Source organism: Pseudomonas fluorescens HK44, from assembly GCF_000217955.3.
GTDB classification, from domain to species: Bacteria; Pseudomonadota; Gammaproteobacteria; order Pseudomonadales; family Pseudomonadaceae; genus Aquipseudomonas; species Aquipseudomonas fluorescens_AQ.
Genome location: NZ_AFOY02000015.1, coordinates 1 through 115343, shown reverse-complemented (window position 1 = coordinate 115343; position 115343 = coordinate 1). Strand labels below are relative to the sequence as shown.

The following is a 115343-nucleotide window of genomic DNA, read 5'->3' as shown; positions in this document are numbered from 1 at the left end:
CTTTGTCGATGGCCACCTGCAAGGTCTTCAGCGGTTCGGGATTGGCTTCCTTGTTGAAACCGATGTGCGAGTCGCTGATTTGTACGAAGTGGAAGGTGCTGGCCAGCGCTTTCGGGTCCTTCACCTGGCCATCTTCGCCCAGGGCGAACGCTCGCGGAATGCCGCCGCTCAATGCCCAGATGACACCGGCACCCGCCCATGCCGAGCACTTGAGCAGGTGTCTGCGGTCGGGGTCCAGGGGGCCGTCTGTACGTTTTTCATGGGTTGCCGAACGAATGTTCATGGGAACGCCCTCGTAGCGGTCTACATTGATGAACTGACAGATGTACAACCGAGCCGGTCGGGTTTTTATTCCCGGAAAAAAATATTTTTCATTCCGGGGAATAAAACGCAGCGAATCCGGGTTATAGGGGGCAAAGGCTGGGGCACTATGAAGCGATTTGAGGAGCTGCTTGCACCGCATATGGATGCCGCTTACAACCTCGCGCGCTGGCTCACCGGCAGTGACAGCGCGGCACATGATGTGGTGCAGGAAAGTGCGTTCAAGGCGTTTAAATTTTTGCATCGCTTTGCCGATGGCAATGCCAAGGCCTGGTTCCTGACGATCGTACGCAACGAGAGTTACAACTGGCTAAAGGGCTCGGCCAGCCATCGTTGGGTCGCTATCGGCGATGAAATCTCGCAAGACAACGTTGCCCTGAGCCACAGCCAGACACCGGAACTGCTCGCCATGCAGGCCGAAGACGCCGCACGGGTTCAACAGGCACTGCGCGCCCTGCCCCCGGCCTATCGCGAAATGATCGTCCTCAAGGAATTGGAGGACATGCCTTACAAGGACATCGCGAAGGTGGTCGACATACCTCTGGGAACCGTCATGTCGAGACTGGCCCGGGCTCGCACCATGCTCAAGCTGGAACTACTGAAGTTGCAAGGCCATGAATGAGATCAACTGCACGGTCTGCCACGAATTGATTCATGGCTACCTGGACCATGAACTGGATGCCACGACCACTGCGAACGTTGCCGGGCACCTGTCGCACTGCGCCGACTGCCAACGCGCGCATGACGAAATGCAACGGCTGATCACCAGCGTCAAGGCCCATGCGCCCTATTACGCGGCGCCCAATGCGCTGATTCAACAAGTCTTCATCAATCTCCCGTCGCCGACCTCTCCCTGGCAAGCCTTGAGAGACGTCTCGCGAAAGTGGTTGGCGCCGGCGTTTTCCGCGGTCGCGCTGGCCATGGCCCTGGTGTTGTATGTGGCCACGCCTTCGCCTGAGCAACCCTGGCTGGAGGAAGCAGTGTCCAGCCATGTGCGCTCGCTGATGGCTGAGCACCTGAACGATGTCGTATCCTCCGACCGGCACACGGTCAAACCCTGGTTTACCGGCAAGCTGGATTTCTCGCCACCGGTGTCCGACTTCTCGGCACAGGGTTTCCCGTTACTCGGCGGGCGCCTGGATTATCTGCAACATCATACGACCGCTGCGCTGTCTTACGGGCGAGCGAAGCACATCATCAACGTGTTCATCGTGCCGACGACAGAAACCGATCAGCCCCGTAAAAGCCAGTCCATCCGCGGCTACAACGCGGTCGCGTGGCAACACAATCACATGCGTTTTATCGTGATATCCGATCTGGAAAAAACCGAACTGGAAGTCTTCAGCCAGTTGCTTGAACAGGGTGCTTTTTAACGAGAGTGTTACTTGAAGGCTATCGGAGCGATGAGGCGCGTCATGACATGTTGTTTATCGCACCTGAAGAAAGGTGTTCGCCCAGTGTTATGGCCTGGCAATCCATGCACCGGTAAAGAGCCCCGACACTGGGCGAACGGGGGAATTTTAATGCAACGCAAACGTTCTGTCCGTTGAAAAATTCTGAACTAATCTGGACACCCTGTTTCCGCCAAATTGTTTGTAACGAAAAAAAACGAACCAGTCCGATCAGAATTGCGTCCCTGAGCAAAAGCGCAAAGATACCGGGCGACGCCCTGGATCAGTACCCGGTCATTTCCAGATACCCGTTGCCGGCATGGCTGCCGCTCAACTGCACCGGCCCCTCCCAGTAGGGAATGCGCAAATCCATCCAGGCCCGGGGGTTCAACGCGCTGCTGGTGATGTCCAGGCCTTTGCCCGGAACCTTGATTGACCAGCGTGTCGGCAAACTCCGGCCGGCCACCTTGGAAGACTCCAACGGCGTGAGGCTGATGTCGTCTCGCGACAGTCGCAGCGTGCTGCCGTCCGGGTTGATCCAGGTGCCGGTCAGGTACGCCGCCCCTTCCTTCTGCCGCACCCGAAACACCATCAACTGCGCGCCACTGTCCAGGTGCAGGGAAAACCAGTCCCAACCGGTCTGGTTCGCCGTCAGCGGCTGGCTGCTCCACTCACGATCGAGCCACGCCGGTCCACTGACCTGATACGTTGTGCCGTCGATTTCCAGGTTGCCGCTGGCCTGGAAGAACGGCTGGCTGTAGTAGTACGACGCCTGGCCCTGTTCGGATTTTTGACTGAAACCCTGCTCGCCTTGCAGCACCAACGGCCGACTGGCAGTGAGTCGCAGCCGATAGTTGAAGCCCTTGCCGCTGGCCTGCATCTGCATTTCGGCCAAAGGGTTCGCGGTGTCGGTTTGAGTGCTCAGGCGCCAGTCATCGATCCACGCCGCAAACGGTACGCTCTGAACCCCGGCCTGGCCGACGCCACCGCGAGCATAACGCTCGGCGGCGTGGTGAACGGTCGCCGACGTCACCGCCGCATGACCGAGCCAGATGATCTGGCTGGCCCAGCCCGGCTGCTCGGGCCCGGCCTTCAGCGCATTGCGAAACAGCGTCCACTGCACGCCGAATTCCCGGCCCTGTCCATCCTTGAGGTTGGCGGTGATATACCACCACTCGACGCGATAACCGTCATGGGCACCGTGATCGGCCGGGAAGCTGAATACCCGGCCCGGCGTCACTTGCTTGAACGCCGCCGCTTCACTGCCCAGCCCGGCGAAACTTTCGTTGTGCGTCGATGAGTCATCACAGCCGGCCAATAACAGTAACAGCACGCCGACGGCCTGGTTAATCCTCATGGGCAAAGCTCCTCAGCAGGTCCGCCGGTTGCGTGCGATAGAGCTTGAACAATGGCCAGGCCGAGGCCAGTAACGTCGCCAACATCGCCAGCCCCATCAATTCCATGAGTTGCAGCGGGAACACTCGCAACGGCAGACGCCAGCCAAACGCCTGAACGTTGATCACCGTGTCCAAGCACCAGGCCAGCGCCAACCCCAAGGGCAACGCTACCACCAATGTCAGCAGAGCGAGCAACCAGGTCTGCCCAAGGTTGAGCACCATCAACTGTCGCCGCGTCACGCCCAGCGCCCACAACGGCGCCAGTTGTCCGAGCCGGCTCTGACTCTGGGTCAGCAAGCTGATGAACAGCGCCACACCGGCCACGCCAAGGGTCAGGCTGTTGAGCGCCGCCGTCGCAGCGAAGGTCCGTTCGAACACCTGCGTCGACCAGCCCTTGAGCCGCGCTTGATCAACGATGCGGCTGTCGTCCAGGGCAAAGCGCGATTGCAGCGCCGTCAGCAGCGCCGGGATTTGTGCTGGCTCGACACGCAGGTTGAAGCGACTCGGCGTCAGTTGCGGCCAGTAACGCAACAGGTGTTCGGCGTTGACCAGCAAGTGCCCCTTGGGGTTGCCGTAGTCGGCATAGATCCCGATCAGTTGTGGTGACCACGTGCCTTGTGGCGTGGGAATGCTCAGGTGGTCGCCGAGTCGTAGTTTGAGTCGACGGGCCAGTTGTTCGCTGAGCATCACGGTGTCGTGCGCCACCAACTGATCCCAGGGACGCTCGCCCAGTGCTTCAAGTAACGGCCAATGCTCGCGATAGGTCGGATGGTCGATCACTCCGTAAAGGTCCGCCGGCCAGCCCTGCAACGACACTGCAACCTGCCAGCTCGGCAACATCGCGTTGAGCTTTTGTTCCGGTAGCCACTGCTGCAGTTCTGTGGCTTGCGCCGGGTTCTGCGGGTTGACGTATAGCTCGGCGGTCAACCGTTGCTCCAGCCAATCACCGAACGTCTGGCGAAAACCGGCTGTCATGCTGCCGGCACCGATGTTGGCCGCCAGCGCCAACAGCAGCGCCATCAAGGCCAGGCTCAGGGCCGGCAGCTGCTGACGGCAATCGGCGAGAAACCATTGCCCCAGCACCGACCGGCTGCGCCGCACGAGCCGATTCAATACAGCGTCGAGCAGCACCGGCAAACTCAATGCGGCACCGATCAACAACGCAGCCATCAGCACAAAACCGCTGGCCAGGCTGTCACCCCACAGCAACGCAGTCAGGCCGATCGCCGCAGCGACTGCCGCCACCCAACCCTGACGCCGCAACCAGCGCGCGTGAGCCTGATGCCAGGCTTGCGGGTTGGCCAACGCCAGCAACGGCAGTTGCGCCGCCCGCAGCAAACTGTTGGCGCCGGCCAGCAGTGCGCCGAGCAGGCTTACGCCAAGCCCGCTGAACCACCACAATGGGCTGAGGCTCAACTGCCCCGCCACTTCGGCGCCATACAAACCACGCAAGCTGGCAGCAACGTCCGGCAACAGCAGGCTGGCCAACAGGTAACCGCTGACCACCCCGGCCATCCCGCCGAGCAGTGCCAATCCACCCAACTCAAGACTCAGGCAGAAGATCAGCCTCCGCACACTGACGCCACAGGCGCGCAGAGTTCTGAACAACCCGCGACGTTGCTCCAGCGCCAGGCCGATGGCGGCGTGAACGATGAACAAGCCGACCACGAACGACAAAAAACCCAGCGCGTCGAGGTTCAAGTGAAAGCTTTCGGTGAGCCGTGCCAGATTGTTTTCCTCGCCGCTGCGCTTGAGCTGCAACTGCCCCGTCAATTCGGTGGACAACTGAGGCTCGGTGGCAGCGAAATCCCTGGGCAACAACAGTCGCGACACCTGTGCCGGCAAACCCAGCACCTGCTGGGCAACTCCGATGTCCACCAGCAGCACGCCGGGAGCCATGTCGACCTGGCTGTGCAACGGCGGCAAGGTCTGCCCGTTGAGGCCTTGCGGTTGGTCGCCCTCACGCAAACCGAGCGCCTGCAAGGTTGACGGGGCAATCCAGGTACGGCCCGGCGGGCCGACAAAATCGACCATCTGTGCCATGTCGAGGTGTTGTCCGGCCAGCGCCGAAGCGCTGGGTAACGACAACGGTTCGATGCCCATCAGTTGTAAACGCAGGTCTTCATGCCCCTTGAGTTGAAGTCGCGCCTGCAACACCGGTGACACCGGCCAACCCGCCCGGCGCAGGTTGACGAACAACGCCTGAGAGAAGGTCGCGCCATTCGGCGCACTGAGGCTGGCCTGGGGTTCACCGCCAATCAACTGACTGGCGCGAGCGTAACTTTCTCGCGCCTGACTGTTCAGCGCCTGCACCCCGGTCAGCAGGCCGGTGGCCAGCCAGAGCCCGGTCAGCACACTGAAAAACTGCACCGGATGCTGTCGCCAATGACTGAGCAGCGCTCGCAAGGTTTCGCGCAAAACGTCCATATCAGCGCTGGCCTGCGTCGACCAGACGTCCACCGTGCAACAGCACTTTTTCGGCCAGCCGTGCGGCGACCCGTGGACTGTGAGTGACCATCAACAAACTGCTGGGGCTGTCATCGAGCAGTTCCAGCAGCAAGTCGAGTACCTCGTCGCTGGTGTGTTCATCGAGACTGCCGGTCGGCTCATCGGCCAACAGCAGACGCGGACGCGACGCCAGTGCCCGCCCCAGAGCAACCCGTTGCTGCTGGCCACCGGACAACTGCTCCGGATAACGTTGGAGTAAATCCCCCAGCCCCAGCCGCGCCACCAAGTGCGCCTGCCAACGCAGGTCATGACGCCCGGCCAAGCGTGCCTGAAATGCCAGATTGTCCTCGACCCGCAGGCTGCCAATCAGGTTGTACTGCTGGAACACCAGGCCGATTTCAGTGCGCCGCCAATTTGCCAGTTGCCCTTCGTTCATCTGCTCGAGGCGCTGATCGCCCATGCGGATGCTGCCGCGATCGATCTTGTCGAGCCCGGCAATCAAGTGCAACAAGGTGCTCTTGCCACTGCCCGACTCACCCATCAGCGCCAGGCTGCTGCCTTGCGCCAGGTGCAAGTCGACACCTTGCAACACCGCCAACGGACCTTGCGCAGTGGCATAGCTTTTGAACACGCCGTGCACTTCAAGCATGGGAACGCTCGTTAAACAAAAGATGAGATCAAGGATAGCGGACAGGATTGAACGCCCAAGTCTCCCCTTCGCGCAGGAGTTGGTGCAGCCTGCGATCTTTTGACGTTCCGATGGCCCCCGGAAAGATCGCAGCCTTCGGCAGCTCGTATGCGCTGGTGTTCCCCCCAGCTCCTACGGAATGCCGGCGGCAACGGCCGATGGCGCCTGGTCGGGTGTCACGATGGTCTTGAGGTCAATATGACGCCATGCAGGCTTCGCCCCCAAACCGCGCATTAAAGCGCCCCGCCATAGCAGAAAGCTTCTTTCAGCTGCTGAAACGGGAGCGGATTAAGCGGAAGATCTACGACACCCGGCAGGGTGCTCGCGGTGATGTGTTCGATTCCATCGAGATGTTTTACAACCCAAAACGCCGGCACGGGTTCAGCAACCAGCTATCCCCGGTAGAGTTTGAAAAGCGACGTTTATTGAGCTTGGAAAGTGTCTGGAAAATCCGGGGCGATTCAGTGGCTGATTGCATAGTGCTGCTACAGTGATAACACACGTCGAGTAAAAGGCAGAGCCGGATTGGCGCTACCAGTCTTGGGGGCGCCTAGTGTGCGCTGTGAAGTGTGACTAGAAATGACTGATCGATCAGGGAGGATCTCCTGGATGAGTGGCGTGCTAGTGAGAGTCGATTGGACGTCCAGGCCGAAGTGAGTCCAGGGCTGGCTGATTATGTGATCGCGGATTACCGTCGTGGCAAGACGAATGTGGAGAGCCTGCGAAGCGCCTACTGCTGCAGATAAGCGCTTACAAGATTTTATGAGATTGGCTGTGCCACGGCCGGCGGCTCATATTGCGCATTGACCTCCAAGGGGGTGAATTCGATGAAGATGTATTTGAGCAAAGTTGGCAAAGACGCCTGGGTCGCGCTCCTTGCAGTCTGTTCTATTGGCTTGGCGGCCTGCTCTCGCCGGCTGAGAAGGCCAGCAAGTATTACGAGAAGGGTCTGGCGCTGATGGTTCAGGGCGACTTGCTCAAGGCTCTGGCACTAGGAGAGCTGTCAATGTGGTGCGAATCATCGAAGCTGCGGTGCACCGCTGATGGATCATTCAACGCTGATAAGTTAATTAATAATTATATTTTCATTGCCTTTTTATTGTTTGATAGATAAGCGTTTTGGATTCTCAATTTAATGAGGTCTAATGATGATATTCGAACCCAGCAGTAGCCGCTCCATACTCCAGCGACGAAGCAGTACCAGTAACGCCATTCAGGCCGGTCTCGATTTTGTTGCTGTGATCGGTGTCGCATGGTATTTGATCGATTATCATATCGGCTTTATAACGCAGGCTTATGTCATCATGCTCCTGTTGCTGCTTGGGGCGTTGGCCGTCGTGTACGACCATTATGCTATTTACCGAAGCAATGTTGGATTTACCGTCAAAGCATTTAAGCTTTTAAAGGCGTGGCTTGCCGCTTTTGGCTTTCTCGTTGTCATGGCCTTTCTTACCAAACAAAGTGAACAGTACTCGCGTTTATTGGTTGCGCAGTTATTTATTGTTGGATATTTCGCTCAGTTGCTTTTGCACCTGGCGATACTCGAAGTGCAGAAGAAACTCTTGACCCACCCGGATCATTTGGAAGCCGCTCTTATTATTGGCTCGGGGGAGCTGGCGAGCTTCCTTCACCAGAAAATAAGCAATAATCCCTGGCTGGGTGAACGGGTGGTCGGTTGTGTGTTGATTGGGGCGGGCGATGATCGGGGGAAGGAGGGCTCAGAAAGCACGCAACGTTTGTCGATACTGGGTAATATCTCCGACCTTGATGAGTTAATCGTGCGACATTCCATTCGTACCGTATATTTCGTTACACCTCTGGATGGCTCGGAGGTCATTAAGGATGTTTACTTAAAGCTGCTTGATAAGCACATTGCTATTAATTGGGTGCCTGACATTTTTTCACTGCGCTTGATCAATCACAGCGTTCGTGAAATTGCCGGTATTCCCGTGCTGACTTTGTCTGAAACTCCGCTGATGGGGATGCGTCTATTTCTGAAGAATATTGAGGACAAAGTCTTGGCTTTTCTCATCTTGCTTCTTGCGGCTCCATTGCTGGTGGCTATAGCGATTGCCATCAAGATCGATAGCCCTGGACCGGTGTTCTTTCGACAGGAGCGCATGGGGTGGAGTGGAGTTTTTCGTATCTGGAAGTTCAGAAGCATGGTCGTCCATCAGCTGGAAGACGGCATCGTCAAGCAGGCAGAAAAGAATGACCCGCGCATGACCAGGGTTGGAGCCTTTATTCGGCGAACTAGCCTGGATGAGCTACCACAGTTGTTCAACGTTTTGATGGGGGAAATGTCCCTGGTGGGGCCTCGCCCGCATGCTATTCAGCATGATGCGCAGTACTCGCATGGCATCGCAGACTACTTTGCGCGTCACAATATCAAGCCAGGCATCACAGGCCTGGCTCAGGTGCGTGGCTTTCGCGGTGAAACGAGAGATATAGAGCAGATGATTCAGCGTGTTGAGTCTGACATTGAGTACATCAACAACTGGTCGCTCTGGCTCGATTTCGTCATTCTTCTGCGAACTCTGTTTGCCTTCACCGGCAAGCGAGCCTATTAGCCAGTCTTGTAAGCGACCCATAAACCACACATGGCAAAAAACCGATGTGGGCATTTAGCACGAGATCGTTGGGGAACAGTTCCACGGCAGCAAGGCTTCGAAGTCTTCTACCGAAGTAGCTTGTGGCAGGCGTTCAAGTATGTGGCGCAGCCACGTATAGGGCTCCTGGCCGTTGGCTTTGGCAGTTTCGACCAGGCTGTAAATTTGCGCGCTGGCAGTGGCACCCTTGGGCGTGTCGCTGAACATCCGGTTTTTACGACCGATCACAAAGGGCTTTACCGCTCGCTCGGCCCTATTGTTATCAATGGGCAGAATGCCAGCCTCGATAGTACCGGGCCGAATACCGCCACCTTGATATCCAGTTCGACCAAGGCTGCGAGGCCTTCAAGGGATTTTCGGAAGGCTACGGGCTTGGGGTAGAGACAGACTTTTTCGACTTTAGCGTCGAGACGCATCATGACGGGCTGGCTCCAGAGAGAGATGGGAGCACAGCATCGGGGATCAATTGCCGGTTTTGAATGTGGGGCTCATGGCGCGGTTACGACCGAGAGGAGCTTCAGTGGGCCAAGAACTGAAGCAGTTGGCTATTTTTGCAGCGGCTCCCTTGCAAAACGTCTACCTCGCATCTTTAATACTTCTAGAGTCGAGGATATTACTGAATATTTCCCCGCTGAATGAGCCTTCCACATAAAAACTGGAAGTATTGCTTGAATTTACCAATTGATATTTTTTCTGGCTTAACCAAAAGGCAAGTTAAAAAGAGTGCCGGAAATGAAAGCGTATTTAGCGGTGCCGATCCGAAAACTCATATCTCCCTCAATACGATTTGAGCTAAGAAAAACTGCAGCCTGGCTGCGAGACATACTTGGGCGAGCCTGTTTCTGGCGCTGGGAAATTGTCAGATTCAAGCTGCGCAAAGACAGTCCTTACGACATCCTCTATGTTGGAAGGAGAGCACAGCGGGAGATGGCCAAGGTTCTCATGGGGGTGGAGTCTCCTGTGGCCGACAGCAAATCGGAATCGGATAAATCGAACCGTACGGTTCTGGTCAGTGAAATGCCAACCTTGGGCGCGTTGTATGTGCCTCACTTTCTGAGTGCTATCGTGCCGCTGGGTCGCTCCATTGACGATATTACGGCGGGATACGATAGTAAGTTACGTCGAAACATACGCAAGAACCAGTCGCGCTACCGAATGAAGCAGGCGCTGACGGATGACGAAATTGAAAGAGCCGACAGGGAAATGCTTCAACCCTATGCCATCGCAAGGCATGGCACTGCCGCCTCGCAAATTGCCCCACATGAAGTGTTAAGGATAGCAAAGACTGTCGGCCGGCTCGATCTAATACTATTGGAAGACGACATTGTTGCATGCCAACTTGCGTGCGTAATTACTCGGGCCGGAAAGCGCTACTGGAGCATGATACGTGCTGGCTATCCTGAGGCGGTTTTTTCAGATGCCAAAAGGCTGAATGAAGTCAACTCGATCACTACATTTATGGAGCTTGAGTGGGCAATAAACAATGGCTTTGACTATTATGACATCGGTACTTGCCTGGCCCGTCCAGACGATGGACTTCTCGAATGGAAAAGAAGACGTGGCGGTGATGTTGATACGCTGGGTAACCACGCTTATATGTTTGTCCGACTACCCAAGGTGGGTGCAGCCCAACTCCTTTGGAATACACCGTTATTTGCTGTCGAGGAAAAAAAACTGACACTTCATCTTGGCTTGCCGGACGGGAAAAACGATGAGGAAGTGGCGACTCGCTATATTAACATGGGGTTTGGCGGGCTATACAAAATTTATCTCTACTGTGCCAAGAGCCCAAGCGAACTTCTTCTCGACAGGTTACGTAGTCGTTATGCTCATTTGAAGTCCCCGCCCATTGTGGAGAGGATTATATCTACCTGAGCAGCTTTCTGATGTTAAAAAAATGCAGTTTAGGCGCTTGCGCCATTTACTGTTTTTTGTAGAGGCGGATGAGAGTGAACATGATATGTCGGAATTACGCGTATTAACGAGCAGCAACCGAACAACATGGAGCCTTGCTGCATACCGGCATATTGTAAGAGCGCGGGTTATGCGAAAGCCGGCGGAAACCCCGCAAAGTGCAGCGGTGAAAACCTGGGATATCGCGCCTGGCGAAACATCAATTTCTCCGCCGGCTTTTTTCCTGCCCAATCAACTCGAACGTGTGACAGGATGGGAGGAAGAACGCTTTTTTCCTTACGAACACCCCCGTCGTACAATGGAAGGAATAGGCAGCGTTAATCATGGTCCAACACGGGGCCACCTGCTTAAAGATGTATGGCTGATAGATGGAACACTCTACAAGGGCAACGCAAAATCCTGCTTATCTCCCAGATCTGGTTGGCTTCCAAAAATCTCCGTGGAAACCGAGATGGAGCGCGGGGCGATTTACTGTACAGCAGGTGGAAACAAATGGTTTGGCTCCTGGCTGATGGAAGACTGTGCAACTTACCCATTAGCATGCGACGAAGGAGTTCCGGTGACGATCGCGCCATCCACCAGGTTTCCTCTATTTCCCCAGGCTCCCGAATATGAGGACTGGCTTGGCATAACACCGGTTCGTTTGCGCAATGCGTTTTTTCGTGAACTCGTGATATTCGATGATCTAAGTCAAAATCGAAATAGGCATTTACGCTTTCGCGCGATGGGTGAAAAATTAATGTCACACGTAAGGTACAGCTCTCACCCCGGAGTTTTCATTCTGCGAGGCGGCAACGGTGAATTGCGACTGTTACACAATGAAATGGAACTCGCTGAACGTCTGCATAACCGCAGAGGTTTTCGCATTCTCGACCCTTCGAAAACCGATGTTCCGACCATCGTAGCGACTTGCGCTGGAGCAAAAACCGTGGTGGGGGTCGAGGGGAGTCATCTCGTGCATGGTGTCAATGTACTTCAGCCTGGTGGCTCACTGCTGGCTCTGCAGCCCCCGAATCGTTTCATCTGTTATTACAAGTATCTAACGGATCGCGATCACCAGAATTTTGGCTTTGTGGTGGGAACGCCAGAGGGCGATGGCTTTACAATCGACCCTGATGAGGTTGAGCGCACTCTAGACCTATTCCCTTCATGAAGACTTGATCTGAACCACGCTCCTCGTGCCAAGGTCGAGCCCCCATTCCGAGTGATCAAACGCCAATTTGGGTATCAGCAACGTGCCTTGGGTCAAATTTCAATCGGCAGGGAGGGTCAGTTTTCCGTAAGCGCTCCATGCATCCGGAAAAGCCTGAAGCTATTTCATGCGGATAGAGTCCGCTTGATTGATGACTGACGTGTTTGCCGTGACGTTATTTTGACGAAATTACACTGATTTTCTATTTATATTTATCGTGGCGACGTACTATTGACGTAGCAGCTATGTGCCTACTATGCTCAATTTTACTTGATAAAGATTCCTTCGTCCGACAAAAGAATACTCCTCTGCTCAGGGAGGGGATGTTATGCACCTGACACTTTTTATTAAATCCGTTTTGTTATTAATGCTCCTGAATGGTGCGACTGTTTCTAGTGCTCAGGCGGCCAGTTTGGTCTATAAATCTAGTTGCATGAGCAACTCTGGCGAGGATTTAGGGCCTCAACTAGGCATGCTGGTCGAAGAGCGCGCGGGTGGCGCGCTGTTTATTTTTAGAAACAGCATTGACGTGCCTTCGTCTCTTCCAGGTGGCAACGCCATTGGCTTTCACACCGACTTCTCCGGTGATTCTGACACGCAGAGCATTGCTACCAAGGGCGTGCTTAACAATAGGGTCAACGCTCTCGGTGAGTGGGTCAGCTTCCTTGGGCCGTGCGCCAATGCTTCTTCATTTAACAGTTTAATTGCGGCGCTTGCCAATGGCCAATTCAGGGTTGGTCGGCATGTCCAGGGTATAGGTCTGGCTGGGACAGCCAATTCTTATATCAATCAACGGAGTGCGGTACCGCTTCCTGCGGCAGCATGGTTATTTTCTTCCGCGCTGTTTGGATTTATCGTGTTTGCCAATCGACGGAAGGTGTAGGTAGTACTTTCGTACAATGCCTCCCCATGATCGGATCGCTGTAACCGAACCAGTTCTGCAACAGATGCACGCGCAGCATCGCCATCAACGGAGAGGCCGGACGAGCCGCCTTCACCCTTCGGGTAATGTATTTCAGGGTTTCCTTAATGTAGGCGCATCTCTGCAGATCAGCGTGCGCAACAAGAACATTGGATTACCAACCACATAGCGACTGAATAACCGCTTTGGCTCAATCATCAGCCTGAATACCCACTCACAACCGAGACGACGCACCCATTGCGGAGCCCGAACAACCTTGCCACCGAGAAAATCCAGGATCGCCCCGCCGCACACTATCAGGCATGGCACGCCGCTGGCAGCTAGTCTGGCAGCAACGGCTTCTTGCCTGGGCATGCCCATGCCCAGCACAACCAATTCTGGCTGCAGTTGCTGGGCAAGGTTGATGTAGGCATCCACCTCAGCAAAACCATGGTGAGCAGAAACTACATTGACCGCAAATGCCGCTTCGCTACGCTGCACCGCATTCGCTAGAAAGGGCTCTGCAGTGCCCCAAAAAGCCACGCGCCGGCCCTTGAACGCGGCCAGTAATTTGGGGATAAAATCCGTGCCATTCATATTTAGCCCCGGCACTAAGCCGAGTCGGCGAAACAGGATAGCCATGCCGGAGCCGTCCCGTAGTAACACGTCAGCAGCGGACAGCGCGTTATAGTAATCGGTGTTGCCCGCCACCAAGTTCATGGCAAAGGCATTGACGAATCCAAGTACTGTCGCCGCCTCAGGCTTGGATAAAGCATCAATCAATCCTTGCTCATCAACGAGATCACTGATCACCCTGAGTTTCTGGATAATCGTTTGCCAGTTGTGCTGCCAGGCAAAAGCGCGCATTAATTGTCATCTCGCTTCGAACGCACCCACTCAACTTGGCGCTTAAGCAAAAAGCCTAGATACAGGGGTATTTTTTTCACCGCGTAGAACGGCGCATACAACAAGGCTGAAAAAGATATAATCTCGCGACCAAATTGGCTCCATGCCAGCAAGACAGTCACATTCAATATTGCCACCCCGGCAGAAGCGATTAATGCTGGAGCCAAAGTTCCACACAGCATAAACACCAACCATGACAGACTAAAAACAGCACCCAACGCTAAAGTCAATAAGGCCAACGGAGGGACCAATAAATCCAGCGTCATCGCCAGGAGGTTCCAGTTACGCCGTCTGATCGACTCTACAAACAACTTTGGCGCATCACCAAGGATTACCCCCAGATGACCATGCTCCCAGCGCGTACGCTGGATACTTAAGCCTTCATCACTGCGCGGAAAATAACTGGTCACCAGGGCATCGGGGCAAAACAAAGGCGGCTTACCGCTGCGGCAGAAATCGAAGCCCATCTTCAAATCTTCGACGATGTGGCCACTGGCTAAATCGATCAAAGCCAGATCCCGCCAGACGAAAGCCATTCCCGTACCCATTAACTGACAGGGCAAACCAAGCCAAGCCCAACCTTGCGGCCGCACCAGATTCTTCACACGCCAGGCAAACTCGGCAAACCGCACTTTTAGCCCGGAACCTGCTGGAGCACGCATTAAATTAAGTGCCTGCGTTGGCCGCCCTGAGTCGATGCAACACATTGCCAAACGCTCAATGAAGCCCTCGCCCACCTGGCAATCGGCATCGACAACGATCATGACGTCCGGCGCATCACTCGCTAAATGACGCACCCCAAAGTCCAGCGCATAACCCTTGCCACACTGCTGATCATTGCTGCGCTCCACCACCTCGGCGCCCGCCGTGCGGGCCAGCGCGGCCGTGTCGTCAGAACAGTTGTCCGCCACCACCAATAAGCGATCGCCCTCTAGCAACTGCGGCCGAATGGTATTTAACGTCGCGACGATCATCGAGGATTCGTTGTATGCCGGTACCAACACCGCCACCCGCAGCCGCGATCTTTGCGCCGACGAGCGCAACCGCACAGGCAGGCAGGCCAGCAGCACCTGCAAAAACAGCACTAACACCGGCAGGACTATGAGCACCAGCAGTGTGCTGAACAGCCAATCAAGTAAGGTGATCATGCTTGCGCCCTAAACAAATTAGCCAACTTGGCCGCTTCGGTATCGATATCGTGTCGCTCCAGCACTCTCTGATAAGCCGCCTCGCCCATCCGCTGCAACACCTCGACGGGTTGCGCGAGGCAGTCCGCCAGCACCGCCGCCAACTCATCCACAGCTCCAGCGGGAAACAACCAACCGTTCTCACCCTGACGCACTAACTCGGGAATGCCCGCCACATAGGTCGTCAGTACTGGCCGGCGCAAGGCCATGGCCTCCATAATTACCACCGGCAAGCCCTCGGCGAAGCTCGGCAACACCAAGGCCCGCGCCGCAAGAATTTCCGCCCGCACCTGCTCACTGCTAATCCAGCCAGTGATTCGCACCTGCGCTTGCAAGCCGTGCAGTGCAATCAGGGCTTCGATTTGCGCACGTATTTCCCCATCGCCGGCCAGTACTATCTCGAACACCACGGCTTGCGCTGCCAGGATACGGGCGGCCTCAAGCAACAACAGTTGGCCCTTCTGCTCACACAAGCGACCCACGCAGACCAACCGCGGTACGGACGGAACGGCAACTGCAGGTACATCGTGAAACGCCCGCTCCAGACCACAATGCACCACCTTTACCCTTGCCCAGTGCGCATGAGCTACCCAGCGAAACAGCTGGCTGCGCCCATAAGAGCTGATAGCCGCGACAAAAGCCGCGCGCCGAACTTTCTCGCCCAAATGAATAAACTGCGGTTTGTCGAACTCTTCCGGGCCGTGCACCGTAAAACTGTACGCTGGCCCGCCGAGTGCATTGGCCAGCATCACCACCTCGGTTGAGTTAGTGCCGAAATGCGCATGCACATGCTCGGCGCCGAACGCCTGCAACCAAAACAGCAGGCGGCATGCCTCGGACAAATAGACCAAATGGTACGGCCAGGGCCGATCGGCATGCCGGCTCATACGTAGCGCCAGCCACAACGCCGAAAAAAAGCGTCGCGGCTGGGCGCGCAGTACCTGCAGCACAGGCACTAACAGCTCTTTGACTCCGCCCTGCAGCACATAGAAAGTTTTACTGCGCTCGGACACGTCCTCGGCATCCACCAACTCGGCATCCCAACCACGCAGAGCAATGCGCTGCACCACAAAGCCCTGGCGCTCTAACGCCAAAATCTCGCGACGAATGAAGCTATGGCTGACTTTGGGGTATTGATTGATCAAATAAGCGATACGCATAGGAACCAGCTTAGATGTCGTCGCAGTGAATTATTACTACAGGTAATTTTACAGTAGTACAATTATCAAGAACGTCAACAAGCACCACGGCGTTTGTTCCGATCCTTGCATTTTCTCCGAGCAATACCCCACCTGGAATTTTCGCTCCGGCACCTTATATACACTTCGAAACCAATAGCTGAAACCCTGCCGCCCGCCAACTAACCAAGAGTGACTATTGCCGTTTCATGCCGCCAGGCCCGACAGTCAAATATCGACCTAATGAGCGCTTGTGCTAGTTGCACAGCTGCCTATTAACACACTATCTATCCTTGTAAAAACATCATCTAGAAGCTCATAACGCCTGCGGTACATGGCGCGTTTTTTTGAAGGAATACAATCAAGCGCTTTTTTGGACAACACCATGGGAATTTCAAAAAAGTCTTCGCGCCCGGATGGAATCGCTCCATGCTCCAACCATATGACATCATAATTAGCCGCTAGGTCTTGAGCTTTTTCAGCCCCAAAATACGGATGACGATGATGACGATATCCATCCCCTATCGCATAAATCTTTTCAACACCAACACTTCTTGCAATATACTTAATGGCTTCGATCAGAAGACTTCTTGGGCGAAGGCCTTCAAAATCTTTTGTCAGTGTTCTATAAATCTCCAAAGACCTATCACTCTCTACGCCTTTGTGTATCCCTTGAACGGCACCGATAAAAATACATAACTCAACTTCCGTGCGACACAAGGTGAACGCTATTGATGCAATACGCAAATCACCCTGAAACAAATTCAGCACCAGCTCCCCTTCACGCATAAACCATACCGGACGATCTAGAACCAAGGAACAACCAACAGAGCACTCCGACAAGTCGCTCAACATCAAGCGGTCATTTCGTCCCAGAAGTAATAGCTGCGGACAGCTTTTTGTGACGACTTCGTAATGTGAGGCCAACACACTAAGTCTATCCTGAGATCTCCAGCATCTACTGATGTACGGCCAATGAACAACACCCACACAATCACCTCCCAACTTCTCAAAACCGGTCTTGCCCAGGGCATTCGACATACGCCACAAAAACACCTTTAGCGCGGACCAGTTTTTTCCAACTAAAATCAGTAATTTAAGCTTATTTTTCAATGCCCTGAAGGAATACCCTGCATGTAAAGAAAACACGCTTTTTAGTATCAGCCAATCATTCATAGCCGTCTCACTTGTATTCGATCAACGCCGTCTTGCCGGCGCCAAATCTGTGCAACAGAAACTTGACTTGCCCGAGCATCTCGGGAAATTTGCTCAGCACCAGAAAGAAGGCCTGCAGCCAGTTTTCGCGCGCTGATCTATCGCCCCGGCGAGCCAAGCGCACCACCTGCAGTGGATAGACCAGCAGCAGAAGCAGCCCAAACCATCCCAGCATCAAACTCGCGATCATAGTCGCCAGCGGGACACCCAAGCCCCAGAACCAGGCCCGGCGCGACTCACGCTGCCAATGTTGCTCCGGCGCGGCCCCATGCAAAAATGCGCCCTCGGCAAAAGCATAGCCACCACGCAGGGTACGTCGCCACCATTGGCCGAAGCGGGTCATGGCCGCATCGTGCAAGGTCATTTCGTCAGCCAGGCGCCAGACCTTCCATCCATTCGCACGCAGGCGCACACACAACTCAGGCTCTTCCCCGGCAATAAGATCCGCTCGAAAACCAGACACTGCGGCGAAGGCGTCAGCCCGTATCAGCGCATCGCCACCACAAGCCTTGGCCTCACCTATCGGGGTATCCCATTCAAGATCACACAATAAGTTGTAAATCGAACGCTGTGGAAAACGTTCACGGCGCCGTCCACAGACCACCGCAACCGCAGGCTGTGCATCAAGAAAGGCCTGCGCCCGGGGCAGCCAGCCACCGACAACCTCGCAATCACCATCGACAAACTGCACATAACGCATCGCCGGCAATAAACGTTGCACGCAGGCAAATCCTTCATTGCGCGCGCGCGCAGCCGTAAAGGGAATCGACATATCCAACTCAACCACCTCGACCCCAAGCCGTCGTGCCATCTGGACTGAACCATCCGTTGATCCAGAGTCGACATAAATAATCTTCTGCGCCGCACCGCCCAGCGAAGCCAGGCAACGCTCAAGCCGTAGGCCTTCATTGCGACCGATAACAACGACACCAATACCAGTAGCCATTGAGTTCACTCAGCGATGTAAAACTGCTCGATATCGTCCACCGGATGGTTCATAAGCATTCCCTTGCTTCTGCGCGCTGCCTTTTCTTGATAGTCGCAGGCACGCCCACTGCCACCGAGTCGTCCGGTACATCTGTCAGCACCACGGCATTGGCACCAATCACGACGTTATTACCAATGCGGATATTGCCCAGCACCTTGGCCCCGGCACCGATATCAACATTGTTACCCATCACCGGGGCAATCGGCTCATCCACATTCTTGAGCCCCACGACCACGCCATTGCGGATGCGGCAATCATCGCCAAACTGAGCATAACCACTGATCACGATTCCGCCGAAATGATCGATGACGAAGTTGCGCCCGATCACCACCTCACACGGCAGCTCGACACCCGTCACGATCTGCACCAATTTGAAGAGCACTTTGTATATAAAGGAGAGCAACTTACGCAACAATGCTGGGCGCACTCCGTAGCGCCAGCGCCCAAAGCGATAAACCAGCATCACCCAGAACCCCTGAGCAGCCCAATCACCAGCATATGCACGCAAGTCAGCACGTATATTTTCGAACATAAGTTGACCTACCGTGTTGGTTGGCTAGCAAATTGGGTATCGCGCAGCAACGCCCAAGTATCACGAGCATGCTGCCAACACGCCCCTATGGCAGCCCGGCCGCGGCCTTTCAATAGAGCCTTGAGCGCCAGAATCAGATCACCCAGGCTCACCAGCAACATATGTGAGGCCAAACCCAGTAGACCGTGGTGCTTGCGAAAGTACAAAAGCTCGCTTTCGATTTGTAACCTGGGTATCTGTCGACTGACCACATTGAGTTTGACAACCGATTTGGCACTTTCACCACCGATATGCACCACCGTGGTATGCGGGTAATAAACCACCTTCCAACCGGCCTGTTTAACGCGTTTGCAGTGATCGACCTCCTCGTAGTAAAGAAAGTAGCGCGGGTCGAACAAGCCAATCTGATCGATGACTTCACGGCGGATCAAGTAATAGCAGCCGGGCACCCAGTCGCACTCACGGACCGAGGCATGATCCCAGTCCATGTCGTCGACCCTCTTCACCACAGGGAAAAAGCGTTCAAGCCCTGTACGCGAGAGGAAGACATTCAATGGTGTCGGAAAATAGCGACAGGAGGGCTGCAAATCACCCTCGCGCCCAACCAACCGAACGCCGAGGACTCCGCAATCAGGGTGAGCCTCCATGTAATCAAGGGTCTTGCTCAGGGTATCAGCAGCAACGAAGGCATCGGTATTGAGGAGCAACGCGTACTTGCCCTGCAGGTGCTCAACCAATTGATTGTTGGCACGACCAAAGCCAACATTATTTTCATTGGCCAGCAGAATTGCCTCTGGACAAATAGTTGCCAGGCACTCCAGTGAATTATCGGCAGAGGCATTGTCCACCACTAAATAGCGCGTTCGATCCGCACTATTTGACTCGCGCAACGCATTAAACATGGGTTGCAGCAGAGTCGCTGTATTGTAGTTAACCACTAACACATCAAGAGGAGCACTAATCATTAGATCGCCCCCCCAAAAGTGCTGAACTCTCAGCGTCGGATTACAAAACCATTTACAAATCGACATCATTCAAGCTCCGCTTAAAACAACCGCCACTCAGGAAAGCTCCTCACACACGCATTATTAAGTGCCGCTTCAAATAACTTTGCAGAGTTTTCCCAAGAACTTGAGGCCACCGTTTGACATGCCATTTCTGAAACCGCACGCCACTCCAACTCGTCTAACGTCAATAGCCGTTCAACACCACGAGCCAAGGCATCAATATCATCGATATCGGCCAGTACGCCGTTTTTGAAACAGGATATCGCCTCTAACGGCCAGCCCGTACGCGTTGAAACTACCGGTGCCCTGCATGCCATTGCTTCCATCGCTGTCAGATTAAAGCCTTCACTCCGGCTTGCTGCGAGCCAGACATCACATTGCGCATATAAATCACGAACACGATCCTGATCGGGAGAAAGATAAAATTCCAGACTCGCGGGAAGCTTGAAAAAACCACTAGGAGGAGCACTTCCAAAGGTTATAACTCGAAGTGTTGAAAATTTCTTCTCGAGCAAAGAAACTACCTGAAGCGCAACATCAACCCCCTTAAGTGGCGCTTCATGATACAAAAAACCGATTGTTGGGCAACGTTGTTTTCCCCTCGGCGCGGAGAAGAACTGCTGATGATCGACACTATTCCCAACCAAGCTAACATTAGAGTCGCCATACTCCATGCTCATTACATCAGCCAACCACTTCGAAATAGTTATCTTATGCAAAGGCATTTTATACGTCGCCATAACCCTATCCACTGGGCAATTAGGAAACACTTCATGCCCCTGCACAAAATACACTTTTACACCCTTAGCCTGACCTAGAGAATTCACCCACTCAGCCGTTTCCCACCACGTTGCAATTACAACATCTGCATCTGGAACATCCGAATCCAAAATAGGCCTGTATTTTTCTATCACCCGGTGATCAAGACCGAGACCGTCTAAATGCGATGGACTTCTCTCGCTTATCGGCCACCCCTCACCCTTGATGAAACTCTTCATTTTCCTTTTCAGCGGAATAGGAGGTGCAGGCGGGGAAACGAGTGTTACATCATGCCCCATTTCAAACAATGCCTTAGCGTAAATTGCAACGACGCGAATTCCACCCGACATATTCACCACCGGCAACACAAAAGTCACTTTCATTAGATCGCCTCCAAAACCGCTGAAAACGAGAGGTGCCTATTCAAATTAAAAGCACTTCCAGCCAAGCAATTTTCCATCAATCTACATCTTGAATCCCGAATCCGACGGAAGATCTAAAATAGCCATGGCCTCCGGCAGATGACGCTCGATCTCGGAAAACGCTATATCAGCCCCCCTAGACTCAACAGGGCAAACGCCTGGAGGAAGCCTCTACGACCGATTACAGATGTATTCAAATTAAGTTCACTCATGATTCAAATCTCCACGCCATCGAGGTTGCGTTTGAAGACAGTCTGTCACCGCATTGGAAACAGCAAGAGACGTAGATCAAATCAAAGCCATTTAGCAACGCCCAACACTAACTCTCCACACAACGCCCCCACCGCCAGCATTGGCAGCACCACAAGTTCACGCTTGAGATCGAACAGCCCCACACGACAATTGACATAAACAACCAGGACAAGCGTAGGGAACGTATGCAGGGCAACGCCCCAAATCGCATATTTTACCCCGCCAATCGCCAGCAGCAGCGGCAGTAGCACCCATAACGAGACAATGCGAATAATGTTATCCATGGCTTGGTACTTTGTGAGTCCCAAGGCAAGCCAAACTTGATGCGCCACCGTGTAGCGCAATGTGAAAAAAGAAAGTGAAAGAATGGCCATCATGGTGCCGGCAGCGGCATAACGCTCATCATATAACCCACCAACGATGAGCGGACTGACGGTCAAGAACACTCCACAGACAAACAGCAAAGCAAGATCGAAAATCAATCTGAAGCGGTAATACAAAACGCGGAGCCGCGCGGTGTCATTACTTCTTGAGGCTTCACTGAAGGCTGGCAGGGCCACGGCCCCGACCAACCTAAGCACTGCGGTTTGAAGAGTGCCCAAAATCAGCACCGCAATGGAGTAGACGCCCAGTTCAGTGGCCGACATGCTGCCGCCGAACCAGATGCGATCACCATACATGGCCAATACTCCCACTGCCGAAGACAACAGTATCCAACGGCCGAAGACGACTAACTCTTGGAGCGCAGAGCGGTCCCACTGTAGACGGTTAGGCGGGCCCTGAAACCATAGATGACCAATAACAGTACCGACCATGGCCGAGACCAGACCTGCAATCACCAGCGACCAGACAGACCTGGTGAAATAACCGATGCCCAGCATCACCAGCAGGCCCGCAAGCTGGGACGCAAAGTCGAGGAGCACCACTTTCTTTTGCTGGAAAGCGCGAACTGCCAAGTCGAGTTTCGTCGACTGGAACCCAAAGATGATCGCGGTAAAACCGGTAAAGGCCAACACCAGCGGCAACTCCGGTGCGGCATAGGTGGAATTGGCCGACCACAGATTGATGACTTGTGCACACCAGGTGAAGCCTGCGATTAGAAGTGTCGAAGCAAAAAGGACAACGCCACGCAGGATCTGCACTGTCCAGGCGGTATTGAGAAACACTGGATCGTCGCCACGCGGGCTCTGGATAATGTTCTGGCGCAAACCGACATCGGAAAGCAAGTGCAGAACCACCGAAACGGTGGTGGCGATGATCATTACGCCGAAAATTTCCGGCATCAGCAGACGGGCCATTACAAGGTTGCCGCCCAAGCGAATTGCTTGAGAGGCAACAAGCGCACCCAGATTCCATGCCCCAGCAGATATCGCTCGCCTGCGAAGGCTCACCGATGGCGATAAATCAATTGGAGGCATGACATCAATCCCGAACTCAAATGGTACGCACGTTACTATAGCTACAATTGGTCATCTCACTAGCCGTTGCTCACCAATCCATGAGTTCAATAATCCATGCCTGAGCACTTTCGCGCGTTAATCGTCATTCTAGTTTTAGCTGGCATCGTTTTTGCCCTAGCGCGTCGACCAGCAGTAGACCTGATCCCACACCACGACTTCACTCGTCGCCGCAATCTGTGGTTCGCATTGACGCTACTGGCCTTTGTCTCGCACAGTTTCTGGGTGTACGCGGGCATTGCCGCTATCATTTTGACCGTCGCACGACAACGCGAACGCAATCCTCTGGCACTGTTTTTCCTTCTGCTGTTTCTCATCCCGCCGGCCCCGGCACAGATTCCCGGCTTCGGCCTGATCAACTATTTTTTTGCACTTAACCATATTCGTCTGCTCACATTGTGTCTGTTGTTGCCGGCTTTTTTCATGCTACGCAGGCAAGCAAGCACACTGAGCTTCGGACGCATCTGGCCTGACAAACTGCTAGCGGCCTACCTCTTGCTGACGAGCCTGCTTTACCTGCGTGATACCACGCTGACCGACACCTTGCGCCAGACGCTCTACCTGTTCATAGACGTTTTTTTGCCTTACTACGTTGCCAGCAGGGCACTGAAGGAACTCAGCGACTTCAAGGATGCTCTGTTGGGATTTGTACTCGCCGCCATGGTGCTGGCGCTTATTGGTCTCGTCGAATTTGCCCGCCATTGGCTGCTGTACAACGCGCTGATTGTCGCTCTGGACATGCACTGGGAAATGTCCGGCTACTTGAATCGTGGTGATTCATTACGCGCCAGTGCCACCACCGGCCAGGCAATCGCACTGGGTTACGTCATTAGCGTGGCCATCGGCTTTTACCTGTTCTTGCGCGAGAGCGTACGCAGCCGATTGCAGCAATGCCTCGGCGCGCTCTTGCTGGCTGGCGGTCTGTTTGCACCGCTGTCGCGTGGCCCCTGGATCGGTGCAGCCGTCATGATCACCGTGTTCATCGGCACCGGCCGTAAAGCTGTCAAACGCCTGATGCTTCTGGCAATCGCCGGACTGCTCGCCCTTCCCCTGCTGGCCATCGTGCCTGGCGGGCAAAAACTCCTGGACCTGCTACCGTTCATCGGTACGGTAGAGGTAGAGAACATCACGTACCGGCAGCGCTTGATTGATAACTCAGTGATCGTCATCCAGCGCAACCCTTGGCTGGGCTCTTTCGATTACCGCAGCACTCCTGAGATGCAGTCCATGATTCAGGGCGAGGGCATCATCGATATTGTGAATACCTATATCGGCCTGGCGCTGGACATCGGCCTGATCGGATTGACGCTATTCGTGGTTTTTTTCGCCACTGTGCTGCTCGGCATCCGCACAGCAATGCGTTCGGTCCCCAACAAAGACGATGAGGCGCGCCGACTCGGACGTGCGCTGTTGGCGGTACTGGCCGGGATACTGGTGACCATCTTTACCGTTAGCAGTATCACGGTGATCCCCGTGGTGTATTGGTCGGTGGCCGGACTGGGTGTGGCCTATGCTCAGAGGGTGCGCAGGCTCAAGCGCACTGAGACTGCAAGCACTGCGAGCGCCAACCTTCAACCCTGGTAACGCTCATGACCTCTTTTTTTCACCGCGCCCATATGCTGCTAGTGGTTCTCCTTGCTATTTGGCCGTTTAGCACCTGGGCGTCGGACTGGGTCTCCAGCGTGGATGAGCGCAGCGGTCTGCCAATGCTGGCGCGCGGTGGCAACCCTGTAGTTTCTTCTTCATTCGCCTTCTGGGGGAGCAACTGGGAATGGACGGATTTGCCGACCGCATTCAAAGTGAACACCCCTTATAGCTACTCCCTTGCAGGCAAGAACAAAAACCTGGATTTCGACGTGACTGCGCAGATTCAGAAGGAAGACGAGCAGAAGTTGACCTGGAACATTGCCCTGGATGCACACAGCATGATGCCGGATGTGATGGGCGGGGGCATCGTCTTCAAGTTCGATCCTGCCCTTTACGATGGAGAAATGGGTGAGCCGGCTTTGCTACCCGACAACCGCGGCTGGTCCTGGGGGAATACACAAACCCGACGCATCGAGATGCGTTTTGAGCCTGCCCTGGCAAGTGTGTACTTTGAACCGGGTGATAAATCTCAGGTGCGTGCTTTTTTTTACAAGAACACGATCAAACCCGGCCGCCAAAATTTCAAAGCCACCCTGAGCATATCTGGCGATGTGGTACTCGGTCCGACCACAACCGAGCGCTTCGGGCTGGCGGACACAAGGAGCTGGCCGAGTGACACGCTCGACTGGAAAACCTCGCCGGTCGATCTGTCCTTTCTTAACGCTCACGAAAAACCTGCAGGCAAGCGCGGCTTCGTCAAAGTATCCGGCGAGCAACTGTTATTCGCAGACAACACCCCAGCGCGCTTCTGGGGCACTAACCTGACGGCCTATACGCTGTTTCGTACGCCAGACGATGCAATCAAGCTGCAGGCCAAACGTCTGTCGGCACTCGGTTTCAATCTCGTACGACTGCACCACCATGACTCCCCATGGGTCATCCCAAACATCTTTCGCGACAGCAACCTCACGCATGACACTCAGCAACTAAGCCCGGACTCACTGAAAAAAATCGACTGGTGGATCAAGTGCCTCAAAGACGAGGGCATTTATGTATGGCTCGATATGCACGTCGAGCGAGCCTTAACTGCAAACGACAACATCTATGGCTTCGATGAAATGCCAAAGAATGGCAAGAACAACGCCGATCTCAAGGGCTATGCCTATGTAAACATCACCATTCAGCAGGCAATGAAGCGCTTTGCCCAAGCCTATTTGACCCATGTAAACACCTACACCGGACTCGCCTACAAAGACGATCCGGCGATCGCCGCCGTACTGATTACCAACGAAAACGATGTCACCCAGCACTTTGGCAACGCCCTATTACCAGACAAACAAGTGCCAAAGCACAACCAGATCTACATGGCCGAGGCCAAGGCCTTTGCGAACCAGCACAATCTATCTGCGAGCCAGACCTGGCGCTCCTGGGAGCCAGGCCCCGCCAAGCTGTTCCTTAACGATTTGGAGCGACGTTTCAACGTAGACATGATTCAGCACCTACGTGAATTAGGAGTGAAGGTACCCATCGCCACGACCAGTAGCTGGGGCGGCGACAGCCTAAGCTCCCTACCGGCCCTTACCGCCGGCGACCTGATCGACGTCCATAGCTACGGTGGCCCTGGACAGCTAGAGAAAAACCCGCTCACCAGCGACGGTTTACTGAACTGGATTGCCGCCGGCCAAGTCATAGGCAAACCCCTGACCGTCACCGAGTGGAACACTGAACCTTTCCCGGCACCTGACCGCCACTCGCTGCCACTCTATATGGCCGGCACCGCCAGCCACCAAGGCTGGGATGCACTGATGCAATATGCCTACAGCCAGGAGCCGCTAACCGGCGAATGGATAACTGCCGACAACTGGCACGCCTATAACGACCCTGCAATGCTGGCCACCCTGCCCGCCGCCGCCTTGCTTTATCGCCGTGCAGACGTTCGCGAAGCAACAACGACCTATGTCTTCGCGCCGACGCCAAGCACCCTATTCAACCAACGCATCACACCAGCCAACGCGGCTCTACTGCGCACAGCCATGGAGAAAGGCAAGCTGGAAATCGCCATGCCACAGACGCCGCAATTGCCCTGGTTGCAACAGAGTGCTATCCCGAGCAATGCACAGGTGTTTCATGACCCCAACCAGTCGCTGCTGGACGCCAATGCCAGCGAGTCCACGACAGACACTGGCGAGTTAAAGCGCAACTGGAAACTAGGCATCTACACCATCAATACGCCACGCACCCAAGCAGCAACCGGCTGGATCGGCGGCGAGTCGATCAGCCTTGGCAACATCCAGGTTCAAGTGAAGACCGCTAATGCCAGTGTGGTGGTGCAAAGCCTGGACGACGCGCCTGTCTGCCGATCGCAGGATTTACTGATTTCGCTGGGTACCCGTGCCATCCCCAAAGACGACAGCAAAACACCTTTTTATGTCGAGCCCCTCGAAGGCACCCTGACAATCCAGGCGCCGCAAGGCTTGACGCTGTTCACCCACGGCATCCCTGGACAAATGAAGAAGCTACCCGCCACCTACCTTGATGGACGCTATACGATCAAGTTCGACGGCTTGCAGGCGTCGAACTGGTTGTTTTTGAAAAAAGGCGTCACGCAAGCTACAACTTCAGGCAATGCACAGCCAGGCCCTGTCAATACAGCATCATCCAGCGCGCTGACGAATCAATAGCTAACCTGTCTTTTAACGTAATGATCAGGCGGATCGAACTGGCGTTCCAATCTGTGCTTTCACAGCAACAGTTTCCAGGAGATCAGGATGAAATTTTTGGTGGTTGGTGGCGCAGGCTATATCGGCTCGCATATGGTTAAGCAACTACTGCGTGCCGGTCACGAACTGGTGGTGGCAGACAACTTTTCAACAGGCCATCGCGGCGCGTTGATGGGCGGGAGATTAGTCGAACTGGACATCGCCGACGCACAAGCCCTGGACGTCTTGTTTGCGGGACAGCACTTTGATGCCGTGTTCCACTTCGCCTCATTTATACAGGTGGGCGAATCCGTCACTGAACCTGCCAAGTATTACCAAAACAACCTGGCTGGAACCCTTACGCTGCTACAAGCCATGGTTCGTGCCGGGGTTAAAAACTTCATTTTTTCCTCGACCGCAGCCGTCTATGGCGACCCGGTGTATGTACCTATCGACGAAGAGCATCCCAAGGCCGCGATCAACCCTTATGGTCGCAGCAAGTGGATGGTGGAGCAGATGCTTGGAGATTTCGACCGTGCATACGGGCTCAAATCGGTCTGCCTGCGCTACTTCAACGCCGCTGGAGCAGACCCTGAAGGACAGTTAGGTGAACGCCGCGAACCGGAAACCCACCTGCTGCCACTGATACTGCAAGCTGCCTCCGGTCGGCGCACAACCATCACCGTCTATGGCCGTGACTACGACACACCTGACGGCACTTGCATTCGCGACTACATCCACGTTGTCGACCTCGTTGCAGCTCATGCACTTGCCGTGGATTATTTACTGGCAGGTGGTGCAAGCACGGCTTTCAACCTCGGAAACGGTCAGGGTTTCTCAGTACAACAAGTAATAGACACGGCACGCGCCGTGACCGGCCAGGATATCTCCGTGAGCGAAGCGCCACGCCGCGCCGGCGATCCGCCACGCCTTGTGGCCGATCCCCGCATGGCCATCACATTACTTGGCTGGCAACCGCAATTTGCCTCACTTGAACTGATAGTGGCGCACGCCTGGAGCTGGGAGCAGAAGTACCCTTGGCACTGAAAGTCGGCGCTGGCGCATAACGCCGAACGCCTAAGGGTGACGCTCTAGTAGTAAGAGCGGTTTGGGGGCTCGGCTTTGTTTAGTACCGTGCCAATCAGATTGGCTGTCCCCAGATGATAAAGGCTTTCCTCGATCTCTTTCTTGCTGTTCATGCCGTTGGCGACCACCAGCAGGACGCAGTCGAATTTAGGCAAGACGGTAATAACATCGTCCGAACTCAACAACGGCGGCAAGTCGAAAATCACGATACGCGAGTCGTAGCGCTCGCGCAGATCAGTAATCAAATGGCTCACTGTGGGCGATGACAGCACCTCGGTGGAGAGAGGGATCGGCTCTCGCGTCGGCAGGACTACAAAGCGCGGCAAGGTCGGGTTGACCAGAACTTCTTGCAGTTCCGCCTCATTGGCCAGCAATTCATTCAGCGATTTCTCCATCGGCAGACCCAGGCAGGCACCCACCATCGGACGACGCAAGTCGAAATCCACCAGTAGCGCCGTCTTGGTGGTGTGATGAGCGATGCTCATTGCCAAGTTGATAGCCAATACAGTCTTGCCTGCATCCGGAGTTGGCGAGGTGATAGCAAGCGTGCGCCAGTCATTTTCTCCCATGACTTTCAGAACTTGCGTGCGCAGCAGATCGAAAGCCCCCCCCATATTCGAATTCTTGTTGTACGCCACAATGCGATTGCTCTCGAGATGCTCTGGCCGCAGCGGTACAACTTTGGTTTGCACATAACTCAGCGCATTCAGACCTGCAGACTGCCCGGTCACTGTCATGGCTTTTGGCATTGTCACGAGACTTGACGAAGGCTGTTGCTCGGAATTCTCGGTATCGGGCTTGATTATTTCCATGGCTATATTCCTTATGCAAACCGGCCCAGAGCTTTAAACATCAGAAGGTCCAGAGGCATGTAGAAGAAGTGCAGGAGCACCAAAAAGAGCACGATCATCACTACTCCACTGAGGATCAATCGCGTTCGCCACTGCTTACGGCGTGCCAATTCCGCTCTAGTGTATATGTAGGGAATCGCAACCAATATGCGTCTACCCAGCACACTGGCCAAGGCTTCAGCTCCGCGCACGCGCTGGTTCAGCATCTCAAGGAGCATCACCAATGCGCCAGCGCCCACCGGAGCGAGAACAAAGCCCATGGCAACCACTTTTTTACGGTTCGGCCGTATCGGCTTTTCAGGCATCAATGGCGATTCCAGAAGAACAAAACGCTCGGCTTTGTTTTCCTGCTCCAGGCTTTCGGAAATTTTTGCACTCATTTCCTTGGTGCGAATTTCCTCGTATTTTTTACGAGCGTTTTCATAGTCACGCATCAGTGTGACCAAGCCGCGCTCGACTTGCGGCGTCTCAAGAATTTGTGCCTCGTAGTCGGCTATTTTTTTGAGTATTTCCTGCTTTTGATCGGCCAGCGACTTGATACGTGCTTCTGCGGCAGCGATCCGGGCCTGAGCCTTGGCAATGTCCAGACTGGCTGGAGCCGCTGCACCACCAGCACCAACACCTTTGGTAGCCTCAAGTGCAGCAATTTTGCGTTTGACGGCACGCACATCGGGGTGGGCTTCGGTATACAGCGACAGTAACCGGGTGTACTCCGCCTTGAGGCTACCCAGATCTTGCTGTTTATCAACCGCCGCGCCGGGCAATCCAGGCTTGGTCGCTAGCCCGGCATTGGCTGCGGAAAGCTCCAACTCATTGAAGCGCAACTCCTCACGGGCAGTTTTGTAGTCACGGTCGACCTCTTTAAGCTCGGTTTCGGCGCGTGACAACATATTCATGCGCAACTCCTGATGCTCGGGAAGCGCGTTGCTGTGCGCTTGCTTGAAGTCTGCCAAGCGGTTTTCCAGGGCTTCCAGTTCGACCCTGAGCTTGTCCGCCTCCTGCGTCAGAAACACTGTTGTTTCACTGGCGCGCTCGGTGCGCTGCTTGATGTTTTCATCCAGAAACAGCGTCACCAGCTCGTTGGCCACTTTGTTGGCAATCTCTGGCTGCCGGTGCTCAAAGGAAAGACGGAAAGCAATCGTCACTTCTCCGCGCCCCTTAACGGCAGCACTGACCAAGGAGACTGTAATCGCATTGCGCATTTCATCGATTTTCTCGGAAACGCTCAACTGCCTGCTTTGCGAAGCAAAAAGATTGTACTTGTCGATGATCCCTTCCAGATGCTCACGGGTCATCACGCGCTGGCGAATGACTTCGATGCGCTCATCGGCAAAGGTATTGTTGTTCGCCGCCACCAGGTCTGGCGAAATCTGCTGAGACTCGACCAGAATAGTGCCAGATGACTCGTAGATGGGCGGGATAGAGATCGCGACCACTACGCTCAGGCCGAGTATTAACGCGAAACTCAGGATCAACAGCAAGGCATGGTGCTTGATGACAGCAATGTAGTCGTTGACCGACATTTCGTATTCAGAGGTCATATTTATCACCCAGCTGAATTTCAGAAGTTGGGGTGACTATAGGTCAAGGTCAACCCGACGACGTTTGCGGTGGCATCCGGCAAGCCATTTTGCTGGCGTTCTTTGTACGTGAAGGATAGGCGCGCCACCCAAAAAGGCGAGAGTTCCCGGCTAAACCAGGCACCGACATTGCGCAGGGTATTAGGCGTTAGCCCTTTGGTTTTTTGCAATGAGGCATCAAAACCGGTACGGCTGGTGTCGTCGAGGGCATAACTCCATGTACCGTTCAGGTTATCAGACTCGACAAAACCGCCGTCGCCGCTGGCGACAGTACTACGACTGGCGCCGATACTTGTATCAACACGCTCACCGGTATAGTGCAACGAAAAACCGCCTTGGCCACGGGGGCGGCTGTTCGAGCCAGAGACTTGATTGACACCTGCGTAAAGCGACCCCTTGAGCCGCTCGGAGATCTCAAAGTTCAAGCCGGCAGTGGGGGTGTAACTGTTTGAGGAAGACACCGCAGATCCCTGCTGCGGCTCATAACGCTTCACGCCAAAACGCGTGAATAGCTCCACACGTTCGCTCCATGCGTAGTTCAAGCCTAGGCGGTTCGAAAGCTCGTTATAGTTGGTCAGTGTATTAATGTCGTAAGTGACATGTGTGTAGTCGGTTTCGTTAACCAGGGTAGTTCGCTCACTGAGAGCGGTACTCCAGTTGCCGCCGAACGAGGTTAGCTTTTGCGTACCATCGGTGGTAATCACACCGGTTTCTTGAACCGCAGTGGAGAGCGTTGAGCTCTCGACATACTTCGCCGTGAGTCCAAAACCACCCGTTTCGGTCTCGCGCTGCCACCCTAACTGCACGTTGGGGTCTTCGCGGTCCGAAACGATGGACGTATCAGACGAACGCACCAGATTCATACCAAGACCGAACCGCCACTGATCCCGGCCTGAAGTACCGACAAGCGTGTAATCGGGGGCGATGATCGTACGAGTCACACCCTTCTTGTTTTCCGTAACAAGCACCGGGTTGCTGTCGTACTCGACAGTCGAAGGCAGAACGATTGCTGATTGCCAAGTGGCAGCATAGGCCACACCGGAGCACGGCAAGATCAAGATGGCCGTCGCAACGCCGGCCGTTCGCAGCACGGGCAAGATAATCCTTAGTGCATCGCGCAAGGCTAAGGCACGACCAGCGTATCGCCGGCCTGGAGTTGAATATTGGTGGACATGTCACGCCCGGACATCAAATCGCTGTAATGGACGGGCAGGATCTCTTGTTTAGCCCCATTGCGGCGCACGACCTTGATGTCCTCCTTGTCGGCGAATTTGTCGAGCCCGCCCGACATGCTCAATACTTGCAGCACTGCAGTTGGACCTGACATCTGTACGGTGCCGGGCTTGAGCACCTTACCCTGCACATAGACGAGATTGCCTGCGGTGCTCGTGATGACAACGCTCACGTTCGGATCGGGTATGAACTCCTTAAGCTTATCAGCGACTTTCTTTGCGACTGCAGTGGCATCAAGCCCCGCAACATCGATTTTTCCTGCCAGCGGGAAGGTAATGCTGCCATCAGGAAGTACGTGCACCTCCTGTTTCAGCTTCTCTTCGCCCCAAACGGAAACGGAAATGACGTCACCCGGACTTAGCAGATAAGCCGCGGCTCTTTCGTCGGCACTGGTAATGCTGGGCCAGACCACCAGCGCGCAGAGCACAGGTAATAACAAACGCAACATAAGGATCCCTCCGACCAAATAGCATGCACAGAGCTTCACATAAAAACGGGGCGAAAACACTCCCTCTCCTTTGACGCCAAAGAAACGATCAAACAGCAATCGCCTCGAGCTTCTTGGCGGCCAATTTCCGCCGAAACCAAACATCAGACCGAAGAACACCCCGGCAATCATCCGGACGTTGCCCGGTACTCGTTCTTGAGCGTAGACCACGATGGCCGAGAACGCCGAAGCCAGGATGAAACCATCAGCACACTGGTCCAGAACAGGTCCACATGAGGCAGCAACAGCGTGAACGGCGCCACGCCGAGGATCGAGAACCAGGTCACGGCCTTTCGGCCGACCTCGCCGCCCAAGGGCGGGTACGCGTGGTCGTGCTGGAACTTGACGGGCGTTGCATCAGCTATCGTCTAGGCTTGCTGGAACAGGGTCGGCTCTACGACTACAACCTGGCGTTCCTGCTGCAATATGCCGGTCTGGGCAGCGGCCGAGTGCTGCTTGATGAGTGGATTAGCTGGGGTCTGGACGAGGGCTGGCAGTGGATCGACCCGTCGCGGGTGAGCCTGGACAACTCCAGCCATCAACTGCATGAACGCATGACCGGGCAGCTCGAACACTGGCGCTGGAGCTTCTATTCCTGGCGCCCCAGCGGGCTCTTGCTGGGCCTTGGCCTGCGGCTCTGGCACCACGTCAAACCGCGACTGCAACAGTGGCGGACCAAACGTGCGGCCGCTGTCGCACGTTTGGTCCGCACGCCCGTCGTGACCGGCGTCGATAAAAAAATCGCGCCCACTGCACACCCCATGGAGGATGAACATGCCTCGCCAAGTCATAGTCAACGCTGACGATTTCGGTCTCAGCCTGAACGAGAACGCAGTCATCCTGCGGGCCTTCCAGTCCGGGGTGATCAGCTCCGCCACCGCCATGGCCAACATGCCGGCTTTCGAAGCGGCCTGTGCGTTGGCGCAGCAGCCGCTGCTCAAGGGTCGCGTCGGCCTACACTTCAACCTCACATACGGCCGGCCCCTGAGCCGGGCGATACTCGAGCTGCCAACCTTTTGCGACACAGCCGGCGAGTTCGACCTGAACCTGCCCCGTCACCGCCTGTGGCTCGGCCGCCAGCAACGCGATGCGGTGCTGAAGGAACTCGAAGCGCAATGGCAGCACTGCCTGGACAATGGCCTGCAGCCCAGCCATCTCGATTCCCACCAGCATGTGCACACTATCTGGCCGATCGGTGAGATCGTCGCGCGTTTTGCTGCCCGCCAGGGAGTCCCCGTTCGCCTGGCGCGCAATTTGGGGCACAACCTCAGCCTGGCCAAGCGCGTGTTCAAGAGCCTGCTCAACCGGCGTTTACACCGTCTCGCCGGTGCCACGGCGGACTACGTCTGTACCCCGGTGGACTTGCGCAACGCCAGGCCACCGGCAGACGGGCTGCTGGAAATCGTTGCCCATCCGACGATGCTCGGCAGCGACTTTGGCGACGCCTATCTGTATCAGGGTGAGTCCTTGAGCAAGTTGCTCGACAACCGCCTGCCGGGCATTCCACGGGTTTGCTATAACGTGCTGGCACGCACACGGCCCGCAGCGGCCACGACGGCATTGGAGTAGCACAACGATGACAGCACAATGCCCGGGACTGGCCACGGGCATTGTGCAAAAGGCAGATGGCTCAGGGTTTAAGCGGCCATTCCTGGTCAAGATCCGAAAGGCTTTTGCCGTCGTCCGGATGCTTCCACGTCGGATCGGGTGGATTCTCATCCGGGGTCGCTTCGTCTGGCTTTTCCTCTTCAGAATCTTCGAACTGTTCACGTTTCTTTTCGGTTGCCATAAGGCCCTCCTCCTGAGGTTTGCGTTCAATTTCAGGATAGAACAAAGCCACTGCTTCGTTATCGACCGACCGTCTGTATTGCACTGTGTACAGCAACCTTGGCGATTTTCGCCTCTTCCAGCAGCCCCTGAATCACCCGCTCTTGTTCGGCGTAATCACCTTCCCCGAAATGGCTGTAGCGCAAGCCAGCCTCTGGCAGGAATCAGCAAGCTCTGAATGTCTTCCTGCGAAGGCAGAACCTGACTCAGCGCTTGTTACCCTCCAGGCTGTTTGATAGTCGTGAGATAGACTAAGCAGCGGGTATCGGAGGGTGGGAGTGACCGCTGTGGTGCGATTCTGATGGATTCGCTGATAACGGCTGCGGCGCGTGCGCTCGCTGCGGGTGATCCCCTCGGCGCACTGAACCGGGTGGCCTTGCGCGACGATGCGCCGGCACTCGCGTTGCGCGGCATCGCCATGGCGCAGCTTGGCGAGCTGGTTCGCGCGAAGGCTCTGTTGCGCAGTGCGGCACGTGCCTTCGGTCCGAAAGAGGCCTTGGCCCGTGCGCGATGCGTGGTCGCCGAGGCCGAGATTGCGCTCGCTTCGCGCGACCTTGGCTGGCCTGCAAAGGCACTCGATGCCGCACGGGCGACACTCGAAGAACACGGTGACCGGGTGAACGCCGCGCATGCCCGGTATCTCGAGATCCGGCGCTTGCTGCTGATCGGTCACCTCGACGAAGCCGAGCACAGGCTCGCCGAACTCGACCCCACGCCTTTACCGCCTGCATTGATGGCTGCCCATGAGTTGGTCGTGGCGGGAATTGCGATGCGCCGCCTCCAGGCACAGACGGCACGGGCGGCGCTCACTCGGGCCGAGCAGGCCGCACGCCACGCCGGTATCCCTGCGCTGACAGCCGAGGTCGACAGCGCACGCCTCGTCCTCGACACACCCGCGGCGCGCCTGATTACCGGTGGCCAGGAGCGGCTTCTGCTGCTTGAGGACGTTGAAGCGCTACTGGCTTCAAAGGCGCTCGTCGTGGACGCCTGCCGTCATGTCGTGCGTGATGCACGTGCGCAAGTATCGTTCGCAAGGCGCCCAGTGCTGTTCGCGCTCGCACGGGTGCTGGGCGAAGCGTGGCCCGCCGACGTACCGAGGGAAACGCTAATCGCCCGAGCCTTCCGATTGAAGCTTGACGATGAGTCGCATCGTGCGCGATTGCGCGTCGAGGTCGGGCGACTTCGCGCGGCGCTGCGGACAGTGGCGGGCGTGACCGCAACAAAGCACGGGTTTGCACTGGTGCCGCGCAGTGCACCGGAAGTCGTCGTGCTGGCGCGGCCCGTCGAAGAGAAGCAGGCGGCGGTGCTCGCCCTCCTCGCGGACGGTGAGTCGTGGTCGAGTTCAGCCCTGGCGCTGGCGCTTGGCGCCAGCCAGCGCACCGTGCAGCGGGCACTCGACTCGCTCGCGGCGGCCGGCAAGGTCCAGTGGTTTGGTCGCGGGCGAGCGCGTCGCTGGATGACCCCGTCGGTGCCGGGTTGCGCGACGTCATTGTTACTCCCCTCGCCACTGCCGAGTGACTAGGATCACTTCACTACCCAGCCACCGGAGTGGAAATCATGAAACGATCAACAGCCGAAATCATCCGTGAATATGGCCCCTTTCCGGGAATCGACAACGTGCATGGGGTTACCTATGACGGCCAGTACGTCTGGTTTGCTTCCGGAGACAAGCTGAACGCTCTCGATCCGGCGAGCGGGAATACGCTGCGCTCAATCGATGTCGCCGCGCATGCGGGCACAGCCTTCGACGGTCAGCACCTGTTTCAGATCGCCGAGGATCGCATCCAGAAGATCGACCCGAAAACCGGTCGCGTGCTCGCCACCATCCCGGCGCCCGGCGGCAGTGACTCAGGGCTCACATGGGCCGAAGGGACGCTCTGGGTGGGCGAGTATCGGGACCGGAAAATTCATCAGATCGATCCCCAGACCGGGGCGATTCTGCGCACCATCGAGTCCAACCGTTTCGTCACTGGCGTCACCTGGGTCGACGGAGAACTCTGGCACGGCACCTGGGAGGGTGACGAAAGCGAATTGAGGCACATCGATCCTCGAACCGGAGAAGTCCTGCAGAGCCTCAATATGCCTTCTGGCGTCGGCGTATCGGGGCTCGAGTCGGATGGTGCCGATCAGTTCTTCTGCGGAGGCGGAAACAGCGGCAAGGTAAGAGTGGTTCGCCGACCTGAATGAGACGCCGCGATCGACAGCGGAAGGCGCCGCTGCAAATCAGTCACTATGCTTGGTCTGTAGTCAGGCTCTGATAACACATCGTGGAAGGAGGCGCTTGAGATGCAACTCATCACGTTGAAAATCGATAAGCCAGAAGCGACGAACTTCATTTTTGGGCAGACGCACTTCATCAAGTCCGTCGAGGACATTCATGAAGCATTAGTCAGTTGCGTGCCAGGTATCAAGTTTGGCGTGGCCTTTTGTGAAGCGTCAGGCAAATGCCTGGTGCGCTGGTCCGGCACCGACAGCGCCATGATCGAACTGGCCCAGAAAAACGCAAAAGCCATCGCCGCAGGCCATAGCTTCATCGTGTTCCTCGGCGACGGTTTCTATCCGCTCAACGTGTTGAACATCCTCAAAATGATTCCTGAGGTGTGCCATATCTTTTGTGCGACAGCCAATCCAACGGAAGTCATTCTCGCTGAAACGGAACAAGGGCGAGCGATCCTGGGCGTAGTGGATGGTTTTTGCGCCAAGGACATTGAAGGTGACGAAGACATCCTGTGGCGCAAAAACCTGTTGCGACAGATCGGCTACAAGCTCTGAGCTGAAGAGCCGACAATGAGTGCGCCGTGACCGTGCAGCAAGCGAAACATTTCCATGCAGGGTGCAGTCACGGTCACTCAGCGCCTCAACGAATCAGCATCGCAGCGGCAGCCGCCACCATGATCGCTGCCGCGCCGCGAAACAGCCGCTGTTGCGCTCGCAGACTCGACAACAGGTGCCGGATACGCACCGCGCCAACAATGAACAGCGCCCCAACGCCCAGCAGAACCAGAATGGTCAGTGGCACCAGCATCAGCCCCCAGGTCTGCAACGAGACTGTCTCAAGGTTGATCACCAGCGGCAACAACGCCAGATAGAAGGCGATGGTCTTCGGGTTGCCCAGAGTAATGGTCAGACCGGATATCGCCGCCGACAGCAGCTCTTTCTTCTTCACCGGCTTGCCGACTTCGATCGCCTGATGGTTGGCGAACCAGAACTGCCAGGCCAGATAGCACAAGTACAGCGCTGCCGCCCAACGTACCAGCTGGAACAACGCATTGAAGTGCTCGGCAATCATCGCCAGGCCGAAGACGGCAAATGACAGGTAAGTCAGATCGCCGAGGATCAGCCCAAACAGCAGACAAAAACCCGACAACGCGCCACCGCTGACGCTCCGCGCCACCAGCGCCGCCATGCCGGGGCCGGGAATGGCGGCCGCGATGCCCAGCGCTGCCGAATAGGTAAGTACTTGCGTCATATCGAGCATGTCGTGCTCCTCAGGTAATTTATTATTGTCTTGCTCAACGGTATCCGCTTCCGGCAAGCAAAGTTATCAACGGGATGCCGCGCCCCACTGCCTGACGACTTCCCGTGACACAACCAGATCCTGCACGGCCAATCCGATGCATTCCAGTCAAGTTCATCTATGGCACTGTCAGATAAAACAGACTATCTACCCAGGTAAAAAATGCGAGTACGCCTTGACATAACGGAGTATGTTTTTAATACGCCCCAAGCTGAATATCATTCAACTCCCGCTGGAGATACCCTCCTTCTCAAACACCGCTTGTTATTGATGAACGGTACGTGCCAACTCCAGAAACTCAGGCTTGAGTAAAGCGTACGCTACAACCTCCTTGTCATTTGAACAGTGAAAGATTGCCGGTCAACTTACTGATTTTTTTCTGTGGTCCAATCAAGCCAATGGCAACCAATTCTATGGCTGAACTATCGGCCTCGGAGATACGCGCCTCATACTCCTGATACGTCTTGCAGGATTGCGCCAGGGCGCTGAATGGCATGCTGTGAATTTCATCATCCGCCAGCGCTTTCTCTTGAAGTGCCTGCAAATACTCATTGGTGGACAGCAGAATCGGCAACGGCGCGTAGATGACTCCGGGGTAATTGACATTGTCACGGCTTTGCATGTCCGGTCCGACCAGACCTTCTACCGAACGCCCCAGGCTGACGCCGATAACGCTGATAGCATTGGCCGCATGTCCCAGCCCCAGTGCTTTGTCGACCACAATCACGCATTTGTGAACGGCAGCATCAAAATTCATTGAATCCTCCACGACTATCAATAAACCTTCAGTTCTTCGAGTTTTGTTACACCGAAGTCAGCCCAACCATCGAGCAACCCGACACACTTCGTAGTGTCACTACCAATGTCAATATCCACTACCTGCCAAGATGAAGAATCATTTATCACCCTGCAATCGCGTCCTTCGGAAAAGGAAGCGACCAACTGTGGTTTATGTATTCAACGACGCGTCCGGCATCGGTTTGCGCATAGAGGCTAAAGCGTGGCAACTTCAACGTTAGAAGTTGAAAAAATCTTATCCCCTTTAGCCGGGGAAAAAATTTCTATTTTAATTGCCGGGTCGATGCGTTCTGGTAGGATCTACCTCTTTATCACAGGGACGCGGAATTTATGACCGATCAGACGCTAAATCTGACAGATGTCAAAATCCTTACAGCCTTGCAACAGGACGGCAGGATTACCAACCAGACCTTGGCCGACCACATCGGCATGTCTGCCTCGCCCTGCTGGCGCAGGGTCCGACAGCTGGAAGAACACCGCTATATTCAAGGTTACAGGGCGGTACTGGACCGACGCAGGATCGGGTTGGGAGTGATGGTGTTCATCCGGGTCAGCATTGACCATCACAGCGCAGCCGAAGCCAGAAAGTTCGAGCAGGAAGTGATGCAGCTGGAAGATGTGGTGGCGTGCTATAGCATCGGTGGCGATGCTGACTTCCTGTTGCAGGTGGTGGCACGCGATCTCGACTCGTTTGCCGACTTCGCGATGTCGGTCATCCGTCAGTTACCCGGCATCAAGGAGATGCAAAGCATGTTCGTGCTCAAGGAGATCAAGCCTTTCGTGTCGTTCCCGGTCAAGCGCTCCCAAGAAGCCTGAACAAACCTTTCAAGACCTCAGTTAGCCAGAAACTCGCGCACCGGCACTCACCCTGTCGCCAGGGTAAAGGCCTGCCCTGTGTTACGCGCATGAATCCAAAATCCAACAAAGCCCAGCACCAGACTGGGCTTTGTCACGTCAGGAATTGGTCTGGGTTGACGTAGCATCCGCCACACCTTTTTTCACCCCAACTCGCTTTCCCAAATCAGTTTCTTATTAATCTTCCCAACACTGGTTTTAGGAATTTCGGCGACGAACTTGAACTGCTTGGGGATCGCCCATTTATTGATACGGCCACGCTCGACAAACCCTTGCAGATGCACCTCCAGGATCTTGCGGTCGAGATATTGCCCAGGCGCGCATACCACCAGCGCCATCGGCCGTTCGCCCCATTGCTCATCGGCAATGCCCACGACCGCGACCGACATGACGGCCGAGTGCTCGCTGATCAGGCTCTCCAGCTCCAGAGAGCTGATCCACTCCCCTCCCGTCTTGATGACATCCTTGATTCGATCCTTGATTTCCACCCCGCCCAAGGCGTCGATAGAAGCGATGTCGCCGGTGTGCATCCAACCGTTGCGCCACAACTCGGCGCCCTTTTCGGGCGCCTTCCAATAACCTTGAGTCAGCCAGGGTGCACGTACCACGATCTCGCCCAGAGACTCTCCGTCGTGAGGCACGATCATTGCCGCTGGCATCGACGATTTTAAGATCGACCATCGGCACAGGTGTCCCGGTCTTGATACGAATGGCCAACTGGGTTTGTGTGGGCAGCTCCAGCTCCTTATCGCGCAGGTACGTCGTGCAGAGCAATGGACAGGTTTCCGACATGCCGTAGCCGCTGTGTACGCGAATACCTTTGGCGCTCGCCTCGCTGGCAATGCCCAGCGTCAGGGCGCTGCCCCCCAGGAGCATTTTCCAGCCATCGAAACGGGTTTGCGCCGCTTCCTCGCAGCCCAGGATCATTTGCAATAGGGTCGGTACACAATGAGAAAACGTAACGCGCTCTTCTCGGTACAGCCTGACCAGGCGGTTGGGCTCATAACGACCGGGGTACACCTGCTTGAGTCCCATCAGGGTGGCAACATAAGGCACCCCCCAGGCATGCACGTGAAACATCGGAGTGATGGGCATGTAGACATCATCGGAACGCAGCAGCGGCAGACCTTGATAGACACCCAGCGTGCCCACGGCATTCAAGGTGTGCAGCACCAACTGGCGGTGAGTGAAATACACGCCTTTAGGGTCACCAGTGGTGCCCGTGGTGTAGAACAGGGTCGCCACCGAGTTTTCATCAAAGTCAGGGAACTCGTACCGGTCTGCCACTTGAGACAACAGCTGCTCATACTCCCCCAGCACGGGTAGAGACGTGTCGGTTGCCGTGTCGTCAGTCAGCTGGAAGTAGCCTTTGACGGTACTGAGCTGCCCCTGAATCTGCTCGACCAGGGGCAGGAAATCATCATGCACCAGCACCAGATCGTCTTCGGCGTGGTTCATGGTGTAGAGCACCTGATCCGCAGAGAGACGAATATTCACGGTGTGCAGCACCGCGCCGATCATCGGTACGGCAAAGAAACATTCCAGATAGCGATGGCTGTCCCAGTCAAGCAGCGCCACTGTATCTCCGGCCTTGACCCCGGCAGCGGTCAAGGCGTTGGCCAACCTGCGGATCCGCTGGTTGAGGGTCTGGTAGCTGTAGCGCAGTTTGTCGGCGTATACGATTTCCCGACCCGGTTCGTAGCGCACGCCGGACAGCAACAATTGCTTGATCAGCAAGGGATAGGCATAGGCGCCGTCGGCGGGCGGAATTATTTTTGTCGCCATCATGGTTGGGGTTCCTTGTCCTTTCGATCAGAACTGCACTGCGTCCAGCTCGTAGAGGCATTCGCTGCCGGCCTTGACCGAAGCGCTCAACGAGTGGATGCGCGGCAGCAGCCGGGCAAAATAGAAGCGTGCGGTGCCGAGCTTGCTGGCGTAGAAATCATCGTCGGCCTGTTTGCCCAAGGCCGCCTTGGCCATCAGCGCCCACATGTAGGCATAGGCGGTGTAGCCAAACACCTGCAGGTACTCGACCGAGGCGGCGCCGATTTCATTCGGGTTATTCTGTGCCCGATCCAGCAGCCACGCAGTCAACTCGTCGAGGGTGTCCACGGCGGCGAACAAACGGTAGAGCGCCCCGCCGCTGCCAACGATCTTGCGTCCGGCGAGGTCCAGTGACTGGATGCCGTTGGTGCCTTCGTAGATCTGAGTGATCCGCACATCGCGAACCAATTGCTCCTGCCCCCACTCGCGGATATAGCCGTGACCACCGAAGACCTGCTGGCCATGCACCGTGGTTTCCAGCCCCATGTCGGTGAGAAATGCCTTGGCCACCGGGGTCAGCAACGACACCAGCTCTTGGGCACGGGTGCGGGTTGGCGCATCGTCGCTGTATTTGGCCGTATCCAGTTGCAGGGCCACGTAGCTGGAGAACGCCCGCCCGCCTTCGTTCAAGGCCTTCATGGTCAACAGCATGCGCCGTACATCCGGGTGCACGATGATCGGATCGGCAGCCTTGTCCTTGTTCTGTGCGCCCGTCGGCGAACGACTTTGCAGACGGTCACGGGCATACTCGACCGCGTTCTGGTACGAACGCTCACCCAACGCCAACCCCTGGATCCCCACGCCCAGACGCTCGTAATTCATCATGGTGAACATGGCGGCCAGGCCCTTGTTCGGCGCATCGACGATCCAGCCGGTCGCGCCGTCAAAGTTCATCACGCAGGTGGCGGATGCCTTGATGCCCATCTTGTGCTCGATTGAACCGCAGGACAGCGCGTTGTGTTCGCCCAGCGAGCCATCGGCATTGACCAGTACCTTGGGCACCAGGAACAGCGAAATACCTTTAGGGCCGGCGGGCGCATCCGGCAGTCTGGCCAGCACCAGGTGAATGATGTTTTCGCTCAGGTCGTGCTCGCCACCGGTAATGAAAATCTTGCTGCCGCTGACCTTGAAACTGCCGTCGGCCTGAGGTTCGGCTCGGGTGCGAATCAGCCCCAGGTCGGTGCCCGCATGGGCCTCGGTCAGGCACATCGAACCGGTCCAGGTGCCGGCGTACATGTTCGGCAGGTAACGCTCCTTGAGTTCCTGGCTGGCATGGGCATTGATCGACAGGCACGCCCCGGCGGTCAGCATCGGGTACAGGCCAAACGACAGACTGGCGCAATTGACCATCTCCTCGACCTGGGCCGAAATGGCCTTGGGCATGCCCATGCCACCGAATCGCGGGTCGCCGCCCACCCCCACCCAACCGCCTTCGGCGAACGCCTGGTAAGCCGCGACAAAACCGTCCGGGGCAGTCACCGTCCCATTGCTCCATGTGCAGCCTTGTTCGTCGCTGCTGCGGTTCAGCGGCGCGATCACTTCGGCGCTGATCTTGCCAGCCTCTTCAAGGATCGCGGCGGCTGTCTCTTCATCGATCACCTCGGCCAGGCCGGGCAGTCGGGCCCATAGCCTGGACACCTCGAAGACCTCGTTGAGGACAAAGTGCATGTCGCGCAAAGGGGCTTTGTAATCAGACATCGTTGGCTTACTCCGCAATAGTCCGGGCGTGACGCATGCCCGAAGGTTGGGTTGGGGCGGTTGCACCGGCCGGCCCCTGAGGGGCCTCCGGAACAGGGCGACGATCAAGCGACACCCCCCGCAGCAGGAAATACGACAGGGCAGGAATCAGAATCAGCGCGCCGAGCATGTTCCACAGGAACATGAAGGTCAGCAGGATGCCCATGTCCGCCTGGAACTTGATTGGCGACCAGACCCAGCACACCACGCCGGCCGCCAGGGTGACGCCCACCAGGCCCACCACCCGGCCGGTAAACGACACGGCGTTGCGGTAGGCCTGGGCCAACGGCAGGCCCTGACGCTGGTAATGCAACTGCACACTGAGCAGGTACAACGCGTAGTCCACACCGATCCCGACGCCCAGTGCGATCACCGGCAGGGTCGCCACCTTCACGCCAATGCCCATGACCACCATCAACGCCTCGCAAAGGATCGAGGTCAGCACCAGCGGCAACAGTGCAACCAGCGTCGCGCGCCAGCTGCGGAAGGTCATCAGGCAGAACAGCGTCACCGCCGCATAGACGTAAAGCAGCATGGTGCGATTGGCCTCGCGCACCACGATGTTGGTCGCGGCTTCAATGCCGGCGGTGCCGGCAGCCAGCAGGAACCGGCGATCATCGCTGCTGTTTTCGCGGGCAAAGGTGTCGGCGATCCCGACCACTGCATCCAGGGTCTCGGCCTTGTGGTCCTTGAGAAAGGCAATCACCGGCATCAGCGAGCAGTCGGTATTGAACAGCTCCGGGGAGTTGACCGAGGCTTGCTGCGCGGCATAGTTCAAGACGTCCTGGTTGCGCTGGATACTGTTGAGCTTGGGGTTGCCCTCATAGGTCCCGGCCGTGATCTGGCGCACGGCATTGACCAGAGAGGACGTCGCCTGCACCCCCGGATACTGCTGCAGTTCCCAGGCCAGACGGTCGGCGAGGACCAGTGTCTTGTAGCTCAGGCAGCCCTCCGCAGGCGTCTTGATCATCACCGCGAACAGGTCGCTGGATAACGCGTAGTGACGGGTGATGTAGGCGTTGTCCCGGTTATAACGCGAATCGGCACGCAACTCCGGTGCGCCACTTTCCAGGTCGCCGATCTTCAGGTGCTGGCTGATGACGAAGCCGCTGATGCCCATCAGCAGTGCGATCAGTACGGCCCCCGTGGCCCACTTGGCCGTGGTGAAACGGTCGAGCCAGTCCCACAGTTTGCCAAAGCCCTTGTGTCCGTCCGCCCGGGTGTCGATGTTCAAGGCGCGCTCTGCAGCCTTGCTGCCGACGCCGACATAGGAAAGCGCCACGGGCATCAGCAACAGCGAGGTAAAGATCAGCACTGCGACACCGATGCTGGCGGTGATGGCCAGATCCTTGATCACCGGTATGTCGATCAGCATCAGCACCGCGAAACCCACGGCGTCAGCCAGTAGCGCGGTGACGCCGGCGATGAACAGACGGCGAAAGGTGTAGCGTGCAGCGATCAGTTTGTGAGTGCCCCGGGCGATGTCCTGCATGATCCCGTTCATCTTTTGCGCCGCGTGGGAGACACCGATGGCGAAGACTAAAAAAGGCACCAGCACCGAGTACGGGTCGATGGCATAGCCCAGCCAGGCAACGATGCCCAGTTGCCAGATCACCGCGACCAGCGAGCAGCCGACCACCAGCAAGGTGCTGCGCACACAGCGGGTGTAGAGAAAAATAATGACCAGCGAGGTGATCACGGCCAGGCCGAAGAACATCATCACCTGAATCAGGCCGTCAATCAGGTCGCCCATCAGTTTGGCGAAACCGATCACCCGGACCTTGTACTGGCCCTTGCCCTCTTCTCCGGCTTTGCGGGCAGCGCTGTCGCCGGCGAACTCGATCCTGTCGCGCAACTGCTCTTCAAGCATCTGCGAGAACCCGTGGTAGTTGATGCTCTGACCACCGGCCGCGGCCTTGTCCAGCAACGGTACGATCAGCATGCTCGACTTGAAGTCACTGGCCACCAGGTTGCCGACAAGTCCGGCGCGGGAAATGTTCTGGCGCAACTGTTCTATTTGCTCAGGCTTGCCCTCATAGGTATCGGGCATCACCGGGCCACCCTGGAAGCCTTGTTCGGTGACTTCGGTCCAGCGCACCGCCGGGCTCCATAACGACTTCATCCAGGCGCGGTCGACACCTTCGGTGAGGAACAGCTGATCGTTGACCTGTTTGAGCACGTCCAGGTAAGCGGGGTCGAAGATATCGCCCCGGGTATTCTCGACCACCACGCGCACCGAGTTACCCAAACCGCGCAGTGACTGACGGTTCTCCAGGAAGTTCTGGATATACGGTTGGCTCTGCGGAATCATTTTCTCGAAGCTGGGGCGCAGTTCCAGGCGTGTTGCGGCCATGTAGCCCAGCAGCACAGTGGCCAGCGCCATCAGCAGCATGAACAGAGGGCGATAGTTGAACACCATCCGCTCCAGCCGGTTACCGGAGCGGCGGTCGAAGTCACGCACGTCGCGGATCACCGGCATGGTGTCTTGCTTGATATTGCCCATGTCTGGGTTCTCGCTCTAAGGGTTCGAGGTCTTATTCATTGGGCAGTGCCTGTGCACCACGACTGCCAACCACCACCAGCGCGCCATCGGCGGCCTGAGTGGCGCCAGCCACCGGGGACGGCTCGGGTTGCCGCACCAGGTGCATGTCCGCGCCAGCCCCCTGACTGACGAGCATCTGCCCGCCCTGGGTGAACAAGCGGTAATGACCGCTGGCGTCGACGATGCCGGCGGTGATGCTGACGTGCAGGCGACTGTCGAGCGCAGTCCAGCTGAGGCCGCCGTCCGCGCTGCGCAGCACATTGCCGCGCAAGCCATAGGCAATCACCTCGCCGGGCTTGCCAACCACGCCAAAAAAGCTGCCCTGATAGGGTGTTTGCACGGCGGCGAAGCGCTGATAAGCCTCATCCCATTTGAGCAACAGGCCCTGCTCGCCGGCGATGTACACCGCATCGCCGACAGAGGCGATGGCGTTGAGGTGCAAGCCCTGCGGGTTATCGGTACGGTCCTGAAAAGGTGTCCAGTTCTGGCCACCATCCTCGGTGCGCAGGATCAGGTTGAACACACCGACCACATACCCGAGGTGGTCGTTGGCGAACCAGACGTCGAGCAAGGGCTTATCAGCGCCCTGCTCGACCAGTCGCTGGCCTTCGGCAGCCAGCAGTGGCCATTGTTCGTTGCCGGGTTCTGCACTGGCCAACGCCCCATAATGCTGGACCAGCAAGGCACCGATCTGGCGACCGTCCAGTTGCTTGCGCCAGGTCGCCCCGGCGTCGCTGCTGTGCAACACCACGCCGTCGTTGCCGACCGCCCAGCCCTGCAGGGCAGAAGGGAAATTCACCGCCGTGAGATCGGCACTCACCGGCACCGCGGCTTGCTGCCAGTGTTTGCCGGAATCATCGGAATAGAGAATGTGGCCTCGTTGCCCGACCGCAATCAATCGCTCACCCGCGCGCGCCATGCCTGACAACGGGCTGCTGACAGCCAAGGCACTGGCCCTGGCCGGCAGATCCAGTACATCGACATAACCGGCCGCCTGGGTCAGGCCCTGCAACATTGCCAGCAGGGTGCCCAGCGCCCACTGCAGGTACTTTTTGTACGAACACATACCGCGTCCTCTTCGGATAGCCGCGCCGGGCACACAACCGTGCAGCCCGACGTTCAAATCTGGTGTTCGCTTAGCGAATGCCGGACCCCGCCAGGGACTCCGGCGACCACTGCGCCTTGGAGAGCGGATCGATGTACTTGATGCCGCCGTACGGCCCCACCACACCGTTGATGTTGTAGGAGCCACCGACCAGGTCGTAGATCATGAAGGGCGTGGAATCCGGGATCTGCTTGTCATAGCTCTGGCTGAGGAATGCGAAGGAGCCACGGTACAACTGACCACGGGCGTCGTACTGATCGGAGGCCAGAGCGGTCCAGCTGTCTTCATCGAGGTAGAAACGACGCTTCTGATAGATGTGCCGCGCGCCGGCCTTGAGGTTGCCCTCCACCACCCAGACCCGGTGTTTTTCCCAGCGCACGTAGTCGGGTGCCAGGTGATTGGCGGTGGTCAGTAACTTGGGGTCCTGGGCGTAGGTCAGCTTGTAGGTGTTGTAGGGCACGATCATTTCCTGCTTGCCCACCAGCTTCCAGTCGTAGCGGTCCAGCGCACCGTTGAACACAAAGACATCGTCGTAGGTGCCCGCACCGGCAGTGCCTGGATTAGGCGTGTCGTAGGCCAGGTTCGGTGCCAGTTTTACCCGACGCTGGCCAGGCAAGTACTGCCAGCCACGGCGCGGCTGCTGCAACGGGTTGGCGGCGTCCTTGAGCATCACCGCTTCGCCGGCCCGGCGCGCAGGGCCGGTGTAGGACAGCTTCATCTGGTAGTACACGTCGGCGCTGCTGATCGGCTGCGCCAGGTTTTCGTAGATCGGATAGGAAATGAACGCCTGCCCGGTGGTTGCCAGGCTCGGCACTCCCGCGGAGTCGACGTTCCACGAGTCGTACTTGGAGTTGATGCTGACGCCCTGATAGCGCAGCAGGAAGTTCCACATCGCCTCGTTGCCCGACTGCGGGATCGGAAACGGCACACCCGGCAGCACGTTGTCGATCGCCAATCCGCCTTCGAGGGACTTGGCGCCGGTGGCATTTTTTACGCCATTGTCCAGCACAGCCTTGGGCAGTGCGACGGTGCGGTGGGTTGGATAGACATTGACGTGGAAACTGGGGAAACGCTTGGCCAGTTCCACGGTGGTCGCCGTGAGTTCACCCTTGTACTGATCGACGTTTTTGCCGTCGATCACCCGCAGTGGTTTTTCGTCGGCAAAGGGGTCCGGCCGCATGCTGTCACCGGTGTTGAAACTGGCCGGCGGCGTGGTCAAGCCCCCCGAATAGGCAGGAATAGAGCCCTCGGCATTCCCGGCTTTTTCAGCCCCGACCAGGGTCAGGCTGCTGCCCAGCCTGGCGGCTTCCTGAGTCGATACAGCGGCCTGTGCCTGAGCGGCAACCGCCATGGCCAGAGAAACGCCCAGCAAAGTACGCACGAATTTCATGTTGTTATTCTCCTGCTCAGGTGACTAAGCCATTCGTGAATCAAAAGGTGGTTTTCATCGTCAGGTAAACCGCGCCACGGTCTGCGGTGGTTGCACCACCACCGGAAAAGGCCGAATAGCCACCGCCAAAACACGCGTAGTTTTCGTTGCCGCTGAAGGCGTTCGGTGTGGAGCCGTCACCGCTGCCGGCATTGGCCGCGCCGGTACTGACGCCGCTGACGTCACACTTGTCGGTCTTGCCGAAGGAGTCCACGTACTTCAGGTCGACAAAGTATTTGTTGTACACAACGGCACCGACGCCGACCGCATAGTTGCCGGTGTCTTTGGCACCGCCACCGGACACCGGTGAAACGCCGGCAAGCCCCACGTTGATGGACATCGGCATGTTCAAGTCGACACCCGGGAAGACCTGGTACCAGGTCGGTGTGAAGTTGGCTGCAATACCCCAGTTGTCCCGGGTCGGCGCATCGACGCCGCGGTAGCTGCTGTTGCCCTTGTAGAGCGCCTGGTTCTTGCTATCGAGTTTGAGCAGGTTGCTGTAATACAGCTCGGTGAGCAGGGTTGCCGAATCGAACACCGGCGTCTTGGGCAGGGTCATCAGGCCGTTGAGCGTCCAGTGCAGCGTGTCACCGGTGGCACTCATGCTGTCGCCCTTGTCCGGGACGTCATAGACGATACCGGTCTGCGCCGTACGAGCCGGCAACAGGCCCAGACCGGCACCCAGCCCCAGCGGTCCGGTGGAACTGAGAATGGCCGGGATGCTGGCCAGCGGCATGTTGTGACGGATGTTCAGGTCGGAGCCGACACTGACGCCGCCTATCTCTTTCGACAGGCTCAGACCGAAGATGTGGATGTTGTCGGCATAGGCCAATTGATAGGTGCTGGTGCTCAGCGAGTTCAGCGTATTGACGACCGCCGGCACCATGCCCGCTGGCGGAGTCCCGTTGGGATTGGCCGAGCTGATCCCTGTGGCGTTCAACCAGGCTTGAGGCAAAATGTCCGAGGTCTTGCGGTAATAGAAACCGAGCGTGCCATCCAGCCAGGCGGGCGACCACTTGGCCATCACGCCCCAGTCTCCGCTTTTATCCGGCGTCAGGTCGTGGCCACGACGCACGTTGGTCAGCCCGTTGCAAGGCGCCAGCCCGCAACCCAGAGGGCTGCCGGGCACCACGGCGTTGGTGTTGCCCAGCAGGAACGACTGCGCGCCGAACCCCACCAGATCGGAACCGCCATAATAGGTACCGGCCTCCGGCAGGCGGGCAGCATTCCAATCCAGGAAGTACTGGGCACCCACCGTCAACTCGGGATTGACGGTGAACGACATCGACAGCTGATTACGCGGAACGAACAGTTCCTTGGCTTCGGTACCCGGCGAGGCTGCCAGCTTGGCCAGGTCCAGGCCGGACTGGCCATAGCTGATCGAATGCACCGGGTTGAGGATGGTTTCACCCCAGAACACGTTGTGCTGACCGGCCTTGACGCTCAACAGCGACTCCTCGCCCACTTCGGTGCTGTAGAACACGAAGGCATCGAGGATTTCGCCGGAGGGACCGGTGTAGTAACGCTGGGCATAGTTGCTCAGGTGGGGACTGCCATTGCCGACATTGTCACCGGTGACCGCGGCAAGGCGTGGGTCGTTGGCGACCAGGCCCGATCTTGCGTCATTGCCGTTGACGAACGGATTGGCGTTCGAACCGGTGTTCTCGTACGCCTTGTCGTACCAACTGGCAGCACTGACGCGAAAGCCCATGCTGTTCTTGTAGACCACATCCATCTCGGTCAACAGGTCAATGCGGTGGGTGATGTTGGTGCCGGCCTTGCGGAAGTTGTAGTCGCCATCGTTGTTGTTCGGCGTCCCTAACATGCGCTTGTCGGCGTTTTCGGTGCGCACGCCGTAGTTGTATTTGACGGTGTTATCAAAACGCGCGGTCCAGTCCGGGTTACCCGTATCGAGTTCGACCGCATGCGCCGCCGGCATGGCGGCGGCCAGAATGGCCGAGGCCAACACGCTGTAACGCGAGGGCGTGAACCCGTGACGCTTCTTATTGTTGTGCATTGCGTTGTCTCCGCTTTTTTGTAGTTGTTTTAAGCGCAGCCGCCCTCACGCAACCGCTTGTTCCAGTGGTTTGCGTTTTTCAGGAATGAGGGCAATTGCCGAAGGCCTGCGGCCAACCGGCGCCTGAACTAGCGGTCCAACTCCAGGATGAGTGCTTCGGCTTGCGGCCAGCGGCCATAGCCCGCAGCCGGATTGAGATGCCCCACTGCGCCCAGAGTGAGCAGTTCGGCACCCCAGCCTTTCGCCATGCGAGTGACGGCATCCAGGCTGGCAAGGTGATCGTTGGTGCTGCCGGCCACCAGGCTGCGAAACGGCAGCGGGCCTTGGGGTAAAGGGGCCCAACCATGGGTACGCAGCGTTTCAGCGGATGGGTAGCCTGGCGGCCAAGTGGCATCGAGGTCCGGTGGAGCGGCCAGCAGAGCGCCCTTGATCGGGCGACTGTGTCGAGCAGCCCAGTGCGCGACCATCAACACACCGGCACTGTGGGCTACCAGAATCACCGGCCCTTCGATCTGCGTAAGTTCGTGCTGGATCGCCTGGACCCGCTTGCTGCAGTCGAGCTTGTCGGTTTCAAGCGGCGGCACACTGCGCACGTGGCTCAGGCGGGTCTCAAGCAGCGTTTGCCAATGTTCGGCAACGTGCTCGCGCAGGCCCGGTACGATCAGAACGGTTGCGGCAGTTTGCAGTTTGTCCACATCAACACCTTCGCTTTCTCGATGACTCGACCGGCTCTATCGCCAGAAGCTTTTTGTAGTACCGACATTAAAGAGCGCCCACCCGAGGCGCTTTTCATTTGGCGTCAGTGACTTTTCTTTTGATGACAGATTTCCAGGTGTTGGCGTGGCGCGACCACTGATCAAAAAACACGACAGCTCCGGCCCAGGCCACTGTAATCAATGGATGTGAGCCGATTGATCCATAAGGCGACCGTCATTGCGGACAGCATTGGGGGAGTGCCATCGATGACGTCACAACTGTTCAATTGATGATGTGCTGGATATAGTCGCCACGCTCATTTCCATCGGAATCTGCCCAGGAAAGACCTTCGCATGACCAAGCTTGTTCGCGCCGCCGTCTTGACCAACTACCTGGAGGTCAGTCAGTACCTGGGGTTCAACCCGCGCGACTTACTGGCTGCCGTCGGCCTGAGCAAGGCCCAATTGCAAGCCCCTGAACACCGTATTCCCATCGATGCCGCCGTGCGTCTGCTGGAAGAGTCGGCCGCCGCCAGCGGTTGTCAGAGCTTCGGCCTGAGCATGGCCGAATCGCGCCAGCTCTCGGACTTCGGTGTGGTCAGCCTGCTGCTCAGCCACCAGCGTACGCTGCGTGATGCTTTTCAAGTCGTGGTGCACTACCGTCATCTGATGAACGATTCGCTGGCCATCTTCATTGAAGAGGCCGGCAAGATGGTGATCATTCGCGAAGAGGTGGTCACCGAATCACCGATGCCCAGCCGACAGGCCACCGAGCTTGCAATCGGCGTGATGTTCCGCCTGTGCGCCGCTCTGCTCGGCACGCACTGGCATCCCTACAGCGTCAACTTCACCCACCAGCCCCCCGACAACCTGCAACTGCATCGTCGCCTGTTCGGCTGCAACCTGGAGTTCGGCAGCGAGTTCAATGGCATCGTCTGTTCCGATGCCAGCCTCGACATGACCAACCCCCATGCCGATCCGGCCATGGCTCGCTACGCCCAGAGCTACCTCGACTCACTGCTGAGCCACGAAGGACCGTCGATGCTGTTCGAGGTGCGCAAAGCCATCTACCTGCTGTTGCCGATGGGGCGCGCCACCATCGAGCAGATCGCCCAGACCCAGGGCATGAACGTTCGGACCCTGCAGCGCCGCCTCAAAGACGACGGCTGCGCCTTCAACGACCTGATCAACGACGTGCGCCGCGACCTGGTGCTGCGCTACCTGGAAAACCCGAACTACTCCCTGGGCCGGATCGCCGACATGCTCGGCTACTCCATGGCGAGTTCCTTCACACGTTGGTTCATCACCCAGTTCGGCATGCCACCCGCCGCGTGGCGCAGTGCACAAAAACAGGCCGTCAGAGCACCAATGGCCCCGACCACCCTGCCCGGCTCCACAGAACGCTGAACCCATTGAAATGGACGCAGGGATTGCAAAAAAAACGGCGACTGCTGGTACAGTCGCCGCGAAAGAACCGGTATGCCCTGTGGCGAGGGAGCTTGCTCCCGCTGGGGTGCGAAGCGCCCCCAACAAGGCGACTGCGGTTTTTCAGAAAGTACGCGGCGACCGTTTTGGGGCTGCTTCGCACCCCAGCGGGAGCAAGCTCCCTCGCCACAGGGTATCAACTGAACAGCATTGAGGCTTAGCCGGGCTTATAGCCCCCAGTGCAGCAACAGCAGCACCAGGACCGCGAGAAACACCGTCTCCCCCACCATCAGCAGGATCGGCTTGATGCCGACGGCGGCCAGCTCCTTGAGCTGAGTCTTCATCCCCAAGGCGCTGATGGAAACCACCAGGCTCCAGCGCGACAGTTCGTTGACCGAACCCTGCACCACCGGTGCCACCCATCCCGTGCTGTTGATACAGGCCAGCAGCAGAAAACCGACGGCGAACCACGGTAGCAGCGGCGGCCGCGTGCCCGTCGTGTCGGCGCCCTGCATACGCGTGATCAGGGTGGCGCAGAGGATCACCGGCAGCAGCATGGCGACCCGCATCAGCTTGACCACAGTGGCTATGTCACCGGTCTCGGTCGACAGGCTGTAACCGGCACCGACTACCTGGGCGACATCGTGGATGGTCCCGCCCAGGAACATCCCTGCGACTTGCGGCGACAACGACAGCCAGTTGGCAATCATCGGGTAAAGGATCATCGCCGTGGTGGACAGCGCCGACACCCCAATGACAGTGAACAGCGTGGCACGCTCTTTCTGCGGATGATTGGGCAGCGCCGCCGCCAGCGCCATCGCAGCCGAGGCGCCACAGATCGCGGTAGCCCCACCGGTGAGCATGCCGAACAAACGCTGAAAGCCCAGCGCTTTGGCCGCCACCACCGAGACACTGATCGTCACTACCACCAGGATCACCACCAGAGCAAAAGGTTTCCAGCCCAGCGCGGCGATCTGTTCGAGAGTAATACGCATGCCTAACAGGGCCACGCCAATGCGCAACACGGTACGCGCCGTGAATTCGATGCCAGCCTTGCACGGGCCCTCGCCGGAGAGAAAATTCAGCCCCATGCCCAGCAGCAAGGCGAACAGCATCACCGGCGCACCGTAATGCTCGGACAGAAAGGAGGCTGCCGCCGCAACAATCAGACTGACGATAAAACCCGGCGCCAATTCGCGCGTTCGGCTATGGATATGGGTGAGAGCAATGACGCTCATGGCGCGGATTCCTCAGAAATGATGACAATAAATGCCTGGCCGTCGACGACCTCGACCGGGTAGTTGGCGACTTTGAGTTGGGTTGAATTGAGCAAGTAGCCGCTGCGCAGATCGAAGCGCAGGCCATGGGCGCCGCATTGAATCACCCTCCCCTCAAGGCGCCCGCCGCACAGCGAGGCCCCCTGATGCGGGCAACCGTCGTCGATGGCAAACAGATCGCCCTCGACGTTGAACAGCGCCAGGCTTTTGCCCTCGAACTCAACCAACGCACGGCCACCCGCCTGCGAGAGCTTTCCCGCAGGCACGGGTACACGCCGGCTCATGCCGGTAGCCGTGAGCGATGGCTGTCGAGCAAGGCTTCGCCCATGGCGCCAAGCAGCACCTCGGTTGGCTGCGCGCCCACCACCGTCAGACGACGGTCGAATTGAAAACACGGCACACCGCTGCCAGCGCCTGCCTCGTTGCCGACGTAAGGATCGCCGTCACCTTGCAGAACGGAGGCCATGGCATCAGCGTCGAAGCCACACGCCTGGGCGATGGCGATCAAGGTCTCAGGGCAACCCAGGTCCTCACCGTGCTGGAAGTAGGCAGCGAACAGACGCTCAAGCAAGACATCACGTTGCGCCGTACTGCCCAGCACAGTGGCACGCTCCAGCAAGCGATGGGCATCAGCGGTATTGGGCATGGTGGCGATGCGGCTCAGGTCGATGGGCACCCCCACCGCCATCGCGGCCTGCTGCACCTGAGCCTGGCGCAGGCTCACAGCTTCGGCACTGCCCAGGCGCTTACGATAAAACTCGGCGAAGGGCTCACCCTGTACCGGCAATTGTGGCAACAACTGCACCCCATGCCACACCGTGGTGATTTCCACACCCGGTTGCTGGATACGCAACAGGTCCTGCGCGCGCTCCAGTTGGCGCTTGCCGATCAGGCACCAGGGGCAGATGAAATCGAAGAACACATCAATCCGTAAACGACCACTCACACCTTCACCTCTAACACAGCTTCACTCATCGAATCGTTGACCCGCTCGCCCGCAAGCCGGGCGATATCCTTGTGGTAATGACACTTGGCATAAAAGAACACCGCCGCAGCCGCGATGCTGACCAGTGGCACCCATTGAAAAGCAGCCTGCAAGCCGATGAGGTCGGACACCCTGCCGGTGATGAACGGCCCCGGGGCCAGACCCAGCATGTTGTTGGCCAGGGTCAGCGTGGCGAAGGCCGTGCCGTGGACCGAATGGTGGGTCAGGTTGGCAACCATCGCCCCGGCAGGCCCGGTCGTGCCGGCGGCAATCAGCATGCCCAGGCATATCAGCGCCAATTGCACTGGCCCCGCCGGCAAGGCGAACGCCGCCGACAGCAACAGGCAACTGCCCAGACAATAAGCGATGGCCAGGGCGACCTTGCGCTCCGGCGAGTGCCGACACAGCCGGTCGCTGAGCATCCCGCACAGAATCATCCCCGCACCGCTGCACAGCACGATGATCGCTGCGACACCACCGGCCTTGTCCGTTCCCATGGCGTAATAACGATTGAGGTAACTGGGCATCCACACAATCACGGTGCCGCCGACGAACAGTTGCAAGCCGCTGCCGATATAGGCCGCGATCACTGAAGGGCTGGAGCACAGCGTACTCAGCGGGCGCTTGACTGCTGCAGCCGCCTTGTTCGCCGCTTGAGCCGCGCGTTGCGGGGCGATGCGCGCTTCCTTGACGATGATCGGGTAAAGCACGGCCAGGAGCAGGCCGAACAGCGCCATGCCGGCGAACGACCAGCGCCAGCCCAATTTGGCCGCGATGACACCGCCCAGCGCCATGCCCAGCACCGAGCCGAACATGCCACCCGCCATGAAAGCACTGGCCAGCGTTGCGCGCATGTGTTTGGGAAAGACCGAAATCACTACCGCGATGCCGACGCTGCCGTAAGCCGCTTCGCCGACACCCACCATGAAGCGGGCCATAAACATTTGCGGGTAGTCCTGCGCCAGCGCGCAGCCCAGGGTGGCGAGGCTCCACAACAGGGCCATCAGCGCCAGGCTTTTTACCCGACCGAAGCGATCCGCCAGCAACGACAGGGGAAATGTCAGCAGCCCCACCATCAAGGCGACAACGCCACTGAGCAGGCCGAGCTGGCCGTCGCTCAGGGCCCACTCGCCCTTGAGCATCGGGAATACCGCGTTCAGCACCTGACGCGACATGTAATCGGAAATCAACAGGCCGAACGTCAGTGCAAAGACAATCCAGGCATATTTGCGCGCAATACCGACACCACTGGCGTCGTCATCGTCCGCGGCGATTGGGTGAAAGGCCATGCAGCCTCCTCGAAACATTGTTGTATTTATTGTTATCGAGCGTGTAGCAATGCAGGGAGCGAGAGGTCACCGACCTCTCGCGTCGCTGCCGGTCAGCCGCGTTGCGGCACACCTTTCTGTCCAGCCTTGCGGTTGGGGGCCATGCCGTTGGCCAACAGGGTTTCTTCGATACTCTGGTACTGCACACCGATGCGGTAGATCTCGCGGGCTTCTTTGCCGGTGGCGATTTCACGCCCCAGCTCATGGGCGACACGCACGGTTTGCTCGATCTGCTGCACGGAGCTGAAACGCTTGCCCTTCTGATCAATGATCGTGTCTTCAATGCCCACGCGTGGGTGCAGCCCCATGGACAGCGCCATGACATTGAACGGCAGTACGTTCTTGAGCAGTGATTCGGCGGTCAAGGTGCAGCCGTCCGGCGCACGGTGAACAAAGTTGAAGAAGTTGAACGGATTGGGGCCATCGAAACCCCCGCCGATGCCGATCCAGGTCAGGTTCAACGGCCCCATGTACACGCCCTTGCGCACCAGACGCTCCAGGGTCTCCATCGCATGCATCCCGGTCAGCTGGAAATGCGGCTGCACACCCGCCGCCATCAGCCGCCGCAAGTGCTCCGCGACCCAGGCCGGGCCTGCCGGCACGGTCATCTCGCTGTAGGCCGCCTGATAGGCCGGATTAGCCAGGGACGTGCCTTCCAGGTATTCCGGATACAGCAGTTCCATGATGTTCATCTGGGTGGTGTTGATGGCCACGGTGACCTGATCCGGTTTTGGCGTCAGCTCAGCCAGCATGTGGCGCGTATCGTCAGACAGCCACTTGGCGGCTTCGCCATCGCTTTCCGGCGCAAAGGAAATCGAACCACCGACCTGGATGATCATGTCCGGTACGGCTTCGCGCACACCGGCGATCAACTCGTTGAATTTGGACAGGCGCTTGGAACCCTTGCCGTCCAGTTCGCGCACATGCAGGTGCAACACCGTGGCACCGGCCTCATAGCAATCGACCGCCTTCTGCACTTGCTCATCCATGGTCAGCGGGATGTCTTCGGGAAAGTCTTCCGGCATCCACTCAGGGCCATACGGGGCCACGGTGATGACCACTTTTTCCATGTTTTCCGGGTGCAGGGAATCGTCGAAGAATTGCATGAGTTACTCCTTTTATTATGGTTATACGCCCACGCCGGGGACGTGCCGGGCAAGCCTGTAGCAAATGCGAGTACAGAGGCGGTCGATCAGAAAGTCTTGTCGCCGATGATCCCGGCACGCTCCATCTTGCGATGGCACGGCGGGTAATCCATGACGGCGTAGTGCTGGGTACTGCGGTTGTCCCAGATGGCGATGCTGTTGGGTTTCCAGCGCCAGCGCACCTGATACTCGGGGATATAGGCCTGGCTGATCAGGTAGCGCAGCAGCTCGCTCGCGCCGGGGTTGGCGTCCTGGCCGAAGCGCACCCGCTCGGGGGTGTGGTAGTTACTCAAGTGGGTGGTAAAGGCGTTGACGAACAGCACCTTCTCCCCGGTTTCCGGGTGGGTACGCACCACCGGGTGCTCGGCATCCGGGTACATGGCCTTGAGCGCCAGGCGCTTTTCAATCGGCATGGCGGCACCAAAGCTGGCTTCGATACTGTGGCGCGCACGCAGGTCGGTGATCTTCGCCTTTACGTCTTCCGGCAAGCGCGCGTAGGCCTCCACCATGTTGGCCCACATGGTGTCTCCGCCCACAGGCGGGCATTCCACGCAGCGCAATACGCAGCCCATCGGCGGCGCCTCGCGCCAGGTCGCGTCGGTGTGCCAGGCATTCTCGTAGCGGTCCATCGGCTGGTCCGGGCGCTTGTAGATGCGCACCAGGCCCGGATGATCCGGGTCACTGCCAGCCACCGGATGATCCTCCAGCTCGCCGAAGCGACGGGCGAAGGCCACGTGCTCGGCGCGGCTAATCTCCTGATCACGCAGGAACACCACCCGATGCTTGAGCAACTGAACACGAATCTCGGCAAAAAGACTGTCGTCATGGATCGCGTCGGCGAGGTTCACGCCAATCAGTTCCGCGCCAATGCTGCAGGTCAATGGTTCGACTTTCATGGCAGGCGACTCCCTTAAATGACGAAAATCGATGAACCCGTGGTCTTGCGTGACTCCAGGTCGCGATGAGCCTGCACGGCGTCCTGCAAAGCATAGTGCTGGTTAATCTCGATCTTGATACGACCGCTGCCGACGAGGTCGAAGAGTTCACCCGCCAGGGCGGCTTTTTCCGCCGGGTCGGCGATGTAGTCCGCCAGAGCCGGGCGGGTCATGAACAGCGAGCCTTTCATCGCCAGCAGCACCGGATCGAACGCCGGGATCGGGCCGGACGCCGTGCCGACGCACACCATCAGCCCGCGGCGCTTGAGCGAATCCAGGGAACCCATGAAAGTATTCTTGCCAACACTGTCGAACACCACGTTGACCCCGACGCCGTCCGTCAATTCGCGAACGCGCTGGGCGACGTCTTCATGGCTGTAATTGATGACATGGTCGCAGCCATGGGCCCGAGCGATTTCACCCTTGACCTCGGTGGACACGGTGCCGATGACCGTCAGGCCGAGCAGCTTGGCCCACTGCGAAACGATCAGGCCCACACCGCCGGCAGCGGCGTGCAGCAGAATACTGTCGCCGGCCTTGAAGTCGTAAATGCGCCGCATCAGGTACGACGCTGTCAGGCCGCGCATGGTCATGGCTGCGGCGGTCTCGAAACTGATGGTTTCCGGCAGCTTGATCAGCGGCGCAGCCGGGATCAGACGCTCGGTGCTGTAGGCCCCCAATGTATTGAGAAACCCGGTGTAGGTGACGCGATCACCCACCTGTACGTTGGTAACCCCCTGGCCGATGGCCTGGACTACGCCGGAAGCTTCAACCCCCATGCCGTTGGGCATCGGAATCGGATAAGTGCCATTGCGAAAGTAGGTGTCGGCATAGTTCAGGCCAACCGCTACATGACGAAGACGGACCTGGCCTGGACCGGGTTCGCCAACCTCGACCTCTTCATAGCGAAGAACGTCGGGACCACCGGTTTCGTAGAAGCGTACGGCTTTGGCCATGTTTTCTTATTCTCCAGTCTGCAATGTTGGCGTGCTGCGTCGATTTGCGCTGATTGGACTCTAGGACGCAGCCTGGCGGGCCGCTTCTCATCAGACGACAATGGCTTTTCATTTCGTGACAGCTACCCGGGCGGTGGGCGCTGCGTCAACGCATGCGATGGATGACTTACCCTGTGCCTCCCGATACCCTTGCGCACCTCAATGCCTGACGGTGTTCCAGGTCAAACCACACTCCATCCAGACGAGCAAGTCATGAAATCCCCTGCAGGTTTGCTGCTGTCGGGTATTGAGCTGGACCGTACCAGCTCCATTCCCCTGTACCGCCAACTCTATTTGCAGATTCGCCAACAGGTTCTCAGTGGAAGAATTCAAGGGGGCGTGCGCCTGCCGTCAACCCGGACCTTGAGCAAAGAGCTCGCGCTGTCGCGGATCACCATCCTCAATGCCTTCGATCAACTGATCGCCGAAGGTTTTCTGGCATCACGGACCGGGGCCGGGACCTATGTCGGCAATGAGTGGGAAAACCGTGGAATCGCCGACGATGAACGGCAGCGCCAGCCTCCCCGCCTGTCCGATCTGAGCCAGTCCATGCTGTCGTTGCGCAGCGATCATTTTCGAGGGGTTTCGTATGCCGACTGGGATCCGGCAAGCCCTACCTCGTTCCTGCCCAGCCACAGCACTTACGACGCGTTCCCGCAACACATCTGGAAGCGCCTGATGAACCGCCACCTGCACAAGCCGACCAAAGCCATGCTCGGCTATGGCGAACTGCAAGGCTTGCTGGCTCTGCGCAAGGCGATTGCCGAATACGTCTTTGATGCCCGTGGCATCGACTGCAGTGCCGAGCAGGTGGTCATCGTTTCCGGCGCCCAGCAAGCCTTTAACTTGCTGGGCATGCTGTTGCTCAATCCACAGGACAGCGTGTGGATGGAGGACCCGGGGCATATCGCGGCGCGAATCGCGCTCCAGGCCCAGGGTGGTCTGGTGGTCCCGTTGCGTATCGACGAACAGGGGATCGACATCCAGCAAGGCCTGGCTCAGTGCCCTGACGCCCGCCTGGCGTTTACCACGCCGTCTCGCCAGCATCCCCTGGGCGTCACCATGAGTTATGCGCGACGCCAGGAACTCATCGACTGGGCTGCGCACAACCAAAGCTGGATCATCGAGGACGACTGCGACAGTGAGTTTCGCTACAACGGTCGCCCCCTGCCTGCACTCTATGCCATGGACCAATGGGCCCGGGTGATCTATGTCGGAACGTTCAGCAAAGTGCTCTTCCCCTCGCTACGACTGGGTTACGTGATACTGCCGCACGCCTTGATCGAACCCTTCTGTACCCTGCGAGCGGTCATGGATCGCAGCCCGCCCACACTGCTCCAGGCCGTGACGGCAGACTTCATGCGCGAAGGCCACTTTCTTGGGCACATCCGCCGCATGCGCGCGCTGTACCAGGCTCGCCAGAAAGCACTGGTCGAGCAGCTGCAGCAACGGCTGGGCGGTTTCTTCAAGATCACCCCGGTGGAAGCCGGCATGCACCTGATCGCCTGGCTGCCGGCAGAGCTTGATGACGACGCCATCGCCAAGGAGCTGGCCCGGCACAACATCCACACGTATGCCCTGAGCGACTACTGCCTTGAGCATGTCCTGCCACCGGCCCTGTTGATCGGCTTTGCCGGCACGCCTGAAAGCCAGGCCGAGGAGCGGGTCGAAGCACTGGCCCAGGCTTTGTCCGACATGGGCTACCTGCAGCAGGCCACTTGAGGCGGGCAAGTGGTCTTATGATTTAACTGATAATGGATCTATCGAGAGTTCCTGACTGGCGCGATAAAGGCTGCGCCGGTAGACCCGGCGTCTGAACCAGGAATGACTCGAATGAACAATAAGATCCAGGAACGATTCCATGCCTTACTCAGCCACAAGGCTGCCCGGGCAGGAGCACCTCCCGCACTGACTGAAGCACTGGCCCGCCAACTGCTCGACCGACTTGGGCAGGTGCGCCTGTTTGCCCATGCCTACCCCTTGCTGACCAACCTCACCCATGGCCGTGTCACGCCTGCCGACCTGCTGGACTTCGCCTATCGTCACGAGCTGCAGGGGCTGAGCCTGCACTTGCTCGACGGCGAGGAAAACAGCCTGAGTCAAATGACACCCGCGCAACTTCGGGCGTTTGCCGAGAAGGCCAATGCGCTCGGACTGGATGTACACCTGGAAATCAGCAGCACACTGAAAAAAGATGTCGATCAGGTTATCGGCATTGCCAAGACCCTCGGGGCCCGCAACATTCGTGTTTACTCTCGCTACGAGGGAACGCTGTCACGGGTCATGGACGTGATCGAATCAGACCTGCATTACCTTGCGCAGCAGGCTGACGAGCACGATCTGTTCTTCGACTTCGAGCAGCATGAAGAACTCAAGAGCGCCGAGATCGCGCACCTGCTGAGCCGCCTCAACCACCCTCGACTGCATGCCTTGTTCGACTTCGGCAACATGATCAACGCCTGCGAACAGCCCCTGCCGGCGCTCCGGACCCTGGCGCCGCACATACGCCAGACCCACCTCAAGGGCGTGCGCATCGTCCCCGAGCAAAACGGCTTCGGCCATTACGGCGTGCTGCAGGGCTGTGACGAAGACGACCTGCCCAGCGCACGCATGTTGTTCGAACTGCTGATGCTCGGCGAATCAACCCCGCAAGTGATCGCATTCATCCTTGAGCAGGAAAACCACTACGTCGCCCCGGCATTCCGCCAGACCTTCGAGGCCGCCGACCCGTTCATTGCATTCCGGGAAATGAGTGAAACGCCGCTGCCAATCGGCTACTCGCTGGAGCAAATGCTGGCCGATGAACACCGCTGGGCAAACAACCAGGTTGCCTATGTACGAGGCCTGCTGGCCGAGTTCCGGACCCTGGCCGAACTGACCCTGGATAACCGCGCAAACGCCTGAACCTGACGTTACTACCCGATTACGCCTGGAGAACAATAATGACAACTCGTGACAAGGCCAAATGGCTCAGATTCCTGATTCTCATCCTCGGTGGCGGCACCATCTACAAGTTGGCGAACCTCAAGGACGCCTTCTATGTGCCGATGCAAACGTTCATGGGATTGACCCATACTGAAATCGGCTTGCTGCTGAGCGCCAACGCCATTATCGCCACCGCGCTGTTTGTCGTCGGCGGCCTGCTGGCGGACCGGTACGACACACGCAAGCTGATTCCCATCGGCCTGCTCGGCACCGGCAGCCTGGGGCTTTACCTTGCGACCTTCCCGCCCTTCAGCAATCTGCTGATCGTGTTCAGCCTGTTGGCCGTCTGCGCCGATTGCATCTTTTGGCCTTCACTGCTCAAGGCCATCCGCACTCTGGGTGACGATCAGGAACAGGGTCGGTTGTTCGGTCTTCTGGAAGGCGGGCGTGGCGTCATTGATACCCTGGTCGCCTTTTCTGCGCTGGGCGTCTTCGTCGCCATGGGTTCCGGTGAGGCCGGTCTGAAATCGGCGATCCTGTTTTACTCGGTCATCGACATTCTTGCCGGCACCCTGACCTGGTTCCTGCTCAAGGGCGGCACCACGCAGTCGACCGCCAAGCCGAAGAACGGTCTGTCGAACCTGCTCGAGGCCATCAAGGTCCCGGGTATTTGGCTGGTCAGCCTCAACGTGTTCATGGTCTACATCGTCTACTGCGGCCTGACCTATTTCATTCCCTACCTCAAGGACATGTACGAACTGCCCGTGGCACTGGTGGGCGCTTACGGCATCATCAATCAGTACTTTCTCAAGATCCTGGGCGGGCCTGCCGGAGGCTTCATTGCCGACAAGCAATTCAAGAGCACCAGCCGCTATCTGAAATGGGCGTTCCTGGCTTTGCTGCCGCTGATGGGCGTGATCATGCTCATCCCGAAAAGCCCGAGTTTCATCTACGCGGGCATGGCGGCCACCCTCTCCTTCGCGCTGATAGTTTTTTCCATGCGCGGCGTGTTCTGGGCGCCCATGGGTGAAATCGGCATTCCCCAGCACATCACCGGTTCAGCCTTCGGTATTGGTTGTCTGATCGGCTATGCGCCAGGCATGTTCGCTTACGTCATCTATGGCGCAATCCTCGACCACTTCCCCGGCCAGCAAGGCTACAACTACGTTTTCAGTTTGATGAGCGTGTTGGCCGTTCTTGGGTTCATGGTGTCCAGCCTGCTGTATCAGGCGGTCCGCAATAACGCCACGACCACCGGCCAAGTAAGCGCAGCGCGAACCTGAACATCGGCCCGGTTACTGGAAGTCGGGCGCAGTGCCTCGTCCTGAAACAGTTGCTGCATGGGCAGCGGATCGCCCCTGCAGCAAATAGGGGGATGGCGGTTGGCCGGGTAGTACAGACAAGGCCCAGAATAACTCGGGCTCCACTGTGGCAGTCAATGGATCAACCGCCCGTCCCGCAGGTGATCGGCAACTTGCGCTTCGGGCACCCACGCGACACCGACACCCGCCAGCGCGGCTTCAATCATGAGATTGATGTTATCCATGGTTATCTGCCCTTCAACATCAAGGCTGGCATCATTTATGAATTTACCTCACTAACGTATGCAGCCAAGGCCATATTGTTGAGTTATCAACAGCAATATAAGGTGACCGAACCCCAGTACCCCGCACACCTGCAACTACGGGTAGACCGCTGATCCGACGTTTAGCCCCACGCGGGATATGCTCATGAAAAACTCTACAAAAGTGACTGTCGTTATCGGTGCCGGCTCAATCGGCCAAGCCATTGCCCGCAGAGTCAGTGCCGGTAAGCACGTCGTGCTGGCAGATCTGCGGCAGGAAAACGCCGATGCAGCGGCAAAGGTCTTGCTTGACGCAGGATTCGAGGTCACCGCGGCCATCGTGGATGTCTCTTCTCGCGAATCGGTTCAGGCGCTGGTGCAGACCGCAACGGCCATTGGAGAGATCACCGGCGTCATCCACGCCGCAGGTGTTTCACCGTCTCAAGCGCCAGCAGCAACCATTTTGCGGGTTGATTTGTATGGAACGGCAGTCGTTCTTGAAGAGTTCGGCAATGTCATCGCCGAAGGCGGCTCCGCGGTCGTCATCGCTTCACAATCCGGCCATCGCTTACCCGCCTTGAGTGCCGAACAGAACAAGGCGTTGGCGACAACGCCAGCGGACGATCTGCTCGCACTCCCGATGCTTCAAGCCGATCAAGTCACCGACCCTTTAAACGCTTACCAGATCTCCAAGCGCGGGAACTCATTGCGAGTCATGGCAGAAGCTGTGCGCTGGGGCAAACGCGGCGCGCGAGTCAATACGATCAGCCCTGGCATCATCTTTACACCACTGGCGCGGGACGAGCTAAGCGGCCCACGTGCCGAAGGCTACCGGCGCATGATTGACCTGAGCGCGGCAGGACGCGGTGGTACGCCGGATGAAGTGGGCGCCTTGGGAGCACTGCTCATGGGGCCTGAGGGCACATTCATTACAGGCAGCGACTTTCTGATGGATGGTGGCGTCACGGCCGCTTACTGGTACGGCGATTTGGCCCCCAAGTAAAACCGGGAAGCCACCTCGCAGTCCCCATCCGTTTGCGCCGCATCGCCGGCCGTGATCCACACCCGCCTATTTCGCCGAGGGTAGAGACAGGTGCGCAATGGCAGCTTGAGCCATTTCAATCTCGGCGATGGCGTCTTCAGCATGGTCGGGCTTGACCCAATTAAACGCGGGGTCGCCAATTATTGCGCCAATCGACTTCCTGCACAGCTCGTCGGTTGCCACGCCTTGTCGCCCGGCGACGGCCATTACCGTTTTAAGCGCTATCTCAAGCGCAACCACTCGATCTTCGCTCATGACGCAACCCTCTCTGTAGAGCATTAAGCGTAGATCAATCCGAACTTCAATGAATCATGCTCCCAGGGGCCGAAAACGAGAAAAGCCCTGCAAGCGTAAACCTGCAGGGCTTCTCGGTCAGGCTGACCGTCTGTGAGTTAGCAGCGGATTTGGCACCGACCAGGACCCTGCAAGAGATTCCGAGCCGACCGCTAGAGGCCGAGGCGGAGGGCTCCGCCAAGTACTTGCGTATTCCGCGACACAAAATCGTATTTAGCGAAAACGTGTCGCGGATGTTTCGGAATGAGAGCGATCACGACCCTACGTGCGAAAGCTCTTCGTCAATGATTCGCTCAGCATTCTTCGCAGCGGCTGTCGCAAACTCGTAACAGATCCAGAAGTCCTGTTCTGTTACGGATGCAGATCCCTGCAAGTTCTCCAGGCAGCGCGCTAATGCATGCTTTATCAAGCCATCATTTAGAGCATTGCGGGCTGCCTCTTCACCTTCAACCGCTCGAATGGCAGCTTCGATTTCTTCGATCTGCTCAATCTTTGCCGTCAGCACGACCTTGGCGGACTCATCTCGCTCGATGATTTTGGTCCAAGAGTGATCAACTATCAGCGTTTTCATTAGTAGGTCCCCGTCTTCCTGGCTCATGCCGGGTCATCAACCAATAGCCCACAAACTCACATCTCGCCACCGCATCCGGTCACGGAGGGCGGCGCCATCCCGAGGTAACCGCAATGCCCGTTCTCCACAGCGTGATCCACAAGATCAACAAAAAGCCCGACGGTAACCCGGCCATCTTGCACCGCTGCGCCGGTGAACTGGTCGAAAGCCAGTCCCGCGACGAGCTAATTAACCAGTTCAACGAAAGCTACAACGCCAAGCCCGATAAAGGCTGGGGTTTCTTCGTAAGCGCTCCATAAACCTCACCAACTTTAAGATGGGTAGCGCGCTCAGCCAGGCGATACCGGCGAGCAGTTCCACGGCATCAAGGCTTCGTAATCTTCAACCGAGGTCGTCAGTGGTAGGTGTTCCAGTGCGTGGCACAGCCACGCATAGGGCTCTTGGCCGTTGGCTTTGGCGGTCTCGACCAAGCTGTAAAGTTGAGCGCTGGCCGTCGCACCTTTGGGCGTGTCGCTAAACAACCAGTTCTTTCTTCCGATAACGAAGGGCCTGATGGCTCGTTTGGCAGCGTTGTTGTCGATCGGCAAGTAGCCTTCCTCGACATACCGTTCCAGTTTGTTCCAGTTGCTCGCCAGGTAGCCAGCCGCAGACACACGTCAGCTCATGTTCGGGAAGTTCGTGGAGGATCTCGATTCGGGGCAGATCAGCGGGCAGCGGCTTGCGTTTAACGCGACGCTTGGTGAGCGCAACGATTTCTTCTTCTGAGGCCTCGCCGGCAGGCTCTGCTTTGTTTTCAGCTTCGTTGAACAACGCCATTTGCGGGGTCGCAGGATCGACCGTTTGCTGGATTTTCGAGCGAACAGTCGCTGCCTCACGAGTGCGACTTGCTCTTTGAGCAGACCGACTCTGGATTGCATCTTCGCAAGCATCTGCTTGAGCAACTCAGGATCGTCAGGGAGGTCTTCAGGCATGGAAATCATGCCCTGGATTATACCGAATCAGGCCACGAATCGCGGCGTCAAAACCTGATGGGGCCGGTTACGCCAGAGGTCGAAACCGTCGAGCATCCAGTTGAGTTCCTGGACGGTCACCGCCTGCTCCATCTCAGCCAGAAAGCGTTCACGTCGGGTTTGCTTACGCTTGCCGGCGTATTCGCAGTCGGAAAAGCTCATCTGGCTCATACGGGGCTCGGTTCAGGTAGTCAGGGCGCATTTCAGCACATCTGAGGACTTGTTCGGAGTTCCCCTCAAGTCTCTGGCTAAACATCGAGTTTGGCCTACACTCAAGTCCGGGGAATGATCGTGCCTCGCAAAAGCAATTTGGAGTTAAATATGGCTGGTGGGCATGGAATAGTCGGCAGCGCTTGGCGCAACTTTACTACGGGTGGAAGTTTCTGCTTGTTTTAATGTTGAAACCACTTGAACCGCAGGGGAAGAACCTAATTTGAAAACTAACACAAACCCGAAGGTTAGCGTACTTGTTCCCATGCGCAACGCAGCGCCGTTCGTTGTTCGCGCGCTGGCGTCAATATTGCGCGAAGTTACCATTAACTTAGAAGTGATTGTCATCAATGATAAATCTACCGATCGCTCATTGGAATTGGTGTTGAGTATCAAGGATGAGCGAGTTTATGTCGTAGATGGCCCGGGCAAAGGCATTGCCGCAGCCTTAAACGTCGGCCTGGCTTTGGCACGGGGAGACATAGTGATGCGCTGCGATGCAGATGATCTTTACCCGGTTAGCCGAATCAACAATCAAGTAACGTGGCTTGACAACAACCCAGATTATGCGGCTGTGTGTGGGGGGTTTACTGCGCTTGATGAATCAGGGCAACTCGTCACCAAACTGGCGACCGGCGAAATCGGCGAAGATATCACTGAGGAACTCAATTTAGGGTGCACGAGAACACATTTTTGCACCTACGCTGTTCGCAAAAGTGCAATTGATCGAGTCGGCGGATTCAGAACCTATTTTGAGACTGGTGAGGATATCGACTACCAGTTGCGATTAGCCAATTTCGGTCGAGTGATGTACTTGCCTCAGGTGGCCTACGAATACAGATTACATGAGGCGTCGATAACGCATACACAATCCAATTCAAAGCGTATTTTCTTCGAGGGTATTGCCAGAACGTTTCAAGCACAGCGTAAGATGTATGGCCAAGATGATCTTCAGCGCGATCAGCCGCCAACGATTCCCGATAGTAGCGCCGACAGTGCTAGTAGTGCAGCGAAACAGATAGGGGGGATGCTAATGGGGTCTGCATGGCGCACTCATCAAAGCGGTAATAAATTGGACGCAATAGCATTGGGAATTCGAGCACTAACGCATATGCCTTTTAACGTCAGCTCGTGGCGCAGTGTGGTGGCACTGATTGTGAAGTCGGGCAAGCGTCCCCGATAAAAATGTGATGTGGCGTTATATAAAGGGGCTCGAGCTTGAACATGAGTGATATTACCTTGGAGCGTTTGCGAATTACGTTTGTCGCGCCGCCAATGGATATGTCGGGCGGTATAAAAGTAATTGCCATTTATATAAGGCTTCTAAGGATGGTCTGAAGTAGTCATGTATTTCTGGCTGACTTCAGCCCCCGCCGATTTTGAAAGCGGCGAATCGATCAAAGACGATCAGTTCACCCGCTCATTTCTGTGTTTTTAGCCGCCGCGAGCACCTCCCGGTAACCATTCCCCACATGACAGGCGCACCTCTCCTGCACTCGTCAGTCAATGTCTACGCGCCATCCACAAGTTCGACAGTAAGCGCTCCATGAACCCCACATTCAAAGCCGCCACCTGATCCCCGATGCTGTGCTCCAGATTCTTTTCCGGAGCCCGCACCTCATGATGCGTCCCGACGCCAAAGTCGAAAAAGTTTATCTGTACCCCAAACCTGTGGATTTCCGAAAGTCCATCGACGGCCTCGCCGCTCTGGTCGAACTGGATATCAAGGTCGCGGTGTTTGACCCGGTGCTTTTCGTCTTCCTCAACAAGCCTCGAAACCGCGTGAAGATTTTGTATTGGGAACGCAACGGCTTCTGCCTTTGGCTAAAGCGCCTGGAGACCTTGTCCCACAGGCTGTAGAAGCGAAAGTCTGGCTCTGTCTTAGCTTTCACATACAGGGCACGCTGTAGTTTCCGAACGCGGTTTCTCACCTGGGTTAGTAGGCTTGGAGCCAATCCCATCGTTCTTACCACTTTGTACTCCTCTCTTGAACCAGGGCTCCTTTCCTACTCCGGCATTACCCGGCCTCAACGGTACTACGAGCCCATCCGCCACCTGTCCGAGCCAGAGCCATCCCTCACGGGCGCTCTGTTTGTATGGCCGTGTCTAACGGCCACTTCACCCTGGCAGGCTTCCCCTGTTTCGTATGAGTTCTCTTCTGTACATGCCATCACCACTACCCCGGCGGCAGTGCCAAGTTCGTCTGACGCTCGATCCCTTAGCACTATCAACCTTCCCCGTTATTATGGCGGGTCGGCTACCGCAAGGCATTTTCGGGGCCTGCTCGGTGTTCGCTGCGCGCTACGGCCTGCACAGTCACTGACTTCCTAAAGAAGCCTTTTCTTCAGATACTTCAGCCCATTCGTTGCCTCCTGAACTGCTCCAAAGTGCTTCCGGCCGGAGCGACAGTAGCCGGGTGGGATTCGCACCCACTGAACTCATACGCCTTGTCAGGGCGTACACAACAACCCTGCCGAAAGAGCCATCAGGCCCTTCGTGATCGGAAGAAAGAACTGGTTGTTCAGCGACACGCCCAAAGGTGCGACGGCCAGCGCTCAACTTTACAGCCTGGTCGAGACCGCCAAAGCCAACGGCCAGGAGCCCTATGCGTGGCTGCGTCACGTACTTGAGCGCCTGCCAATGGCGTCTTCGGTTGAAAACTACGAAGCACTGCTGCCCTGGAACTGCTCGCCGGTATCGCGTAGTTAAACGCGCTATCCATCTTGATGGCTGGTGGGGCTTACGGTGATATTAAAGAATACGAGCGGAGTAACGATCATGGAATACGACGATAAACTGATTGAAGAGGCCGTGCTTGCCCTGTTGGCAACCTTCAGTTTTGATAACGGCAATACTTGGAAAGGGTTCGACTTCGAGACCATGAACCGATTGCATGAACAGGGTTTCATCAGTAATCCGGTGAACAAGAACAAATCGATTTGGTTGACGGCTGAAGGGCTGGAGCGAGGTCGGCAGATAGCCGACCGGTTGTTTGGGGTAAGAACTCAAGTGGAGCAGGTATCCGACTCGGATACCTGACTTCATACCCCGGCCATACGGTAGGTGGGGTTTATGGATCGCTTACGTTCGACAGCGCGAACAGTGTCACCAGTTGCGCCGTGTTCTTCGTCAGGCCGCGCAAGCGCGTCTTCACATAACCGAACTGGCGCTTGATCACCCGGAACAATGGGATGGACTCCTCCTCACCTCGGCATCTTGAGTGCCAGACTGAAGGTGCGAACCACAGTCAAATGCGAGAAGGAGTCCACACATGAAGCTTATGCGCATTGGGGTCGACCTGGCCAAGAACGTATTTCAGATCCACGGCGTGGATTGCCATGACCAGCCAATCTGGCGGCATAAAGCAGACAGGAGGCTGAAGTGCCTCCTGTCTGCCTAAACGCTACTTTCTTTTTTTTGGTCTGGACTGCTGAAAGCTTAGACCCTGGTCGAACTCAGCAGGTATCGAGGGCAAGCCTGTCTGTTCGTTTGATGGCTTGGAGGTGTCTACGTGTTGGTGCCGACACCGAATTGACCAGTTGCCGAGATGTATCTGACCCAGTCTAACTCCACCCGAACCATTGTCTGTGCCGGATTCGTGCCGATTGGAAGTGGCTCAGTCTCGCGTCGGCACATGGGTCAATTCGGCATTGGCTCCAATAATCCGCCGCAAGAAACACGACTAGCCGGCTAGAAGGATCTTGCTTTACCTGGCCTCAAGTGACGAATCGTTGGCTCGATACTGACCTGGCGTCATGCCGAACCAGCGCAGGCAAGCCTTGTGGAAACTGCTGTGGTCGTGAAAGCCGAGCAGGTAAGTCACGTGCTTCATATTGAAATGGGAATGACGCAGGTAGAAGTCGGCCAACTCCCGACGCACATCCTTCAGGACATCCTTGAATTGCGTGCCATCCTTCTCCAGTGTCCGTTGCAGCGTTCGCTTGCTGATATTCAGCGCGGCCGCAATCGATTCCAGATCACACTGGCCCTGCGCTTGCCGCTGACTCAGGCGCTCGGTGATCAGAGCACGAATCCTGCACACGATGGTGACGCCGTACAACAGCTCCAGCTGAGCTTCGGCAAAGCTGTCATGGAGCATGGCCAGCGCCTCGTTGGCCATGCTCAACGGACGCAGCAGCTCCTGGCCATCGAACAGGATGCTGTCATAGGCCGCCCCGAAACGCAGCTCATAGCCAAACAGCCGTTGATGCTCGCAGATGTCTTTCGGTTGGGGATAGCTGAACTCCATACTTAGCGGTTGCGGCGATTTGCCACCGCTCAGCCAGCGACAGATACCCAGCAGCGATCCGAGGCTGGCATCGGTGTACTGTCGGGGCTTGATCGAACCGCGCTGATGATGATCGAGCGCGGCCAGGCGGTAATGCTGTTGTTCCTGGACAAAAAACAGGCTGAATCCAGTGCTGATCAACGGGCTCAAATGAACCAGTCGTTCGAATGCCTTTTTCAGGTTCAAGCTGGACATCATGGTGTAGCCAACGATCTGAAAAATGCCCGGATGGAAATTCTCGTAGGCCTTCAAACCAATGTTCGGATCGCTGGAGGCCTGAGCCGCCAGACCCATAGGCGGTAGACAGTGCTTCGTTCGTAGAATGATCCCGGTATATCTGCCCGCTTTATATCAAGTCCAGCCTCCTGGTACAGACTGTCGACATCCAGTCCTTGCGCCGAAAGCGTATTCACCAGCACCCTGGCATAGACTGAACTCATTCTGTACATGATGACCCCATCTCCCTGTTAAACCAGACATCCTTTACCGCTCCAGCGAAATCGTCGGCCTTATGTGTTGGGAATGTTGGGAATGTTGGGTGGCCGGGGGAATGTGGTATTGCGTCATGAGCAATCGCAAGTGCTCGATGGCGTCATGGAATTTAAGATCGGCATGTCGTCGCTTTTCTTGGTACTGGCTGAAAGCTTCCGCATCCAGGTAGGGCCGATCAAGAATATTCAGGGCGGCGCAGCTCAAGCTATGGGCTTCGCTGAAAAGCTGGTTGTTACGCTCAAGAGCCAGGTTTAGACAGGCTATGGTTTGATGGGACACTTGCATGTCGTTCGTTGCAGTACCCTTTTTATTGATTTGTTGTTATTTTTTTGGCTCAACCTGCGCCGTTGTGTTGGCAGGCCGGCTCGGGCAAGAAACGTCGCCGCACAGCTACAGTTATTTCAAGGCGATGCCACGCAGCAGGACTTCTTGATCCGCCTATGCCGCTTGAATGCGTTTAGACCTTGAATCGACTAACCATCAACTGCAACTCGTTCCCCAGCCGGGCCAGCTCGATAGTCGAAGCTGCCGTCTCCTCGCTGGCGGAAGCTGTTTGATCTGATATATCTCGCACGTTGATCACGTTGCGGTTGATTTCCTCGGCCGTTGCGCTCTGTTGCTCGGCGGCAGCGGCGATTTGCTGGTTCATCGACTGGATGCTCGAGACCGTATGGGTGACGCTTTCCAGTGAGCCCCCAGCCCGGCGAACCAACTCGACACTTTTGTCAGTCAGGGTGTGGCTGCTTTCCATGGCTACCGCGACTTGTTGAGTTCTGTCTTGCAGGCTGGTGATCAGTTCTTCGATTTCTTCGGTGGAGCTCTGAGTCCGCTGAGCCAGGCTGCGCACTTCGTCTGCAACGACAGCGAAGCCCCGTCCTGCTTCACCTGCTCGCGCGGCTTCGATGGCAGCGTTAAGGGCGAGTAAATTGGTCTGTTGCGCGACCGACTTGATCACATCGAGCACACTACCGATTTTGTAGCTTTCATTTTTCAGATGGTTCATGGCCTCTGTAGAACTGCCGACCTCGATAGCCAAGCGTTCGATCTGGGCGATGGCGTCCCCTACGACACTATTACCTGTGCGAGCTTGCTGATCGGCTACGGTGGCCGCTTTCGAGGCCTCTTCGGCGTTACGGGCCACTTCCTGTACAGTCGCGGCCATTTCGTTCATGGCGGTTGCGACTTGATCTGTTTCGATTTTTTGGCTGTTAACGCCAACACTGGTCTGCTCGGTGATCGCTGACAGCTCTTCTGCTGCGCTGGCTATTTGAGTTACACCATCGCCGATCCCCCCGATCAGCTCGCGCAAGCTTTGGGTCATGCTTTGCATACTCTGCTGCAGATGACCGAGTTCGTCACGTCGAGAGACAATGACATTTTGGCGCAGGTCGCCGCCCGCTATACGTTCGGCTGTTTTCAGGGTCATCTGCAGCGGATGGACGATCTGACTTGTGATGACCCATGCAGCAAGGAGTCCCAAGGCTAGCGCCAAAGCTGAACTAATGCTCAGTAGTTCATAGGCACTTTGGGCCTCGCTGTCGCGCTTGCTGCTTTGATTGTCAGTGAGACTCTGGCTGATAGTGTCGATTTTCTCACCGCGGCTGGCCATCTGCGCGCCTATCTCAGCGCCAGCGTGTACCTGTGCAGCATAGCTCTGCAGATTACTGCGGTACTGCTGCACCGCCAGCGCGACTTGCTGCAGACCATACTGCTGCGGCCCGGTAGCATCGGAGCTGATCCTGTTCAGTTCGGTGGTGACTTTATCCACAGCCTCCAATGCGCCTTGCTCTTTGTTTGGGTCATTGCTGTAAATGAAGCTGTACACCTCGAAACGGGCTTGCTGGATGTTCAGGGCGAGTTGGCTGATAGCTTGCATACGATGCAGGCTCTGCCGCTCATCTTGGCCATTGAGTGCGGGTGTATTAGTAATGCTATCGAGCGATTTATTTAATTCCTTGGAGAACTGCTCTGCGCCCTGCACTAGTTTGATACGTACTGCTTCGCGATCCTCAAACGTGCGTTCAAGGTTGTTGAAGTGGCTCTGGTAGTCTTCGAGCAGGCGGCTTTGTTCATCGATGAGTTGCAGGCTGGCAGGGACGCTCAGCATCTTTCTCACGATCCGCTGACGCTCCTGGATGTCGTGTAACGCTTGCGTGACGGCGGCGCGGGTCTGATCGCTGCGATCCGTTTGATAACGCAGGCGCCTGACGCGCAACTCTTTAATTTGGGTATTAAGTGTGCTTATAGCGCTAATCTTGTTGCTGCGTTCGATGATGTTATCAGTGCTCCTCCAGCCGATCAGTGAGATGAGCAAGGTCAGTAACAATACCAAACCAAATCCCAAGGAAAGTTTTGCCTTGATGCTGATGTTAGCCAGAGCCTGATTAAACCATCTGAACATTACTTTTCCTTAGCGTGCTGAGAGGGAGAGCTTACTGCAACTCAATGCGCCGAATAACTCGGTTCATCACGATTAATATCGATGTGCAAAAACCTGAAGAAGCGCGAACCTGTAAACCAAAACAAAAATCCCCGCATCGAAAGATGCGGGAAACTTCCTTAAACTACGCAATGACTTGCAAAACCTCAACAAAGTCGGCACACGACCTGATTTAAAATGGTATTGCCAGTTTCAACCAATAGGCATCGCCTTCCGCACGATTTCGCACGTCGGTTTCCTGCTGCCACTTCGCCGTCAGATACCAACCTTTGCTGCTGGCATATTTGATCGATGGGCCAATGGCAAGTGCGTGCCCTTTGTTGTTTTCGATGCGTTCACCGTACTGCCTATCATCGGTAGTCTGCTGATAGACATAGCCACCCACACCCACGACCCAGCCATTGCCAAGCCCCCACCCCATTGAATAGTCCACGTGAAACTCTTGGCCTGACGTGTAATCGGTAGCTTTGTTTTTCGTGTTGAAGTCATACATGATTTTCGCATCGGCATTCAAACCCACAGGGTCGATATACGAAAGCGCCAGCACAGGTCGAACGACCCAGTAATTACGACCGATTTTGGCCAAATCGTTACGATCATATTCACCGGTCGGAGCAACAAAATCGAGGCCGACAATGGAGCGCAGCTTATCGGTCAGATGATAGCCAAGCCCAGGCCCGAAGGTTATATCGCCCAACCCTTGCTGCCTTTGCGACCGGCCATTGAGGTCGACTTTGAGGTCAACTAACGGCATGACCGTATGGAGCGCAAAGTTGCCACCCAGTATCTGCTGGTCAGTCACCCAAACGAAGCGCGGAGAAATCGAATTAGACTGTACCCGGAAATCCACAGGCAGTTTTTCCCCATTGTTACCGTTCCGAGAATCCGCCTCGTAATGACTGGAATAAACCAAACCGTAAAACCCTGGCTTCGGCATGGATCCGGCTCCGTAGTTTTCACTGCCCATTGCATAGCTGGACCCCCCTCCTTCAGTCGCCTGTACATTGACTGAAACTCCTGCCGCCAGCAGACTCAGACTTGCACAAAACAACAGCTCTTGAGTATTGATTCGCGATGTTATTTTCATTATTTACGACCTTGTTTTTATAATTTAACTCAGTGCTACCCCCCGAAAACGGGCCACGACAAAGTAATAGCCAGTCACACAAGGATGGGCCTGCAGTAGATATCGATAATTAAGGGCGTCCCCGCTTAGCTCCCTAAAAATCTAAGGACTTACCAAAAAGAATCCCTATGCTTCTCTTAATTCACGCCGCTTTTATTGAATTGCGTTTTTTTTAAACGTTTAACAGTCGCACCGTGACTGCACTCAATGGCTTTTGGTATTTCTTGTTAATCCCGAAACGTACTTTCGTGTGGTAATCCTCCCAATTCAGGGAACGACCGGCGCATCAGATAACGCAGACAATCAGAGATTCGCCAGGGGCCGCCAGCTCGGTGCGTGGCAGCCCCGGGTAGATCCATCAGCCCAACTGGCCGTTGACCATCGTGCGATCGAAGTTCAGACGCTCCATGATCGGCGCGTCGGAAAAACTGAACAGATCGAATTGACTTTCGGCGTGCAGTGACCAACTGATCCAGGATGGAATGACAAAGAGGTCGCCTTTTTCCAGGCTTCGGCTGACGCCGTCCAGTACGACCTGTCCCCTGCCCTCGAACACCTGGAAAACCCGCGAGCCCACTTCCCGACGTTCGGCCGAAACCGCGCCGGCACGCAAGCGATGAAACTCGGCGCGGATGGTGGACATGATGTCGCCACCGGTGGTCGGGTTGACGAAGCGCACGGCGGCATGACCTTTCTCCAGGACACCGGGGTAGCCTTCCTCTTCGAGTCGCAACTGCTCGGCGAGGGCGCGATCGGTGTGCTCCCAACGATAGGCGCCGATCGGCGAGCTGATGGTGTTCGCAAGACCAGACAGTGGGCGCAACCCCGGATGGCACCACAGACGTTCGCCACGCGAGTACTGCGGCGTGGTGAGATCAGTCAGTTTTTCAGAACCGAATTCAAAAAATCCAACATCGTTTTGATAGGAGAACGGAATATCAAGACCGTCGATCCAGGCCATCGGGTGGTCGGTCACGTTCTGGTGACCGTGGAAATTCCAACCCGGGGTCAACAACAGGTCGCCACGGCTCATGCGCACGGGGTCGCCGTTGACCACGGTCCAGACGCCCTCACCCTCGATCACGAAGCGAAAGGCATTTTGTGCGTGGCGATGTTCGGGGGCTGTTTCACGTGGGCCCAGGTACTGGATAGCGCACCACAAGGTCGGGGTGATGTAGGGGCGACCGTCGAGGCCCGGGTTGCCGAGGCCTATGGCCCGGCGTTCGCCCCCACGACCGACCGGCACCAGATCACCGGAGCGCTTGGCCAATGGGTAAAGATCCGACCATTTCCAGACATACGGCACGGCGCGCGGCATGGGATGCTTGGGCATCAGGTTACCAATCTGCGTCCACAGCGGCATCATGTGCCCGGCTTCGAAGTCGGCATACAGCTGGCGCAGTTCGGGTGTGTCGTCCGGCGTCATGGCGTTGTGAACGGGGGCTTGTTCAAGTCCATCATGATTGGACATGGCTACTTATCCTTTTTTCAATGAAGTGGCGATGCGCGGTCCGGTTCAAGGCCGGTGGCCCGCGCTGGCGTCAAGGGAAGCAATGACCGAGTCAGTGCTTCATGCAGTTGTCGAGGCTCCAGCCATACAGCCACTGCATCGCGTCGTAGAATTGCTCCTGCGTACGACCATCCCATAGCTGATTGCGCACCTGACGCTCGACACCTTTGGCGTGATAGAGGCGCCCCATCTCTCGGGCCGACCAGAGGATGCGAGCAGTGCGCGGGATGCGGATGGTTTCGTACAAGCGGAAGGCTGCCTGCAGGTCAAAGTCGCACTGCTTGATGGCCTGACCCAGTACCACGGCGTCTTCCAGTGCGCTACAGGCGCCTTGGGCCAGGTATTGGGTCATGGGATGCGCGGCATCGCCAAGGATGGTGATGCGGCCTTCGCCCCAGCTTTCCACCGGATCGCGGTCTGCCGTGGCCCATCGACGCCACGAAGTCGGGCGATCAAGCATTTGCCGTGGACGCGCATGAATACCCTCGAAGTAGCTCAGCACTTCCTCTTTGCTGCCTTCGGTAACGCCCCACACTTCCTGTTCCTTGCTGTGGAAGGTGACGACCAGATTGTATTGCTTGCCACCACGTAGCGGGTAATGCACCAGGTGGCAACGCGGGCCTGCCCAGAGCATCGGCGCATTGACGCGCAAGTCCTCCGGCATGTCCTTTTCCTCGACCACCGCGCGGTACACCACGTGCCCGGTCACACGCGGCGGCTCGCCATGCAGCGCATCGCGAACCACCGAGCGCACACCGTCGCAGCCGATCACGGCATCGGCGCGGTAGGTATTGCCGTTACTGTCGGTCAGCGTTACGCCATCGGCGTCCTGCTCAAGGTTTTTAATGCAGACCGAGGTTTTGAACTGAATCAGCGGGTTGTTTTGCACCACTTCAAGAATCGACAGATGAATGTCGACACGGTGGATCACGCCATAGGGGTTGCCGAAGCGCTTGCGGAACGCTTCACCGACATCGATGCGAGCGACTTCGTGGGCATCGATTGCATCCATCATGATCAGATGGTCAGTGAACACCGAGCGACTGCGTGCTGCCTCGCCCGCTCCCAGAGCGTCGAGTGCAGCATAGGCATTCGGGCCAAGCTGGATGCCGGCACCGATCTCTCCGATATGGTCAGCCTGCTCCAGTAGCAGTACCGCAATACCTTGCTGGGTCAATGCCTGGGCAGCGGCGAGGCCACCGATGCCTCCACCGACGACGATAATCGACTGTTTTTTATCTTGTGCAGTCATGATTCTGGTCTCCAATAGGTTGCTGAGCAGGCTTCTTGAATGGGCAGCGAAGCCTGCCGATAAGTTATGCAATAAAATCGGGCTGCCGTGCAGGTGCGGCCGCCAGAAATGCAGGCAGTTCCAGGCAATGGCGATACACCGCCATCACCCGCGGGTAAGTGGAAAGGTCGCATCCCATGCGCTCGGCATTGGCCACTTGCGGTATCAGGCAGCAATCGGCCAGGCCAGGCTCATCACCCATACAGTAGTTGCCGCTGCCATGGCGTTGCAGCAGCGCTTCGACGGCGCCCAGGCCTTCGGCGACCCAATGTTTGTACCAGGCAGTCTTTTGCTCAGCGGTGACGGCCAACACGTTCTGCAGGTAATTGAGCACCCGCACATTGTTGACGGGATGGATATCGCAGCCGATCAGGTTGGCGATTTCCAGTACGCGGGCACGCTGCAGGGCATCGGCCGGGATCAGGCGTGGGCCAGGGTACTGGCTGTCGAGGTAGTCGATGATGGCCAGGGATTGGGTCAACAGAGTGCCATCGGCATCGAGCACCGGCACGCCGCCAATGGGGCTGCGCTCGCGATGTTCGGAACTGTACTGTTGACCGACCCGTAAGTTGATGCCCTGGTAGTCGTAGGGCAGCCCCTTCAACGCGAGCGCGATACGCACCCGGTAAGAGGTGGAGCTATTGAAGAAACTGTAAAGCTTCATAGTGACAATACCTATGGTGAATCAATGAACGGCGATTGACGACTGCGGCAGCGAACGGCTGTAGCGCAGGCCCATCAGGAAAATCGCGGCGCTGGCCAGCACGGCGGGCACCATCAGGAGGGTGAAGACGCCGCTAAAGCCCATGCCCATGCCTAGCATCCAGCCACCGCCGAGGGTGCCGAGGACCGCGCCGATGCGGCCGACACCATGGGCCCAGCTGACCCCGGTGGCACGCATGGTGGTCGGGTAGAAGCCAGCAGCCAGCGCATTGGCCCCAACCTGCGAACCACTGATGCAAAAGCCCATGCCGAACACCCCGAGAACCAACAGGATGTACTGATCATGGAAGAGACCGATCGACATCAGGCAGAAAGCGCCTGCGATGTAGGCGCAGACCAACACCCGGAATGGGTTGAAGCGATCCATGGCCCCACCCAGGACAATGGCGCCCACGGTGCCGCCGACCTGAAACATGGCGCTGATCAGCGCCGCCTGGCTGAGCTGCAGGCCGGTATCCTTAATCAGAATCGGCAGCCAGCTGGTCATCATGTAAATGATCAGCAGGCTCATGAAGAATGAACTCCACAGCAGCAGGGTTCCCATTCGATGGCTACCGCTCAGAATCTGGCGGATCGGCGATTGACGAGTGTTGGATTCGCCGACACCGTCGTGAATGCGGTAACTGAGGTCGCTTGCCAGCGGTTGCGCTGAAATGCGTTGCAAAATGGCGCTGATCCGTGTCGCAGGCGCTGAGCGCTGCACCAGGAATCGCACTGACTCAGGTAACAACATGAATAGAAGTGGCAGGCACAACAGCGGCAATACACCTCCCAGCAACAGTACGCTGCGCCAACCGAATGCCGGCACCATCTGGGCAGCTACCACACCCCCGAGTGCTGATCCCAGGGTGAAGCCGCAGAACATGGTGGTGACCATCAACGAGCGCCGGCGCTGCGGGCAGTACTCGGAGGTCAGGGTGATTGCATTGGGCATGGCGCCACCCAATCCGAGACCGGTGAGAAATCGCATGGCGGTCAGGCTAAGGACATCCTGCGATGCACAGGCGGCCAGGCTCCAGACCCCGAAGAACAAAACGGAAAGCAGCAAAATAGTTTTGCGGCCGAAACGGTCGGCCAACGGACCGGCGATAAAAGCCCCCAGCATCAGGCCGAGCAACGAAGCGCCGAGTACCGGGTTGAGTTGCGCAGGCGTCAAACCCCACTCGTCGCGCAAGGCCGGGGCGATAAAACCGACGGCGGCAGTGTCCAGGCCATCAATGGCCGTCACTAGAAAACACAAGCCAAGAATCAACCACTGAAACAGGCTGACCGGCCGACTATCGATGAAGTCCTGTACATCCACACTGTTATTTTTATCCGTGGAAGACATAAGCGAATCCTCCGGGCCAGCGCAATGCGGGCCACGTATTGGCAGTTCAATCCGGGGCCGGCGGCGTGGAGCCGGCCCCGGAGCGGGTTAAACGACGTCGACCTGGATCTCGCCCAAACCTTCTACGCCACCGGTCATGCGCTCGCCGACCACCACCGGGCCCACACCTTCAGGTGTACCGGTCATGATCAAGTCGCCTGGCTGCAGTTCGAAGAAGCGCGAGAGATAGCTAATGGTCTCCGGTACCGACCAGATCAGCTTGTCGATATCGCTGCGTTGCTTGTCAGTGCCATTGACCTGCAGCCACAGACCGGCCTTGCTCGGGTGACCAATCTGGCTGGCCGGGTGCAATGGACCGATCGGTGCCGAGGCATCGAACGCCTTGCCGATTTCCCAGGGGCGGCCCATTTCGCGCATTTTCATCTGCAGGTCGCGACGGGTCATGTCCAGGCCCACAGCGTAGCCATAGACATAGTCGTTGGCCTGCTCCAGCGGAATATCGCGACCCGCCTTGCCAATGGCTACGACCAGCTCGATTTCGTAGTGGTAGTTGCTGGTTTCGGCCGGATAAGACAGTTCCAGGGGCTGGTAATAGGCCACCGAAATCACGGCATCGGCAGGCTTGCAAAAGAAGAATGGCGGCTCGCGGTCTGGGTCGAAGCCCATTTCGCGGGCGTGAGCGGCGTAATTGCGGCCAACGCAATACACGCGGCGCACCGGAAATTTTTGCTCACTGCCAGCGACCGCCAGGGTCACGGGGGCTTGCGGCTCGAATACGTAGCTCATAGGAGGCTCCTGGGAAAATGGTGAGTCGTGCTGTTCGCGAAGAGCGTCGAGCGCTTGCTGAACCGGGCGGTTGCAATAGCTGAACAGCACGCCGTTCTGCTCTGCCTGGAAGCTCATCGAAACCTTGGCCGCAATGGAGGCAGAATGGATTGGGATCGGTTGCGCTGCATGCATGCCCCCGCCGCTAGCCTCATTAAAACCCTACAAGCCCTATGTGAATAATGATATTTTCAGATAAAGCCATACTTAATTTCGTATGAGAACACTATGACCTGGACCACCCGTCTGCGCCTCAGACACCTGCAATTACTGATCTGCCTTGCCGAAACCGGCAGTATCAGCGACGCCGCCCGTACCGCGAACACCACCCAGCCCGGCCTGTCGAAATGGCTCAAGGATCTGGAAGAGGATGCAGGCGCCACGCTGTTCGAGCGCCACGCCCGCGGCTTGCGGCCAACAGCTCAGGGTGAGCTGCTGATCAACCATGTGCGGCGCATACTGAGCGAGATAGAGCGGGCGCAGAGCAATATGGACGCGCTCAACGAAGGTAACGCCCCCAGTATCTCCATCGGTACGTCACCGGCCTCGGCGCCCAGCCTGGTACCCGATGCCATCGGTTACTTCCTGGCCATGCACCCGAGGGCGCATGTATCCCTGCAAGAGAACACCATGAACGTATTGCTCGAGCGGCTGGAGCTGGGTCAGCTGGATATGGTGATCGGGCGCCTCGACAACTACCGGCCCCGCTCGACGCTGCACAGCCAGATGCTGTTTCGAGAACCCATGCTGGTCATCGCCCGCATTGGGCATCCGCTGGCGATGCGCTCGCACCTCGACTGGAGCGATCTGTCTGCGTTCGACTGGATACTCTGGCCCGAGGGCACGCCCATCCGCCAACGCCTGGACACCGCCCTAAGCAATGCCGGACTCAAGCCCTTGCCAAGCCGGGTCGAGTCGTCATCCCTAATGGCCAACCTGAGACTGCTGCAAACCAGTGACATGCTCTCCGCGGCCTCCGGCCGGGTCGCAGAGCATTTCACCCGCAGCGGACTGATCAGGACCCTCGACTTCGAAATGGAGGCCGAAGGTTACATCGGCATTTGCTGGCGCGATGAACCGTACATTGACAGTACCGTGCTGGATTTTCGCGAATGCCTGATTAAAGCCTCTCACCCGCAGGGTCAAGCTTCAGCCAGATAGCCTGGCAAGCAGACAAGTCGCCTTGGCGCAGAGCTACGCTCGGCAACCCCGGGACGGACTCCCAATATCACCGAGCGGAAGGGGCCAGCCCTCAAAACCAGCCCCTCCATCCCCTCGGCAATCATCCTTCCGCATTCGCCCTGACACGGCACAACAAGCGTCGCAGAAACTCGATCTCGTCCTCGCTGAAGCCCGCCAGGGCCCTGCTCTCGATCTCCAGCGCTTGCGGCAGGAGTTCGTCTGTCAAGGCACTGCCCGCGTCAGTCAGCTCGACGTAGGTGGCCCTCTTGTCCGCCTCTGACGACATGCGGCGGGTCAGCTTTTGCTCCTCCAGGACACCGAGTTGGCGTACCAGTGTTGGCGGTTCCTGACCGGCAATTTGTGCCAGCTCGCCAACACGCAGTTGCTTGTGATGCGCCAAGGCAGCCAGGACTCGCCACTGCGGCAAGGTCAGGCCGCTGGGCACGAGTCGGTGCTCGAAGGTGCGAAACACCGCCAGGTGTGCTTGGTGCAGCAGATAGGGTATGTAGCGTTCTAGATCCAGCAAAATACTTCCTCTTGGAATTATACTTATCGCGAACTTTGTCTAAAACAACGATAAATAGCTTATTTCATTGACTCAGATCAAAATTAACCCGATTGACGTTATTCCATATGGAACAAATACTAGGCTCAGGTTAGAAACCTGCAAAGCAGGCTGGCAAGGTAAGGATGCCCTGCTCCAATCAAACAAGACAATCGAACTGAGGGGCCACCATGAGCGGGATGAATCTGGGCACTATCGAAGATCTGCCGAAGGACTATTACAAACAGCTGGTAGCGAACAATACCTTGCCGCTATGGCCTTCGTTGCGGTCGGTATTGCCCTATGGCAAACCTACCCGCCGCACCCAACCGGTAATGTGGCGCTATGCCGATGTGCGCCCCGACCTGCTGCGTGCCGGCGAACTTACACCCATCGAGAAAGCCGAGCGCCGTGTGCTGGTGCTCTGCAATCCGGGCCTGGGTCTGGAAAATATGCAGGCGACGGCCTCCATCTATATCGGCCTACAGCTGATCCAGCCGGGCGAAACCGCGCCCAACCACAAACACTCGCCTTCTGCCGTGCGCTTCGTGATCGAAGGCAACGGCGGCTTCACCGTGGTCAATGGTGAAAAACTGCCGATGGAAAAAGGCGATCTGATCCTGACTCCGCCCGGCCTGTGGCACGAGCACGGCCATGAAGGTGAAGGCCCGGTGATCTGGCTCGACGCGCTGGATCTGCCGCTGATCTACGGCATGGACGCGTCCTACTGTATTGATGGCCAGGAGTCGCAGGTCATCACCAAGGCAACGGGTGACTGCACCTCGCGCTATCGCCAGGGCGGCCTGCTGCCTTACAGCGCCCTGGATCACAAGACCAGCGACTATCCGCTGCTGCGTTTCCCTTGGAAGCAAGTGCGCGAGTCTCTACAGCAGCTGTCTGCTTTGACCCGCCTGGGCGAACTGGTGCAGTTGGCCTATGTCAACCCGCAAACCGGTGCCGAATGCCTGCCGACCTTGGGCTTCTCCGCGATCATGCTGCGTCCGGGTGAACAGGTACGCATGCCGCGCCGCTCGGCCTCCGGTGTACTGCACGTGGTTGAAGGCGCCGGCCGCGTTGTGGTCGACGGCACCGAGCACCTATTCAGCCACGCCGACACACTCGCCGTACCGACCCATTCCGAGGTCACCCTGAGTAATGCTTCGGCCAGCGAACCGGTCTACCTGTTCATGGTCGACGACGCTCCACTGCACCGCAAACTCGGCATCTACGAAGTCTTCGCCTGACAACCCAAGGCAACATTCTGAAGACGATTGCCGCTTGACGCGGTATCTCCCGAATAACATCCGCTGCCTGCCTAAGCAGGCGGCACGGGTTGCTTCAGCAGCGCCCCTAGAATACCCCTCCATGGGGTAAGGAAAGACAATGACTCAGCAACTTCCCGTAATAGTGGTCGGCGGTGGCATCGGCGGTCTGGCAGCTTCGCTGGCGCTGGTGCGTCAGGGTTTCCAGGTTCTGGTGCTGGAGCAGGCAGCTCACATCGGCGAAATCGGTGCAGGTATCCAGCTTGGTCCGAACGCTTTCCATGCCTTCGACGCGCTGGGCGTCGGGGACAAGGCCCGCAGCCGCGCCGTATTCACCGACTACATGGTGATGCACGACGCCATCGACGAATACCAGGTGGGCAAGATCCCCACCGACGAAGCCTTCCGCAAGCGCTTCGGCAACCCCTACGCCGTGATCCACCGTGTCGACGTGCACCTGTCACTACTGGAAGGTGCCCAGGAAACCGGTCGAGTCGAGTTCAAGACCGACACCCGCATCGAGCGCATCGAACCGGATGCCAATAGCGTCACCGTCTATGACCAAAATGGCAACGCCTACCATGGCTGCGCGCTGATCGGTGCCGACGGCGTCAAGTCCGTCGTACGCCAGACCTACGTTAACGACCCGCCCCGAGTCACCGGCCACGTCGTTTATCGCTCGGTCATCGACAAGAGCGAATTCCCCGATGATCTGAAATGGAACGCCGCCAGTATCTGGGTTGGCCCCAACTGCCACCTGGTGCACTACCCGCTGCGCGGCGGCGAGCAATACAACATCGTGGTGACCTTCCACAGCCGCCAGCAGGAAGAATGGGGCGTCACCGAGGGCAGCAAGGAAGAAGTGGAAAGCTACTTCCAGGGCATCTGCCCCAAGGCGCGCCAGCTGATCGAGCTGCCGAAGCAGTGGAAGCGCTGGGCAACCGCCGACCGCGAGCCGATCCCGCAGTGGACCTTCGGCCGCGCCACCCTGCTCGGCGATGCCGCCCACCCGACCACCCAGTACATGGCACAAGGCGCCTGCATGGCACTGGAAGATGCCGTGACCCTCGGCGAAGCCCTGCGCGTCAACAACAACGACTGGGAAAAGGCCCTTGATCTGTACCAGCGCTCGCGAATCACCCGCACCGGCCGCATCGTGCTGTCCGGCCGCGAAATGGGTCGCATCTACCACGCCAAGGGCGTCGAGCGCCTGATCCGCAACTCGCTGTGGAAAGACCGCCCCGCCGAGCAGTTCTATGATGCGATGGAATGGCTGTATGGCTGGAACGTAAACAACTGCCTGGCGCAGGATTAAAGGGCAAGTCGGGTATCTGCCCCCCCTTCGAGCCCAAACCTTGTGACCATGCATAATAAAATGGTCAGCCTGACCGAGAAGCCCTACAGGTTTACGCTTGCAGGGCTTTCCTCGTTTTCATACGAAGGATCCTTCATGAATGCCATGAGGCTTCAGATCTGACTGGCTCCCAAACCATGATGACCACCAGCAAAGCCCTTGCTCGCGGCCTTACAGAAATAGCCAGTCCCGAAAAAGAGCACAGCTTGCCCAGCCTGTTCGTCACGATGCAGGTGGCGGTTGACCGAACCGAGGATCATTGTGACTAGAGCTGCGACCCCTCTTTACCGACACCATCTTTTCTGCACGAATCAGCCAGTCGTAATGCCAGCGCTGTGCCCGTTACCGGCGTTGCACTTTGGTGAACGGAATATCGGGATTAGCCTGGATAGCCTGGGAAACGCTTACTCAATTGAGCCACGCGATCTACCACTTCGGCTTCTATATTGGCATCGCTCAAGTGGTCGAAAATGTCGCAGATTCAGCCGGCCAACTTGCGGCTTGCTTGAAGCCGCGAGTGGTCACCCGTGGGGATTCCATGCGCACTTGGACACCCAGTCCACGAACACTTGGACAGCGATTCCACGCTGACTTGGACACTCATTCCACGGCCACTTGGACACTGATTCCACGAGCACTTGGACAGTGATCTCTCACTGATCCGACCCAAGCTCAGGCAGGCAGCAACGCAGGATTATTCACTACCATCGACCTCTTTTCTCGAAGCGAAGAGGTCGTCGTGGAGCGTATATCCATGCGTAAAATCCGAGAGGTACTACGCCTAAAGTTCGACGTCGGCCTGTCCGTGCGCAAAATTGCCACCAGCCTGCGCATCAGCAGCGGCAGTGCCGGCAATTATCTGCACCGCTTCAACGCTTGCCGGCTGACTTGGCCCACGCAGTTGTCGGACGCCGAACTGGAGCGATGTCTATTCCCGCCAGCGCCGACGGTTCCCAGCGATCAACGTCCGATGCCGGACTGGGCTCATGTCCATGCCGAGTTACGTCGCCCCGGCGTCACCTTGGCCCTGCTCTGGCAAGAGTATCGGCTCACCCATCCGCAAGGTTTCCAGTACAGCTGGTTCTGCGAGCACTACCGCCTCTGGGCTGCGAAGATCGACGTGGTCATGCGCCAGGAACACCGTGCCGGCGAAAAGCTGTTTGTCGATTACGCCGGCCAGACCGTGCCGGTCATTGATCGGCGAACCGGCGAGATCCGCCAGACGCAGATCTTCGTCGCCGTCCTCGGCGCGTCCAGCTACACCTTCGCCGAGGCCACCTGGTCGCAGAAACTGCCCGACTGGCTGGGCTCGCACGTACGCTGCTTCGCCTTTCTCGGCGGTACATCGCAGATCCTGGTACCGGACAATCCTGCGCAGCGGCGTCACCAAGGCGCATCGCTACGAGCCGGACATCAACCCCAGTTACCGCGATCTGGCCGAGCATTACGGCGTAGCCGTGCTGCCCGCGCGCTCGCGTAAACCCAAGGACAAAGCCAAGGTTGAAGTCGGCGTACAGGTAGTCGAGCGGTGGATCCTGGCGATGCTGCGCAACCGCCAGTTCTTCTCCTTGGGCGAACTCAACACAGCCATCGCGCTGCTGCTGGATCGCCTCAATCAGAAGCCCTTCAAGAAGCTGCCCGGCTCACGCCGCTCGGCCTTCGAGACCATCGACCAACCCGCACTGCAACCGCTACCAGAACATCCGTATGTCTACGCCGAATGGAAAAAGGTGCGGGTGCACATCGACTACCACGTCGAGGTCGACGGCCATTACTACTCGGTGCCGTACCAGCTGGTGAAGCACCAACTCGAAGTGCGGCTCACCGCTAAGACCGTCGAGTGCTTCCACGCCAACCAGCGGGTGGCCAGCCATCTGCGCTCGCCGCACAAAGGCCGCCACACCACCCAAACCGAGCACATGCCCAAAAGTCACCGCGAACATGCCGAATGGACGCCGCAGCGACTGATCCACTGGGCTGAGCAGACCGGGCCGAACACCGCTGGTGTCATCGCTCATATCCTCGAACGCCGAATCCATCCGCAGCACGGCTTCCGCGCCTGCCTGGGGATCCTGCGCCTGAGCAAACAGCACGGCGAAGAGCGGCTGGAAGCCGCTTGCCAGCGAGCGCTGGCACTGGGCGCGTGCAGCTACAAAAGCCTGGAATCGATCCTGCGTCAAGGGCTGGAACGGCTGCCGCTGGCCCAGCAAAACCTGCCGTTACTGCCCGAAGAACACATCAATCTGCGCGGCCCTGGCTACTACCACTGACCTGAAAAAGGAGCACCAAAATGCTGCCCAACCCGACACTCGACAAGCTACAAACCCTGCGCCTGCACGGCATGATCAAGGCGCTTGGCGAACAACACGCAACGCCTGACATCAACGATCTCAGCTTCGACGAACGCCTCGGTCTGATGGTCGACCGCGAGCTGACCGAGCGCGAAGACGCACGCCTGACTACTCGCCTCAAGGCCGCACGACTGCGCCATAACGCCTGCCTGGAAGACATCGACTACCGCAGCCCGCGTGGCCTGGACAAGGCCTTGATCCTACAACTGGGCAGCGGCCAGTGGCTGCGCGACGGCCTGAACCTGATCATCGGCGGCCCTACTGGCGTAGGCAAAACCTGGCTCGCCTGCGCGCTGGCTCACAAGGCGTGCCGCGACGGTTACAGCGTGCGCTACCTGCGCCTGCCACGCTTGATGGAGGAACTGGGCCTAGCCCACGGCGACGGCCGCTTCGCGAAACTGATGGCGGGTTATGCCAAGACCGACTTGCTGATCCTGGACGACTGGGGCCTGGCGCCGTTTACCGCTGCGCAACGGCGCGACATGCTTGAACTGCTGGACGACCGCTACGGCAACCGCTCGACGCTAGTGACCAGCCAGATGCCAGTGGACAAATGGCACGCACTGATCGGCGATCCGACCTTGGGCGATGCGATCCTCGACCGGCTGGTGCACAACGCTTACCGGATCGAACTGAAGGGCGAATCGATGCGCAGACGCGCAACGAAATTGACGGCGACAGAGACTTCAGACTAACAATGCAAACCTGCGTCGCTGCGCTCCGACTGCCTGTCCAAGTGGACGTGGATCAGGTGTCCAAGTGAGCATGGAACGAGTGTCCAAATGATCGTGGGCTGAGTGTCCAAGTGTCATGGAATCCGCAATTTTGGGCCGCATTTCCATCGGCAAGGTCGTCGAGAAAAACGGCAAGCGTCTGCCGGAAAAGGACGATCAATTCACCCTCACTTCCCAAGTACAGAGCCGTGACGGCTGGCTGCTGCATCCACTAAATGAGGAGCTGCGCAATGGCCAGGACGGCAAGCTGCGCAGCATTCCAATTCGGCTGCTGTTCAACGAGCCTGACCTCAACTTTCGGGCTGACTACAGCCTGTTCGACCGTACCACCGGCAGGCCGCTGTGCGTCGGCAATGGCGACACCTGCAAACGACAGTGTGAGGATGGGATCAAGACTTTGCCCTGTCCTTCGCCGGATGGCTGTTCATTGGCCCAAGGCAACGCCTGCAAACCCTATGGTCGGCTGAACGTGGTGATTGGCGACGACGATCCGCTGGGCAGCTTTGTGTTTCGAACTACCGGTTTCAACAGCATTCGCACTCTGGCGGCACGGTTGCAGTACTTCCAGGCCATCTCAGGCAACCGTCTGGCCTGTCTGTCGCTGGAGTTGCGCCTGCGCGGTAAGTCCACTCGGCAGAGCCACGGTACACCGATCTTCTACGTGGATATCACTGTGCGCAGCGGGTTGAGCCTAGAAGACGCCTTGCTGGAAGCCAAGCAACTGGAGGAGACCCGACAAGCCTCTGGCTTTGACCAAACTGCCCTGGATAACGCCGCGCGGCAAGGCTTTAACAACGGCGCGTTTGAAGACAATGAGGAAGATACCGGCATCATCGTCGAGGAGTTCTTTCCCGCGACTGAGACCATACACAGCCACGCAGAACTCCAACCGGCAACGCCTGCAAAAACATCACTGGCCCAAAAGCTGGAATCCCAAGCCAGCCGGCACGCTAGACCCAGCGTCCAGTGACCGCGCGCCTCAATCCCCTCGTATTCGCACAGGAAGACCGTCATGAAATATCACAAGCTCCGGGCTGGCGAGGCATCCGGGACTTATGTCATGGAATCCCCCATCACCGAGGCCGACATCCTGCAGATGGCGCAACAACTGGCGATGAGTCGTCTGTCGAAAGGTCGAGCATTGACTGAGCCTAAGCACGTCTTCAGCCATCTGCAAACACTGCTGCAGTACCACGAGCATGAAGTCTTTGCGTTGCTGCTGCTCGATACCCAGCACCGGGTGATTGGTTTCCAAGAGCTATTCCGAGGCACCCTGGACGGGGCCCGCGTGTCCCCAAGGGAAGTGGTCAAGATCGCCTTGGAGCACAACGCTGCCGCCGTGATTCTGGTACATAAGGTGAACAACCATCCCTCCGGCGAATCAGGGCCCAGCCAAGCCGATCGCGCACTAACCACCAGCCTCAAGAACGCACTCAACATGATTGGCACCCAAATATTGGATTATGTCGTCGTGGCTGATGAAGGCTGCGTATCGCAGGCAGAACGGGGACATCTGTAGGGGCGCTTTGCCCTTGGCATGCGCCAGGCAAGCCGATCCAGTAGGTGGCAGCCGCTACGGCCCTAACATAAACCAACATCGCCTCAACACCAGGAGATTCCCATGGTATTGATACGCTTCCTGATCGCACTTCTCACCTTCATCGGCGCACTGGCAAGCGCTTTCGCAGTCGTGCTGGTGGTGATCCTGATGTTGCGATTTCCGCCGATCTTGATCGCAGTAGGCCTTGCCTGCCTGCTCTTTCACTGGGTACTCAAGCGCCTGCCCAGAATCGGCTAAACGGCATAAAGCAGACAGGAGGCTGAAGTGCCTCCTGTCTGCTTAAATGCTATTTTCTTTTTTTGGGGTCTGGACTGCTGAAAACTAAGTCCTGGTCGAACCCAGTAGGTCTGCCCCGGCATCCTTCTTCAGCAACTCATACACCACCAGGAACACATCCCGCGTTGCCTCGTCGCTCAGCAGCTTGGTGGCCATGCTGACCCTAGATGATTCAGTAAGGGAGAGTTCTTGAGGTAGCCAGATATGCTCCAGATAGCTGGCAAAGGCCTGCTGATTGGCAGCAAGGCTTACTGTCGGCATTTTAAACAGTGCTCCAAATCGTCTAATGATTGCTCTTGCCCGTTGGTAAGCAGCGGTGCTCACTATATTGGCTCTAGGCTGTAGCTCGCATCGTCTTCGGTCAACTCAAAAAACAACTCGCCCTCACCTTTTCGGGGCACCGAAGATGCGTCTGTCCAGAACGTCGCATGGGTCCGCGCCATCTCGCAGAGATTATGTACTACACCACTCTCAAGGCGTAGGTTTTCCAACTCATCGCGCTTCAGACCCGGGAGGAACAATAAGGCGATATCGCGTTTTTGGGTAACGTGAATCTCGGTTAACTCCTTGCTGTGACGGCTGAGCCACTGGGTAATCAGACGAATATCGGCGTGGTGCCTGGCATCGACCACTTCAAGCTGTGCCAGCTTTATCGCTGAAGGTGCCACTATTAACCGACACGCAACGTATCGATCACTCCCTACCAAGGCTGCGCTGGCATTCAGCAAAGCCAATTCCGGTGTGGGGCTGGCATATGTTGAATGGCGTCGGGATGGGTAATGTTCAGGCCGTAACCATTCCCACAGGTTATCGACCACATACGGGACATTACTGGGAATCCTAGCTGACACCTGGCGTTTGATTCCCTCTGCTGAAGCCGACAATTTGCTTTCAGGTATTGCCCGAAAAAGGTCTGCGCTCATGCGTTGCTCCTTATATTTATCTATCTTCAGAGTTTCTTAGAGGCAGCAAGCAAATGAGGTCGCAGGTCATCGACACCCAAGCCCAATGCCACTGGCTGAAGCCATTGCATGTTGGTGCTGATTGAAAACTGCCCCACAGCTTTTACTGGGTCAGCTCTCGGTCAGCAGCAACACACAAGATCAATCATCAGCATAAAAAGTCACTGCCCGACGCAGCGCATCTCGTACATGTGCGCGGATAACGGGCGGCCCAAGCACTTCGATCTCATCCGCGTTGCTGAGCAGAAACAATCTCAAACCTTGAGTATCGCGCAAGGTGCAATTCAGATCCCATTTACCGTCGGACGATTGCACCATGGATTGGTTATCTGCCAGCCGATTCTCTGTGAGTCGGTTATGCAGGTTGGCGCCTAGCCGAAGCCTGAGCTCAACGGGTTCATCGCAATGAATCGTCATGAGGTGCTTTTGCACCTCGAGCGAGTTGACGTCGAACTCTTCAGGCTCAGGGATCTCCCAGCCGCTGTCGGTAATCGCAACCACTCGATGCAGCATGAGCGCGCACAGTGTTTTCGGACCATTGCTGCTGTACTTGCCGCGCTTTGCTCCAGGCTCGGGTACACAGCCTTCTGGCCACTCTTCCTTCAGAACATAGGCAGACAGGTAGATGTTTGAGTCCTGATAAGAAAGCGCCAAGGGTTTCAGATAGTAGACACACTCGACGCCCCCGGCATCCCGGGGAAGGTATGTGACCTTTAACGGCTCATTGTACAAAAGAGCATCTTGAATCCTGGCCACATGGGCTGGATCGGATCGCCCTGGCTTCAGCACCGTGAAGCGTGTACCGGTAGTGATGCGTTTCGCCCACTCCAGCTTTCGAACAGGTGCCTTGCTCATGACGCGATCAACGTAGCCACGCAGCTTTTTCAGCATCGCAGGTGGCGCTTGCAGACCAAAACGAGCCGCATGATCGATGATGGCCGATACCGTCATGGCTTCGGTGGGCAAGAGCGTCAGATCGACACCAGCCCCTTCCCACACCCAGAAATTGGCTCGCAGGTCGGAGTCCATTTTGACCTGCCTGACCTCGCCGATACGTTCAAGCGCCTCTAGATCTCGTTGCGTACTCTTGAGAATGTGATTTTCAAGCCCCAACTCGGCGCAGAGGTGCTCATGCAGAACCGGGGTCGACTGCGGCTCCTTGTACTCAAGCAAAATTTTGCGCAGGCAATCTCGGCGATCAAACAAATCCACTCTATTTTCCACAGTCATCCTATTGCGGACACGATCTGTCCCTATCCAATGATTTGATGCTCTGGCTGGCAGGCAATCTCGCTAACCGTAATGCCAGCCCACAGGAGTATTCATGAATCGCCAAACCTACCTCGCCCTTCCCCATGTGTCTCAGTTCACTGACTGGCTCGCCGCAGAACTCGACTCTGAATCGCGCTTCACGCACGAGTATGTTGATCGTCGCACCGGTGCGCAATGGTCGTGTAACAACTTGTTTGACGCCTTCACCCACTACCGCTGGAATCATCCGGGAAACTCGCGACTGGCGTTCAATCCCGGTAACTGCTCCACGAGCAACGGCCTTGCCCTGGCTGCATTGCGCAAGGACCTCGGAAATATTAATAGCAATGACAACCGCGCTCTGGATGCCGCCATTGACGTGATGAGCTGGGGGGGCGTGAGCGCCGGCAACGCGAGCTGGCTCAAAGCGAATCAGGAAGGACTGGCGGGCCTACTGGAAGCGGTACAGGCAGCCATGGACGCCGGCGATGAGCTTGCTCCAGTTCTGCGTTCCAAGCACCTGCGCTTCAACTCTGGGATGACCAAAGTTTACTCGCTGCTCTGCAAGAACTTCGTCATCTATGACAGCCGCGTCGCCGCAGCGCTCGGCTGGCTGGTGGTGAAATACTGCCAATCTCAGGGCCTCCTGAAAGTGCCGCAAGCATTGTGCTTCCCGTGGGCGGCTGCGAAGGAGGGGCCTAACGCAACTGCCCCAAAACGCCGCAATCCAGGTATCGGTAATCTCGAATTCAAGGGGCTGCGCTCGGGAGCCCATCACGCACTCTGGAATCTGCGCGCGAACTGGGTGTTGAGCGCAGTGTTGGCAAATCCGGCCACGAAAGGCAGCCCTTTCCATTCGGTTGCCGCCCCCCACGATCCGTTGCGCGCTCTCGAAGCCGCGCTGTTTATGATCGGTTATGACCTCGGTCAACAACGCATAGCTGTCGCAGCCTGACCGCTGGACGTCCTGCCCTCGCTCCAGCAACAGGGGCATCGCTGAATAATCGAGGTGAACGATGAAATACATGAATCCGATGCAGACCCTGATCGTTGAACTTGCAGCTGATAGCGTGCGTGCCATCGACCTGAAGCACGCCGTAGTCCGCAAATTTCCGCAAATGGAGGAAGCGCAATACCAGTCGACGCTGCTGGGCCTACAGGAACTCGATCGCCTGGTCGGGGAGGAGATAGAGGGTGAGTGGTTTTTCAAAGCCCTTGATAAAAACAGCCCTGACTATCAGCCGCTCGAGTACAGCGCCGAGTTTGCGGAAAAGATCATCGCCGCTTCTTGTGAAGAGTTTATCGAGATCGACGTAGATGAGCACCTTGCTCAGCTAAGCGCAATGATTGCCAAGGCGAAAGGCACAGATCCGGAATCGGCGGCCTGAACTCTACGGCCGCACTTTTCTAGCAAGCGCGATGTGTTTCCAGAGGGGCAATGATGATTATCAAAGCAGACTACGTATCGGTCGAAAAAGATGAGTTCGAGGGCCTCACCACCATCGAGCATTTGCGTCATTGTCGCCACCGCGGTGGTTCAAATGAACTCACGTTGTCTTGGCGCCGCAATATTCGCCAGACTTCGGACCGAATGATTCTGGATCTTGAAATCAAGACGTCCCGCTCAGGCGGCTGGATGCCTTCCCAACTTGTCATACTGGCGGATGATCAGCGGATCGAACTGAAATATTTTCCCAGCAAGGTTTGCGATTATCGGGGCGGTGATCTGTTTGAAGTCGGAATGTTTTTTCTGGACCCCGCGCCCGGCGCGCTGCGTACGCTGTGCGACGCAGCGTCCCTGAAACTCAAGATACACTCGGTCGAAAAGAATGAGTATACCCTGCTGCCCGAAGAGCTCTGCACGCAGCTCCAGTTGCAGGCCCGGCAGTTCTATAACAATGCGTTCGATCAAACGATGTACATCGACGCTGTCACCGGAACCGCCGCGCGAACGGAGAATGATACCTTCGCCTCGCAGATCGCCCAGCGCGAGGCGCGTTATCGGTCACTGTGCAACCACCGGCTGATTTGGGGCCTGGTTTGGGGGGGTATCTTCAGTGGGTTGTGCCTGATTCCGGTGTTCTGGAAAGTGAGCTTTTCAAGCAGTGAGACCGATCTGGCGATCATGGCCGGGCTGCTGAGTTCATTGAGTTGGCTTGTGCCGCATGTGCAAATTCTCTGGATAGAACTACAGAAAAACAAAGAGTGCCCGCGCTGTCATCATCGTGCGATAAAGCTCACCGGCTACCGGGAAGATATCTATCAAGTGCGATCCGTGGAGCAGATTGTGAACGATCGCCTGACGGGCAACCGAAAATCGCGGCAGGTAACAGTCACTGACCATGAAGTGACGCAGAATTTCGCTTGCATGGATTGTCGGCACAAATGGACGAGAAGTCATATCGCGCGTGGCTTCTAAATAAAAAACTAGCAGGAAGCATAGACGTGTCTGAAATGCAGATTACATTCGGTATGCAACTCGATGGCCAGCGGCCGATCCGGCCTGGCAATCGACTTGGGTCTGTCACGGTGGGTCCGCAGGGGTTGCTGGAAATTCTCGAAACACAGCTTGGGCTGGTTGCTCTAAAACCTTGTGCCGTCCAGCGAGCAGCAGCGTATCGAGATTGTCTTGCGCAGGCTGCCGATACCAAACGCTTCTATCTCGCCAGTTTCCTGGCCGATGAACTGGGCGTCGCTGCCGAGCTGCTCTCCTGGCGTGACGATCTATATCTACACGGCTGGGATGGCAATGCCTCCCCTCATGGCAGCGCACGCATCAGTGATCTCGCCGATGTTGAACAGCGAGCAAAGCGCTACATCGCACCATCGGTGGGCGAGCGCTTGCGACGCATAGCGTCAACTTTGCAGACGCGTCGAACGCCGATTGAAAAAATCCTGTTGGCTGATAATTGGCAAACGTACCCCCGCGCCTGGCAAGCCGTGCTCCAATGCCTTCCGTATGCGTCCATCGAGCGTCCTTCAGGCCGCGCGAAAGGCTTTTTAGGACAGCTGCAAGCACAACTTCAAAGAAGCATTGCTGGTGAACAGCTTGACCCTCTCATCTGGCAGGAGGACGGCACAGTGCAAGTTGTGCAGGCACAAACCCGCGCCCTCGCGGCCAGTTGGCTCAGTCGTTCGTTTACGGACGTTGAGTCACTATTGCTGGTTTCGAGCCAGGAAGGTGACTGCCTTGATGCACATATGGTTGGCGCCGGCCGGGCTCGTCAGGGGCTCGACAGTACTAGCGCATTGCGGCCTGCGCTCCAGGTGTTGCCATTGGCAATGGAGTTGCTCTGGGCGCCTAGGAACTACTCAGCACTTCTGCAATTTCTCACACACTCAATATGCCCGATTCGCACCCATGCGCGTCGCAAGCTGGCGGCCAAGATTGCTGCGTCGCCCGGGGTTGAGGGTGTCATCTGGGAGGATGTAATAGGCGGTATCAGCCAGCACTATGGCGAAGAAGCGTCGCAGGTTCTGGAATCCATAACCGCTTGGATACAGGGCCCGACATACAGCAAAGACCAAGGCGCACCCTTGGAGGACGTGCTGGGGCGAGTCCGACGGCTGAGCAGATTTTTCCAAGGGCGAATGGGGCGCGCCGAAGCGTCACACCATCTCGCATCACACGCAGGCCACGCACAGTGCACAGCCATTGAGCAAGCACTTGAAACCCTTGTCGCGCAGTGTGTGTGTCTGGTTCGCCCGCGTCAGCTGCAGCAAATGGTGGAACAGGCTACCGGGGCTGGAAACGATAACCCCTTACTGGTGGCGCAAGTGGGGGCGCAACTGGCGATCTCGCGACCCGGAGCGGCTATCGAGCATGTGGATACTGTGGTGTGGTGGAACATGACCATGCCGGTGCTCCCCGGCCATTCGGTGTGGTCCAACGCAGAACTCAAGCAACTTGAAGAAATGGGTGTGGCAGTGCCAACGGGGGCGACCCTGCTTGCCCAAGCCTCCCAGGACTGGCTACGCCCCCTATTGGCAGCCGACCGCCATTTGGTCTTGGTACTCGGGCGACAGAACGAGGAAAGCCATCCTTTATGGCAGATGGTGGAAACGCTGGTTGATCACCCCAAGGTCAAGGCGATCGAAGCGCTATTGATTGCCCCAAGCCCTTTGTCCCAGCCTCATCGGCTGGCTCCTCTGCCATTGCGCAAACGCTGGTGGAAGCTGCCTGACCGAACGCCACTGTCAACGATGGAAAAAGCGTCTTTCTCCAGTTTGAATCTGTTCCTGTTCAACCCTTACCAATGGCTGTTGCATTACGGAGCGCGAATTCGCCCTTCGCAAAGCCTCACCCTAGGCGACAGTTTTAAGCTCAAGGGAAAGCTGGCTCATCGCATAGCAGAGCGTTTTTTTACTTCGCAGCACTCTATGAACATGAGTGACGGCGATTTTTCAGCCTGGTTCGCGGTCCACTTTGACCAAGTGATCAGAGAGGAAGGCGCGGTGCTGTTGATGGACGGCCGTGGTGCTGACCTGGCTTCCTTTCGCCACCGGGTGCGACGGGCACTGAAGCAGCTGCTGACTCATTTTTCGGCCGCGTCAGTACAAAGCGTTATCTGCGAAACACAGCTTGAAGGACAGTTTGCGGGGGGCGTTCTGGCCGGATCAGCCGATCTGATCATCACCAAAGCGGATGGCCATCAAGCGGTCGTCGACATGAAGTGGGCCGGAGGCAAGACATATCCTGACCAACTCAAGGGCAATCGGCACCTCCAACTGGCGATCTATGCCGAACTGTTACGCCAGACCACTGGATCGATGCCTTCAGTGGGGTATTTCATACTCGACTCCGCCCGCCTTCTGACGCCGGATGATCGAGCATTCGCGGACTCTGAATGCATTCCAGCAAATCCACCGGGCACCACGCGCGAGCTGTGGCAGAGCTTTACATCAACATGGGCATGGCGTCAGGCGCAGATTGCCGGTGGGGAATTCGAAGTTGCCTTGGAGGGTATCGAAAAGGACGAACTATCCGTCCCGCCTGCTGGAGCAATGTCGATGGAATACCTCAAAGAATCCTATAACCACTACCTGGCTCTTGCCGGGTGGGAGCAATGAGCATGCCGACGCCACCTCGCATCACCTTCATCAGCGCCGGCGCAGGCAGTGGCAAAACCTACCGGCTCACAGAGATCCTTCATCAGGAACTGCTCAGTGGCGATGTCGACCCGGCCGGTATCATTGCCACCACCTTCACCCGAAAGGCGGCAGCGGAGTTGCGCGAGCGGGTTCGTGGCCATCTGCTCAAGCAAGGCAACACAGGCCTGGCCACAGCTATGGGCCTGGCGCGTATCGGCACAGTGAATAGTCTGTGCGGCCAGTTACTGGAGAGGTTTGCCTTTGAGGCAGGCATGCCGCCTCAACAACGTGTGTTGGAAGACAGCCAGGCAAAAGTGCTGCTGAACCAGGCCATCGATCGTGTACTCAACGGCGAAATGCTGGAAAGTTTCCTCGCTGTTGCTCGTCGTATGGGACTGGAAATAAACGAACAGACGGGGGAGTTTAAAACTCACAACTGGCTCGACGACCTGCGTCAGATACTCGGCCAGCTGCGCACCAATGACATCGACCTCGAGTCAGCCAAGGGTTTTGCTAAACGCAATGCCGATGAACTGCTTGCCCATTTCCCGGCACCTACATCCTCTGACTTGAAGGATGAACTACTCTCCTCCATTCCCGATGTGCTCGCTCAATTGATCGCCGCCGATAGCTACATTGGCACCACGCGCACCTACATATCGTTGCTCAAGGATTTCCAGCGGTCACTGGGTCAGGACAGCGCTCGCTGGAGTGACTGGGCAAAGCTGTCGAAGACCGAACCGGAAAAGAAGCTCAAGCCGTTGGTCGAGCGTATAGGTGAAACCGCTGCGCGCTTCGCCGAGAGTCGAGCGCTGCACAACGACATCCAGGGCTACCTCGAGCAGGTGTTTAGCCTGGCAATCAGTGTTGTGAAGGTCTATGGCGACTCCAAGCGTGAACTGGGCGTGCTCGATTTTGCAGACCAAGAGCATGCACTCCTTAAATTGCTGGATAACCCTGCAGTATCCCAGGTATTAGGGGAAGAGCTGGATCTGGTCATGGTCGATGAGTTCCAGGACACCAGTCCGATGCAACTGGCGATTTTCTTGAAATTGTCGCAGTTGGCTAAACGGGTTTACTGGGTGGGTGATATCAAACAGGCCATTTATGGTTTCCGCGGTAGTGACAGCGCCTTGATGCAGGCTATCCTCGAGTCACTTCCGCAACTCGGCGGACAAAAGGAGGTCCTGACTCAATCCTGGCGTTCTCGGCCAGAACTGGTAGAGCTGGTCAACGACGTTTTTGCGCCTGCATTCGAACCGGACCTGGCAGCACCTGAGGTACGGCTTTCACCCACTCGCCAGGACCGTCTGCCCGGCCCGGCGTTCGCTAACTGGAGCCTGGACGGTAGTAACGTCGTTCAGCACATGGAGGCATTAGCAGCAGGCATCCAGCAACTGATCGATCAAGGTCACCCTGTATTCGATAACGTCAGTAAATCCATTCGAAATGTTCGCCCTGGCGATATCACGGTTCTTTGCTACTCAAACAGCAACGTGACCAAAGTAGCCAGCGCCCTTGCCCAAGCTGGACTCCACTGCTCGACAGCCCAGCCGGGATTACTGGCCAGCGCCGAGGCGACTCTTGCGCTGGCATGTTTGCGTCGTTTGAATGACCCTGCCGATACATTGGCCACTGCCCAGATTGTTTCACTCACCGGCACCGAGGAGCCCGAAGCCTGGGTCTCTGAGCGATTGCGCTATCTAGCAGCGGAACATCCGCAGGCGCAATGGCGTGAACACAATATTGAAGACCACGCAGCCCACCCCGTGGTCGCCGCTATCGCTTTGTTGCGTGCTGACCTTGCGCTGATAACGCCCAAGGAAGCATTGCAACGCCTTATAGCCGAATGCGACCTCCTTTCCCTCGTGACTGCGTGGTCCTCATCCCCTGCCCTGGCGCAACAACGACTGGCCAACCTCGATGCACTGATCGACCTCGCCCAGCAGCATGAGGAACTTTGTCGAAATGGGCTGGGCGCCGCATCCATTTCCGGCATGATTCTTTGGCTAGACGAAATCGCGAAGAGTCAAAGTGATGCACTACCGGTACCGGCTCTGGATGCCGTGCAGGTGATGACCCATCACGCCAGCAAAGGGCTGGAATGGCCCGTGGTCATCTTGATGGATCTGGCGCGCGATTTCGGGGATCGCTTATGGTCTGTATCGACACGCTCAAACAGCATTTTCGACCCGCACAGGCCGTTGCATGACCGGTTCATTCGCTACTGGCCATGGCCGCTTGGCAAACAGCAAAAAGTGCCGATAGCCGAAAAAATTGCAGACTCTGAAGCAGGTATCATGTGCAAGCACGAGGCCACAGAAGAGGCCAAGCGCCTGCTCTACGTCAGCATGACCCGTGCCCGCGATCTGCTGGTGATTGCGTCTCCCGCTAGAAACATGAGCGGTCCATGGCTCAACTGCGTAAACGCTCCATGGTTGATACTCCCGGAGGGCGAACAACAATTGAGGTTGCCCGGCGGTTCAACGCTGCTCGCCAACGCCCAAAAGCTCTCACCGCGGAGCTCACCGATTCCAGTTGATGTCAGCGTTGAAACACTTCATTGGTTTGCACCGAATCCGGCCAGTAAGCCGAGACTGCCATTAATATTTCGGCCTTCCAGTAGCGAAACGCGCACTTTTTCTACGCATCGCGATAAATGCCAGATAGGGGCACGTATCGTGCTTCAGGGCAGCCCGGAAATGAGCGTCTTGGGGGCCGCTATCCACGCCAGTCTGTGTCTTTCATTCGCCGACAAGGATCAGCCTGCGTATTTCGCTCATCGTGACCGGTCATTTCGCTAACAACGTGACCGGTTTCTCCACCCGATTGCGCGGGGTCTAAATTCTAACCGCATCGGTCACGATGCCGCTTCTTCTTCCGTCTTTTTACGTCGCAGCGACTCACCCTTCATCACGATTCGATACGCGCTGTGCACCAGCCGATCCAGCAAGGCGTCGGCCACTGTCGGATCGTTGATCCAGCCGTGCCAGTGATCGACCGGAAGTTGGCTGGTCAGTACCGTCGACCGCGAGCCGGCGCGGTCGTCGATCACTTCCAGCAAGTCGTGCCGGGCATTTTCTTCCAGCGGCGCCAGCGCCCAGTCGTCTAAAATCAGCACGTCGACTTTGGCCAGTTGTTGCAGCGTGCGGCCGAAGCTGCCGTCGCCGTGGGCGATCCGCAGTTGTTCCAGCAGGCGTGGCGTGCGCAGGTAGAGCGTGCTGTAGCCTTGGCGGCAGGCCTGGTTACCCAAAGCGCAGGCGAGCCAGGTTTTGCCGACGCCGGTTGGGCCGGTCAGCAACAGGTTGTGCTGTTGGCGGATCCAGTCACCGCCGGCCAGGGTTGCGAGCTGGCGTTCGTCCAGTCCTCTGCCTTGGCGGCGGTCGAGGTCTTCCAGGCAGGCGCCGGCGTATTTGAGTTTGGCTTGTTTGCGCAGTCGCTCCAGGCGTTTGTTGTCGCGCCAGGCCAGCTCGCGGTCGAGCAGCAGGCCGAGCCGCTCATCGAAGCTCAAGCTGTGGCTGGCTGGCAGTGTCCACTGCTCTTCCAGCGCCTTGGCCATGCCGCTGAGGCGCAGGTGGTGCAATTGATTAAGCGTGTGTTGCGTCATCATTGAACAGCTCCTTTTGGGTGTAATAGTCGGCACCGCGCACGTTCTCGTGGCAGGCGGGTTGAGCGGCGGTGACCTTGGGCAGCGGTTGCTGGTCGAGCCCTTGTTTGAGCAGGTTGCGTACGGTGCGGCTGTTGAGCGCGCGCAGTTGCACGGCGCGGCTGGCTGCCGCCTCCAGACGCTCGTTGCCATAGTGGCGAGCCAGCGAGAGCAAGCCCAGGCAGGAGCGGTAGCCCATCTCCGGATGGGGTTTGTGGGTCAGTTGATGTTCGACGATCTGCCGGACGTGCGGGCCGATCCGCTCGCCCCAGTCGAGCAGGCGCTGAGGCGTCCAGTCGCGATGGGCCTTGTGCGAGGCCGGCATGTGTTCGCTCTGGGTGCTGTAGGCGCCGCGCCGCGGGAGCAACAGGTGGCTGGCGACTCGCCGGTGGCCATGCAGGATTTCGACGGTATGGGCGCTCACTCTGGCGTCGACGCTTTGCCGGGCCAAGGCCGAGGGCACGCTGTAAAAGCCGCCATTCACTTCGATGTGGTAATCAATGTTGACCTTGCAGCGCTTGAAGGTCACGACCTCATACGGATGCGCCGGCAGCGGCCTGAGCGCTGGCTGGTCGAGTTGCTCGAACCAGTCCCGTCGGCATCCGTCGAGCTTTTTGAACGGGCGTCGGTTCAAGTCCTCCAGCAAGACGGCGATGGCCTGATTGAGCGCATGCAGGCTGAAGAACTGCTGATGCCGCAACCGCGCCATGATCCAGCGCTCGACTACCTGCACCGCTACCTCTGCCTTGGCTTTGTCCTGCGGCTTGCGCGGGCGCGCCGGGAGCATGATGGCGCCGTAGTGCTGGGCGCACTCCAGTGCCGCGCGGTTCAGACCCGGCTCATAACGGTCAGGCCGGGCAACCAGGGCGCGAGGGTTGTCCGGGACGATCATTTCGGGGACGCCACCGAAGTAGCTGAGGGCCTGGCTCAACGCCGTCAGCCAGTCCACCTGGGTCTCGCCCGGCGTGGCGCACGCGTAGGTGTAGTTCGAGGCGCCGAGGGCTCCGACGAAGATGTGGGCCTGGCGGATCTCGCCGGTGGCGGCGTCGATCACCGGCAGCGTGGGCCCGGCGTAGTCGATGAACAGCTTTTCGCCCGCGCGGTGCTGCTGGCGCATCGAACGTTTGAGCGTCCGTGCGTAGCAGCGGTAATGCTCGACGAACTGGGTGTAGCGGTAGGTTGGCTGGTCGGGATGAGCGGCGGTGTATTCCTCCCACAGCAGTTGTAGCGTCACGCCTTTGCGACGTAGTTCGCGGTGCAGGGTGATCACGTCGGGCAACACGCGGTCGCCGCGTGTGTGCACGACTTTGGCGGCCGGAATCAGGGCGGCGCCAAGCGCCGCCTCATCCAGTAGAGCCAGCGCGGGCCACTCGATGCCGGTGTCGCGCGCCGCCTTGATGTACTTGCTGACCACGCCCTTGGACAGTTGCAAGGCGCGGGCGATCTTGTCGTGGGACAGGTCGGCCTCGAACTTGAGGCGCAGGCATTCTTTGATATTACGCATGGCTACTCGCTGCGCCGCCATCCTTCGATTCCCCGAAATGGGACTGAGGGTGGCGGCGCGTCAGGTCATGCGCAACGGAGTGGAGGGTATTTCGCTAACAGCGTGACCGACCATTTCGGTAAGAGCGTGACCGGCTGTTTCGGAACAGGCGGAAAATCGGTCACGTTGTTAGCGAAATGAGCGGTCACGCGTTAGCGAAATGGTCGGTCACGATGTACCGAAACGGGCGGTCACGATAGGCCGAAATACGCAATCAGCCGATCGTCCTGGAAGACATTCGCCGCCTGCTGGCGTCCCATGACCTTCTCGAACATCTGTGCGCGCAGCAGCTCTACGATCAAGTGGGCGCACTCCACGACTGGATTGGATCTCGGTGGCCGGGGTCACGGGCAATGGCTGAATACCCGGTACAACAAGTGTTGGAGACCGGTCAGGTCTTGAACGGGCGTATTGACCTGTTGCTCGACACCCATGAAGGCTGGGTACTCATCGATCACAAATCGAACCCTTCACCAATGGCGGGCTGGGATAAATTGGCCGACGAGCACATCGGCCAACTCGAAGCTTATGCCAGAGCCGTCCAAATGGCCTCGGGCAAAGAGGTAGCACAAGGATGGATTTTCCTGCCCACGGCTGCCGGTGCCGTGCGGGTGTTTTGAGTAAGTAGCGGCTTTGGAAGACTGATAACCTTAGTTGCGGCCCAGGCACGGGCCGCACTTTTTTCACTCATGGATAGCTAGTTGGCTCTCAGCATCCGATCCCGAGTTCGAGCGGTCGGCCCAGGCGAACAGCGCCATCTCTACGTCTGCCACTCGCCAGCCTGTCGCCGTTGGCGCCGCCGGAAGATTGCATCCCGGCCGTCCGATCTTCGCCGCATCAAGTTGCGCAACCAAGTCAGCGCAATACCCCTGAAATGCGACATAGCCTCGGACCATCGAATTTTCATTACTGTCGTAAATCCTGCTCAGCAACCCGGATTTGAGCATTGCTTCGCGTATACGCCCATCAAGGCTGGCGTGCAGATCCGGTCGCAAAAAACGCAGCAGCTTCGATGCATAGGTCAACCCGCAGCCGGGAATCTGAAGTGCCGCAGTGATCGCGGCCTTTGGATCACTAATATTGGCAACCACCGGCTGGAAGATACCCAGTAGTGACACGTTGCCCAATCCGACCTCAAACCTCATCCGGGGATCGTTCTTGCCAGCTCCCCACGCGAGAAGCTCACGGACATAATCCGTCGGCGCGGCAGCCACTACGGGTTGCGCCGTCAGCCAAGCGCCTCGTTCTTCCAAGGATTTGATCCATGGAAAACTGGGGTATATGTCGCCCGGATAACCTCGCGCCCGATGATTCGCGTTCGACCAGTTGTATGCACGAAAAAAGTCGGGAAACTCATTGATATTGATGACAGACAAAATGCTTCCTTATGCTGGTCAGCGCCAGCAAATTCTTGCTCGAAATAATGGGTAAGGTAAATCCATTCGGTCTCTGCAACGCTAGCAACAGTCATTTAGATAGCTAAAAGCGCGGCGACGCTTGCGCATAAGCGCATGTTGTTGCCGCTGATGCGAAACTGCCCCAGTTACCGGGGTATCGCTGGCCCAGCACCAATCGGCAAAAAAACAGTACTGGTAATGCTTTTCGATGAATCGGCTTGGGTCAGTGAAATTTCGGCAGCTGGATCAATTGGGCGCTGGCGACAACAGACCACTCCATCACATCGCCCTCGGCGTGCCAGACGAATGCCTCCTCAAATCCTTCCTGCCGAACGTGATGGTGCTGTTCGGCCAGTTCCAGCACTCGGTCTCGAATAAGCCGTCCTGATCGTTGGAAACCATGTGCGCGAGCGATGCGCTGGACTAAGAGTGCGTCGAGAATTGGGGCTTCCTGGCGTAGCACCTCTTCAATGATCTGACGGAGCACCGGACTGTAATGCGGTAAGTGAAACTGCTCGGGTTGGATCATGTGCGCAAGAGTAGAAAGATCGGCGACGCGATATTCACCCCTCTGCCCCAGAGAAATAGGTTGATCGCTGTGAGCGCGAGCAATGCGAACGTCCGCAATCTCCGACGGCAATTTACTCACGGAGCTAATGGGCGCTTCTGGCAACTCATCACTAATGCCGGAGTCGCTTAAGAAATCGATAACGATTGGAGCGGCCGGTGGCTCCTCGGTTACTTGACTATCGACTGCCTCTACTCGGGATTGAGCAAGAAGGTCGTTCAGAGCTATGTGCAGCTTCTGCAAGGCGCCTTCCTTATTTACCCACCATTCCGTGGACCAAAGTCGCACCAGGTTCCATCCCAAGCCGCTGAGAATAGCTCCTCTGACTTTATCCCGGTCCCGAGCGGTGGCGGCACTGTGGTAAGTAGCGCCATCACATTCAACGCCAGCCAAGTAGTCGCCTGGACGATCAGGGTGAACAATGCCGAGGTCAATACGGAAACGCGATACTCCAATTTGTGGGACTACTTGCCAGCCGAGTCGCCGTAGCCCTTGAGCAACAGCTTCTTCGAACGGCGAGTCGTATCCTCCAACCGAGCCACGTACCGCTTCTGCTAAAGCCCTAGGGCCACGCTGAGCAAACTCTATGAAGTGCTTCAAATCCCGGACCGCGCGAGCATTGGTCCGGTTAAGGTCGATCATTGACGGATCGAAGGATGAGAACACCAACATCTCTCGACGTGACCGTGTGATGGCTACGTTTAGCCTGCGCCATCCACCGTCCTTGTTGAGAGGGCCGAAGTTCATCGACATAACCTGCGCACCCGGCTCGGTTGGTCCGTAGCCGATCCCGAGCATAATCAGGTCTCGCTCATCGCCCTGGACCGTTTCCAGGTTTTTGACGACGACAGGTTCGGTCTGGGTATCCTGGAAAAACGGCTCAATCTGTGAGTATTGCTTACGGGCAGCGTCCAACAGATCGTTGATCAGCTTTTGCTGATCAGAGTTGAGCGTGATGATCCCGATTGAATGACCCGCAGCGACGAACGCAGGATCGGTTAGACGTTTGACTGTCTCACTGACAATGGCTTCAGCCTCAGCCTGGTTGTAACGCCCTTTTCCTTTTGCATACACGCCCTCAACCCTGCGCCACTCAACAGCACTTGCGCGAGTTTCGGCTGCCGGGAAGGTAATCAAGTTACTGTCGTAGTAACGATGGTTGGAGAACGCAATCAGGCTTTCATGGCGACTACGGTAGTGCCAGCTCAAACTGTGGCTCGGCACCCCGGCTCCCAAGCATTCGTCCAGGATGCTCTCCATGTCTTCTGCTGTGTCGTCGTCGCCAGCATTCGGACCACGGCTGAAGAAGTTTGTAGGCGGCATCTGACGAGGGTCACCGGCGATAACTACCTGTTTGCCCCGAGCTATCGAACCGATTGCGTCCCATGGAGCAATCTGCGAAGCCTCATCGAAGATGACCAGATCGAATGGGGGCTGATCGGCAGGCAAGAACTGCGCAATCGACAGCGGGCTCATGAGCATGCACGGTGCCAGGCGATTCAGCGCGTCACCCATCTCAATAGCCAGCTGCCGGACTGGTTTGTGCCTGCGAGACTTCTGCAATTCATGCTTGAGAATGGCGAAGCCGCTGCTCTTAGGGATGTCATTCTTGGAAGGGATTAGGCCACATAGTTTCGCCCGGATATAACGTACCGTCAGTTTCGCCAGTTCGTCGTCCAAACGAACGAAAGTCCCGATGTCACTCATGTGCTCGGCAGCGACGAAGTTTCTCAAGACCGGTTCGCTGTCGATGCCCTGTGTCGCAAACCAATGAGCATAGGCAGTGACAAAGGTATGCTCGGTTGCCGATGGTAAAAGGCTTCCTGTTTCCAATGCTTGCGCCAGACTGGCCAAACCGACCTCGGCAGCCTGCTCGCGCACACGGCACCAATCGCACCAAGCCTTTAGCTGCTCTTCTTGCTGCTGTATGGAAAGAGAAGTGGCCCGCAGAGCAGCAACGGTCGGATGCGTCTCTGGGCTTGTTGCAGCCAAACCAGCAAACAGCCGAGCGGCCTCATCGTAGCGGGACAAGGCTTGTTGCAACGCTGATAGCGCTGCACTGACTTGTCCACCTGGCACCAACATTTCATTTGCATCGATGACCAGACGCGCGACTGCGCCGCGCAATGAAACCAAGTGGTCGGGTGATTCGGCCAAACCACTCAGCAGCCCGCGCAGACTTTCACCCAGTGTGATGATCCGCAGTGTACGGGAGGTGTCGCTGGTCAGACCTTGCCAGCCAGGGATCGACTGCATGTCACTTGCCAAAGCGTCCAGTTCCACTAGCAGCGATTGTAGGCGCTCGAAAGTTGCGAGGTCACCAAGTGTGTCCGGCAAGCCCGCCGCGCCACCTAAAGCGGCGAATCTCTTAGCTACCTTTTTCTTGGCGAAAGTAGCCAAGAACCAGAACTTACCCTCAGCCTCTCGCCATTCACTTTTAATTGCTTCGAATGGAATGCGACGGCACGCTTCGTCCGCATAATTTAGCGACAGACTTTGTTCCAGCTCGCGATAGCTCTCGATCAACTGGTAAGCACGTCGGGCAGAATCGATACGCGTAGCGGCGTCGGGAGCAAATGCGAATGAAAGGTTTAGGCCATGGGATTCCAGGATCAGAGTAGCCAATTCATTTAACTGCTGAACCTGGGTTACTTCGGCCGTCGACAACGGCAGGTGCGTAAGCTTAAGCAGCTTTTCACTCGAATCATTTAAGGCGTCAAGAGCCTGCGGCAACTCACGTGAGGTGCTTGCGATCTCTGCCTGCCAGGCATTTGACCATTGGGTCTGCGCCAGAGCACCAAACTTACCTGAGAGGTCGCGCGCGGCAACACCGTTAAGTCCGAGCCGACGCGAGAGGTCAAGTAACTGGCCGTACTCGGCAGCATCGTGCCGCGTGCTTGGTGGCCAAGCCAGTCTCGGCGTCTGAGGACCATGATCACGCACGACGCGACCAATCGCTTGATGCAAGGAAAGACCGTTGCTCCAGCGTCGGTGTAGGACCTCGACCAACTGGTTAAGTCGCGAGCGCAGCGTTTGCAATCGAGCAGCCTCACGCTCCCAATCCTCGGCGCTCAATGCGTCACTCACATCCCATGCGCGATCCAACTGCTTGAGTACTTCAACTTTGGACGCTTTGCTTGAGTGCAGCTCCAGGCAAAACTCACCCAGCCCCTTCTCTGCCAGGCGACGATAAACCACGTCAAGGGCGGCCCGTTTCTCTGCCACGAACAAAACGCGACGGCCTAGCGCAAGGTTATGAGCAATCATGTTGGCGATGGTCTGCGACTTGCCGGTTCCCGGAGGCCCATCCATTACAAAGCTATGATTGCTGGCAGATGCCACCACGGCAGATAACTGCGAAGAGTCAGCTGGCAACGGAGCAAAAAGCTGAGCAGGCGTTACTGATGAGTCCAGACGCTCCGGCCTAGGAAACTCGTCTGAGCCAGAGAAGCCCTCACCTGCTTCTTTAGGCTCCAACAAATGTTTGACCAACGGGCTTTGCAGCAGTTGTGCCCCGTTGGCATTCAAGTCTTTCCACATCAAATATTTGGCAAATGAGAAAGTGCCCAAAACTAGTTCGGTACTCACCTCAAATCCGGGCACGTCGCGTACCGCTCGCCGAACCATGTTCCAGATGCCGGTCACATCGATGCCGCTTTCATCACTTGGTAGCTCGCCATCGAGCCCGGGTATCACCAACTCAAAATCATGACGTAGCAATTCAAGTAGAGTTAGGTTGAAACGCGGTTCCTCGTCGAGCAACGTCAGCGTCACCCCAGACAAGGCACTTTTGCGCTCAAGTTTCACCGGCAGCAAAATCAGTGGTGCGGAGTAGGTCTTCGGGTCTTCGGCGCTTTTCTTCCATTTAAGAAAGCCGATTGCCAAAAACAGCGTGTTTGCCCCGCCCTCCTCCAGATCACTGCGCGCCTTTCGGAATAGCTCAATCAAGGTTGCTTCAAGCTTGACCTTCTCCAGGCTGGCGAGCACTTCACCCCGCGCGAGCGCTTGACGGCCGACTTCGTCTACCAGGCTTTCATTATTCTGCTGCTCGTACACGGCCACATCACGGCCGCTGCTATTCAGGTCAGGTATCGGCACCACTCGAATGCGCTGGCCACTCGAAAGAAGGTCTTCAAGAGCTGCTGGATCCGGACAGAGAAGACGCACGCCTTTAGCGCTGTCTGGCAAATGCAGTAGACGGTTGCGAGTAGTCAGATCGAGGAGTTTGCGTTGCCAGAGCGTTAATTTACCGGCAGGACCTTCGTTACCCTCGTTGATTTCGACATCGAACCCTGGCAGTGCTGGGGCTTCCTCCAAGCCTTCAGCAGCTGGCGGAGTATCGTCTGTCACGTCGGATGCATTGACTGCTGACACAAGCGCCATTGGGCGGATCTTCTGCATCCGAGCACGGTGCAAATCGATTGCCATGATGAACTGCTCATCATCTAGTTGCCGCTCCGCAGCTGCGACCGCTTGGCTAAAATTCGGTGCCGGCGATTGGGTCGCCAAGGTGGTCTCGAAAACCACCATCTCCTTCAGATCCAAGCGCTTGCGTACTGCCGACGCTTCGTCAGTCAACAGTTGGGAAAACTCTTGAGGCTGCAACCAGACACCTGCAAACGCGTGCCCCTTTGTCATGATAAGCAGGGCATTCAATCCAGCCTGTTCCAAAGCCGCAGCGAACAGCAATGCCGTATCCAGACAGGTTGCCACGCCGTTATCCAGAATCACGCTTGGTGGCCTGATCTTCTGGCCCTGTTGCTCAAAGCTGGCTGGAGGCAATGCATAGCTCAACTGAAAGCTGCACACCCCAGACCAAATGGCGGAGGCAAGCTCCCATGTGCGCGTGCGTGACTTGCTTTCGTAGCCATCAATGCCATCTTTCTTTCCTGCACGCCGCAAGACTTGAGAAGCTGCTTTGAGCACTCGGTCTACCGCTGGATCATTGGGCATGCAGAAAGCTGCCAGCAACTCTGGCATGGCGCTCAAACCACCCCATTCAGTGCGAGAAAGCAGCTCAGTGGGAAAGCGCTGCTCGACGAGTAGGTTCTCGCCTTGGGACAAGCGCAATACCACATCGGCGCTCAGGCTTTCACTCAGCCCGGACAGATAGCCAGCGTTGAGCTTGATGTCGCGCTCAGAAATGCTAAGGCGATCACCCGCATGAATCCGGTCAATATGCCAAGACCGGCTTTCAACGAAATCTGGGTCGGTGCTTAAAGTCAGTATCAGATTTTCAAGATTTGTTTCTTCCTGGTTCCAAATGCTCAATTCTCGTACAAGCGGAATGGCGTTCTGGTGGGAAGCGAAGCCGATCTTACGAGCGATCAGCGCCTCAATCTTGATGTTCATCCACGGGCTCCCGAAGCTACCAGTGCTTGCCTCATAAAGAGGCAGCTAAATAAACCCTTATAGTCCATGACTAATCACTGGTTGGGAATTTCTTTATCTCGGAATCCAGTCGTATTTTTCAGGCATATGGTTTAAGCGACTGCTGAATGCCACGTTGTCGACTTTCCGGTCCTACCTGCTTGCCCTTTATTGGCGTACAGGTGCTTCTGGCCCCCACACCGGCCACCTTCGGCGAAGCCCGTTTCACTTACATACTTACCGGCTTCGCCGAAAGCTCCAGCGTGGTACCTCGTCGGGAGCCAATACCTTCTTTATATATAGAAATAAAGACCTGGACACGATTCGTGTTGGTTTAAAAACGGTTACACAGAATTTAGTTGTGTTGCGTCGACCGGTTGAATCCACAGCCAGACTTTCGCCCGAACGAAGTAGGTGGCAGCGACTGGTGATCGGCAGTTTTGGGTCCAGGCTGTGTGAAAACGTTTAGAGCACGTTCGACAGTCAGAACCGGAACGAAAATCGCGATCCTACGCAAATTTCAGGTCTGCTGATTAACCAAGCGCCGACAGATTTTACGTAGCAACGCAGACTACAAAACGGTGCATGCATTTTCACACAGCCCGAGTCGATTGCTGCCGGTCGTAATATAACTGGAATGAGGCCAGAACCACCATTGGCCTAACTCCAGCAACAGCAATTAATAGTGCCCCCCAATTACCACTGCGAAAATGCACCTATTTCAACTCTCCTCCCGACCTTGCGAAGAACTGGCTCATTCCGGCGGTGCCGGGTTATGAAAGCTATACGACACAGCATGTCGCTCAGCCCGCCTAAGATTCAGTAATTCCCAACCCAGGAAATACAACATCATGACTGATCGTATCTTTCCCCCACCAGCACCACCCAACCCCATGCCTTTGCCGGTACCTGAAATCGATCACGAAAGAGCCCGCTGGCAGGGGCGACTTGTCGGTGTACTCGTGAGTGCAGCGCTCTGGGGTCTGATATTCAGTTGCTTACATTTCGCGGTGAATGGAACAGAGATCTGGGCGCTGCTTGTGATCGGTGCCATATTTTCTTTAGTATTTTCAACATCTTACATCTGACGGTAGTGGGGTTAAGATGAGGAAGCCCGAAGAGATTCAGAAGGTTTTACTGGTAAAAGATACCGACACACGACAAGTCGTCTATGGGCAAATTCTCTACGATCATTACTTCGACGATGAGGAACCTGCCACCGATAGAGTAGTACGAGACTATCTTAAGACGTTCTGCATGGATTGCGTCTTGCTGTCGAGCGACAAACTCAACGGTGTCATTCCGGACAGCTTTACTGGGCAGGTCTGTAAGGTCACCGAAACGCCCGGCGCGAAGGAGTACGCCATCATCATAAATCGACTGGCTTGCAACAGTGATGCCGCTTGGCAGAACCGGAGCCTTTCGGAAAAGTCATGGAAACCGGCTCTGAGCTATTGGAAATCAGGTGGGCAACTGATTGGTCCCATCGAGTCTGGTGACAGGCACCCTAGCTACTGGGACTCTTTCATCAGCGGAGTTTGGTACGTCATCAGCATGGTGGCTTTATCGCTGATTCTGGTGGCGGTGATTAAAACGCTACTGGGTGGGCGTAAGGGCGATGATCGTCCGGGCTGATTTTTTAAGAGCAATGCACTTAGCTCAAGTTTTGAATGCCTGTTCAAGCAATTCTGACAAGACCTCGCCAGCCAGGCCGACCAAGCTAAACTCCCGATCATGCAGCTTGGTTACGGGCTGAGTATTGATGTGTACGACCGTCGCTCCATTGTCGAGCGCTACCTGGGGAATCCGCGCCGCAGGCTGAACCAACCCGGAGGTTCCGATGGAAAGCAGTAAGTCGCAATGACGGGCTGCATCGTAGGCGGCCAACAATGCAACGTCCGGCAGAGATTCGCCGAACCAGACAACCCCAGGTCGAACCTTTCCGTTGCACTGTGAACAGCGAGGAGGCTCGATCCTTTCGCCACTCGTGAGCAAAGCGGGCAGTATTACGGTTTCGCGGTAGGGTTTATTGCAAGCAAAACAGCGAGGCTCGTTTAGGCTCCCATGCAAGTGCACTACGCCGGAGCTTCCAGCTCGCTCATGCAAGTCATCGACATTTTGGGTAATGACCGTGAGCTTTGCCACCCGAGCAGCTAACGCAGCGATAGCCTTATGCGCGCTATTAGGCTGCGCCTCTAGCCCTTGCCGGCGACGCCACTCGTACCAACCCCAGACAAGTGCTGGATCACGCAGAAAAGCTTCGGGAGTGGCAAGGTCTGCGGGATCAAAACGCGCCCAGAGACCACTGAGTGCATCGCGAAAAGTGGCAATACCACTTTCCGCAGAAACTCCCGCACCGCTGAAAACCACGACGTAAGACGCAGAGCGAAGCGTCTTCAGTAGTTGATCAGATAACTGCATATGCGGCGTCAGTTGGGGCTTTAGCGGGTGAAACAGAAATACCGGTCCAGGCGCATGGGTATTTGACGTTGTAGCCGATCATGAACAACGCCCTCTGGATGTCGTCAATTGTCACGCTGACGCCTCGATTGTTCAATGAGGAAGCCATATTTCCTAGTATGCCGCCACTACTGCGCACCAGTTCGGCCCACGACTGATTTTGCTGAGCCATCTGTTGGGCTGGCTGATACAGCGATTTGAATTTGTACACCCCCAGCGAAGGATCACGTGCATCAGGCTGCGCCCCTCGTTTCGGCCCCCAGCGAAACGACAGATCGGCCGGAACACTCAGGGAACCAAGATTTTGTAGCCAGTACCGAGTCAGCAAACCCAATGCTGCTCCTACTCGCCCGTCGTACATGATGATATTTAACGGATCAGCAGCGGCATAGACCTTGGTCATAGCCGAGTTCATTAACAATTCTTGTCCATCAAATATGGCTAGGGAGCTTGCGCATCCTGGCTGAAGAAACTCGACCGCCATTCTGATTGAATCGCATAACCGCACCATATCGGCCTGATTATTCACCCACACGCGCGCGCTATCGTTTGGTTTTCTCGCCACTCCCCCCCATTCAAAAATATCTAAACAGGCATCTCTGACGTCCTCGTTACTGCCAGAACTCAACCCTTGCCGCAATCGCTGAGCGATGCACTGAAAAGAATCGGGTACCGGTTTCTCAGGCCACGAATAATTTAGATAGGCCTCCTCCAGCGTAGAGCACCACCACTGGCTCGTAGGATGGTCGCCGAGTTTGGCTCTCCATTTCGCCCAAGCTCTGTGGTTCGTAATCTCATAGCAATGAAAAATGCCGGAAATGCCCAATAACGCGAACTGCGACCCGGCCTCCCCGGATGATTGAGAAAGAGGGAATTCTCGAGGTGACCAGAGATCTTCCAGATAGTCGGCAAAGTCTTGCTGATTGGCAGTTAGGCTGACTGTCGGCATGTTAAGCGGCGCTCCAAATCGTCCAATGATTGTTCTTGGTAAGCAGCCATATTCACTATATCGGCTCTAGGCGGTAGCTACCAGATTCGTCTATTAACTCAAAAAACAACTCGCCCTCACCTTTTCGGGGCACAGAAGATGCTGTTGCCCAGAACGTTGCATGGGTCCGCACCAACTCGCAGAGTTCACCTACTACACCACTCTCAAGGCGTAGCTTTTCCAACTCATCGCGCCTCAGACCCGGGAGGAACAATAAGGCGATATCGCGTTTTTGGGCAACGGAAATCTCGGTTAACTCCTTGCTGTGACGGCTGAGCCACTGGGTAATCAGGCGAATATCTGCGTGGTGCCTGGCATCGACCACTTCAAGCTGCGCCAGCTTTATCGCTGAAGGTGCCACTATTAACCGACACGCAACGTACCGATCACTCCCTACTAAGGCGGCGCTGGCATTCAGCAAAGCCAATTCCGGTGTGGGACTGGCATATATTGAATGGCGTCGGGATGGGTAATGTTCAGGCCGTGACCATTCCCACAGGTTATCGACTACATACGGGACATTGCTGGGAATCCTGGCTGACATCTGGCGTTTGATTCCCTGTGCTGATGCCGCCAATTTGCTTTCAGGTATTGCCCGGAAAAGGTCTGCACTCATGTGTTGCTCCTTATGTTCATCTATCTTCAAAGTGTCTTCGAGACAGTAAAAAAATGAAGTCGACGTTCGACGACGCCCACGCCCAATGCCCACTGGCTGCCAAGCCGGATAGCATGATCAGGCCAAAAGTCATACATGAGTCCATCCGGGTCTGGCGGTGCCAGCAGGGTCGAGTTATAGAGAGAGGCCAAACACTCGGCCGCCATCATGTGTCCCTTCATTGCCGCCCATTGCAGCCAGTAGATTCCGAGTGCCAGTTCATGAGTGGGTGAGTGGTTATCCAACACCAGGCAACCCAAGAGGAAGCAGGCATCAAGATCATCGTCTTCAGCTGCCCGCATGTACCATTGCACAGCTTTGCGATGATCAGCCGTCCAGTCGTCGGCACTTTCGCAATACAGGCTACCCAGCGCGCGCGGCGCAGAGAACACCGCCCTCGTACGCCTGTTCGTAGTAGCTTATAGCTAGACCCGATCAACCGGTACACCCTTACCATAGAAGGCTTGTTCGCCGAGATTGAAAGCCGCCTCTGTGGAACCAAGAACGAAGGCTAACTTGAAAAGCCGTCGGGCTAGAGCAGACTCGAACTGTACTCGAATGCCATTGAGCCATAGCCAGCCCAGGTCATTCAGAGCATCAGGGGCTGAAGCCATCGCATCACCACGCAGAGATTCATAGTGGACTCGTAACCTGCCAGGTTCGACCATGCCACGAAGCGGATTGGCGACTTTGATTTGATAGTAACTCGCCAGGCAAAAATCGTTGGCTTGGCCGATCTCCAAAATTCGTAGCGAAGGAATGCCGATGCCGGCATAAAGGGCCAGCACGTCGTCCGGCTCGAAAAACCGGATGCCATTGACCATGGGCAATATGCCCTCCAATAGATTGAACACCTCGGCGTCTTTAGTCATGCTCATGTCCTGATCGGCGGACTTATCGGGTCCCGCCCATTCTCCAGACATGGGCGACAACCTGTGTCGCATAGCAACCCAGATAATTGAAAGGCAGGGATATCTCCGTGGAACAACTCTTTCGTCAGGAAGTGCTGCTAGGTTTGCTGCCCCGCATGGAAAGCGCCATTGACACAAAAACCATCCATGAACGCCTCGAAAACCAAGGAATATTTGTCGATCTACGCACCCTACAACGCCATCTACGCGAGTTGGAAAAACGCTTCCCTCATGTAAAAAGTAAACCTAAATCACCTACAGCCAAAGCCAGGATCTGGTGGGCAGACAGATCACTTTCTCGCTTAAGCCTGTTGCCGACCGATGCGATGAGCCTAGTGATGATCATGAACCACGCCAGTCGGTTTGGTATGGCGGCCCAAGTCACCAATCTTTCGGCACTGCATGAATATGCCCGGTCTTTGATGCGTGAGGCCCGGCCGTCTCAGGACTGGTCTAAAAAAGTCATCAGCAATACCCGCTTCATCACTTTAAAACCGGGCAAGGTAGACCCTCAGGTACTCGAGTCCCTTCAGAAGGCGCTACTTGATGACTACGCTGTCGAAGCTCAATACCTCAAACGCGGCGCACGCGAAGCTAAGTCCTATCGCCTTCTACCGCTTGGATTGTCCTATCAAGATTCCAACATTTACCTCTCCTGCGTATTTGCGAATCAACCAGACACCCGGCCGGTGGCCTTGCCACTACATCGGTTCATTTCAGTTAAAACAATTCCAGAAAAAATAGCGCCCCCTGAAGATTACGATATCAACTCGGTTAGCGCGCAGCGCAGCCTGATCAGCCTTGCGTCAGATACGCCGGTACCGCTACGTCTGCTTTTAAGCCAAGAGATGTACGAGCGACTAGCGGAAAACC

At 57.0% G+C, this 115343-nt stretch carries 100 protein-coding genes and 14 pseudogenes (1 of these 114 running past the window's edge); 46 read left to right on the top strand and 68 right to left on the bottom strand.

Annotation, left to right across the window (positions count from 1 at the left end; genetic code table 11):
* On the bottom strand, positions 1 to 283 hold the 5' portion of the coding sequence (locus HK44_RS13290; protein ID WP_019691021.1) for a metallophosphoesterase family protein. It extends 689 nt beyond the left edge of the window; the window shows 283 of its 972 coding nt (coding positions 1-283); the start codon lies at positions 281 to 283; its stop codon lies off the left edge, out of view.
* Between the two features lie 147 nt (positions 284 to 430).
* On the opposite strand from HK44_RS13290, the gene HK44_RS13285 reads away from it, so the two are divergent.
* A complete protein-coding gene (locus HK44_RS13285; RefSeq protein WP_019691022.1) occupies positions 431 to 943 on the top strand; it encodes a sigma-70 family RNA polymerase sigma factor in 513 nt (170 codons plus the stop codon).
* Positions 936 to 1694 carry an anti-sigma factor family protein gene (locus tag HK44_RS13280; protein ID WP_019691023.1) on the top strand — a complete coding sequence of 253 codons (759 nt, stop codon included), beginning with the start codon at positions 936 to 938 and terminating at the stop codon, positions 1692 to 1694. Before HK44_RS13285 ends, HK44_RS13280 begins: the two co-directional genes overlap by 8 nt.
* A gap of 301 nt (positions 1695 to 1995) precedes the next feature.
* On the opposite strand, the gene HK44_RS13275 is transcribed toward HK44_RS13280, so the two are convergent.
* The 3 genes from HK44_RS13275 to HK44_RS13265 are packed head-to-tail and all read right to left on the bottom strand — an operon-like array spanning position 1996 to position 6206.
* Complete coding sequence (locus HK44_RS13275) at positions 1996 to 3069, bottom strand: lipocalin-like domain-containing protein (protein WP_019691024.1); 1074 nt, start codon at positions 3067 to 3069, stop codon at positions 1996 to 1998.
* A complete protein-coding gene (locus tag HK44_RS13270; RefSeq protein WP_019691025.1) occupies positions 3059 to 5536 on the bottom strand; it encodes an ABC transporter permease in 2478 nt (825 codons plus the stop codon). The genes HK44_RS13275 and HK44_RS13270 overlap by 11 nt, the downstream gene beginning before the upstream one ends.
* Position 5537: 1 nt before the next feature.
* Complete coding sequence (locus HK44_RS13265) at positions 5538 to 6206, bottom strand: ABC transporter ATP-binding protein (RefSeq protein WP_019691026.1); 669 nt, start codon at positions 6204 to 6206, stop codon at positions 5538 to 5540.
* Between the two features lie 284 nt (positions 6207 to 6490).
* Here HK44_RS13265 and HK44_RS13260 point away from each other — a divergent pair.
* The 3 genes and pseudogenes from HK44_RS13260 to HK44_RS13250 all read left to right on the top strand — a co-directional run.
* Positions 6491 to 6739 (top strand): annotated as a pseudogene (locus HK44_RS13260) (IS3 family transposase); the annotation flags it as partial.
* A 302-nt stretch (positions 6740 to 7041) separates the two neighbouring features.
* A complete protein-coding gene (locus tag HK44_RS13255) occupies positions 7042 to 7359 on the top strand; it encodes a hypothetical protein (RefSeq protein WP_019691028.1) in 318 nt (105 codons plus the stop codon).
* Positions 7360 to 7393: 34 nt separating this feature from the next.
* Complete coding sequence (locus HK44_RS13250; RefSeq protein WP_024264915.1) at positions 7394 to 8815, top strand: undecaprenyl-phosphate glucose phosphotransferase; 1422 nt, start codon at positions 7394 to 7396, stop codon at positions 8813 to 8815.
* A gap of 54 nt (positions 8816 to 8869) precedes the next feature.
* Here HK44_RS13250 and HK44_RS13245 read toward each other — a convergent pair.
* Both HK44_RS13245 and HK44_RS13240 read right to left on the bottom strand, forming a co-directional pair.
* A pseudogene (locus tag HK44_RS13245) lies at positions 8870 to 9142 on the bottom strand (transposase domain-containing protein); the annotation flags it as partial.
* Positions 9091 to 9273: a hypothetical protein gene (locus HK44_RS13240; RefSeq protein ID WP_019691031.1), complete on the bottom strand. Its 183-nt coding sequence runs from the start codon at positions 9271 to 9273 to the stop codon at positions 9091 to 9093. The gene HK44_RS13240 and the pseudogene HK44_RS13245, both read right to left, overlap by 52 nt.
* Positions 9274 to 9586: 313 nt before the next feature.
* Here HK44_RS13240 and HK44_RS13235 point away from each other — a divergent pair, with 313 nt between their 5' ends.
* The 3 genes from HK44_RS13235 (at position 9587) to HK44_RS13225 (ending at position 12843) form a co-directional block, all read left to right on the top strand.
* The gene (locus HK44_RS13235) at positions 9587 to 10729 is read left to right on the top strand and encodes a hypothetical protein (protein WP_019691032.1); all 1143 of its coding nucleotides are present in this window, start codon (positions 9587 to 9589) and stop codon (positions 10727 to 10729) included.
* Positions 10730 to 10814: 85 nt separating this feature from the next.
* Entirely contained in the window at positions 10815 to 11921 is a 1107-nt protein-coding gene (locus HK44_RS13230; RefSeq protein ID WP_024264913.1) for a glycosyltransferase 61 family protein, read from the top strand.
* Between the two features lie 367 nt (positions 11922 to 12288).
* Positions 12289 to 12843: a hypothetical protein gene (locus tag HK44_RS13225; RefSeq protein ID WP_019691034.1), complete on the top strand. Its 555-nt coding sequence runs from the start codon at positions 12289 to 12291 to the stop codon at positions 12841 to 12843.
* 2 nt (positions 12844 to 12845) lie between these two features.
* Here the strand turns inward: HK44_RS13225 and HK44_RS13220 are convergent.
* From HK44_RS13220 to HK44_RS13175, 10 genes and pseudogenes are all read right to left on the bottom strand, one after another.
* A pseudogene (locus HK44_RS13220) lies at positions 12846 to 12977 on the bottom strand (transposase); the annotation flags it as partial.
* Positions 12976 to 13728 (bottom strand): WecB/TagA/CpsF family glycosyltransferase, encoded by a 753-nt coding sequence (locus HK44_RS13215; protein WP_019691035.1) that lies wholly within the window; start codon positions 13726 to 13728, stop codon positions 12976 to 12978. The pseudogene HK44_RS13220 and the gene HK44_RS13215, both read right to left, overlap by 2 nt.
* Positions 13728 to 14915, bottom strand: coding sequence for a glycosyltransferase family 2 protein (locus HK44_RS13210; protein WP_019691036.1), 1188 nt, complete (start codon positions 14913 to 14915; stop codon positions 13728 to 13730). Before HK44_RS13210 ends, HK44_RS13215 begins: the two co-directional genes overlap by 1 nt.
* Entirely contained in the window at positions 14912 to 16114 is a 1203-nt protein-coding gene (locus tag HK44_RS13205) for a glycosyltransferase family 4 protein (RefSeq protein WP_019691037.1), read from the bottom strand. The genes HK44_RS13210 and HK44_RS13205 overlap by 4 nt, the downstream gene beginning before the upstream one ends.
* Before the next feature lie 258 nt (positions 16115 to 16372).
* Positions 16373 to 17308: a DUF535 family protein gene (locus HK44_RS13200; protein WP_024264912.1), complete on the bottom strand. Its 936-nt coding sequence runs from the start codon at positions 17306 to 17308 to the stop codon at positions 16373 to 16375.
* Between the two features lie 7 nt (positions 17309 to 17315).
* Entirely contained in the window at positions 17316 to 18293 is a 978-nt protein-coding gene (locus HK44_RS13195) for a glycosyltransferase family 2 protein (RefSeq protein WP_020723526.1), read from the bottom strand.
* 49 nt (positions 18294 to 18342) lie between these two features.
* Positions 18343 to 18867, bottom strand: a complete 525-nt coding sequence (locus HK44_RS13190) for a serine O-acetyltransferase (protein WP_019691040.1) — start codon at positions 18865 to 18867, stop codon at positions 18343 to 18345.
* A gap of 8 nt (positions 18868 to 18875) precedes the next feature.
* Complete coding sequence (locus HK44_RS13185; protein WP_024264911.1) at positions 18876 to 19832, bottom strand: glycosyltransferase family 2 protein; 957 nt, start codon at positions 19830 to 19832, stop codon at positions 18876 to 18878.
* Between the two features lie 80 nt (positions 19833 to 19912).
* The gene (locus tag HK44_RS13180) at positions 19913 to 21016 is read right to left on the bottom strand and encodes a glycosyltransferase family 4 protein (RefSeq protein ID WP_019691043.1); all 1104 of its coding nucleotides are present in this window, start codon (positions 21014 to 21016) and stop codon (positions 19913 to 19915) included.
* A 332-nt stretch (positions 21017 to 21348) separates the two neighbouring features.
* On the bottom strand, positions 21349 to 22725 hold the full coding sequence (locus tag HK44_RS13175) for an oligosaccharide flippase family protein (protein WP_024264910.1): 1377 nt from the start codon (positions 22723 to 22725) through the stop codon (positions 21349 to 21351).
* Between the two features lie 96 nt (positions 22726 to 22821).
* Here HK44_RS13175 and HK44_RS13170 point away from each other — a divergent pair, with 96 nt between their 5' ends.
* The 3 genes from HK44_RS13170 (at position 22822) to galE (ending at position 28097) form a co-directional block, all read left to right on the top strand.
* Positions 22822 to 24348 (top strand): O-antigen ligase family protein, encoded by a 1527-nt coding sequence (locus HK44_RS13170; RefSeq protein ID WP_019691045.1) that lies wholly within the window; start codon positions 22822 to 22824, stop codon positions 24346 to 24348.
* A gap of 5 nt (positions 24349 to 24353) precedes the next feature.
* Positions 24354 to 27032: a cellulase family glycosylhydrolase gene (locus HK44_RS13165; protein ID WP_019691046.1), complete on the top strand. Its 2679-nt coding sequence runs from the start codon at positions 24354 to 24356 to the stop codon at positions 27030 to 27032.
* A gap of 87 nt (positions 27033 to 27119) precedes the next feature.
* Complete coding sequence (gene galE, locus HK44_RS13160; RefSeq protein WP_019691047.1) at positions 27120 to 28097, top strand: UDP-glucose 4-epimerase GalE; 978 nt, start codon at positions 27120 to 27122, stop codon at positions 28095 to 28097.
* A 44-nt stretch (positions 28098 to 28141) separates the two neighbouring features.
* Here galE and HK44_RS13155 read toward each other — a convergent pair whose 3' ends face one another.
* The 5 genes and pseudogenes from HK44_RS13155 to HK44_RS13135 form a co-directional block, all read right to left on the bottom strand.
* Positions 28142 to 28885 carry a CpsD/CapB family tyrosine-protein kinase gene (locus HK44_RS13155; protein WP_242031571.1) on the bottom strand — a complete coding sequence of 248 codons (744 nt, stop codon included), beginning with the start codon at positions 28883 to 28885 and terminating at the stop codon, positions 28142 to 28144.
* A gap of 74 nt (positions 28886 to 28959) precedes the next feature.
* Positions 28960 to 30528, bottom strand: a complete 1569-nt coding sequence (locus tag HK44_RS13150) for a GumC family protein (RefSeq protein ID WP_019691049.1) — start codon at positions 30526 to 30528, stop codon at positions 28960 to 28962.
* A gap of 20 nt (positions 30529 to 30548) precedes the next feature.
* Entirely contained in the window at positions 30549 to 31664 is a 1116-nt protein-coding gene (locus HK44_RS13145; protein ID WP_024264909.1) for a hypothetical protein, read from the bottom strand.
* Positions 31665 to 31690: 26 nt separating this feature from the next.
* Positions 31691 to 32248, bottom strand: coding sequence for a polysaccharide biosynthesis/export family protein (locus HK44_RS13140; protein ID WP_024264908.1), 558 nt, complete (start codon positions 32246 to 32248; stop codon positions 31691 to 31693).
* Positions 32249 to 32374: 126 nt separating this feature from the next.
* Positions 32375 to 32604, bottom strand: a pseudogene (locus HK44_RS13135) (MFS transporter); the annotation flags it as partial.
* Between HK44_RS13135 and HK44_RS13130 the strand changes: the two are divergent.
* Positions 32590 to 33090 (top strand): annotated as a pseudogene (locus tag HK44_RS13130) (GNAT family N-acetyltransferase); the annotation flags it as partial. The pseudogenes HK44_RS13135 and HK44_RS13130 overlap by 15 nt on opposite strands.
* Positions 33062 to 33856, top strand: a complete 795-nt coding sequence (locus HK44_RS13125) for a carbohydrate deacetylase (protein WP_019691053.1) — start codon at positions 33062 to 33064, stop codon at positions 33854 to 33856. The pseudogene HK44_RS13130 and the gene HK44_RS13125, both read left to right, overlap by 29 nt.
* 61 nt (positions 33857 to 33917) lie before the next feature.
* Here HK44_RS13125 and HK44_RS13120 read toward each other — a convergent pair whose 3' ends face one another.
* Positions 33918 to 34076, bottom strand: a complete 159-nt coding sequence (locus tag HK44_RS13120) for a hypothetical protein (protein ID WP_019691054.1) — start codon at positions 34074 to 34076, stop codon at positions 33918 to 33920.
* Positions 34077 to 34134: 58 nt separating this feature from the next.
* The gene (locus HK44_RS30155; RefSeq protein ID WP_019691055.1) at positions 34135 to 34260 is read right to left on the bottom strand and encodes a hypothetical protein; all 126 of its coding nucleotides are present in this window, start codon (positions 34258 to 34260) and stop codon (positions 34135 to 34137) included.
* Positions 34261 to 34415: 155 nt separating this feature from the next.
* On the opposite strand from HK44_RS30155, the gene HK44_RS13115 reads away from it, so the two are divergent.
* From HK44_RS13115 to HK44_RS13105, 3 genes are all read left to right on the top strand, one after another.
* Entirely contained in the window at positions 34416 to 35636 is a 1221-nt protein-coding gene (locus HK44_RS13115) for a hypothetical protein (protein WP_019691056.1), read from the top strand.
* Positions 35637 to 35671: 35 nt separating this feature from the next.
* On the top strand, positions 35672 to 36301 hold the full coding sequence (locus HK44_RS13110; RefSeq protein ID WP_019691057.1) for a Vgb family protein: 630 nt from the start codon (positions 35672 to 35674) through the stop codon (positions 36299 to 36301).
* Between the two features lie 99 nt (positions 36302 to 36400).
* Positions 36401 to 36886, top strand: a complete 486-nt coding sequence (locus HK44_RS13105; RefSeq protein ID WP_019691058.1) for an adenosine-specific kinase — start codon at positions 36401 to 36403, stop codon at positions 36884 to 36886.
* Positions 36887 to 36971: 85 nt separating this feature from the next.
* Here the strand turns inward: HK44_RS13105 and HK44_RS13100 are convergent, their stop codons facing one another.
* Complete coding sequence (locus tag HK44_RS13100) at positions 36972 to 37592, bottom strand: LysE family translocator (protein ID WP_019691059.1); 621 nt, start codon at positions 37590 to 37592, stop codon at positions 36972 to 36974.
* Positions 37593 to 37965: 373 nt separating this feature from the next.
* Entirely contained in the window at positions 37966 to 38388 is a 423-nt protein-coding gene (locus tag HK44_RS13095) for a DUF2000 domain-containing protein (RefSeq protein ID WP_019691060.1), read from the bottom strand.
* Between the two features lie 371 nt (positions 38389 to 38759).
* On the opposite strand from HK44_RS13095, the gene HK44_RS13090 reads away from it, so the two are divergent.
* Complete coding sequence (locus HK44_RS13090) at positions 38760 to 39245, top strand: Lrp/AsnC family transcriptional regulator (RefSeq protein ID WP_019691061.1); 486 nt, start codon at positions 38760 to 38762, stop codon at positions 39243 to 39245.
* 182 nt (positions 39246 to 39427) lie between these two features.
* Here the strand turns inward: HK44_RS13090 and HK44_RS13085 are convergent.
* The 7 genes and pseudogenes from HK44_RS13085 to HK44_RS13055 all read right to left on the bottom strand — a co-directional run bounded on the left by HK44_RS13085 (position 39428) and on the right by HK44_RS13055 (position 50633).
* A pseudogene (locus HK44_RS13085) lies at positions 39428 to 41072 on the bottom strand (fatty acid--CoA ligase).
* Between the two features lie 24 nt (positions 41073 to 41096).
* Positions 41097 to 42806, bottom strand: coding sequence for an acyl-CoA dehydrogenase C-terminal domain-containing protein (locus HK44_RS13080; protein ID WP_019691062.1), 1710 nt, complete (start codon positions 42804 to 42806; stop codon positions 41097 to 41099).
* A gap of 7 nt (positions 42807 to 42813) precedes the next feature.
* A complete protein-coding gene (locus HK44_RS13075) occupies positions 42814 to 45348 on the bottom strand; it encodes an efflux RND transporter permease subunit (protein ID WP_019691063.1) in 2535 nt (844 codons plus the stop codon).
* A 31-nt stretch (positions 45349 to 45379) separates the two neighbouring features.
* Complete coding sequence (locus HK44_RS13070) at positions 45380 to 46453, bottom strand: WD40/YVTN/BNR-like repeat-containing protein (RefSeq protein ID WP_019691064.1); 1074 nt, start codon at positions 46451 to 46453, stop codon at positions 45380 to 45382.
* A gap of 70 nt (positions 46454 to 46523) precedes the next feature.
* Positions 46524 to 47882: a DUF1329 domain-containing protein gene (locus HK44_RS13065; RefSeq protein WP_019691065.1), complete on the bottom strand. Its 1359-nt coding sequence runs from the start codon at positions 47880 to 47882 to the stop codon at positions 46524 to 46526.
* A 40-nt stretch (positions 47883 to 47922) separates the two neighbouring features.
* A complete protein-coding gene (locus tag HK44_RS13060; RefSeq protein WP_019691066.1) occupies positions 47923 to 49938 on the bottom strand; it encodes a DUF1302 domain-containing protein in 2016 nt (671 codons plus the stop codon).
* A gap of 128 nt (positions 49939 to 50066) precedes the next feature.
* Positions 50067 to 50633 (bottom strand): RBBP9/YdeN family alpha/beta hydrolase, encoded by a 567-nt coding sequence (locus HK44_RS13055; protein ID WP_019691067.1) that lies wholly within the window; start codon positions 50631 to 50633, stop codon positions 50067 to 50069.
* A gap of 354 nt (positions 50634 to 50987) precedes the next feature.
* Here HK44_RS13055 and HK44_RS13050 point away from each other — a divergent pair, with 354 nt between their 5' ends.
* The gene (locus HK44_RS13050; RefSeq protein WP_019691068.1) at positions 50988 to 52040 is read left to right on the top strand and encodes an AraC family transcriptional regulator; all 1053 of its coding nucleotides are present in this window, start codon (positions 50988 to 50990) and stop codon (positions 52038 to 52040) included.
* Positions 52041 to 52285: 245 nt separating this feature from the next.
* Here HK44_RS13050 and HK44_RS13045 read toward each other — a convergent pair whose 3' ends face one another.
* The 7 genes from HK44_RS13045 to HK44_RS13015 all read right to left on the bottom strand — a co-directional run bounded on the left by HK44_RS13045 (position 52286) and on the right by HK44_RS13015 (position 58684).
* Positions 52286 to 53296: a YeiH family protein gene (locus HK44_RS13045; RefSeq protein WP_019691069.1), complete on the bottom strand. Its 1011-nt coding sequence runs from the start codon at positions 53294 to 53296 to the stop codon at positions 52286 to 52288.
* A complete protein-coding gene (locus HK44_RS13040; protein ID WP_019691070.1) occupies positions 53293 to 53619 on the bottom strand; it encodes a Rieske (2Fe-2S) protein in 327 nt (108 codons plus the stop codon). The genes HK44_RS13045 and HK44_RS13040 overlap by 4 nt, the downstream gene beginning before the upstream one ends.
* Entirely contained in the window at positions 53616 to 54281 is a 666-nt protein-coding gene (locus HK44_RS13035; RefSeq protein ID WP_019691071.1) for a DsbA family oxidoreductase, read from the bottom strand. Before HK44_RS13035 ends, HK44_RS13040 begins: the two co-directional genes overlap by 4 nt.
* Positions 54278 to 55609, bottom strand: coding sequence for an MFS transporter (locus tag HK44_RS13030; protein ID WP_019691072.1), 1332 nt, complete (start codon positions 55607 to 55609; stop codon positions 54278 to 54280). The genes HK44_RS13035 and HK44_RS13030 overlap by 4 nt, the downstream gene beginning before the upstream one ends.
* 92 nt (positions 55610 to 55701) lie before the next feature.
* On the bottom strand, positions 55702 to 56754 hold the full coding sequence (locus HK44_RS13025; RefSeq protein WP_019691073.1) for a 3-keto-5-aminohexanoate cleavage protein: 1053 nt from the start codon (positions 56752 to 56754) through the stop codon (positions 55702 to 55704).
* Positions 56755 to 56840: 86 nt separating this feature from the next.
* A complete protein-coding gene (locus tag HK44_RS13020) occupies positions 56841 to 57689 on the bottom strand; it encodes a TauD/TfdA dioxygenase family protein (RefSeq protein ID WP_019691074.1) in 849 nt (282 codons plus the stop codon).
* Between the two features lie 14 nt (positions 57690 to 57703).
* Positions 57704 to 58684 carry a quinone oxidoreductase family protein gene (locus HK44_RS13015; protein ID WP_019691075.1) on the bottom strand — a complete coding sequence of 327 codons (981 nt, stop codon included), beginning with the start codon at positions 58682 to 58684 and terminating at the stop codon, positions 57704 to 57706.
* A gap of 252 nt (positions 58685 to 58936) precedes the next feature.
* On the opposite strand from HK44_RS13015, the gene HK44_RS13010 reads away from it, so the two are divergent.
* The 3 genes from HK44_RS13010 (at position 58937) to HK44_RS13000 (ending at position 62931) form a co-directional block, all read left to right on the top strand.
* A complete protein-coding gene (locus tag HK44_RS13010) occupies positions 58937 to 60445 on the top strand; it encodes a PLP-dependent aminotransferase family protein (RefSeq protein WP_019691076.1) in 1509 nt (502 codons plus the stop codon).
* A gap of 111 nt (positions 60446 to 60556) precedes the next feature.
* Positions 60557 to 61627 (top strand): sugar phosphate isomerase/epimerase family protein, encoded by a 1071-nt coding sequence (locus HK44_RS13005; protein WP_019691077.1) that lies wholly within the window; start codon positions 60557 to 60559, stop codon positions 61625 to 61627.
* A 38-nt stretch (positions 61628 to 61665) separates the two neighbouring features.
* Entirely contained in the window at positions 61666 to 62931 is a 1266-nt protein-coding gene (locus tag HK44_RS13000) for an MFS transporter (protein ID WP_019691078.1), read from the top strand.
* A gap of 152 nt (positions 62932 to 63083) precedes the next feature.
* On the opposite strand, the gene HK44_RS29745 is transcribed toward HK44_RS13000, so the two are convergent.
* Positions 63084 to 63176, bottom strand: coding sequence for a hypothetical protein (locus HK44_RS29745; RefSeq protein ID WP_242031570.1), 93 nt, complete (start codon positions 63174 to 63176; stop codon positions 63084 to 63086).
* Between the two features lie 202 nt (positions 63177 to 63378).
* Here HK44_RS29745 and HK44_RS12985 point away from each other — a divergent pair, with 202 nt between their 5' ends.
* Positions 63379 to 64215, top strand: coding sequence for an SDR family oxidoreductase (locus HK44_RS12985; protein WP_019691080.1), 837 nt, complete (start codon positions 63379 to 63381; stop codon positions 64213 to 64215).
* Positions 64216 to 64281: 66 nt separating this feature from the next.
* Here HK44_RS12985 and HK44_RS12980 read toward each other — a convergent pair whose 3' ends face one another.
* Positions 64282 to 64509 (bottom strand): hypothetical protein, encoded by a 228-nt coding sequence (locus HK44_RS12980; RefSeq protein ID WP_141651708.1) that lies wholly within the window; start codon positions 64507 to 64509, stop codon positions 64282 to 64284.
* A gap of 292 nt (positions 64510 to 64801) precedes the next feature.
* Positions 64802 to 65119 (bottom strand): hypothetical protein, encoded by a 318-nt coding sequence (locus tag HK44_RS12975; RefSeq protein WP_024264907.1) that lies wholly within the window; start codon positions 65117 to 65119, stop codon positions 64802 to 64804.
* Between the two features lie 113 nt (positions 65120 to 65232).
* Between HK44_RS12975 and HK44_RS12970 the strand changes: the two genes are divergently transcribed.
* Positions 65233 to 65418, top strand: a complete 186-nt coding sequence (locus HK44_RS12970) for a hypothetical protein (RefSeq protein ID WP_019691083.1) — start codon at positions 65233 to 65235, stop codon at positions 65416 to 65418.
* A 30-nt stretch (positions 65419 to 65448) separates the two neighbouring features.
* On the opposite strand, the pseudogene HK44_RS30535 reads toward HK44_RS12970, so the two are convergent.
* The 3 genes and pseudogenes from HK44_RS30535 to HK44_RS12960 form a co-directional block, all read right to left on the bottom strand.
* Positions 65449 to 65766: pseudogene (locus HK44_RS30535) on the bottom strand (IS66 family transposase); the annotation flags it as partial.
* Between the two features lie 97 nt (positions 65767 to 65863).
* Positions 65864 to 65935: pseudogene (locus HK44_RS30530) on the bottom strand (hypothetical protein); the annotation flags it as partial.
* Between the two features lie 182 nt (positions 65936 to 66117).
* Positions 66118 to 66300, bottom strand: coding sequence for a hypothetical protein (locus HK44_RS12960; protein ID WP_019691086.1), 183 nt, complete (start codon positions 66298 to 66300; stop codon positions 66118 to 66120).
* A gap of 262 nt (positions 66301 to 66562) precedes the next feature.
* Between HK44_RS12960 and HK44_RS12955 the strand changes: the two genes are divergently transcribed.
* The 4 genes and pseudogenes from HK44_RS12955 to HK44_RS12940 all read left to right on the top strand — a co-directional run bounded on the left by HK44_RS12955 (position 66563) and on the right by HK44_RS12940 (position 69378).
* On the top strand, positions 66563 to 67522 hold the full coding sequence (locus HK44_RS12955; RefSeq protein ID WP_277884165.1) for a glycosyltransferase family 2 protein: 960 nt from the start codon (positions 66563 to 66565) through the stop codon (positions 67520 to 67522).
* A 437-nt stretch (positions 67523 to 67959) separates the two neighbouring features.
* Positions 67960 to 68199: an IS66 family insertion sequence element accessory protein TnpB gene (gene tnpB, locus HK44_RS12950; RefSeq protein WP_024264905.1), complete on the top strand. Its 240-nt coding sequence runs from the start codon at positions 67960 to 67962 to the stop codon at positions 68197 to 68199.
* 597 nt (positions 68200 to 68796) lie between these two features.
* A pseudogene (locus HK44_RS12945) lies at positions 68797 to 69048 on the top strand (transposase domain-containing protein); the annotation flags it as partial.
* A 69-nt stretch (positions 69049 to 69117) separates the two neighbouring features.
* Complete coding sequence (locus HK44_RS12940) at positions 69118 to 69378, top strand: DUF6429 family protein (RefSeq protein ID WP_019691090.1); 261 nt, start codon at positions 69118 to 69120, stop codon at positions 69376 to 69378.
* A 31-nt stretch (positions 69379 to 69409) separates the two neighbouring features.
* On the opposite strand, the pseudogene HK44_RS12935 reads toward HK44_RS12940, so the two are convergent.
* Positions 69410 to 69523, bottom strand: a pseudogene (locus HK44_RS12935) (IS5/IS1182 family transposase); the annotation flags it as partial.
* An 87-nt stretch (positions 69524 to 69610) separates the two neighbouring features.
* Between HK44_RS12935 and HK44_RS30525 the strand changes: the two are divergent.
* Positions 69611 to 69712: pseudogene (locus tag HK44_RS30525) on the top strand (IS110 family transposase); the annotation flags it as partial.
* Between the two features lie 333 nt (positions 69713 to 70045).
* Here HK44_RS30525 and HK44_RS12930 read toward each other — a convergent pair.
* Positions 70046 to 70921, bottom strand: coding sequence for an AraC family transcriptional regulator (locus tag HK44_RS12930; protein WP_019691093.1), 876 nt, complete (start codon positions 70919 to 70921; stop codon positions 70046 to 70048).
* A gap of 228 nt (positions 70922 to 71149) precedes the next feature.
* Between HK44_RS12930 and HK44_RS12925 the strand changes: the two genes are divergently transcribed.
* Positions 71150 to 71374, top strand: a complete 225-nt coding sequence (locus HK44_RS12925; protein ID WP_158002034.1) for a hypothetical protein — start codon at positions 71150 to 71152, stop codon at positions 71372 to 71374.
* 202 nt (positions 71375 to 71576) lie between these two features.
* Here the strand turns inward: HK44_RS12925 and HK44_RS30520 are convergent, their stop codons facing one another.
* The 8 genes and pseudogenes from HK44_RS30520 to HK44_RS12890 all read right to left on the bottom strand — a co-directional run bounded on the left by HK44_RS30520 (position 71577) and on the right by HK44_RS12890 (position 80325).
* Positions 71577 to 72281 (bottom strand): methyl-accepting chemotaxis protein, encoded by a 705-nt coding sequence (locus HK44_RS30520; RefSeq protein ID WP_431357333.1) that lies wholly within the window; start codon positions 72279 to 72281, stop codon positions 71577 to 71579.
* A gap of 198 nt (positions 72282 to 72479) precedes the next feature.
* Positions 72480 to 73520, bottom strand: a pseudogene (locus tag HK44_RS30515) (methyl-accepting chemotaxis protein); the annotation flags it as partial.
* 211 nt (positions 73521 to 73731) lie between these two features.
* Positions 73732 to 74646: a SphA family protein gene (locus HK44_RS12915; RefSeq protein ID WP_052014750.1), complete on the bottom strand. Its 915-nt coding sequence runs from the start codon at positions 74644 to 74646 to the stop codon at positions 73732 to 73734.
* A 397-nt stretch (positions 74647 to 75043) separates the two neighbouring features.
* Positions 75044 to 76156 carry a cupin domain-containing protein gene (locus HK44_RS12910; protein ID WP_019691097.1) on the bottom strand — a complete coding sequence of 371 codons (1113 nt, stop codon included), beginning with the start codon at positions 76154 to 76156 and terminating at the stop codon, positions 75044 to 75046.
* A 91-nt stretch (positions 76157 to 76247) separates the two neighbouring features.
* Positions 76248 to 77447 carry a 3-hydroxybenzoate 6-monooxygenase gene (locus tag HK44_RS12905; RefSeq protein WP_019691098.1) on the bottom strand — a complete coding sequence of 400 codons (1200 nt, stop codon included), beginning with the start codon at positions 77445 to 77447 and terminating at the stop codon, positions 76248 to 76250.
* A 64-nt stretch (positions 77448 to 77511) separates the two neighbouring features.
* Positions 77512 to 78150 (bottom strand): maleylacetoacetate isomerase, encoded by a 639-nt coding sequence (gene maiA, locus HK44_RS12900; RefSeq protein ID WP_019691099.1) that lies wholly within the window; start codon positions 78148 to 78150, stop codon positions 77512 to 77514.
* A gap of 21 nt (positions 78151 to 78171) precedes the next feature.
* On the bottom strand, positions 78172 to 79539 hold the full coding sequence (locus tag HK44_RS12895) for an MFS transporter (protein WP_019691100.1): 1368 nt from the start codon (positions 79537 to 79539) through the stop codon (positions 78172 to 78174).
* An 87-nt stretch (positions 79540 to 79626) separates the two neighbouring features.
* Positions 79627 to 80325 (bottom strand): fumarylacetoacetate hydrolase family protein, encoded by a 699-nt coding sequence (locus HK44_RS12890; RefSeq protein ID WP_024264901.1) that lies wholly within the window; start codon positions 80323 to 80325, stop codon positions 79627 to 79629.
* Between the two features lie 267 nt (positions 80326 to 80592).
* Between HK44_RS12890 and HK44_RS12885 the strand changes: the two genes are divergently transcribed.
* Positions 80593 to 81525, top strand: coding sequence for a LysR family transcriptional regulator (locus tag HK44_RS12885; RefSeq protein WP_019691102.1), 933 nt, complete (start codon positions 80593 to 80595; stop codon positions 81523 to 81525).
* 121 nt (positions 81526 to 81646) lie between these two features.
* On the opposite strand, the gene HK44_RS12880 is transcribed toward HK44_RS12885, so the two are convergent.
* Positions 81647 to 82072: a MarR family winged helix-turn-helix transcriptional regulator gene (locus HK44_RS12880; protein ID WP_019691103.1), complete on the bottom strand. Its 426-nt coding sequence runs from the start codon at positions 82070 to 82072 to the stop codon at positions 81647 to 81649.
* Positions 82073 to 82281: 209 nt separating this feature from the next.
* Here HK44_RS12880 and HK44_RS12875 point away from each other — a divergent pair, with 209 nt between their 5' ends.
* The 7 genes and pseudogenes from HK44_RS12875 (at position 82282) to HK44_RS12845 (ending at position 89589) form a co-directional block, all read left to right on the top strand.
* On the top strand, positions 82282 to 83334 hold the full coding sequence (locus HK44_RS12875) for a cupin domain-containing protein (RefSeq protein WP_024264900.1): 1053 nt from the start codon (positions 82282 to 82284) through the stop codon (positions 83332 to 83334).
* Between the two features lie 139 nt (positions 83335 to 83473).
* Positions 83474 to 84667: a 3-hydroxybenzoate 6-monooxygenase gene (locus tag HK44_RS12870; protein ID WP_019691105.1), complete on the top strand. Its 1194-nt coding sequence runs from the start codon at positions 83474 to 83476 to the stop codon at positions 84665 to 84667.
* A gap of 793 nt (positions 84668 to 85460) precedes the next feature.
* Positions 85461 to 86976, top strand: a pseudogene (istA, locus tag HK44_RS12865) (IS21 family transposase).
* A 20-nt stretch (positions 86977 to 86996) separates the two neighbouring features.
* The gene (gene istB / locus HK44_RS12860) at positions 86997 to 87752 is read left to right on the top strand and encodes an IS21-like element ISPsy14 family helper ATPase IstB (protein ID WP_024264899.1); all 756 of its coding nucleotides are present in this window, start codon (positions 86997 to 86999) and stop codon (positions 87750 to 87752) included.
* Between the two features lie 115 nt (positions 87753 to 87867).
* Positions 87868 to 88761: a hypothetical protein gene (locus tag HK44_RS12855; protein WP_031319453.1), complete on the top strand. Its 894-nt coding sequence runs from the start codon at positions 87868 to 87870 to the stop codon at positions 88759 to 88761.
* A 42-nt stretch (positions 88762 to 88803) separates the two neighbouring features.
* A complete protein-coding gene (locus HK44_RS12850) occupies positions 88804 to 89310 on the top strand; it encodes a JAB domain-containing protein (RefSeq protein ID WP_019691108.1) in 507 nt (168 codons plus the stop codon).
* Positions 89311 to 89412: 102 nt separating this feature from the next.
* A complete protein-coding gene (locus HK44_RS12845) occupies positions 89413 to 89589 on the top strand; it encodes a hypothetical protein (protein ID WP_019691109.1) in 177 nt (58 codons plus the stop codon).
* An 84-nt stretch (positions 89590 to 89673) separates the two neighbouring features.
* Here the strand turns inward: HK44_RS12845 and HK44_RS12840 are convergent, their stop codons facing one another.
* The 3 genes from HK44_RS12840 to HK44_RS12830 all read right to left on the bottom strand — a co-directional run bounded on the left by HK44_RS12840 (position 89674) and on the right by HK44_RS12830 (position 91802).
* Positions 89674 to 89952: a hypothetical protein gene (locus HK44_RS12840; protein WP_141651707.1), complete on the bottom strand. Its 279-nt coding sequence runs from the start codon at positions 89950 to 89952 to the stop codon at positions 89674 to 89676.
* Positions 89952 to 90551, bottom strand: a complete 600-nt coding sequence (locus tag HK44_RS12835; protein WP_019691111.1) for a hypothetical protein — start codon at positions 90549 to 90551, stop codon at positions 89952 to 89954. The genes HK44_RS12840 and HK44_RS12835 overlap by 1 nt, the downstream gene beginning before the upstream one ends.
* Positions 90552 to 90731: 180 nt before the next feature.
* Positions 90732 to 91802: a helix-turn-helix transcriptional regulator gene (locus HK44_RS12830; protein WP_020723527.1), complete on the bottom strand. Its 1071-nt coding sequence runs from the start codon at positions 91800 to 91802 to the stop codon at positions 90732 to 90734.
* A 112-nt stretch (positions 91803 to 91914) separates the two neighbouring features.
* On the opposite strand from HK44_RS12830, the gene HK44_RS12825 reads away from it, so the two are divergent.
* The 5 genes from HK44_RS12825 to HK44_RS12805 all read left to right on the top strand — a co-directional run bounded on the left by HK44_RS12825 (position 91915) and on the right by HK44_RS12805 (position 99736).
* Entirely contained in the window at positions 91915 to 92796 is an 882-nt protein-coding gene (locus tag HK44_RS12825) for a hypothetical protein (RefSeq protein WP_019691113.1), read from the top strand.
* Positions 92797 to 92857: 61 nt separating this feature from the next.
* Positions 92858 to 93229 (top strand): hypothetical protein, encoded by a 372-nt coding sequence (locus HK44_RS12820; RefSeq protein ID WP_019691114.1) that lies wholly within the window; start codon positions 92858 to 92860, stop codon positions 93227 to 93229.
* A 50-nt stretch (positions 93230 to 93279) separates the two neighbouring features.
* On the top strand, positions 93280 to 94260 hold the full coding sequence (locus tag HK44_RS12815) for a hypothetical protein (RefSeq protein ID WP_019691115.1): 981 nt from the start codon (positions 93280 to 93282) through the stop codon (positions 94258 to 94260).
* A 35-nt stretch (positions 94261 to 94295) separates the two neighbouring features.
* A complete protein-coding gene (locus HK44_RS12810; protein ID WP_242031569.1) occupies positions 94296 to 96911 on the top strand; it encodes a PD-(D/E)XK nuclease family protein in 2616 nt (871 codons plus the stop codon).
* Between the two features lie 2 nt (positions 96912 to 96913).
* The gene (locus tag HK44_RS12805; protein WP_024264896.1) at positions 96914 to 99736 is read left to right on the top strand and encodes a UvrD-helicase domain-containing protein; all 2823 of its coding nucleotides are present in this window, start codon (positions 96914 to 96916) and stop codon (positions 99734 to 99736) included.
* A gap of 56 nt (positions 99737 to 99792) precedes the next feature.
* Here HK44_RS12805 and istB (HK44_RS12800) read toward each other — a convergent pair whose 3' ends face one another.
* Positions 99793 to 100542 carry an IS21-like element helper ATPase IstB gene (gene istB, locus HK44_RS12800; protein WP_024264895.1) on the bottom strand — a complete coding sequence of 250 codons (750 nt, stop codon included), beginning with the start codon at positions 100540 to 100542 and terminating at the stop codon, positions 99793 to 99795.
* Positions 100543 to 100561: 19 nt separating this feature from the next.
* Positions 100562 to 102103, bottom strand: a pseudogene (gene istA, locus HK44_RS12795) (IS21 family transposase); the annotation flags it as partial.
* A gap of 371 nt (positions 102104 to 102474) precedes the next feature.
* On the opposite strand from istA (HK44_RS12795), the gene HK44_RS29740 reads away from it, so the two are divergent.
* Positions 102475 to 102741, top strand: coding sequence for a PD-(D/E)XK nuclease family protein (locus HK44_RS29740; protein WP_024264892.1), 267 nt, complete (start codon positions 102475 to 102477; stop codon positions 102739 to 102741).
* Positions 102742 to 102804: 63 nt separating this feature from the next.
* On the opposite strand, the gene HK44_RS12785 is transcribed toward HK44_RS29740, so the two are convergent.
* Together HK44_RS12785 and HK44_RS12780 are read right to left on the bottom strand one after the other, a co-directional pair.
* Positions 102805 to 103497 carry a hypothetical protein gene (locus HK44_RS12785; RefSeq protein ID WP_019691118.1) on the bottom strand — a complete coding sequence of 231 codons (693 nt, stop codon included), beginning with the start codon at positions 103495 to 103497 and terminating at the stop codon, positions 102805 to 102807.
* A 244-nt stretch (positions 103498 to 103741) separates the two neighbouring features.
* Entirely contained in the window at positions 103742 to 109438 is a 5697-nt protein-coding gene (locus HK44_RS12780; RefSeq protein WP_019691119.1) for a DUF3320 domain-containing protein, read from the bottom strand.
* Positions 109439 to 110307: 869 nt separating this feature from the next.
* Between HK44_RS12780 and HK44_RS12775 the strand changes: the two genes are divergently transcribed.
* Both HK44_RS12775 and HK44_RS12770 read left to right on the top strand, forming a co-directional pair.
* Positions 110308 to 110544, top strand: a complete 237-nt coding sequence (locus HK44_RS12775; RefSeq protein ID WP_141651705.1) for a hypothetical protein — start codon at positions 110308 to 110310, stop codon at positions 110542 to 110544.
* A gap of 16 nt (positions 110545 to 110560) precedes the next feature.
* Positions 110561 to 111091, top strand: a complete 531-nt coding sequence (locus HK44_RS12770) for a hypothetical protein (RefSeq protein WP_019691120.1) — start codon at positions 110561 to 110563, stop codon at positions 111089 to 111091.
* 24 nt (positions 111092 to 111115) lie between these two features.
* Here the strand turns inward: HK44_RS12770 and HK44_RS12765 are convergent, their stop codons facing one another.
* From HK44_RS12765 to HK44_RS29730, 5 genes are read right to left on the bottom strand one after another with little or no spacing between them, the layout of a single operon-like run.
* A complete protein-coding gene (locus tag HK44_RS12765) occupies positions 111116 to 111877 on the bottom strand; it encodes an SIR2 family NAD-dependent protein deacylase (RefSeq protein WP_019691121.1) in 762 nt (253 codons plus the stop codon).
* The gene (locus HK44_RS12760; RefSeq protein ID WP_019691122.1) at positions 111864 to 112865 is read right to left on the bottom strand and encodes a hypothetical protein; all 1002 of its coding nucleotides are present in this window, start codon (positions 112863 to 112865) and stop codon (positions 111864 to 111866) included. The genes HK44_RS12765 and HK44_RS12760 overlap by 14 nt, the downstream gene beginning before the upstream one ends.
* A 55-nt stretch (positions 112866 to 112920) precedes the next feature.
* Positions 112921 to 113520, bottom strand: a complete 600-nt coding sequence (locus tag HK44_RS12755; RefSeq protein WP_019691123.1) for a hypothetical protein — start codon at positions 113518 to 113520, stop codon at positions 112921 to 112923.
* 26 nt (positions 113521 to 113546) lie between these two features.
* Positions 113547 to 113951, bottom strand: a complete 405-nt coding sequence (locus HK44_RS29735) for a tetratricopeptide repeat protein (protein ID WP_242031561.1) — start codon at positions 113949 to 113951, stop codon at positions 113547 to 113549.
* A gap of 33 nt (positions 113952 to 113984) precedes the next feature.
* Positions 113985 to 114431 (bottom strand): hypothetical protein, encoded by a 447-nt coding sequence (locus tag HK44_RS29730; protein WP_242031560.1) that lies wholly within the window; start codon positions 114429 to 114431, stop codon positions 113985 to 113987.
* A 107-nt stretch (positions 114432 to 114538) separates the two neighbouring features.
* On the opposite strand from HK44_RS29730, the gene HK44_RS12745 reads away from it, so the two are divergent.
* The coding region (locus HK44_RS12745) for a helix-turn-helix transcriptional regulator (RefSeq protein ID WP_024264891.1) at positions 114539 to 115343 on the top strand (805 nt) is incomplete at its 3' end.

What these genes read in the sequence shown, in the direction of transcription:
- HK44_RS12765 (WP_019691121.1), bottom strand. Translation starts at nt 111,877, where the DNA reads ATGCAGTTATCTGATCAACTACTGAAGACGCTTCGCTCTGCGTCTTAC.
- HK44_RS13040 (WP_019691070.1), bottom strand. Translation starts at nt 53,619, where the DNA reads ATGAGCCGGCGTGTACCCGTGCCTGCGGGAAAGCTCTCGCAGGCGGGT.
- HK44_RS13215 (WP_019691035.1), bottom strand. Translation starts at nt 13,728, where the DNA reads ATGCGCGCTTTTGCCTGGCAGCACAACTGGCAAACGATTATCCAGAAA.
- HK44_RS13100 (WP_019691059.1), bottom strand. Translation starts at nt 37,592, where the DNA reads ATGCTCGATATGACGCAAGTACTTACCTATTCGGCAGCGCTGGGCATC.
- HK44_RS13090 (WP_019691061.1), top strand. Translation starts at nt 38,760, where the DNA reads ATGACCGATCAGACGCTAAATCTGACAGATGTCAAAATCCTTACAGCC.
- HK44_RS13165 (WP_019691046.1), top strand. Translation starts at nt 24,354, where the DNA reads ATGACCTCTTTTTTTCACCGCGCCCATATGCTGCTAGTGGTTCTCCTT.
- HK44_RS13005 (WP_019691077.1), top strand. Translation starts at nt 60,557, where the DNA reads ATGAACAATAAGATCCAGGAACGATTCCATGCCTTACTCAGCCACAAG.
- HK44_RS12770 (WP_019691120.1), top strand. Translation starts at nt 110,561, where the DNA reads ATGAGGAAGCCCGAAGAGATTCAGAAGGTTTTACTGGTAAAAGATACC.
- HK44_RS13240 (WP_019691031.1), bottom strand. Translation starts at nt 9,273, where the DNA reads ATGATGCGTCTCGACGCTAAAGTCGAAAAAGTCTGTCTCTACCCCAAG.
- HK44_RS13020 (WP_019691074.1), bottom strand. Translation starts at nt 57,689, where the DNA reads ATGAAAGTCGAACCATTGACCTGCAGCATTGGCGCGGAACTGATTGGC.
- HK44_RS13075 (WP_019691063.1), bottom strand. Translation starts at nt 45,348, where the DNA reads ATGGGCAATATCAAGCAAGACACCATGCCGGTGATCCGCGACGTGCGT.
- HK44_RS12895 (WP_019691100.1), bottom strand. Translation starts at nt 79,539, where the DNA reads ATGTCTTCCACGGATAAAAATAACAGTGTGGATGTACAGGACTTCATC.
- HK44_RS13180 (WP_019691043.1), bottom strand. Translation starts at nt 21,016, where the DNA reads ATGAAAGTGACTTTTGTGTTGCCGGTGGTGAATATGTCGGGTGGAATT.
- maiA (WP_019691099.1), bottom strand. Translation starts at nt 78,150, where the DNA reads ATGAAGCTTTACAGTTTCTTCAATAGCTCCACCTCTTACCGGGTGCGT.
- HK44_RS13170 (WP_019691045.1), top strand. Translation starts at nt 22,822, where the DNA reads ATGCCTGAGCACTTTCGCGCGTTAATCGTCATTCTAGTTTTAGCTGGC.
- HK44_RS13110 (WP_019691057.1), top strand. Translation starts at nt 35,672, where the DNA reads ATGAAACGATCAACAGCCGAAATCATCCGTGAATATGGCCCCTTTCCG.
- HK44_RS13190 (WP_019691040.1), bottom strand. Translation starts at nt 18,867, where the DNA reads ATGTTCGAAAATATACGTGCTGACTTGCGTGCATATGCTGGTGATTGG.
- HK44_RS12930 (WP_019691093.1), bottom strand. Translation starts at nt 70,921, where the DNA reads ATGGGTCTGGCGGCTCAGGCCTCCAGCGATCCGAACATTGGTTTGAAG.
- HK44_RS12875 (WP_024264900.1), top strand. Translation starts at nt 82,282, where the DNA reads ATGAGCGGGATGAATCTGGGCACTATCGAAGATCTGCCGAAGGACTAT.
- HK44_RS12980 (WP_141651708.1), bottom strand. Translation starts at nt 64,509, where the DNA reads ATGAGCGAAGATCGAGTGGTTGCGCTTGAGATAGCGCTTAAAACGGTA.
- HK44_RS13015 (WP_019691075.1), bottom strand. Translation starts at nt 58,684, where the DNA reads ATGGCCAAAGCCGTACGCTTCTACGAAACCGGTGGTCCCGACGTTCTT.
- HK44_RS12845 (WP_019691109.1), top strand. Translation starts at nt 89,413, where the DNA reads ATGGTATTGATACGCTTCCTGATCGCACTTCTCACCTTCATCGGCGCA.
- HK44_RS12885 (WP_019691102.1), top strand. Translation starts at nt 80,593, where the DNA reads ATGACCTGGACCACCCGTCTGCGCCTCAGACACCTGCAATTACTGATC.
- HK44_RS13045 (WP_019691069.1), bottom strand. Translation starts at nt 53,296, where the DNA reads ATGAGCGTCATTGCTCTCACCCATATCCATAGCCGAACGCGCGAATTG.
- HK44_RS13280 (WP_019691023.1), top strand. Translation starts at nt 936, where the DNA reads ATGAATGAGATCAACTGCACGGTCTGCCACGAATTGATTCATGGCTAC.
- HK44_RS13285 (WP_019691022.1), top strand. Translation starts at nt 431, where the DNA reads ATGAAGCGATTTGAGGAGCTGCTTGCACCGCATATGGATGCCGCTTAC.
- HK44_RS13210 (WP_019691036.1), bottom strand. Translation starts at nt 14,915, where the DNA reads ATGATCACCTTACTTGATTGGCTGTTCAGCACACTGCTGGTGCTCATA.
- HK44_RS13025 (WP_019691073.1), bottom strand. Translation starts at nt 56,754, where the DNA reads ATGCAATTCTTCGACGATTCCCTGCACCCGGAAAACATGGAAAAAGTG.
- HK44_RS13105 (WP_019691058.1), top strand. Translation starts at nt 36,401, where the DNA reads ATGCAACTCATCACGTTGAAAATCGATAAGCCAGAAGCGACGAACTTC.
- HK44_RS12870 (WP_019691105.1), top strand. Translation starts at nt 83,474, where the DNA reads ATGACTCAGCAACTTCCCGTAATAGTGGTCGGCGGTGGCATCGGCGGT.
- HK44_RS13060 (WP_019691066.1), bottom strand. Translation starts at nt 49,938, where the DNA reads ATGCACAACAATAAGAAGCGTCACGGGTTCACGCCCTCGCGTTACAGC.
- HK44_RS12960 (WP_019691086.1), bottom strand. Translation starts at nt 66,300, where the DNA reads ATGAGCCAGATGAGCTTTTCCGACTGCGAATACGCCGGCAAGCGTAAG.
- istB (WP_024264899.1), top strand. Translation starts at nt 86,997, where the DNA reads ATGCTGCCCAACCCGACACTCGACAAGCTACAAACCCTGCGCCTGCAC.
- HK44_RS12805 (WP_024264896.1), top strand. Translation starts at nt 96,914, where the DNA reads ATGCCGACGCCACCTCGCATCACCTTCATCAGCGCCGGCGCAGGCAGT.
- HK44_RS13120 (WP_019691054.1), bottom strand. Translation starts at nt 34,076, where the DNA reads ATGGCAACCGAAAAGAAACGTGAACAGTTCGAAGATTCTGAAGAGGAA.
- HK44_RS12760 (WP_019691122.1), bottom strand. Translation starts at nt 112,865, where the DNA reads ATGCCGACAGTCAGCCTAACTGCCAATCAGCAAGACTTTGCCGACTAT.
- HK44_RS12825 (WP_019691113.1), top strand. Translation starts at nt 91,915, where the DNA reads ATGAATCGCCAAACCTACCTCGCCCTTCCCCATGTGTCTCAGTTCACT.
- HK44_RS13155 (WP_242031571.1), bottom strand. Translation starts at nt 28,885, where the DNA reads ATGCCAAAAGCCATGACAGTGACCGGGCAGTCTGCAGGTCTGAATGCG.
- HK44_RS13070 (WP_019691064.1), bottom strand. Translation starts at nt 46,453, where the DNA reads ATGTGTTCGTACAAAAAGTACCTGCAGTGGGCGCTGGGCACCCTGCTG.
- HK44_RS13050 (WP_019691068.1), top strand. Translation starts at nt 50,988, where the DNA reads ATGACCAAGCTTGTTCGCGCCGCCGTCTTGACCAACTACCTGGAGGTC.
- istB (WP_024264895.1), bottom strand. Translation starts at nt 100,542, where the DNA reads ATGATGACGCAACACACGCTTAATCAATTGCACCACCTGCGCCTCAGC.
- HK44_RS13205 (WP_019691037.1), bottom strand. Translation starts at nt 16,114, where the DNA reads ATGCGTATCGCTTATTTGATCAATCAATACCCCAAAGTCAGCCATAGC.
- HK44_RS13125 (WP_019691053.1), top strand. Translation starts at nt 33,062, where the DNA reads ATGCCTCGCCAAGTCATAGTCAACGCTGACGATTTCGGTCTCAGCCTG.
- HK44_RS13265 (WP_019691026.1), bottom strand. Translation starts at nt 6,206, where the DNA reads ATGCTTGAAGTGCACGGCGTGTTCAAAAGCTATGCCACTGCGCAAGGT.
- HK44_RS29745 (WP_242031570.1), bottom strand. Translation starts at nt 63,176, where the DNA reads ATGATTGAAGCCGCGCTGGCGGGTGTCGGTGTCGCGTGGGTGCCCGAA.
- HK44_RS12755 (WP_019691123.1), bottom strand. Translation starts at nt 113,520, where the DNA reads ATGAGTGCAGACCTTTTCCGGGCAATACCTGAAAGCAAATTGGCGGCA.
- HK44_RS12985 (WP_019691080.1), top strand. Translation starts at nt 63,379, where the DNA reads ATGAAAAACTCTACAAAAGTGACTGTCGTTATCGGTGCCGGCTCAATC.
- HK44_RS12970 (WP_019691083.1), top strand. Translation starts at nt 65,233, where the DNA reads ATGCCCGTTCTCCACAGCGTGATCCACAAGATCAACAAAAAGCCCGAC.
- HK44_RS13115 (WP_019691056.1), top strand. Translation starts at nt 34,416, where the DNA reads ATGGATTCGCTGATAACGGCTGCGGCGCGTGCGCTCGCTGCGGGTGAT.
- HK44_RS12820 (WP_019691114.1), top strand. Translation starts at nt 92,858, where the DNA reads ATGAAATACATGAATCCGATGCAGACCCTGATCGTTGAACTTGCAGCT.
- HK44_RS12925 (WP_158002034.1), top strand. Translation starts at nt 71,150, where the DNA reads ATGTTGGGAATGTTGGGTGGCCGGGGGAATGTGGTATTGCGTCATGAG.
- HK44_RS12775 (WP_141651705.1), top strand. Translation starts at nt 110,308, where the DNA reads ATGACTGATCGTATCTTTCCCCCACCAGCACCACCCAACCCCATGCCT.
- HK44_RS13275 (WP_019691024.1), bottom strand. Translation starts at nt 3,069, where the DNA reads ATGAGGATTAACCAGGCCGTCGGCGTGCTGTTACTGTTATTGGCCGGC.
- HK44_RS13065 (WP_019691065.1), bottom strand. Translation starts at nt 47,882, where the DNA reads ATGAAATTCGTGCGTACTTTGCTGGGCGTTTCTCTGGCCATGGCGGTT.
- HK44_RS12975 (WP_024264907.1), bottom strand. Translation starts at nt 65,119, where the DNA reads ATGAAAACGCTGATAGTTGATCACTCTTGGACCAAAATCATCGAGCGA.
- HK44_RS13095 (WP_019691060.1), bottom strand. Translation starts at nt 38,388, where the DNA reads ATGAATTTTGATGCTGCCGTTCACAAATGCGTGATTGTGGTCGACAAA.
- HK44_RS12810 (WP_242031569.1), top strand. Translation starts at nt 94,296, where the DNA reads ATGCAGATTACATTCGGTATGCAACTCGATGGCCAGCGGCCGATCCGG.
- HK44_RS13270 (WP_019691025.1), bottom strand. Translation starts at nt 5,536, where the DNA reads ATGGACGTTTTGCGCGAAACCTTGCGAGCGCTGCTCAGTCATTGGCGA.
- HK44_RS13140 (WP_024264908.1), bottom strand. Translation starts at nt 32,248, where the DNA reads ATGTTGCGTTTGTTATTACCTGTGCTCTGCGCGCTGGTGGTCTGGCCC.
- galE (WP_019691047.1), top strand. Translation starts at nt 27,120, where the DNA reads ATGAAATTTTTGGTGGTTGGTGGCGCAGGCTATATCGGCTCGCATATG.
- HK44_RS29740 (WP_024264892.1), top strand. Translation starts at nt 102,475, where the DNA reads ATGGCTGAATACCCGGTACAACAAGTGTTGGAGACCGGTCAGGTCTTG.
- HK44_RS12890 (WP_024264901.1), bottom strand. Translation starts at nt 80,325, where the DNA reads ATGAGCTACGTATTCGAGCCGCAAGCCCCCGTGACCCTGGCGGTCGCT.
- HK44_RS29730 (WP_242031560.1), bottom strand. Translation starts at nt 114,431, where the DNA reads ATGACTAAAGACGCCGAGGTGTTCAATCTATTGGAGGGCATATTGCCC.
- HK44_RS13235 (WP_019691032.1), top strand. Translation starts at nt 9,587, where the DNA reads ATGAAAGCGTATTTAGCGGTGCCGATCCGAAAACTCATATCTCCCTCA.
- HK44_RS13000 (WP_019691078.1), top strand. Translation starts at nt 61,666, where the DNA reads ATGACAACTCGTGACAAGGCCAAATGGCTCAGATTCCTGATTCTCATC.
- HK44_RS12855 (WP_031319453.1), top strand. Translation starts at nt 87,868, where the DNA reads ATGGAATCCGCAATTTTGGGCCGCATTTCCATCGGCAAGGTCGTCGAG.
- HK44_RS13230 (WP_024264913.1), top strand. Translation starts at nt 10,815, where the DNA reads ATGTCGGAATTACGCGTATTAACGAGCAGCAACCGAACAACATGGAGC.
- HK44_RS13200 (WP_024264912.1), bottom strand. Translation starts at nt 17,308, where the DNA reads ATGAATGATTGGCTGATACTAAAAAGCGTGTTTTCTTTACATGCAGGG.
- HK44_RS12910 (WP_019691097.1), bottom strand. Translation starts at nt 76,156, where the DNA reads ATGTCCAATCATGATGGACTTGAACAAGCCCCCGTTCACAACGCCATG.
- HK44_RS12835 (WP_019691111.1), bottom strand. Translation starts at nt 90,551, where the DNA reads ATGAGCGCAGACCTTTTTCGGGCAATACCTGAAAGCAAATTGTCGGCT.
- HK44_RS12915 (WP_052014750.1), bottom strand. Translation starts at nt 74,646, where the DNA reads ATGAAAATAACATCGCGAATCAATACTCAAGAGCTGTTGTTTTGTGCA.
- HK44_RS12850 (WP_019691108.1), top strand. Translation starts at nt 88,804, where the DNA reads ATGAAATATCACAAGCTCCGGGCTGGCGAGGCATCCGGGACTTATGTC.
- HK44_RS13175 (WP_024264910.1), bottom strand. Translation starts at nt 22,725, where the DNA reads ATGCCTCCAATTGATTTATCGCCATCGGTGAGCCTTCGCAGGCGAGCG.
- HK44_RS13185 (WP_024264911.1), bottom strand. Translation starts at nt 19,832, where the DNA reads ATGATTAGTGCTCCTCTTGATGTGTTAGTGGTTAACTACAATACAGCG.
- HK44_RS13010 (WP_019691076.1), top strand. Translation starts at nt 58,937, where the DNA reads ATGAAATCCCCTGCAGGTTTGCTGCTGTCGGGTATTGAGCTGGACCGT.
- HK44_RS13195 (WP_020723526.1), bottom strand. Translation starts at nt 18,293, where the DNA reads ATGGCTACTGGTATTGGTGTCGTTGTTATCGGTCGCAATGAAGGCCTA.
- HK44_RS12905 (WP_019691098.1), bottom strand. Translation starts at nt 77,447, where the DNA reads ATGACTGCACAAGATAAAAAACAGTCGATTATCGTCGTCGGTGGAGGC.
- tnpB (WP_024264905.1), top strand. Translation starts at nt 67,960, where the DNA reads ATGATGCGTCCCGACGCCAAAGTCGAAAAAGTTTATCTGTACCCCAAA.
- HK44_RS13250 (WP_024264915.1), top strand. Translation starts at nt 7,394, where the DNA reads ATGATATTCGAACCCAGCAGTAGCCGCTCCATACTCCAGCGACGAAGC.
- HK44_RS13030 (WP_019691072.1), bottom strand. Translation starts at nt 55,609, where the DNA reads ATGGCCTTTCACCCAATCGCCGCGGACGATGACGACGCCAGTGGTGTC.
- HK44_RS12815 (WP_019691115.1), top strand. Translation starts at nt 93,280, where the DNA reads ATGATGATTATCAAAGCAGACTACGTATCGGTCGAAAAAGATGAGTTC.
- HK44_RS30520 (WP_431357333.1), bottom strand. Translation starts at nt 72,281, where the DNA reads ATGGCCGCGACTGTACAGGAAGTGGCCCGTAACGCCGAAGAGGCCTCG.
- HK44_RS13150 (WP_019691049.1), bottom strand. Translation starts at nt 30,528, where the DNA reads ATGACCTCTGAATACGAAATGTCGGTCAACGACTACATTGCTGTCATC.
- HK44_RS12780 (WP_019691119.1), bottom strand. Translation starts at nt 109,438, where the DNA reads ATGAACATCAAGATTGAGGCGCTGATCGCTCGTAAGATCGGCTTCGCT.
- HK44_RS13225 (WP_019691034.1), top strand. Translation starts at nt 12,289, where the DNA reads ATGCACCTGACACTTTTTATTAAATCCGTTTTGTTATTAATGCTCCTG.
- HK44_RS13080 (WP_019691062.1), bottom strand. Translation starts at nt 42,806, where the DNA reads ATGTCTGATTACAAAGCCCCTTTGCGCGACATGCACTTTGTCCTCAAC.
- HK44_RS12940 (WP_019691090.1), top strand. Translation starts at nt 69,118, where the DNA reads ATGGAATACGACGATAAACTGATTGAAGAGGCCGTGCTTGCCCTGTTG.